We start from the raw sequence: 115,343 nt of genomic DNA, 5'->3' as shown, positions 1-115,343 counted from the left end.
CGTATTGGTTGTGTCCCCCTCCGGACACGTTTTTGGGGCGAATTCGCCCTAGTGCTGGTGTCAAAGCATCGCTTCGGCACCAGCATTCACGTAATTTCTGTCGATCAGCGGTTCACCTTTGTCGATGAGGGGCCGCGATGACTACACACCCGCTCGCTCCGGTGATCATCGTTGGGCCGGGTGAACTCGATGCGATCGCGGGTGATCGTCTTGCCCACGTTGCCGGGGGAGTGTTGTCATGACGGGCGACTCGGTACATGAGGAAAACCTCGCCGCCGCGGTGTTGCTGTTGAGCCGCCTCGGGCTCACCCCCGCCGATTTACAGGGTGCGGCGGTCACTCGTCCGCCTGCGCCGACGTTTGCGGCTTACATTCCGGTTGTGTGGGCGGCGATGCCTGACGGGCGGACGCGTCGGGAATACCGGTCCACGTGGGACAGGCTTCTCGGGCAGGAAGGATGGGCCGATCGCCGTATAGATGAACCCACGGTGAGTGAGTTGAAGGCACTCGTTGAGCACTTCAAGGCCACACGGCTGATCCGTCGTTCCGATATCGGTGGGCGGGGCACTGTCGGGCAGTCGATCCACGCGTTGCGCTGCCTCTACCGTCACGCAGAGGCGGACGGATTGATCACCGCACTCGACAACCCCGCTGCCAATCTGGTGATACCTCGACGGTTGCCCTCGAACCGGCGAGCGCTGCCCGAACAGTTGCTCGCCGAGATCAACCGGGTCGCCGGCGCCACCGGTAACGATCCCGACCTGGATGTGCTGTTGCTGCGCCTGCACACCGAGACCGCCTGTCGGCGTGGTGGTGCACTCGCGTTGCGTCCCAACGATCTTGACCCTGAGCAGTGTTTGGTGCGGTTGCGCGAGAAGGGCGACACGATGCGTTGGCAACCGGTCTCACCGACATTGATGGCTGCCCTACAAAACCATGCCAGAGAACGTGGCAGCAAGCCTAATACTCCGCTGCTTCGCTTCCATAAGGGAACACCCTTGACGCGTCGCAGGTACGACCATTTGTGGACGCGCCTGGCCAAGCACATACCGGCCGTCGCCACGCACGGCATCAGCACGCACTGGCTGCGTCACACAACACTGACATGGGTGGAACGGAACTTCGGAAAGGCAGTCGCCAAGACGTTCGCCGGCCACACCGACAACAGTGGCGGGGCAACAGACATCTACACCCGCGCACACATCGACGAGGTCGCCGAAGCAGTCGCGACACTCACCGGTGAGCCCCACCCACTCGCCAACCGCAACGGTGATTGGACACGGATCACCCCAGAGTTGGTGCAAATAGAGGAGATCACGTGAAATGTTTCGGAATACGTCGCAATTGCGACCAGATGCGACAAGTGTGATGAAGATCGTGGATCATCGAGCGGCGCTGCATCCAACTCGAATGGGCGATATCCGGCAGGGCAAGAAAAGTCGTCGGTCAGGATTTGAACCTGCGACCACCTGACCCCCAGTCAAGAATTAGTACCCGATAAGGACATTTCACACACGGAACGCTCGATATGCCCGCGCATAAGACGACTATATCCGCTGGTTACGGGCGTAGTGCGCGGAACGGGTGGTCCACGATTGGTCCACAGCGTGCCTTCGGGGTTATCTCTGGTCCACAGTTGGTCCACAGAAAGTGTTCAACGAGGGAACGGCGGAAGGTCGCTCCCGTCCCTGTCGGTGAATCGCCCCGGAGAGTCGGGAGACTTACTGGTGTGAGAACTCGGCGGTTTGCTGAGTTCGTTTGTGACTGTAGTGGAGTGCCTCGAACTCGACCGGTGGGATGTCGCCGCAACGTTCATACAGCCTGCGGTGGTTGAACCAGTCGACCCACTCGAGGGTGGCGACTTCGACCTGGTCGACGGTGCGCCATGGCCCTCTCGGCTTGATCAGTTCGGTCTTGTATAGCCCGTTGATCGTTTCTGCGAGGGCGTTGTCGTAGCTGTCGCCGGTGGTGCCGACCGAGGCGTCGATGCCGGCCTCGACGAGGCGGTCGGTGAAGGCGATCGAGGTGTATTGCGATCCGCGGTCGTTGTGATGGATCAGACCCGAAAGGTCTTTCACGCCTTCGTGTTTGCGGGTCCAGATGGCATGCTCGATCGCGTCGAGGACCAGCGGTGTGGTCATCGTGGTGGATGTCCGCCATCCGAGGATCCGCCGCGAGAACGCGTCGATCACGAATGCCACATACACCCACCCCGACCATGTGGAGACATAGGTAAAGTCCGCTACCCACAACATGTTTGGTGCACGCGGGTCGAATTTGCGGTGCACCAGATCAGCGGCCCGATGAGCGTGGGGATCGGCGATGGTGGTGCGTTTGACTCGCCCGCGTCGCGCGCCTCGCAGGCCGAGTGCACGCATCAACCGTTCGATCGTGCAACGGGCCGCCTCGATGCCCTCACGGCGCAGTTGCAGCCAGACTTTGCGGGCACCGTACACCGAGTAGTTCTCGGCGTGCACGCGGGCGATCTCGCCCTTCAACACCTCATCGGCGACGGCACGTTTGGATGCCGCGCGGTTGCGGACACTGTAGTAGGTGGACGACGCGATCGTGCCGCCGTGCTCGGTGAGCACCCTGCAGATCGGCTCGACGCCGAACTCCTGTTTGTGGTTGTCGATGTAGTCGAGGACTACGTGTTGCGGCGGTCGAGCGACGCCGCGAAAAAAATCGATGCCGATTGCAGAATAGCGTTGGCGCGCTTGAGTTCTCGGTTCTCCGCCCGCAGCCGCCGCAACTCCTCGGCCGCTTCGGTGGTCACACCGGGACGTTGTCCGGTATCGACCTGGCCCTTGCGGATCCAGTTGCGCAGGGTCTCGGCCGACCCGATCCCGAGCTTGCCCGCTACCGACTCGATCGCCGCCCACTCCGAGTTGTACTCGTCGCGGACCTCGGCGACCATCCGTACCGCCCGCTCACGCAACTCCGGGGGATACCTCTTCGGTGCACTTGACATGGACTTCATCCTTCCTCAAGGAATGAAGTCCCCCGACTTGCCGGGGCGATTCAAATCGAGTCCACCCCGACCCGACCCGCGCAGAACTCCACCGTCGACCGCAACAGATCACCCTGCCTCGGCACACGCCCCAACGTCACCCCAACATTCTGCTCGAGACCAGCCCCTCACCGCACGAAAAACACCAGCCACCTAGAGAGGCATTAACCGAGCCATCGACAGATTCAGCAGTCCGAAGACGGCAACAGCTTCGCAACGGAGCACCGATTGCGAGATCGAGTCGGGAGCGACGGATCTGACCGCAGCCACGGTACTGGCCTACCTTCAGGCGGAGGCCCTGGCGTTTGAGGGCGTTGATTTGTAGCCATGCCCATCACCTTCGCCAGCTCGGTGCTCATCGGGGCGCCCTGCAAGGGCAGGTACGCGTGTGTGGCCGCCCGTAAGAGATCGTGTAGCTGCTGCTGCCGCGGCTTCAGCATCCGATACTCATTCAATGAGATCCGCGCGGGCTGGGGGAGGTGGGCTACCGCTGCGCGGGCAGCATTCCGATCGAGTGTGCGCACGGACCCGCCCTAAACTGCGCGCGGTACCGTGAGCCCATGATCGGGGCAGTCGTATTCGATGTCGGTGAAACGCTCGTAGACGAAACTCGCGAGTACGGAACATGGGCGGACTGGCTCGGCGTACCGCGCCACACCTTCGTCTCCGTCTTCGGCGCTGTGATCGCACAAGGCCAGGACTACCGCGAGGCTTTTCAGGTCTTCCAACCTGGATTCGACTTGGCCCAGGAACGCGAAGCGCGCGCGGCGGCTGGCAAGCCCGAGACGTACGGCGAGGAGGACCTCTACCCCGACGTCCGCCCGGCCCTGTCCAAGCTCCGCGAGATGGGAGTCTGGGTCGGGATCGTCGGCAACCAGACCCTGCGCTCTGGCTGCATCCTGCGGAGTCTGGACCTACCCACAGACTTCATTGCCACCTCGGACGATTGGGGTGTCGAGAAGCCGCGGCCGGAGTTCTTCGCGAAGATCGTCGAAGTCGCGCCGTGCAGCGGTGAACAGATCGTCTACGTCGGTGACCGGATCGACAACGACATCGCTCCGGCGAAGGTGGCGGGCATGCGGACCGCCTACATTCAGCGCGGCCCATGGGGATGGATACTGCGCGACAAGCCGGAAGTCACGGAACTGTCCGATTGGCAGATCCGCGACCTCACCGAACTGCCGGGAATCATTGCCGCAGAGAACAACACGTCACGCTAACAGCGACCTGATCGTGGTGTGCCAGTTGTAGAGCTGGTCGTCGAGTTTGCGCATCTGCGGGAGCGAGTCCCATTCGTGCAGGGACTGGCGTACGTCCTTCACGCGGTCCATCGCCGTGGCGTACCAGTGCTCGCCGAGCACGTTCAACGCGCTTTTGAGATGCGTGCACGCCTGCTCCGGATTCCGTTCCAGCACAGCGGCAGCCGCGAGATCGGCGAGGAACACCGCGCGTTGCTTGATCGCGTCGACCGGCAGATCGGCCAGCGCCTGCTCCAAGGTTGCGCGAGCTTCCGCGCCCTTTCCGGCGGCGAGCAACGTATTGCCTTTGAACCCTGCAAGCCTCGTCGCCGAGAACCAGTCCAGCCACGGCGGGCTCGGGTTCTCCTCAGGGTTGTACTCGCTATATGCCTGCTCGGCGTGTTCGAGCAGCTGGAGCGCCCGCCGCGTATCGCCGAGCCGGGTCTCCACCTCGGCCTCGACTGCGTCGAGCCACGCCACCATCTCGGCGCTGGGATTCCCCCGGCGGGCGAACACTCCCGCGCCGTGGATTTTGTCCCGCGCATCCTCGGCCCGCTTCGGGTCGCCAGAGAACGCGGGAGCGAACGCCATGTGTGCCAACGTCGCCGCGCCGAGTAGGTCGTCGTTAGCCTCACCAGCCGCTTGGAGAGCCAGCGTGAACGATGGTTTAGCGAGCTCGGGTTGCTGGAGGTCGAAGAATTCGAGCCTGCCAGCGAGCAGGCTGGACTCCGCGACCGCGCGCGCCATCATCGCTTTCGCCGGACCCGTGAGCTGCGGCAGCAGATCCCATCCGAGACCGGCGTGCTCGGACACCAAGCGCTGCAACCGCGCTGCCGGAACCGACCAATACAACCGCCGGAATGAGGCCGTCGCCGAAGCGAAGTCGGTCGCCACGGCGGGCGGGAGCACCCCGCCCCCGGTACCGCCGTGGCGAGACGCCCACGTCTCGCTATAGCCGCTGCCGTGTGGCCGAACATGTGCCTGCTCACCACCCGACCGTCGCGACGAGGTGAAACCCAGCTGGGAGATCGGCCGATCGAACAGCGTCTCCAGCGCGGTGACATGCTCAGCCTGCGGCCACGGGGGCGCGGGCGACTCCCAGCGACGCACTGTCCTGGCGTTGATCGAGACCCGCAGTCCGATGTCCCGCGCAGCCTTGTTGAGCGCATCAGCTAACGCCGCCTGCGAACGATAGCCGAGCGATTGACGCGCTGAACGGAGCGCATTCTCAGGAGAAGTCATGGTCTCGATTTTAGCCACTTTCAGGCCATAAATGTCCCATAGGGCCACAAAATGGCCGATACATGTCCCTATCAATGACCTTCTTTAGGGCATGATTCAATGAGAACGTAGGAGTTAGCACTCGGTCGACGGTCACGAGCTTGATTGAAGAAGCGACACCCCGGACCTCCCAACCGATCGCGGGACGACGGGGATTCTCTTTCCTCCGACGCCAAGTGCACACCAACACACCTACACGCTCAGGGGTACCGCCCAATGCCCGCCTACCTGCCAGCACTCGTCGTTGCCGCTGCTCTATTCGTGATGGCGGTGATCTGTGATCTCGCCGCCTACCGAGGCGACGAGCCACGTCCGCGTAACGCGGACACCGACGATCCGGCCGTCCGATGACGCGCCCTTCAGATCTCCCGAGCCCCCCTGGCGGCTGGCTCCGCTACTCCGATGGGAGCTGGGCGCCGGTCGACGAATACGGCGTTCCCGAAGAACCGTATTTCCCGGACGTAATGCCCATCGAGGAGGAGGACCGCCTTGCTACCGTCCGCGATCTCCGCTCGGTCCAAACGCGGGGCCATGACCGAGGCCGATAAATGAAACCTCTCCGGCCTCGCACGACACGCAAGGCGACCGTCGAGCGCCACTCCAAAGCGCCCCGCTATCTCGGGTTGACCGCCTTCGCGATCCGCGCCGACGTCGACTTGGCCCGCCTGACCCAATGGCGGCACCACGGTCCCGTCTGGGTGCCCGGCCCCGACGTGCATCTCGGTGAGCGGAAGCTCCCCGGATGGTCGACTGAATGCACCGACCGGTATTGGCCGTGGATGCCGCCCTACCAGCGGCCCGAACCAGTCGCCTACCTCGACACCACCCAGATGTGCACCCGCCTGCGCATGACCTACGAGGTCCTGTGGGCATGCATCGTCGATGACAAAACCTTGCCCGAGCCCACGATCTGGGTGGACGACAACCCCGGCTGGCCCGTGCCCACCCCGCAACCGAGCAAGGAGGACAATGGACGCGCGTCCGAACGACAATGAAGTACGCCGCGACGCTGCCGCTGGCTGGAAACGGATCTCTCGTGAACTCGGCTTCGACCCATCGCCCGCGCCTCCGCTGTTGAGCACTTTCGAGCGACGGCTACTCAAGATGCTAGTCGTGGCTGAGGTCGTCGCGTCGGCGGCCGTGGCGATCATGCGGTACCGCGAAAGGCGCCGCTCATGAGCGGCCTTTACTCACCTGGCGAAGACTACGTGCTCGTCGCTCGCATCCGCGACAACGCCGCCTGCGTCATCCAGTCGTATCTCAAGATCGACGGCGGCAAGATCGACGAAGCCGTCACCGACCTGATGGCGAGATCGACTTGGGGGCTCGCCGGGCGGCCAACAAACATCCGCGCCAGTCGGGCCGGAGATGAAAACAACACCCGTCCAACAACTTTCGGCGGGTTCTTCACAGAAAGACGAACATGGCACAAGGCGCAATGAAGTGGTTCAACGGCGACAAGGTCTTCGGGTTCATGGCCCAAGACGGCGGCGGCTCCGATCTCTTCGTCCACTACTCCGCCATCGGCGCGCAGGGATACCGGACCCTCAACCAGGCTGACCGGGTGGAGTTCGAGTTCGGCCAGGGCCAGAAAGGCCCACAAGCCAACGACGTGCGGGTCCTGTGATGAGAAACCGGATCGTGTTCTGGGCTTCGACGATTGCGACGATAGCGATCGGCGTCACCATCGGTGCGACAGGCCTCGGAGTCGTGTACATCGAAACGTTGCGTATCGGGCTGCTCGGGATGGCCGGGACCGGCCTGGGCGTGGTGGCGGTGTGCAGCTTCTTCGTGATGCGGCGAGACAAACAGCGACAGTAGCGGAACCGAACGCACGAAACGCCCGGCACCGGCAACAGCAAACCCTGGCGGGAAGACAACAAACGTCCCCGGTCTCCTTGCGGACCGGGTGCATTTCGAACAGACGACAAGAAGCGGGAATCAGTGACGACTGAGGATCGACACCCGAACCCCCGAGATTCTGCCTCCCAGTGACCAGTCCCGGTTGAGCGTCAACATCAACATCAACAACGACCCCTAATACTGCAACGACACTCAGTTGAGTAGTTGCTGGTAGTTCTGTTGTGTGGTGTTGGATCGTGTTGTGGCGGAGTTTGATTCGTTGATGAGCAGGATCGGGGCCCGGTTCACGCGGTCTGAGCCGCGTGCTCGGGCGGGTGAATATGTGTCGGGGCTGGTCGCGGGTCTGGAACGCAAGAACGGGTGGACCGTGGCCGAGCATGCCGGGGAGGCAGGCCCACAGGGGATGCAGCGGTTGTTGCGGAAGGCGGACTGGGATGTCGAGGGTGTGCGCGACGACGTGCGTGATTACGTCATCGAACATCTCGGTGATCCGGAGGCGGTGCTGGCAGCCGATGAGACCGGGTTCCTGAAGAAGGGTGTGAAATCGGCTGGGGTGCAACGGCAGTACTCGGGAACGGCCGGACGCACCGAGAACTGCCAGATCGGAGTGTTTCTGGCGTATGCGTCCACGCACGGGCACGCGTTGATCGATCGGGAACTGTATCTGCCCCAGTCGTGGACCGGTGACCGTGACCGCTGCCGGGGCGCGGGCATCCCTGACGAGGTCGAGTTCGCCACCAAACCGCGGCAGGTGATCGCCATGCTGGAGCGGATACTCGCCGCCGGGGTGCCGTTTCGATGGTTCACCGCCGACGAAGCCTACGGCCAGGCTGGTTACCTGCGTGACTGGCTCGAAGAACGTGACGTGTTCTATGTGATGGCCACCCGATGCGATCAGCAGATCACCACCCGCGCCGACCGCAGTGCCCGCGCTGACGCCCTGGTCGCCGAGTTCAAGGCTTCGACGTGGCAGCGGCTCTCGGTCGGTGCCGGCGCGCACGGGCCCCGGGAATTCGACTGGGCGCGCCGCCAGATCGAGGGCACCTGGGCAGGTGGGCGCGGGCACTGGCTGCTGGCGCGGCGCAGCATCAGCAACCCGACCGAGATCGCCTACTACCTCTGCTACGGCCCAGCCTCGGCGCGGCTGGTCGATCTGGCCTTCACGGCCGGGTCTCGCTGGCACATCGAGGAAGCGTTCCAACAAGCCAAGGGCGAGGCCGGACTCGACCACTACCAGGTCCGATCCTGGCGGGCCTGGTACGCCCACATCACCCTGTCGATGCTCGCCCTGGCCTGGCTGGCCGCGTCCAAAGCCATTGCCGCAAAGGGGACTCGTCGACCACGACGAAGGCATGATCGCGCTGACACTACCGGAGATCCGCCGACTACTCGTCGCACTCGTCCTCACCCGCCACCATGACACCGATCACACCTGGGCCTGGTCGAGATGGCGACGCCGCCGCCAATACCAAGCCCGCCTCTCCCACTACCGACGCCGCGGACACCCCCTCAACTGAGTGTCGTTGCAGTACTAAGCCATCCTCCGCGTCTACACGGACATCGAGAAAGCCTCGGTCGCCGAAGCGGTACGACGGTTGATCGCTTACGGCGAAATCGTGTGGGAAGCACGCCTGACGGGAAACGGGTCGTCCTCGAAGGCGGAAGGGTCAAGCGCCGCGTCGTCCTGCTGACGGGCAACCTGGCCCCAGGCATGACAAACGTCCCCACCCCATCAGCAGGGTTGAGGGCAGCGAGGTCAGGAGTATTCGATGGCCGGTGGTGACGGATTGAGCAGGATGCTGGAGGCCGCGCTGGGCCTGGTGCCAGTGCAACACGCACTCGACCCCGACCTGCCGTCTACCCGGCTAGTTGTGCTGTCCGCGGTGTGTGCTGAATCGGTGAAACATGTTGGACAAGAACAGGGGACTGCTGCATGGATAGCATCTACGCACTGGTCTTGGTTCGCGAGCCAGCCGACCGTGATGCACGCCGACTCGAACGATCGAGCGGCCTGTGGAGAGCGCCATGAAACCGCTGCCAGCCAAGAACGTCGTACTGGCCGCTTGCCGCGGAATAGTCCACGAAGATGATCTGGTGCTGCGCGCAGCCTGGGAGCTCACCAACCTGCACGATCGAAGGTTGACGGTCGACGCAGTTGATCTGGTCGGCGGCACGGTGGAGATTATCCTTGAACTTCAGCACCTTCGGGGCACGTGCTCCGCGATACGGCGATTGCTCGAATTGTTCCCACAGTGCGAGCCAGTCGACCTGGGTGTCGCGGCGGATCGCGGGCGAACACGCTGCCAGCCACAGGTACACATCGACGGTCAGCAGAGAGCCCCACGGGTGCGTCACTACCCGCCAGTCGATCGGTACCGCGTCGGCGACGATGTCTTCGAAGAATTCGTCGGAAATCCGAATCCTGTTGTACGGCATTTCCTCCGGAGCCGACTCTGGATTCTTGAGACTGTATTCATACTCAGACACCATCGTGAGCTGGCGTTCGCCGGCGTGCCGCGCGTTGCGGTCTTCGATGACGACGCAGGTCTCGAAGAGCAACTCAATTTGCTCGAGCAGCGCCGCAGCGGTTCCATGCGGACCACCGGTGATAGCGAGACCGGTGGTGGTGAAGAAGCCGGTGTCCGGGTCGTTGGGGTACAACTCGGCGTCCTTGGTACGGATCACCTCGCTGCATATCCAGATCAGTACCTGGCGTGCCATCAAACCGTGAGGCAGACGCAGGCGCCTCGCGTCGTCGATCCCACCGTGGATGCTGGTGCCGGGGTACATGAACACTGAGAAGCCACCATTGCGTCGAGAGGCAGTTTCGCCGGGCTCGGGGGTTCGGCGCCACCATCCGATATCGGTGAGCAACCGCGGGGCGTACGCCGCAAAAGGCGCGGCGGCCACCGGCGCGTGGTGCTGTTCGAGGCGGCGCAGCGCGGTGGTGTAGTTGATTCCTTCCGCGGTCGCGATAGCCCGCGCGTGGGACCGGCGGCCGCAAGAGTTCTTGGACATGGCCGACTTCTGTTCCGGCGCATGCGCCCACGCCACAACGCCTGTCAGTCGACGATATGGGGTTGTGTCCGCGCAGGTCCAAGCGGAGCCCTGGTCGACGGTGTTACTTTGCTCCCAGCGTGGGCCGGAATGACAGCAACGATGAGCGGGCGCGGGCCGACTCGGCAGAGACCGTAGCGCACCATCACTGCCGGACAGGAATCTCCGTCGGCGTGTCTGCCGAGCGTCGCCTACAAGCTGGTCGAGCCCAGCATCCGAGTACACACAGTTGGCCGAGATCGAGTGGCCGAGCAGTTCAGTGGTGCCGCTGTTCATCGTCCCCGCAAGAGCGCGTCCTCGAGCCTATCGACGAGTCGGATTCGGAGCTCACCGCTTTTGCTGGACCAGACAGCCAACGAGACGAGCCCGCCACTCACAACGCACTACGTGCTGACTACGGAGTAGGCCACCGAAGAACGACACGCACACGCCGGTCGCCGCGAGAGGTCGTTGGGCTCGCGTTCGGAGCGGCGAAGCCTCGGTGGGCCACCCGAGGTGCTCAGCGTTGGAAAGCGTTCCTGGGGTGTCTATATCGGGGCGAGGAGATCGTCCGCCGAAGGTTCCAACGTTGCCCTCGGGGGACGCTGATCGATTACTGGCGATCCCCTGTAGTGATCCATCTCACAGCCTGAGCTTCGATAGGCTCGACCTTCATGCCTGATCCGAATGGCGCGTGCCCGGTTGCCGTGCCACTTGATGGGATGTCGCCGACGAAGGCAGACCATCGACAAATGCGTGAAACATGGTGTTGTACGGCATATTACGTGCATCACACGGTTGTGAATAGCTCACCGCTGTCGAGCGTGCACATAAGGAAACGCTGAGGAGAAGCTGTGAGAAGTCTGAGCGCGCGACCGTTCAGCCTCGGTTAGCGTCGAGGGTTGCGCCACTAGCGGGCTGATGCGCTGGCTTGTTGCCATGGCAGGCATTACGTCAGATGGCCAGCAGTGCAACTGGTTTCGTCGACAGAGGACTTCGGCTGCAGGGGTGTCTCAGCTGGCCAGGTAGGCCGGGTTCGGCCTCGTGCATGCCGTGTTCGGAAAGAGTCGGCCCGCTCGTGGCTCGCCGCCCACCGCACTCAACGTGTATGACATTCCAGGCGGCACAAGTTTGCGTCGATGTCGTTCGCGGCCAGCAAGTTTGGCCGGTTGGGAGTCATGGAGGGCATGGCTGCACATGACGCGAACCTGCCGAAAATGACTGGCGGGAAGGCGGTATCGGCACCGAATCTACTAACGGATGAGCGGACGGAGCGATCGGTGGAGCGGGATGCCTTGTCGGCTAAGTGATTTCGACTACGCGCTGCTTTGTGTGCAGGGTGGTGCGCCATCATAAGGATTCGAAACATTCTGGGCGGCTTGACTGTTCAGAAACTTCGATGCGGTGCAGTTGGCGAGTAAAGCTCTCAAACTACTTGTCCTGGAAAGACGTTGAATAAACTACCGTCCAGATGCTCCTACCGGGCTGGCGCGGCGAGAGGAAAAGTGTGACTCGTTTCACAAACTGAGTGCATCGTGCGCAACCAGTCCGCCTTGACGCGCTTTGTCGCGTTGTTACGCTTTCGCCCGATTTGGGGATGGCCCATCAAGGGGATGGGCTCAGGTGTTGTGGAGTGTGATGAGGTTTCGCCGTCAGGGCGACGCGTTGGTGCGTCGGTCCCCTGCTAGTTGGTATCGCTGGAAAGTGGCTTCGTGGGCGGCTGCGTTGGTTGCCACGCGGGTGCAGGTCGTGACCCGGTCCGGCGGATTGGTGCCACCGCGCACTCGATGGGGCGGAGAGGTTCGCCGGGGCGCTATTGAGCGCGAGATGGCAGCGAGCGCCGATCGAGCTGTGCGCCAGCTGGCCGCGTGACCTCCGTGGCGCCAGACTCCGCGCTCCGCAGCCGGGTTCGTCGCGGTGATTACCCCGGTGCTCGGTCTCGGAGCGACTCCGTGCGGGCGTGTGTCCGGCGCTCCAGAATTCGGCTCCCCAGTTGTGGTGGCTGAATACTCCCCATTTGGTTCCGCTGTACCGTCTCCCGTGTGGCTGGCTGATGTTTCAATATCGGTCGCTATCAAGACATTAGGCGCTGGCGGAGGGGGATCGGGGATGTCGTCCTAAAGTGAATGCTTCCAACGAGTTGTGTGGCCTCTACGTATATCCGTGCGTCGTCCGCGCCGCCTGATCATTTTGTTGGAGTCCGACGGACTGTCCAGTAGATTCGATACTTTCGCTCTTTGAAAGCCATTGTTCGATGCGGTGGTCGGCGGGGGTCGCGGTATCGAACTCACCTGAATGCCAGTTGACTTGGCTCGTCGACTGCAAGCTAGTCGTAGCGCCGGTTCTCAAAACATGTTATCGCAGCCCTGCGCTGCAGAATCGGCTCTGGATAGTAATTCAGAGGCGAATCTCCAACGTGCTTGCTGTCGTCTGGCTTCCGACGTATTCGATTGCAGTATCGCTACTTCCACGCAAATCTGCGTGTGACGCGGCAGTTTGTTCTGTCTGATTTAGTACGCCCGTCGATGGGCTTGGGGAATTTGGAGTGTGATGAGGTTTCGCCATCAGGGCGACGCGTTCGCGCGTTGGCTCCCTGCAGGTTGGTATCGATTGAAAGTCGTTTCATGGTCGGCCGTGTTGGTCGCCGCGATGATCGCGACATTGGTGCAAGTGGTTGTCTCTCCCGAGGCCGCTGCGGCGCCAAAAGGAAAGAACCCGCGCGATGTTCCGCTGATGCTGTCGAAGGCAGTAGCAAAGCCATCCCTAACAAATAAGCAGTCCGCGCCGGAGGCGGATTTCACGCCATTGCTCGCAGGCAGTACCGCCGCCGCCGCTCCGGCGAAGGGCGGTTTCGATCCGAAGACCTCGAAAGAGTCGGCGCGTACAGAGGATTCGGTCGAGTTCACCAACGCGAACGGCACCAAGACGATGGTGCTGTCGCAGGTGCCGGTCAGTGTCCGCAATAGCAAGGGCGGTTGGGATCCGATCGATACCCGGCTGGTGGAGCAGAAGGATTCCAAACGTGTTACCGCGGCACGGACCGGTGTCGGGATCGACCTCGCCGAGTTCGCCAACGATCCGAATCTGTTCCGGGTCAACCAGAACGGCACACCGGTCACCCTAGAGTTGAAGGGTGCAGGCAAAGCTGGCCGCAAGGTCACCGGCTCGACCGCGACCTATGCCAACGCCCTGCCCAACACCGACGTCACCTACGACGTGACCGCAGACGCGATCAAAGAATCGATCATCTTGAAGTCCGCTTCTGCTGTGGGCGAAGGACGTTGGGTGTTCAAGCTGAACACCGGCGCGCTGACCCCGAAGGTCGACGGCAAGACCGTCAGGATCAGCGACAAAGCTGGCAAGGTCGTCGCCGCGCTACCCTCGATCGAGGTCTGGGATTCCGCGGGTAACGACAAGGACAAGAGGCCCTCCGCGCGTACCGATGGCAACTACACCCTGGCCCGTGACGGTGAGGCATGGCAGCTCACAGTGGCTGTGGATACAAAGTGGTTGAAAGACTCTGCCCGCAAGTTCCCGGTCGTGGTCGATCCGACCTACACCTTCGGATTCGGTCAGCAAGCCGAATCGATCGCCTACCAGCAAGGTGCCGCGCCGTGCACACAGAACTGCGGCATCCGGACCGGCAACGCGCGCGACTGGCTTGGCCAGAACGTGTTGTGGCGCTCGGCGATCCGCTACGACCTCGCACCACTGGCAGGCAAGACCGTGACCGGTGCGCGCCTGGATCTGAAGCTGGCGGCCACGCCGGTAGAAATGAAGCCCGCATCACAACTGACGCTGTTTCAAGCCACCACACCGCTTGGCTTCGGCGCGCTCGGCCCGGAGTTGGCTTCGGCCAGTATCGCTGAATCCGGCTCCCTCACTGCGCCCGCGCTGAGCACTTACCTCGGCGAGCGTGTCAAAGCTCCCGACAAGAACACCTGGTTCATGCTCGGCGGCGCCGAAACCGCCAATACTTACACCTACAAACAACTACAGGCCGCGCTGATCGTCGACTACAGCGACGGCGGCACCAACCCCACGGACCCGACGAACCCGACTGATCCGACCAACCCCACTCCGGGGCCGCAGGTGAACTTGGTTGCCCCGGTCGAGGATTCGGTGATCGCAACCGACATGCCGATCTTGGAGGTCAGCCCGGCCGGGTCCGGGGTCAAGTACTGCTTCAAGATTTCCACCGGCTTCGACGGCCGCTCCGGCAGCGTGGTCGACTCCGGCTGCCTGAGCGTGCCGAAGTGGACCGTGCCTGAGCATGTGCTGCGCGACGGTGCCCGCTACAGCTGGATCGTAGCGACGGTGGCATCCGGTGCAACGACGCCGACGCCGTCGAAGTGGGTTGGCCACTTCACCGTTGACAAGCGCATCGGTAATGCCGGGCCCGCGCCGACCGAGCAGGTGGGGCCGGTCACGGTCAACTTGTTCAACGGCAACGCCAAAACCGAGGCTGCAGGCCCGGTGTTCGAGGCGCTCGGTGGTTCTGCGGGTGTGACTTTCGCGTACAACTCGCGCCAGGGCGGGGAGGGCAATGGTGTGCGGGCGTCGTATTTCAACGATGCCGATCACAACGGTGCCGCCGATGAGACGCCGGTGATGGTACGTAACGAGGCTCAGGTGAATCTGGACTGGGGCAATGTCTGGTCCAACGTGCCGGAAAACTCTCCCTTCAGGGAAGATCCGATGCCGGCCGCGCTGGACAAGCAGTGGTTCGTTGTGCGCTGGGAAGGCTACTTCCGGGCGCCGGTGACCGGTGACTTCAGCTTCGCGGGCTCCCACGCCGACGGCGCGAAGATCTGGATCGACAACAACCTCGCCTACGACAACCCGAACCCTTCCGCTGTCAGCACCGACTTCTCCAAGGCCACCGCCAAGAAGAACACCGACGTCTCGTTGACCGCCGGGCAGCGGGTGCCCATCAAGGTGGAGTTGTATCACCGTACGACGAGCAGGCCGCAGACAGTGTTGTGGGCCAAGAGCACTACTGGCGCCGGTACATCGCGCACCCACAACTGGAACCCTCAGATCGTCAAGACTGAATCGCTGTTCGCCCAGGACCCGTCGCCGTTGCCGGGCGGATGGACACTCGGGTTGATGGGCAGCGAGTACGTCGATGCAGAGATGCTCGACGGGTCGGTCGTGCTGACCGACACCGCAGGCGGCAAGCACGGCTGGGCCAAGGCCTCGGCCGGCGGCTACACCCCGCCCAAAGATGAGGACGGTGTTCTCGCTGTCGACGCCGGTGGCCGGATCTCGGTCACCAAGAACGGTGTGGTGTCGGTTTTCAACGTTGACGGCACTTTGGCTGCGGTGTCGAAGGTGTCCGACAGCAAGAAACCCGCCTCGTTGCAGTATCTCTACAGCGGTGCCCCGGCACGGCTGACTCAGATCAAGGATCCGGTATCGGGCAGGGCGCACACGCTCTACTACAACACCGACAACAGCAACAACTGCTATGGCGGAGTCTCGTTGCCGCCGGGTACGTACTCGGCGCCGGCCCAGAAGCTGTGCCGCATCAAATACTGGGACGGCACCGAAACCCGACTCTGGTACATCGTCGGCGCGCTCGGCCGCATCGAGAACCCCGGCGCCGAAATCCGGGACTACGGGCCTATCTGAACCTGATCAACGCCAAACGCGATTACGACGAGGCAGGTAACAACACCGAGAAAAAGCAGAAGGCCATGGACGCTGTCGGGGCACTCAACGAGGTGCGCGACAGTCTGGCCGTCGACTGGCGAGCTCGGCAGGGGTCGTTCAATGACAACACCGAACGCACCCTGATCGAGTACGACACCCTCTACGATGACGTCACCGCTGCACGACCACCAGTACTAAAAGCCATCAAGGTCACCGCACCGGCGGCAGACGGCCGTAGTCTCGGTGGCAGGTTGACGCACGGATATCGATACGACCCGCCCAGCCACAAGGCGTACATCGACATCGCCGGTATCAACAAAGTGCCGGTGCACACGATGACCTGGGATGACGCCGGGCGCATGCTCACCTCGACTGATGCAGCAGGGGACACCCTCCGTGCCGAATGGAACCCAAAAGACAAGCCGACAGCCCGTATCGGCACGACCGGCCGCCGTACGACGTTGGTCTATGACCACGCGGACCGGTTGATCGACGAATATGGTCCGGCGCCGTCCGACTGTTTCGACGGGCAGTTGCCGAAGCCTGAGTGTGCGGAGACAGTGTCGCATGTCCACAAGAGCTATGACGAGGGCATGGCCGGGTTGGAGACCGCTTTCTACGACAACCCATTCCTGGCGGGTGTCCCGAAGGAGTGGGCTACCGGTGCCGGAACTTCGGACGGCAGCCTGAAACGTAGCTGGGGCTCGACGCCGCCGGTCGCGAACAGCGGCGGTTGGTCCGGTCGGTTCATCGGCGAAATGAAATTCCCCGGCACCGGTGAATACAAACTCGGGTTCACCGTTGTCGACGGTGTCCGGTTGTGGATCGACGAGACGTTGATCGTGGACAGTTGGACCGACAAAGCCGCTACGGACGTGAGCGGGACCTACCCCAGCGCTGTAGCGGGTAGCTGGCATCGCGTCCGGGTCGACTACTACAACCGCAGCGGCACCAGCGGTCTGCTCGACTTCACCTGGACACCACCAAGTTCGGCCACCGCGACTGTTCCAGGGCAGAACCTGGCACCCCGGTACGGACTCGAAACCAACCTGGTCACCGAAAACACCTCCGGCGGCGACGTCGAACGCGCACCGTCGAAGACGATCACGACCAGATACTCGGACCCGACCAACGGGATAGACCCCGTCTTCGGGTTGGCGGTATCCAAGACAGGCGACCCGGGCGGCCTCAATCTCACTAGCCGCTCTGTGTTCGAACAGCCAGGTCAAGGGTTCCTGCGCCAACTGGCCGCAGCATTGCCTGCTGGAGATCTCACCAATCCCGACAAACGGGGCACCTCAACCTACTACGGGGACAACGAAACCCGCGTGAACCCGTGCGAGGCGAACTCCGCCGCGGTCAGCCAGGGGGGACGGGTCAAAACCGTCCGCGGAGCAAAGAACGCGGATGGGGCGGCCATCGTCGGCGAGACGGTGTACAACCTCACGGGACGTATCGTCGCCATGCGCACCAACAATGAGCCGTGGTCATGTCGGAGCTACGACACCCGTGGCCGACTCGCCAAGACTGCATACCCGGCGATGGGCGACCAGCCATCCCGTACCAGCACCTATGACTATGCCGTCGGTGGTGACCCGCTGAAGCTCAAGGTCAGCGATGACAGCGGATCGACCACCAAAGTGGTCGACCTGCTCGGCCGGACGGTGTCATATACCGACGCAAGTGGGGTTACCACCAGCACCGGATACGACGCAGTCGGGCGCAAAGCCACTGAGACCAGCACGATCAAGGGAGCTTCCTCCGCTCTGAAGTACTTCTGGGACGATGCGTCGCGTCTGACCCGGCTGGACTTAGACGGGACGACTGTCGCCACCCCCGGTTACAAACTAGGAATCCTGCAAAACGTCGCCTACGGCAACCGATCCAACCTCGATATCACTCACAACAACGCCGGCTCGACGGCAGCCCTCACCTGGAAGGTGCCCGGTTCGGCGGTCACCAGCGCAGTGACCCGCTCTCGCGATCAACGCATCACCGACGAGACCATCACCGACACCGCTACTGGCGGTACCAATTACAACAACGCCTACAGCTACGACGGGATCGGCCGTCTCGTCAGGGCAACCGTGCCTCACCATCAGCTCAGCTACTCATATGACGGTGACAACGGCTGCGGACCGAACAAGAAAGCGGGGCTGAACACCAACCGCACCGCCTTCACCGACAACCTCAACGGTGCCCCGGCAGTCACCACCAACTACTGCTACGACGACGCAGACCGGTTGTTGTCCACCAACGGCGCCACCAGTCTCTCGTTCACCTACGACAGCTACGGCAACGCGACAAAGGTCGGCACCGACACCCTCGGCTACGACTCCACTCGCAGGCACATAACCACCAAAACCGCCGCCGGACGCACAGTCACCTACACCCGTGACGTCACCGACCGCCTCACGGCACGTTCGGTGCAGGAAAACTCGAACCCGGCACAGGTGACCCGTTACGGCTTCACCTCCGACTCCGGCGGCCCCGACTTCGTCCTCGACGGACCTGGGAACCTTCGGCAACGGGTACTGAAACTGCCCGGCGGTGCCGTGCTGACCAAGAATTACGCACAGAGCACCAGCAACTGGTCCTACCCCAATATTCATGGCGACATCCTGTTCACTGCCGACGGCGCCGCCGCCCGCACCGGATCGATCCATCTGTTCGAGCCCTACGGCCAGAACATCGACCCGGCCACCGGTGCCTTCGCCGACATCCCGATTCCGGCCACCGCCGAAGGCGGAATGGACTTCGGATGGCTCGGTCAGCACACCGTCCCCATCGAACACGTCGGCAGCCAGCAAGCCCTCGAGATGGGAGCTCGCACCTACCTACCGATCCTTGGCCGGTTCCTGCAAACCGACCCCGTCCCCGGGGGATCAGCCAACAACTACGACTACGTCAACGGCGACCCGATCAACTCCCTGGATCTCACCGGCAACTGCCCGGTGTGTGTGGTTATTCCCCTTGCTATCGGCGTTTACGCCGGGATCTACCTCCATGAACATCCGATCGATCCGCCCAATATCAACATCTTCCCGAGTGACGACAAACCATCCTCAGCGACAACACCTGCACCTGCATCTGCTCCGCCGACAACGGCAGCTCAGCCTGGAGCGGTGCCAGCCCCTCCACCAGCGCCTGGAGCACCTCCGGCCTCACAGGACACAACTCACTCCCAAATTCAAGCAGGTGCACGCGGTCTCAGTGCCTCTGACACAATAGCGAACGCACAACGGGTCCTCTACGACGAAAACGGCAACCAGGTATACGTGTGGGATCAAGGTAATGGCACCAGCCACGTCACGATCAGAAACCCTGGTAGCGGCAATATCATTACCAATCAAGAAAGCAATAATGACTGGATTGAACGCCAAATCGAGAAGGAGCGATGGTATGGCCTTAACTGACGATATATTAGAAACTTTCTCATGCGCGTTCTGCGGAAAGGTAATAGTATCGACGAGCCCGGAATTCAGGATCGTCGACGTTACCGATCCGGCATCGGGCGCTGTTCAGCAGCTGTTCGCTCATAGATCGTGTCTGATATCAAAATTGCATCCGTCGATACCACTCGGCCAAGCTCTGGAGGGGTAACTGCTGAGACGCGCCCGACGAGCCGGGTGCGGTCAGTGCAAGCAATCCATAAGCCGAAGGACTGTTTGTGGAGTTGGCCGCCCCGGGGAATGGTTAGAAGAAGGCGCTGAAGGCATATATCGGCATCCCGAGAGGCCCGAGACCTTCACCTTAAGCGGCGCGGATTGCGCGTGAGTCGCACAGCGAGTGCTCGCGGCCGATGGCGACAATGGTCAGTCGAAATCGGGCGCGAAGCAACCGTTTTGGTCCACGCGGTGGCTTGCACGATGCTGGATGTGCACGAGGTCGCGGTCATCGGCGGTAACGATGCCACGGCGCGCGTGTGGGAACTCGCGTCTGGCGAGGAACTCAGGGTGTTGAATCACAGCCACACCGTGCTGGCCTTAGCCTGCACAACAATGAAAGACCGGCCGGTCGCAGTCACCGGTTGCGAGGACGGATCGATACGGGTGTGGGACCTGGCGACCGGCCGACAATTGCTGTGCGGCGGAGGCAGTCCCGGCACAGGCGCGGTCCGCGCGATAGCGTGCACTGCGGTAGGTGGTCGGTCAATCACGGTCGTATGCGGCGACTAGCCCTCTGTACAGGTTTACGACCTCATTACTGGTGATCCGGTGGCCGTGCTAGAGGGACACACTGCTTCAGTGCTGGCGGTGGCGTGCGCCGTGGTGGACGGTCGCCCGGCCGCGGTCACCGGCGGCATGGACCGAACCGTGCGGATGTGGGACCTCACCTCTGCCGAACTCATAGGTATGCCACGACAATTGCTGAACGCGTGGATGTGCGAACTCGGCTGGGGTGCGGGTGATCCGCATGGTCGAGCTGTTGCGCAGGGATCCGGCGGAACTCCGCCTCGGCGGACTCGGCCGCATCCAATTCTGTCAGGCGGATACCGGTCCGCAGCCGAGCGATTGTGTGGTCGGTTCGGTCGCCAGTGGTCGAGATGAAGGCGGTGAGCAGGTCGAGGCATTCTTGGGCGTTAGTCGCCGGGTGGGGGTCGAAAGCAGGGGTGGCGGACAATCCAACTCCGATCAGCGCTTTGCTATCAGGAATGGTTCAGATCGTGCGGTGTGCTCCGCCTCCGGCGTTCGGTCCGAGAAGTACGTGATGCGGAGTGCGGCCCTCCCACAGGCCAGGGTTGATCGCGAAGACCGTGCAGCGCAGAGTGTGCTGTGACCCCACGCTGCCGCACGGGTCGAGCATCAGCCTGCGGTCGATCACCGGGACGTGGCCGTCAAGGATGGCGACGTCGTTGAGTTCAACGGTCTCGCTGATATCGGAATTCGGCACTTCATAGTGCAGCGCCGAGAGCGAGACCATCTGGTAGTCGGTGGCGAAGTTAGGGCGGTGGTCGACAACTAACCTCGATCTTTCGCCGGGTTGATGTGCTGGCCTGATCGGGTTCGGATTGGGTGTTTCGGTCGTAGTTTTCCGGTTGCGGGCAGGGCAGCTGGCCCGCGCAGCGGGCTGGCTGCCGGGTTCCACTGGCCCGGGTGGTTGGTTTCCTTGGTTGCAGGGACGGTTTCTGGCTGGTCAGCCGGGTTGCAGGCGTGCTGCGGCGGTGGTGAGCAGTTCGGTGTAGGGGGCGTGCCGCGCCAGGTGCAGTGTGGTTTTGCGGGCATGGCGGGCGATGCGTCCGGCGGCTGAAAACAGCCGCAGCCGTAGCGTTTTCGGTTCCCAGCGACGTGCGGGGTGGTCGTGCAGGGCGAGTGTCTGCATCCAGGCGGTCAGGTCGAGTGCGAGCGCGACGACGGCGAGCCAGATGCGGTTGGCGTCGAAGCTGTGGAACGGAAGATTGCGCAGGCCAGTGTCTTTCGCGTTTCTGATCCGGTCTTCGCAGCGGGCCCGCTGGCGGTGACGCAACTCGAGGTCGGGCAGCTGGCCGCGGGTGGTGTTGGTGACGAACGCGGTCAACCGCATCCCGTCGCGGTCGGTGAACCGCAGCTGAGCACCGGGGTGTGGTCTCTCTTTCCTGACGATGAGCCGCATGCCGGGCGGCCATCCGGTCAACTCGGTGATGCCGGTGACTTCCACGACCCAGGCGCCGTCGCGGACCTCGCCGTCTGCGTCGTAGGCCGGTGTCCAATCCTGCGGATTCAGGTGGGTGCCCATGGCGGTGACGATCTCGTCGGTGAGAGTGAACCCGACCGAGTACTGCAGCCGGCGGCGGTGGCAGTAGTCGAGGAACTCGTGGGTGCCGCCACCGGAATCGGTGCGCACCAGCACTTTCCGGCCGACCCGCCATCCCGGCTGCCACGGCAGCTGAGCGAGGGCATCGCGGAGAACCTGCTTGTGGTCGGCAGCGGTATTACTACCGGCGTTGCCCGGCCGCAGCATGGGCGCGGCGGGCTCGCCGGTGCCGGTGCGACCGTGGTCGATGAACGACCACAGCGAGTGGAAGCCGAAGCCCCGCTTGAACGTCGGTGTGGCGTTCTGTTTTTCCGAGTGCGCGTCGGTCAGGGTGGCGTCGAGATCGATGATTAACGGATCATCGATGTTGATCCCGTGACCGGGGGCGTTCGGCCCAGCCACGGCCCACGCCTGCGCCCGCGCGTCCGCGCGTGCAGAAGCGATGGCGGCCAACGCTTTCGGTGCCTGGGCAGCCAGCGCGGTGATCGTCCGCGACACCGTCGGATCCGAGGCCACCAGACCGAACACGCCCGGCTCGGCCCGTAACAACGCCACATCCGCGGCGCAGTCACCACCGACCGCGAGTGTCACCGCCAAATCCAGCACGATCTTGCCCGGGTCGTGGACAGCCATCGGTTTGCGCCACGGCCCCAACTGTTCCGACAAACCCCAGGTCAAACCAGTTATCTCGGCAGTACGCAGCAGCAGTGCCGCACCTGCGTGTGACACCACGCCCGCACCGTCACCGTCGATGGTCAGCCGCGGATACGGCGATATAGACTTGCCCACCAGAAAGGTGCTCCAAAACCTCGATCAATTCAGCCTTCGCAAGTCGAATTATCGCAGGTCGGAGCACCTTTCGCCATTCCCGCCGCAGGTTAGGCGCCATTACCATGATTGGCCGAGGCTAAGAGGTCGATGTTCGTGATGAACACGGTGTGCGGCAGTCTGCTGTGGGCGGATGCGCGGAGCACTACCCCTTCCCCGTGGGCCACCCGATCCGGCTCGACGAGCATCGTGCCGTAGGTCAGGACCTGGCCGCCGACCCGCCTTGTCAGTCGCCTTTTCTCGTCGATGCGCACTCCGACCTCGGGCGCTTCCTGTGGTTTGCGCGGGCGCCCGCCACGGCGGATGTGGGTCTCGTTCCACGCGAGTTCGCGGAGGTCTAGCCACCAATTGACCGGGCGTAGGCTATCCCGCCGGCTGCCGTTCTCGGTGATTCGCTCGCCCAGGAATATCACGAGCAACCGCACGGCGGCCGGGTTGCTAGGCACTGATTTCCCGTTGAACCAGTCGTTCAGCGAGGACGTGGTCAGGGTGATTTTCGGCGCCGTTCGGGAGCCGAGCGCTGCCAGCCTGGCCAGTGGCGGGCAGCCCGCCGCTTCGTACAGCTCGAACAGTGCATCGCCAAACGCGTCGGCGGCTGACGTACTTCCCATGCCCCACCTGTCGCGTCCGGATCCGGACCGGAATACGGCCGGACGGATGTCCCTGCCTGAGGCTAGGGATTTTAGCAGCACCCGCGGGATTCGCTTGCCGGAAATCGACCGGACGGGAAGAACTTTCGATATGAACGAGATCCTGCGACTGGGCCAGCACTTCACTCCTTTGATGGCCGCCGGCGGCTGTATGTATGCCGCGACAGTGGTGATCGCCGCACTGAGTGCGATCTTCGCGAAGAATTCACACCGACGAGCGTCGGCGTACAAAGTGCTCCGACTCCTCCTCCGTCAGGACCAGAAGTGATGACTTCCCTGTCGAACTGAGCTGCTCTGCCCCACCATCGGTTTCGGCTTACCTGAACCGAATGCCTTCGACCAGCTCCGTCGCGGCTGTTGCGATCGCGTTTGGCATTGTGCCGCGCGGCATCGCGCATACCGGCGACGTCACCCAACGGTCAGTTCGTCGATACGGCGAGCGCCCCACACGCGATCGAGGCATTTCCAATGGGTGTCGTAGGTCTTCAGTGTTCCGGGTGCGGTCACCCGGGTGCGTACGTCGGCTAATACTGCAACGACACTCAGTTGAGGGGGTGTCCGCGGCGTCGGTAGTGGGAGAGGCGGGCTTGGTATTGGCGGCGGCGTCGCCATCTCGACCAGGCCCAGGTGTGATCGGTGTCATGGTGGCGGGTGAGGACGAGTGCGACGAGTAGTCGGCGGATCTCCGGTAGTGTCAGCGCGATCATGCCTTCGTCGTGGTCGACGAGTCCCCTTTTGCGGCAATGGCTTTGGACGCGGCCAGCCAGGCCAGGGCGAGCATCGACAGGGTGATGTGGGCGTACCAGGCCCGCCAGGATCGGACCTGGTAGTGGTCGAGTCCGGCCTCGCCCTTGGCTTGTTGGAACGCTTCCTCGATGTGCCAGCGAGACCCGGCCGTGAAGGCCAGATCGACCAGCCGCGCCGAGGCTGGGCCGTAGCAGAGGTAGTAGGCGATCTCGGTCGGGTTGCTGATGCTGCGCCGCGCCAGCAGCCAGTGCCCGCGCCCACCTGCCCAGGTGCCCTCGATCTGGCGGCGCGCCCAGTCGAATTCCCGGGGCCCGTGCGCGCCGGCACCGACCGAGAGCCGCTGCCACGTCGAAGCCTTGAACTCGGCGACCAGGGCGTCAGCGCGGGCACTGCGGTCGGCGCGGGTGGTGATCTGCTGATCGCATCGGGTGGCCATCACATAGAACACGTCACGTTCTTCGAGCCAGTCACGCAGGTAACCAGCCTGGCCGTAGGCTTCGTCGGCGGTGAACCATCGAAACGGCACCCCGGCGGCGAGTATCCGCTCCAGCATGGCGATCACCTGCCGCGGTTTGGTGGCGAACTCGACCTCGTCAGGGATGCCCGCGCCCCGGCAGCGGTCACGGTCACCGGTCCACGACTGGGGCAGATACAGTTCCCGATCGATCAACGCGTGCCCGTGCGTGGACGCATACGCCAGAAACACTCCGATCTGGCAGTTCTCGGTGCGTCCGGCCGTTCCCGAGTACTGCCGTTGCACCCCAGCCGATTTCACACCCTTCTTCAGGAACCCGGTCTCATCGGCTGCCAGCACCGCCTCCGGATCACCGAGATGTTCGATGACGTAATCACGCACGTCGTCGCGCACACCCTCGACATCCCAGTCCGCCTTCCGCAACAACCGCTGCATCCCCTGTGGGCCTGCCTCCCCGGCATGCTCGGCCACGGTCCACCCGTTCTTGCGTTCCAGACCCGCGACCAGCCCCGACACATATTCACCCGCCCGAGCACGCGGCTCAGACCGCGTGAACCGGGCCCCGATCCTGCTCATCAACGAATCAAACTCCGCCACAACACGATCCAACACCACACAACAGAACTACCAGCAACTACTCAACTGAGTGTCGTTGCAGTATTAGAGCAGAGGTGCAGAGATTCTGAGAGCAGCGTAAGGCACTCGCTGGTTCCGCGCTTCCGCGTGCTCGCGGGTAGGTGATGCGGAGTGCGCTCACAGGCACAACCAGACCGGCCGCATCCACGTGGTCGACAGGATGAGTGTTCCAGAACGCAGGACTCGGTGTCCACTATCCAGGAAAACCCTGGTGTCCCGCTCCCCAGTCGGCATAGATGATGGCTCCCCATTTGATCTAACCTCGGCCAATCATGGTAATGGCGCCTAACCTGCGGCGGGAATGGCGAAAGGTGCTCCGACCTGCGATAATTCGACTTGCGAAGGCTGAATTGATCGAGGTTTTGGAGCACCTTTCTGGTGGGCAAGTCTATATCGCCGTATCCGCGGCTGACCATCGACGGTGACGGTGCGGGCGTGGTGTCACACGCAGGTGCGGCACTGCTGCTGCGTACTGCCGAGATAACTGGTTTGACCTGGGGTTTGTCGGAACAGTTGGGGCCGTGGCGCAAACCGATGGCTGTCCACGACCCGGGCAAGATCGTGCTGGATTTGGCGGTGACACTCGCGGTCGGTGGTGACTGCGCCGCGGATGTGGCGTTGTTACGGGCCGAGCCGGGCGTGTTCGGTCTGGTGGCCTCGGATCCGACGGTGTCGCGGACGATCACCGCGCTGGCTGCCCAGGCACCGAAAGCGTTGGCCGCCATCGCTTCTGCACGCGCGGACGCGCGGGCGCAGGCGTGGGCCGTGGCTGGGCCGAACGCCCCCGGTCACGGGATCAACATCGATGATCCGTTAATCATCGATCTCGACGCCACCCTGACCGACGCGCACTCGGAAAAACAGAACGCCACACCGACGTTCAAGCGGGGCTTCGGCTTCCACTCGCTGTGGTCGTTCATCGACCACGGTCGCACCGGCACCGGCGAGCCCGCCGCGCCCATGCTGCGGCCGGGCAACGCCGGTAGTAATACCGCTGCCGACCACAAGCAGGTTCTCCGCGATGCCCTCGCTCAGCTGCCGTGGCAGCCGGGATGGCGGGTCGGCCGGAAAGTGCTGGTGCGCACCGATTCCGGTGGCGGCACCCACGAGTTCCTCGACTACTGCCACCGCCGCCGGCTGCAGTACTCGGTCGGGTTCACTCTCACCGACGAGATCGTCACCGCCATGGGCACCCACCTGAATCCGCAGGATTGGACACCGGCCTACGACGCAGACGGCGAGGTCCGCGACGGCGCCTGGGTCGTGGAAGTCACCGGCATCACCGAGTTGACCGGATGGCCGCCCGGCATGCGGCTCATCGTCAGGAAAGAGAGACCACACCCCGGTGCTCAGCTGCGGTTCACCGACCGCGACGGGATGCGGTTGACCGCGTTCGTCACCAACACCACCCGCGGCCAGCTGCCCGACCTCGAGTTGCGTCACCGCCAGCGGGCCCGCTGCGAAGACCGGATCAGAAACGCGAAAGACACTGGCCTGCGCAATCTTCCGTTCCACAGCTTCGACGCCAACCGCATCTGGCTCGCCGTCGTCGCGCTCGCACTCGACCTGACCGCCTGGATGCAGACACTCGCCCTGCACGACCACCCCGCACGTCGCTGGGAACCGAAAACGCTACGGCTGCGGCTGTTTTCAGCCGCCGGACGCATCGCCCGCCATGCCCGCAAAACCACACTGCACCTGGCGCGGCACGCCCCCTACACCGAACTGCTCACCACCGCCGCAGCACGCCTGCAACCCGGCTGACCAGCCAGAAACCGTCCCTGCAACCAAGGAAACCAACCACCCGGGCCAGTGGAACCCGGCAGCCAGCCCGCTGCGCGGGCCAGCTGCCCTGCCCGCAACCGGAAAACTACGACCGAAACACCCAATCCGAACCCGATCAGGCCAGCACATCAACCCGGCGAAAGATCGAGGCTAACTGTACCGTAATTCGGAGGCGGGGTATTCGTCCCAGATGTCGTTAGGTATCAGTCAATCCCGTGTTGGGGGAGCGTGCATAGATGAATAGCGCCTTGAAGGTCTTCAAACAAGTTGCGCAGCAACGTACTACGTCTATCCTTCGGCGGCGCGTTTGATCGGCAAGACGGCCGATTCTGTGAGATGTCCTGCCGATCAGGCCATTTGATGTCCTGTCTCTTCTGTGACTGCGTGGTGGCTGCCAGGTGTGCCGAATCCGCATGGACTACATGTCTATTTCGCGCGACCGCAGGCTGGTCGACGCGTTGATTCCAGACATGTTGGCCCGGTGGCGAATTGGAGAATCGAACCCGCTCGGGACGCTGGAGTAGGGCACTGAATTTCGCGACTGTAATACGAGTCGCAGCGCGTGTAGTTCCGGCATCACGAATTCCGTCTCGAATGGATTGATCCGGTTGCTGCTGTTCTGTCAGATTTACGCTGCCCGCCTATGGGCTCGGGGATTGTGGAGTGTGATGAAATATCGTCAGTGCGACGCCTCGATGCGTTGGTTCCTTCCTAATTGGTATCGCTTGTGCGCGGTGGCGCTGTCAATTCTGCTGGTCGCGACATTGGCGCAGATAATGGTGTCGCCGCCGAGTGCGGCGGCTCCGTTGAAGCCGCGGGCCGTGCCGTTGCTGGCCTCAGGGGGTGGCCCGTCCTCGAAGCTCGAGCTCGAACCGGAGCCTCCTCTGCCCGACGCCGATTTCGTGCCGTTGGCGCGCGCTCGGGCGGTCGACAGCCCTGGTGCGGGTCCGCGGCAGCGGGCGCAGGAGGATCTGAAGACGGTGCTGGTCGCCCCAGCCGATGACGCCATTCTGGCTTCCGAGACACCCATGTTGAAGGTCGCCGTGACCGGCGCTGCGGAAGGCACGAAGTTTTGCTTCAAGGTGTCGACCGGTTTCGACGGCCGCACCGGCAGCGTGGCGCAGTCGGGGTGTCTGCCGGAACCGCAGTGGACGGTACCGCGAAATGTGGTGGCGAACGGGGGCCGATACACCTGGACCGTCGAGACCGTCGCCAAGGGTGCGCAGACACCGACACCGGCGAGCTGGGTCGGTCATTTCACCATCGATCAGCGCACGGGTGATCCGAAACCGACCCCGACCGATTCGCTGGGGCCGGTGACAGTGAACTTGTTCAACGGCAACGTCCGTCTCGATGCCGCAGGTCCGACCTTCTCGGCGCTGGGTGGGCCCGCGGGGGTGACGTTCGCCTACAACTCACGCCAAGGTGAAGCCCGGGGTGTGCGGGCCTCTTATTTCAACGATCCCGCCCACAACGGGGTCCCCGGTGACGTTCCGGTGCTGGTGCGCACCGAATCTGAGGTGGACCTGTTTTGGGGTAACAAATGGAACGACGAGACCAACCGAGACCCGCTACCGCCCGGTCTGGCCGACGACTGGTACGTGATCCGGTGGGAGGGCTATTTTCAAGCCCCGGTCGACGGCGATTACCGCTTCGCGGGCGCGCACACCCCCGGAGCGAAGATCTGGGCCGGCGATCGGCTGGTCTACAACAACCCTGAGGCCGGGGGCATCTTCTATGACAAGTTCACCGAGGCCGGTCCGAAACGTGCCGACGAGGTGACGCTGGCCGCTGGTCAGCGGGTGCCGATCAAGGTCGAGCTATATAACCATTCCGCTGATCCGCCGGCGATGGTGTTGTGGGTCAAGAGCACCCAGGGCGCCGCAGGTGGTCTGCGCATACATAATCTGGGGCCCCGGATCGTGCCGGCCCAGTGGCTCTATCCCGCTGATCCGCCGCCGTTGCCTGCGGGTTGGACGTTGTCGATGCCGGCCAGCGAATACAGCCACGCCGCGATGCTCGACGGCGCGGTGGTGCTCACCGACGGTGCGGGCGGCAAACACAGCTGGGCCAAGACTGCCGGTGGTTATCGCGCACCGCCGGACCGCGATGGGGTGGTGGCCTTCGATACCAAGGGTCGGCTGTCGGTCTCCGAGAACGGTGTGGTGTCGCTGTTTCATGCCGACGGCACCCTCGCAGAAGTCTCGACCGTGCTCGACAGCAAGAAACCCGCGTCGTTGCAGTACCGCTACAGCGGTTCCCCGGCACGGCTGACCGAGATCGTCGACCCGGTATCGGGGCGCTCGCACACCCTGCACTACAACACCAACGGCAGCGATAGCTGCTACGGCGGAGTGCCGCTCCCCTCGGGGGCCAACTCCGCACCCGCACAACAGTTGTGCCGCATCACCTATTGGGACGGCACCGAGACCCGGCTGTGGTATCTGCTGAACGTTCTCGCTCGGATCGAGAACCCCGGCGCGGCCATGCAGGACTTCAGCTACACCAACCTCGCCGAAGTCCAGAAGGAATACCGCAAGACCAGCAGCGAGATCAAACGCCAAGAACTCCTCGCCAGTATCGGGCCATTGAGCTTTGTCCGCGGCAACCTGGGCCACGACTGGGCTTCGATCCAACAGTTCCCCTCCCAGGCGCTCGTACACACGGCGATCCAGTACAAAAAGTTCGTCGAAGAGCCGGGGGTGCCCGAACGCCTGCGTGCTGTCGCTGTCACCGGACCGTCCCCCGATGGCGGTTACCTGGGCAAACGGCCCACCCACTATTACGGCTACGACATCGGCGGCAGGCAAGCGATCGTCAACGTCGACGGGATCGGCGGGCTCAACTCGCCACCGGAAAACACTGTTACCTGGGACGATGCTGGTCGCCTTCTTGCCTCGACTAACGCTGTTGGCGACACCGTCCGCAGCGAATGGAACGCGAAAGACCAGCGAACAGCCACGATTGACTCGACCGGTCGCCGCTCGACGGTGATCTACGACCACGCGGACCGGCCGACCGACAGTTATGGTCCGGCTCCGGCGGCCTGTTTCACCGGCCAGTTGCCGACCCCGCAGTGCGCGAACACGATGCCCCACACCAATACTCGGTACGACAAGAATCTGGCCGGGTTGGAGGCCGCCTACTACGACAACCCGTTCACTTCCGGAGTCCCGAAAGACTGGGCGACCGGTGTCGGCTCCGCCGACGGCAGTCTGAAACGTAGCTGGGGATCGACCCCGCCGGTCGCGAACAAGGGCGGCTGGTCTGGCCGATTCACCGGCGAAATCAAGTTCCCCGCGACCGGCGACTATGCACTCGGGTTCACCGTCGTCGATGGTGTCCGGGTGTGGATCGATGACGTGCTCATCGTGGACAGCTGGACCGATAAGGCCGCCACCGCTGTCCCGGGCACCTACACCAACACCACAGCCGGTAGTTGGCATCGTGTTCGGGTCGACTACTACAACCGCAGTGGCAAAACCGGGGCACTCGATTTCACCTGGAAACCCCCGGGCGCTGGATCCGCTGTCACAGTGCCAGGGCAGAGCCTGGCACCCCGCTACGGTCTCCAAACCGACCAGATCGCTGAGAACACCTCCGGCGGCGACACCGAACGCGCGCCCGCGAAGAAACTCGAGACAAGTTACTCAGACCCCAACAATGAGCCTTTTTCATCCTTGTCGGGCAGTCCGGATTTCGCGATCCTGTAGCACGTGGATGGCCTTGACCAGCTGTCCGGCTTTGTCGGGGCAGCAGCGGAGTTTCCGCAGCACCCGCCAGCTCTTGAGCTGGGCGTTGGCTCGTTCGCCGCAGCCGCGTAGTCGTGCGTGCGCGCGGTTGGCGGCCTTCTGGGATTCCGGCTTGTTCTTACCCTTGTACGGGGTCAGCAGCGCGGTAGCGCCTTGATATCCCTTGTCCGCCAAGGTGATCCAGCCAGCGGCCTCGAGTTCGTGGCAGATCCGCCAGATCCAGGCCGCCTTCAGATCGTGCACGCTGCCGGGCAACGCGCCCGATACCCACGCGATGTCACCGTCAGGTGTCGCGATCACCTGCACGTTCATGCCGTGGTGGCGGTGTTTGCCCGAGTAGAACGGCCGATCCGCGGCCACTCGGTCGATAGCGATCAGCGTGCCATCCAGGATCAGGTAGGCATGTCCGTCAGTCCTGGCTTGCCGCAACGCCTTCCGCAGACCCACAGCACGCCCGGCCAGCAGTTCCACGGTTTCCTCGACATACCGCCACGCCGTCGTAGTCGACACCCCGAACCCGGCTCCCAGATCACCGAAAGTTTCGCCTTTACGCAGGTAAGCCAGCACCAGCAACACCTGCCGGCCCGGGTTCAACCGCCGCCACACCGACCCGATCGCGCCACGGTGTCGCCGGATCACCCCGGCCACGTAGTCGAGGGTCTGACGTGACAACGGCAGCGCGGCACGGTAGAAAAGCATCGAAGCCCTTGGTGTTCGGAGGTTGTGGTAAACAACCGATCTACCAGGGGCTTCGCCATACGTCCAGTCGAACTACCCTGCAGGGCAACAGATCCCGCAGTCCCGCATCAAGCAGGATGAAAAAGGCTCAATGGGATCGACCCCGTGCTCGGACTGGCAGTGTCCAAAACCGGAGACCCGGGCGGCATCAACCTGACCGGCCGGACGCTGATCGAAAAGCCCGGCCAAGGCTATCTGCGCCAACTGGCCGCAGCCCTGCCTGGCGGTGACCTCACCAATGCCGACAAGCGCGGCACTGTCACCTACTACGGGGACCGCGAAACCCGCTCGAACCCTTGTCAATCGAACTCCGCAGCTGCCAACCAGGGCGGCATGGTCAAAACCGTTCGGGGACCCAAGAACTCGGACGGATCAGCCAACGCGGTCGAGTCGGTGTACGACGGCGCAGGTCGTCTTGTCGCTGCCCGCACCAACACGGAGCCCTGGTCGTGTGTGAGCTACGACGCCCGCGACCGCATTGTCGAGAAGTCGTTCCCGGCGATGGGTGACAAACCGGCCCGCACCATCACCTACGACTACGCCGTCGACGGCAACCCGCTGAAACTGAAGGTCAGCGACAACAGCGGATCGACCACCACCACGATCGACCTGCTCGGCCAGACCGTGTCCTACACCGACGCAGGCGCGGTCACCACCACCAACGCCTACGACCCTGCCGGGCGCAAAATCAGCGAAACCACTTCGGTCAAGGCGGCTACCTCCACCCTGAACTACCACTGGGATGACGCGTCCCGACTGACCGGCCTGGACCTTGACGGGGCCGGGGTCGCAACCCCGGGCTACAACGCGGGAATCCTGGACAAAGTCGCCTACGGCAACGGATCCAACCTCGCGATCACCCACAACGCCGCCGGCTCAACGACCGGACTCTCATGGAAGGTCTCCGGCTCCACCGTCGCCAGTACGGGCACCCGATCCCGTGACCAACGCATCACCGACGAAACCATCACCGACACAGCCAATGCCGGCACCACCTACAACAACTCCTACACCTACGACAGTGTCGGCCGCCTGGTCGCTGCCGCCGTGCCCCACCACAAGCTCACCTACAGCTTCGCCGGCGACAACGGCTGCGGGCCGAACAAGAAAGCAGGGTCCAACACCAACCGCACCGCCTTCACCGACAGCTTCAACGGTGCCCCACCGGTCACCACCAACTACTGCTATGACGACGCCGACCGGCTGCTATCCACCAACGGGGCCACCACCCTGTCATTCACCTACGACACCTACGGCAACGCCACCAAAATCGGTACCGACACCCTCGGATACGACTCCACCCTCCGACACATCTCCACCACCACCGCGGCCGGACGCTCCGTCGTCTACACCCGCGACGTCACCGACCGCATCACCACGCGAACCGTCCGCGACAACGCCAAACCCGCACAAGTCACCCGCTACGGTTTCACCTCCAACGCCGGCGGCCCCGATTTCGTCCTCGACGATTCCGGAACACTGCGGCAACGGGTGCTGAAACTGCCCGGAGGTGCTCTGCTCACTAAGAGCTACACCGACACCAAAACCGCCAACTGGTCCTACCCCAACATCCACGGCGATATCCTGCTCACCGCCGACCACACTGCCACTCGCACCGGCACACTCCACCTCTACGACCCCTACGGCCAAAACATCGACCCCGCCTCCGGCGCCATCGGTGACATCCCGATCCCCGCCACCGCCGAAGGCGGCATGGACTTCGGCTACCTCGGCCAACACACCGTCCCCATCGAACACATCGCCAGCCAACAAGCCCTCGAGATGGGAGCCCGCACCTACCTCCCCATCCTCGGCCGGTTCCTGCAAGCCGATCCCGTATCCGGCGGGTCAGCAAACGCTTACGACTATGTCAATGGCGACCCGATCAATAGCCTGGACCTCAGCGGCAGATGCCCCACGTGCGCCGTGGCGCCGGCCATACCGCCCCTGGTGGGCGCCGGTCCGCTCGGGTGGGCGGGTCTCGCGGCTCTCGGAGCTGGTGCCGTCATCATAGGCATCTGGGCCGCGGCGGAAGCTGGCGATGCTGCCGCTGGAGGAGAAAAAACGGCAGAGTCGCCATTAACCGACGAAGTTTGGGGTCACATTAAGGCCCGCCACCGTCCCCTCGGGGATGAGGTCGATGAGGAGTCGAGTATCTTTACGGGCAAAGAAGATAAGGTAATAAAGAAAATCTACGATACTCTTCAACGGGCAACCCCTAAAAAGAATACTCCGGACCCTAAAACCGGGCAGCCTCGAGAAGGATTGGTTTATGAATGGGACTTCGGCCAAAAGACCGGAAAGGCGGGCCCCGCGAACGGAGGCGGCGACTTGACCGGTGTTCGCGTAGTTGTGGACGAGGTCACCGGAAAAGTCATAACCGCTTTTCCGGTCTAGTGGGACTATTTCAAATGAAGATAACTATTGTTCAGTTCAAGAAGAAAGGGTAGCGATGGGAACTCGGCGACAGAATGAGACACATAGCAGTCGGGCGTCACAGAAGTCGGATGCCGCCAATTTCTCTATAAGCAGTAGGGGATAATGTCTAGCGTGTCGAATATTCAGAGCTTCACGCCAACGGGCTGGATCGCCATCTTCACTGGAACCGATACGCTCGTAGGCCGGTCGGTAGAGGTGGATGCATGGGATACATCGACGGGAACCGCGCTAGTTGTCGATGCTGAACGTGGAGTCCGGCGCTTGATCACGGATTACCCCGACTTCTCGCATCTCGAACGGGCGAACCGTGTAATCGCGGCGCTGCCCGGTGCGGGGTGGCGGGTCCGTGATCTTTCTTGGGGACAGGAGAAACCTCCGGCTGAGGAGGTGCTCGCGTGGCTGGTTAAGTCGGATGGTGAGCTTACTGCGATTACCGTGGACGAGAACGGCAACTTCGGTTCGGCCGAGGATGCCCACTGGTGCTACCCCCCAGGGGTGGAACCAGATCAATAACATTGTCGGCGGTCACGTAATTGGTCTAGCCCACTTTCGTTTGTGGCGCGTGGGCCGGCGGGTTTGAGCATGGGGTACCCGCCGGTCCGCCCAGCTTTTCCACGGGAGTCCTCGGTTCGGGCTTGTCGGGCCCGTCGGTCAGGTGGTGACGGCTGACGTTGAGATGATCTCGGCTCGTTGGTGCTGGAGGTCTTCGGTCAGTAGACGGATCCGAGGGCTCGGATCACCTCACCGTCGAGGCTGATATGGATGCTGCGCAGATCGAGCCGGACGGTGACGGCACCCGGCCATGCTGCTCTGCAGCCCAACCGAAATCGGCACCATCGTCAAAGCCGCACTCGTCCTCACCTATTTCGAACACGGCCGAATCGATTGAGAGTTGGTGAGATCACTTCAGTGAGCCTTTTTCATCCTGCTTGATGCGGGACTGCGGGATCTGTTGCCCTGCAAGGTAGTTCGACTGGACGTATGGCGAAGCCCCTGGTAGATCGGTTGTTTACCACAACCTCCGAACACCAAGGGCTTCGATGCTTTTCTACCGTGCCGCGCTGCCGTTGTCACGTCAGACCCTCGACTACGTGGCCGGGGTGATCCGGCGACACCGTGGCGCGATCGGGTCGGTGTGGCGGCGGTTGAACCCGGGCCGGCAGGTGTTGCTGGTGCTGGCTTACCTGCGTAAAGGCGAAACTTTCGGTGATCTGGGAGCCGGGTTCGGGGTGTCGACTACGACGGCGTGGCGGTATGTCGAGGAAACCGTGGAACTGCTGGCCGGGCGTGCTGTGGGTCTGCGGAAGGCGTTGCGGCAAGCCAGGACTGACGGACATGCCTACCTGATCCTGGATGGCACGCTGATCGCTATCGACCGAGTGGCCGCGGATCGGCCGTTCTACTCGGGCAAACACCGCCACCACGGCATGAACGTGCAGGTGATCGCGACACCTGACGGTGACATCGCGTGGGTATCGGGCGCGTTGCCCGGCAGCGTGCACGATCTGAAGGCGGCCTGGATCTGGCGGATCTGCCACGAACTCGAGGCCGCTGGCTGGATCACCTTGGCGGACAAGGGATATCAAGGCGCTACCGCGCTGCTGACCCCGTACAAGGGTAAGAACAAGCCGGAATCCCAGAAGGCCGCCAACCGCGCGCACGCACGACTACGCGGCTGCGGCGAACGAGCCAACGCCCAGCTCAAGAGCTGGCGGGTGCTGCGGAAACTCCGCTGCTGCCCCGACAAAGCCGGACAGCTGGTCAAGGCCATCCACGTGCTACAGGATCGCGAAATCCGGACTGCCCGACAAGGATGAAAAAGGCTCAGTGTGATCGAACCGCCACGCCACCCTGCGATTTCTACGGCCGCAATCGAATTCGAGGCATGCGTGCCGACCAGCGGCAGCATTCAGATCCGATCTGGACGCCAAACGGTCGCGCTGTAGGTGAAGTGTCGAAGGGCGCGCCAGCGGCCGACCAGCACGGAGAAGCCGCGTCCGCCCAGGCGACGCAACCCGCGCAGCGGGGTGTTGTAGGTGCGGTTGTCGGTATCGAGGGCCCGGCCGTCGGCGGGCTACTTGGTCGGGCATGCACGCCGATCCCTGCGCCTTCGTAGCCGCCGTCGGCCAGCGCAGGCAGATCCAGTTGCGATGCCGCCCAGCACAGCGCGGCCAGCACGCGCTCGCGAGCGGCGAGCATGTCGTGGACCGAGCCGGTTCGACGTCGCCGACCCACAGCGGCAATCCCGTTGGCGCGGAAAGTACTTGGACGTTGCCGCCGTGGGTGTGGGCTTTCCCGGAATGCCACAGGCCGACCGGTTGACGATGTCCTGCGCCGCGCTCTCGATGCAACTCGCCTCATTGAACGCAGACTGTCCGATGTGGTGACGGTGTGGCCTCCTACGGCTGACGCTCTCTGGTGTGTCGATAGGCTCGGGGTGATAGGTTGCCCGGCATGTCTCGCCGCGATGAGAAGTCCGTCGGCCTTGTCCTGGTCACCTACGGAAGTGCAGAGGACCTGCCGCCGTGTCGGACCGATAGGCGTCCGGTCGTACGGGGAGAGTGCACGTTCGTGGGAAAGATGGATTCGTTGATGGGTTCTGTGGGGTTGCGGCAGCTCGAGGTTCGAGATGAGGAGACGCTGACCGAACTGATCCGGCGTAACAGGAAATTTCTGTACGGCTGGATGCCGACGGGTGACAGTTCGGATGAGGAGAACGCGGCCTGGGTGCGCGATCTCGTCGCCGGTCGTGGCGGTGCGGACAACTGGTTCGGCCTGGTCGAGCTGGCCGGACAGGCGGTCGGAGCGCTCAGCATGCGACTGCAGCGCGGTATCGCCAGTTCCGCGGTGATCGGCTACTGGGTCGCCGAGGAGGTCAACGGCAAGGGAGTGGCGACCGAGGCGATCGGGCAGTGCCTGGACATGGCGTTTTGGAAGATGGGTCTGCACCGGGTGGATGCTTTCGTCCGCGAGGACAATATCGGTTCGTGCCGAGCCCTGGAAAAGAACGGATTCCACCGAGTCGGCCTGTCCCGCGGGCACCTACATATCGCCGGTCGGTGGTGGGACATGGTCTATTTCCAGAAGCTTGCGCCGTGGGCTGACGGAGTGCGCCTCGCGCCTCCCACTACCCGGTCGTCGTGACGAGCCGTCCCGGTCGCATCGCCGAGTAGGCGCGACCCACCTGTGTCAACCACTCGATGTCCTCGTCGAGGTCGGTGACCTCCAGTCGCTCCAGATGGCTGGCGCCCGACTCTTCATCGGCGGGTTCGCCGGCCGCCCTGGCCGCCAAGGCGGTGTGCAGCGAGCGTGCGGCCGCGGCCGCGAGCGCACTGATGTCTTCGGGGGCGTCTCGGGGGTGGTCGGACAGGTAGGGGCGCAGTGCCCGCCAGCAGTCTCGAATCTCGATGACCCGCCTGCTCAGGAGATAGTGCAGTTCCTCGGTACTGAGATACGAGCGCCACGCGCGTGTGTGGTCGAAGAGGCTCACCTCCGGGAATGCCTGGTTGAAGTCTTGCCAGAGGTCGTCGAGCGCGCGGAACGAGCGCAGATGACCCCACCATGTTCGCACCTGACCGGACTGCGCCGCGATCGATGGCAGCAACAGGCCCGTCACGATTCCCACGACACCCAGGCGAATAGAGATCCCGGTCAGCACATCCCAGCGGACGTGGCCGTAACCCAGCAACCGGGCGGGTATGGAGATCAACTGGTTGATGCAGACCACGAGATAACCGCCGGACCCGAGGGCGATGATTCGAAGACTCGGGCGCAACCAGGTGTCATCGACGCGCCGGGCGTAGGACCAGCTGAAGCGGACCAGCGCGACGAGCCCGGCCGCGAACCCGAGTTCGTAGATAACAAGGTAGATGACGACCAAGGGGCGATTCAGATTCTGGACGAGGAAGGTGTCGTGCCTGGTATCGACTGCGGCAGCGATCCACAGGCCGATCATGGCCGTGCCGACGGCGAGCCCGTAACCGACGGCGAAGCTGGTCTTGCGCCTGGCTTCGGCCGCCGGGTTCGACCAGGTGAACACTGCGGCGAGCAGCGACGGGCTCAGAACGGCGGCGCCGAGGAGCCGCATCAGCAGAGCGGACAGGTTGGGCAGCCCCAGCCACAGGTCGAGTCGTTGACTCACGCTGGGTATCGTCAGGGTCCAGCCGATCGCCTCGGAGGCGATGCAGGCCAGCAGCGCGATAGTGGCCGGATCGTGTCGGATATTCGATGCGCTCAGGAGCTTATATATGAATGCGGCGAGACACAGGGCGGCGAGTGCAGGTCTCGTGGCGATAAAGAACTCGGTCACGAGCACCCCGCTTCACTATCGAACAATTATCGAAGTTCCCTCGGAGTATGAAAAATGTTAATTTACGTGAACGATTATTGAACAGCTGTTCGAGTTGGTTCCGGGGCGATCGCGCGGGTTGCGTGATCACCGCGGGCCATGTTTATGGAGCTGCATTCAAATGTCAAACTTGGTAATCATTGTCGGTTCGAGCAGGTGCCGCTGCGCGCTCGACTATCCGAGTGATCGCCGGATCCGCAGCTGAATTTGGTCGGCTATCGGTGCCTCGTCGATCCGAGTGGAGTGTCGGCGACGGAAGGTGTCGTGAATGGTCGAGGCTATGGTCTCCGCCTCTTGTTCCTGGCGTTCCGAGTAGCCTGTTCGGCCGAGCATGTCCAGCACCAGGCCGGGGTCCAGGTCAGGGAAGAGCAGCTTGGAACTCTCGCTGCTGGTTGCGGGACTTCCCTTGTGCCCGTAGATGATATGGCCGAGCTCGTGAGCGATGATGTGATGCTGATGCGGTTGGCTCGCGGCGGCCTCGTAGGCGATGAAGTCGGCGTCCGGGGTGGACAGCCACAGTCCGCACGGATCCGACGGGCGGATCGCGACCGGCAGCAGATGCAGCGGAATGGCTCGTTGGGCGCTCAGCGCATCCGCGAATTCGAAAATGTCGCGACAGGCCGGCATCTCCAGCGAAGCAAGCTTCTGCTTGGCTGCCCGGCGCATCGCCGATGGCGACAATGCGTTGAACGGTAGACTGCCGCCCCTAACGGTCCACATCTGACCCCATTTGGCATTCGGTTGTTCGACACGGTCGGACTATCGATACCGTACCAAAACGATTAACTTGATGCGGGCGGCAACCGTTCGGTAGCCCGCTGCATTCGAGTAATTTCCTCGATGATGCGGGCCATGGACTTTCGGCCGGAGTCGTCGAGCTCCATCGCGCGGAGGGTGATGTTGCGAATGTCGGCGTTGCGCAGCGCGGCCACCAATGCCAGCTGTGAGTCCACCCGTTCGGAGGTCTCGTCGTCGAAGAAGTATGCGACCGGTACGCCGAAGAAGGCGGCCAGTGCTTCGAGGTGTCGCTTGGTGGGGTTGTCTCGCTGGCCGGTGCGCAGCTGCCAGACGTAGGTCTTGGAGAAGGTCCCATCGCCTAGTTCGGTACAACCCTTGGCTACCTCCTCATGTGTGTACTCCCTGCTGAGCGGCTGGACAGACTTGAAGAGCTTGTCGAGCTTCACAGCCAGTGACGGAGTTGAGTCTCTGGTACCCATGGGTCACCTCATGTTCGCTGTCGTGGTCAGATTATAAAGCATCAGTCATCTGAGTTGACGGCCGGTCGGGATCGTGGAACGATTCAAACGTCCGCTGAGATGATCTATCTGGGAACTGCAGGTCATCTCAGTTGACCGGAGTCCGTTCGAGTGACAGCAGAAGGGGCAAGGGTGGCATGGCCATCAAGGCGAAGGCGATCCAGCTGGCGACCCGGCCGACCGGCGCCCCGACTGCCGCCGACTTCGTCGAAATCGACTTCGAAATCGGATCGCCACGACCAGGGCAGTTGGTTGTGGAGAATGTCTACCTCTCCGTGGACCCGTATATGCGCGAGCTCATGCACGACGGCTGGGAGCTCAACGCCTTCTTGACGGGTCGGGTGCTCGCCCGGGTGCTCGAATCGGCAGATTCGACGCTGCGAGTAGGCGATTGGGTGTCGCACCGGGAATCCTGGCGGACGCATGCCCTGGTCGACGGGGCCGACGTTCGAGTGCTGCCCGGCGTCGACGGTCTGGATGTTGTCCAATACCTGGGATTGCTCGGCGGCACCGGCCTCACGGCCTATGTCGGACTGACCAGGATCGCCCGGCTGCAACCGGGTGAGACCGTATTCATCTCGGCCGCTGCCGGTGGCGTCGGTTCCGCCGCGGGACAATTCGCGCGTTTGCTGGGTGCGAACCGGATCATCGGCAGCACCGGGTCGGCCCGCAAGGCGGAGTATCTGATCAGCGAGCTCGGGTTCGACGCGGCGTTCGACTACCGGAACAGTGACGTGTCCGCCCAGCTTGCCCAGGTCGCGCCGACCGGTATCGATGTCTACTTCGACAATGTCGGTAGTGCTCACCTCGAAGCGGCCATCGATGCCCTGCGAGAGCGTGGCAGGATCGCTTTTTGCGGCGCCGTGGCGCAGTACAACAACCTGGCCCGGCCACCGTGTGCGCCACGTAATCTGTTCGACCTGGTCGAGAAGAGCATCAGGTTGGAAGGGTTCATGGTCCGCGATTACTACGATGTGCGGGACGAGCTGGAAGATTTTCTCGTCCCGCACATCCTGGCCGGGCGGGTACAGGATGTCCGCACCATCGTGGATGGATTCGACCGTATGGTCGAGGCATTTCTAGGAATGCTGCGGGGCGAGAATCTCGGCAAGATGATCGTCCGGGCAGGGGACGACGGCTGAGGGTAGTTACGAATCAGATTAGTTCGACTCGTTTGCTCGGAGCTCTACACTCGGTGGTCCTGAACATTGGTTCCGGTCCCCGATCGCATTTCTGCCCGTCCTGACTATGGACGGAAGGGGGGATTTTTATGAATATTATTGATCCGCGTGGTAACTCTGATATTCCGGTACAGACCGACGGCAGGCCTGTCGAGGAGGACTCGACAACGACTGCGACAGCATCGATCGTCGAAACTGTTCCGTTGAGTTCGATAAGAGTTTCTGGCACACCACGGCTCAGGGGTGTGAATCTTGAGCACATCCAAGTTTTGGCGGGTATCGGTGAGCGCCTGCCCCCGATTATTGTAAATCGCTCGTCGATGTGCGTGATCGATGGCGTGCATCGGTTGCGGGCCGCAGAATTGCGTGGCGACAGTCATATCGCGGTGGTGTTTTTCGAGGGCGACGAGATAGAAGGGTTTGTGGTCGCAGTTCGGGCTAACATAGCACACGGTATGCCCCTGACCCTTGCGGATCGCAAGGCTGCCGCCAAACGCATACTGGTCACTCATCCGCACTGGTCGGACAGTTCGATCGCGGCGAACACCGCCTTGGCCGCGAAGACGGTCGCCGTGATTCGGAACCGTTCAACCGAGGAAGTTCCCCGGTTGGACACGAGGGTGGGTCGCGATGGGAAGGTGCGACCTCTCGATGTCGGCAGAGGGCGAGAACGGGCCGCGCGCTTGATCAGCGAACGTCCGGATGCCTCGTTGCGGGAAATAGCCCGAGAGGCCGGCGTATCGCCGACGACAGTCCGGGACGTACAGGCCAGGCTGGCGCGCGGCGACGCTGTGGTACCGGCTCCGAAAGTACCTGCGCCGAAAGGAGCTGTGTCATCGGCCGCCGGTTCGCCGCCGGGTCGGGGCGAAGCATTGGATAAGCTCATTCGTACTGTTCAGAACGACCCCGCTGTGCGTTTCAGTGATTCAGGTAAGGCGCTATTACGCCTGATAGGTTCGCACCCTGTGGATGAGAAGGCTTGGTTGAATATCATCGCAAGTGTGCCCCCGCACTGCAGCGCATCAATCGCTCGCATCGCACAGCGAAACGCATTCTACTGGGCGCGATTGGCCGATGAGCTGGTCAAACGCGGTAGTGCGGCAGCGAATTATCCGCCTGGATAGCTGATCGGCGGAAACGAACGGCCGGCCCGCACGGTATTCCAGCCGCCTCTCGGCGGGCCGAAGATCTGGGTTCGTCGTAATCGACGACACCAGAGGCAGGAGTGACCTCGACAACGCCGGATGCCGGGCCTCCTGCCTCGTCCACGCTGTCACCGTCACGATGAACTCGGACGGACAGCTGTGCGAGATCGTCGGTAGCGAACTGCCCTGCTGTGTACCGGGTTTCGGCGGCAGGCACCGACAAGAAGGCTGAGCGCGTGTCGATACCGCGCGTCCACCCCACCCCCGCTGCGGGGGCCCCGACATATCGCCGCTGATGCGCCGTGGGCCGATCCCGAGGGGTGGTGCCAGCACTACCTAAAAGAAGGGTGCTCACCTCATCGGAGCCGCCGCTCCGGTTTCCTAGGCTGTTGAACATGCCTGGGACGCAGTGGCCGCATATCGGAGTTCGAGGCGAACCCGTTGACACATTTCCCGACGGCCGATCTCGTGCGCCGCGCGTCGATGCCCATCCGCGCAATTCGTGCCCGGGCGCGAAGTGGCGTAGGGAACGAACAACTCGGTGAATGGACAGATCCCGCAAATCAAATGCTCGCTACGACCTGATCTCCGACAAGTCGCTCGACTTATAGCTCGATGGTCTCGATATCGAACAGCTCGCCTCCGATGTTCACGAAACTTGTTGTCGCCCATGCTGCGCAGTTGACAACCAACTTCCGGTTGGTATCGTTTGATGTGCAACGAAGGGCGGGTTGCAATGGCGAATATCGAGGCCATCGGGGAGCTGTTCACATCGAGAACTGAAATCGCTACCACAGTGTGACAATCGATCGTTTTCCAGAACCGGCGATTGCCCGTATATGGGTGTTCGTTCGGTTTCGATGTCGATCAACTGGTGGCGAAAGTCGACGAATGGGAATGGCGTGAAGAAACTTCGCGGTGCTTTCGTGGCGCCTGAGAGCGTGTACAGCACTGTCGAGAGCGACCATTTGGTGAGCTGTGTGCGGAACCGCACGCGCGGATTGAAAGGGAAGGGGCGCGAGCCCCGGACTACCAATGACTCTGAATATGTCGGACGAAGCCGTCAACGAACTGTCTGCGGCCTACGTCAACCTGACGCAATACGAAGTCGAAGCGCTGGACAGCGTCCTGAACCTGGCGGATGGGCATGCTCGTCAGGACCTCACACCGAGTCAGTTGGAGATTGTGCAGTCTCTGCCTGATATGTGGATTCAATCGATCGGCGGCAAGCTGTCGGAAATCGAGAGGGACTCGGCACTGCAGTTCTTCGATGTGTTCGGGCAGTATTCGCATCCGGCGCCCGGTACAGAGCTGCTTGCGTGCTACTCCTCGTCGGTTGCCATGGAGATCTTCGCTCGCTCATTGTCGGCCGAGGGGCTGCTGTCGATCGGCCTGCTGCATCCCACATTCGACAATATTCCGGACATCCTCCGCGGTGTCGGCGCGACGCTGTTTCCGGTCGAGGAAGATGACCTGCACAGTCGTGGATGCATCGATCCGGACGTCCTGGCTCGGGTCGACGCGATCTTCCTGACGACGCCCAACAACCCGACCGGGCAGGTGATCGACGCGCCGATGCTCGCCGCTATCGCCAGGCAGTGCGCGGCGGCCGAGGTGATTCTGACTCTGGACACCTGCTTCCGCGGCTTCGATGCCCGTGCGCAGTACGACCACTATGCGGTCTTGCGTGAGTCGGGATGCCGGTGGGTTGTCATCGAAGACACCGGCAAACTGTGGCCGACCTTGGAGTTGAAGATCGGCTGGTTGGCGTGGTCCAAAAATGTCGGAATCCCGGTCGAGCGAATCTACTCGGATATTCTGCTCGGTATTTCCCCTGTGGTGATGAAAATGGTTCAGCAGTTCGCCCGCGATGCGAAGGAGGGCGGTCTCCACGCTCTGCACGCCGGCATGCGAGAGAACCGCAATATCCTCCGCAACACGCTGCACGACCTGGTCGGCGTGGACTTTCCTGATCCGGACAACCGCGGCAGCGTGGAGCGAATCCGGTTCAGTCATCTCGAATCGATCCGCGTCTGGGAGGTCCTCCGCGACCGAAACGTGCACGTACTGCCCTGCCAGAAGTTTCACTGGCACCGTCCGGACGACGGAAACGACACCGTTCGGGTCGCGTTGGCTCGCCCTGCCCACAAGGTCCGCCAAACCGCAGAGGCGCTGCGTGAGGTCATCCTGGAGTTGGGGTGAACGTTCGTTTCTGTCCTTCCGTCCCCGCGAACACGCGGCCCGCGTCCGATCTTTCGGATCGGCACTACCCGGCCGTTGCCGAGGGGATAGTGCAGTACCGTCCCCCGAACCTCTGGCGCGATCTGGACCGTGGATATCTGGCACCGCATCTGATGCCGGTGCAGGAGTTCAGGGAAGCCATGTCAGCCGCGTTGGCCGGGGCAGGCTGGCAGGCGCTGGCCTATGGCAACAACTCCGGTCCGGTGCCGTTGAAAGAACAGTTGGTCGCCAACGGCATGGTCGGGGCCGATATCGACAATATCTGCATTACCGGCGGAATATCGCAGGCGCTGGTGCTGCTGGCCGGAGTGCTTGCCACCCAGGGCGATTGCGTGGCAATCGAGGAACCGTCGTACGACCTCGGTGCCGCACTGCTGCGTGACGCCGGTTTGCACCCTTTGTGTCTGGCTTCCGACGATCAAGGGCCGGTCGAAGGCGCTCTGGCAGAGTGTGCTCGCCAGGCGGCCGCTCGCGGCTCGCGGCTCGCTTTTGCGGTGGTGATGCCACGACATCAGAATCCGACCGGGCGATGTCTCACCACACACCGTCTTCGGGAACTCGTCGAGGCAAGCGGATCGTTGGGATTGCCGCTGATCATCGATGACGCCTACGGTGAAATTGATTTCAGGACAATGGGTTCGGTACCGCTGCCGCTGCCCGACGTGGTGTCCGATGCGCCACATCTGGTGGTGCTCGGCAGCTTCTCCAAGACCTTGGGCGGTGGTATCCGGCTCGGCTATCTGGTGGCAGCGCGGCCGCTGATCGCCCGAATCGAACGATTCGGCTGGACCGCCAGCGGTGGGGGCTTCAATCCGATCAACGCACTTGCGGCCGCAGAGTTCCTGCGCGACGGATATCGGCAACATGTTCGCGACCTGACGCACGCGCTCGTGATGAACAGGGATGTCGCGCTGGCCGAACTGGCGAAGCTGGATGATCCCGGGCTGACGGTGAATTCGCCGAGCGGGGGCTACTTCTTATGGGTTCGCCCGGCGACGGTCGGCGACAGCGTCGCGCTGCAATCGGCGTTCGATACGGCGCGAGTCAGTGTGGCGGACGGAGCTCGATTCGGGTCTTCGGGGTCGGGGATGTTCCGGCTGTCGTTCAGTTCGGCGACCGCCGAGCAGATTGGTCAGGCCCTCTCGGATGTGGTGTCGGTGCTGAGAAAGGAATCCGATGATTGAGCATGTCCCGGCAGGCGATTCGCAGTACGGGTACGCGTATCCGTTGAGTCCTACCGGAAAAGCGAGTCTGCTGTCTCCGCCGCCCTGGCACTTTTCTGGTTTGGTTGCGCTCGCTGAGTACGTCCTCGACCCGGAACAGATTCAACCGTTCCTGCCGCCGGGTGCCGTCGCCACCGCAGCGGGACCCAATGCGGCGGCGGTGTTCTCGCGCTGGCAATGCACTGCCGCCGACGGGGTGGACCTCGCCCGCCCATCATCGAGCAGTTTCACCGAGTTCCAGATTCTGCTCGCGTGTTCGTACCAGGGGCAGGAGTACGCTCGCTGCCCCTTCGCCTGGGTCGACTCGGCGGTGTCGATGGCTCGGGGCTGGATTCAAGGAATGCCCAAGAAGATCGGTGATGTCGCCATGACGCATGAATTGGGTATCGGAAAGGCATCGCCACGTCGGGAAGCCAGCGACACCTACTACGGTTCGGCCGCGGCCGATCACCGGCACGTTGCGCATCTGGAGGTGTCGCTGACTCGGGCGGCGACCCGTCTGCCCGTCCTGTTCGAACGTCCGATGCTGCACAGCCTGGTGCACAGTCCATGGCTGCCCGGCGAGCAACGCCGGACCGAGCTGGTCTCTTCGGTAGTCGAAGACGTGGCGTTCGATGACGTATGGAGCGGGGCGGCGGCGTTCGAACTCGGCGATGCGATACCAGATCTGGGCCTGCTGCGGCCATTGGAGATCGGCGACGGCTTCGTCTTCTCCTACGGAGAGACTCTTTCCGGCGGCCGTTCGATCGCTGACTCCGGTGTGAATCGAAAGGGTTGAGAACTGTGTTGACAATCGAGCTCGAGCGCGCCGAAGCCGCGGCGGTGATGGACCTTTCCACGGCTGTCGCCGAAGTACGCCGACAGCTGACCGAGAATGCGCTGCTGCGTCACCTCCGGCTATCCGCGGCGCAGCTCCCCGCACGTGTGCGCGGGGCGATCGACGAGTTCCGCTACGACGAGGATCACGGTGTCCTGGTCGTTACGGGCCTGCCGATGGACGAGGAAAAGCTGCCCGACACCCCGGACCGGATATCCGCCACCGGTGTACCGGCGCCGTCACCTGCGCACGATATGGCCTTCCAGCTGTTCGCCGCGCTCCTCGGTGATCCCGTCGGTTGGGCGACCCAGCAGGACGGCCGAATAATGCACGACATATACCCGGTGCAGGCGTTCGATGCGGACCAGATCGGCTGGGGGAGTGCGACGGAGCTGGAATGGCATACCGAGGACGCCTTCCACCCGTATCGCACCGACTACCTGGGTTTGATGTGCATTCGGAATCGGGACCAGGTGGAAACCACGTTCGCGGAGATGCGAGATCTGCGACTGGCCGACAGTGACGTCGAGCAATTGAGCAGGCCCCAGTACCAAATAATTCCGGACGACTCGCACCTGGTATCCAATGGTGCGGCCGTCGACTTGGCGCACGACGGCGCGTTGCTGACCAAGAGTCGCCAGTTCGTTCGCGATCAACTCGAACGGCCCGAGCCGAGGCCTTTGCTTTTCGGCGATCCACGCAGTCCGTACCTGTGTGTCGATCCGTACTACATGCGGGAGCCGGACACCGCCGAGGCGGCGCAGGCGCTGGACGCGCTGGCGGGCGCGGTGCGCACCGCGATACAGGGTGTTTCCCTGCAGCCGGGTCAGATCTGCTTCATCGACAATTTCCGGGCCGTCCACGGCCGCCGGGCCTTCACGGCGCGGTTGGACGGAAAGGACCGGTGGCTGCGGCGGCTCAACATCGCGCGCGACCTGCGCAAGTCGCGTGACTGCCGGCTGTCCGCTGTGGACCGGACCATCTACTGAAACTGCCACTGCGCCATTCGGACCCGATAGTGAAGTGCCGGGGCTGATCACGATTTCTGCCGGACAGGCAGAGAGGAAGCGGGCACATGCCCGCTTCCAAGTTACCAGTTCGATTCACGATATGGAGGACAGTTTTGCGGCACGGTCGGTGTAGGAGAATGGCGCAGTTGGGAATTGGTGTCGTGACGATGTTTGCCGTCACAGGCTGTGTGTCGGCAACAAACGCAGATCCGGAGTACAAGACTTTCGTGTTCGACGGTGCGGAGCTGAACGTCGATTCACATGGCACCCCGACCGATCTGGTGCAGACGGACCGAACGGATATCCGGGTTACTCGCTGGTTCGACACGAAGGCCGTCGGCTCGGTGGAAAGTGGTTGGGAATTGACCGGTGGCACCCTGTCGTTGGTCGCCTCCTGTACCGGCTTGGCATTGTGCGATGCGAAATTCCAGGTGGAGGTGCCGGGTGGTCTGCGGGTGCTGCGGGACGGCCGGCAGACGGAATTGACGGGGAACAAATGATAGTGAACAAAAAGGGGGTCGCCGCATTTCTGATCGGGACCTTCGCCATCTCCTGGGCCTGGATGTTCTACGCCGGGCTGGTCCTGGATATTTCGCTGGTGAATCCGCTGGTACAGCTTCCGATCGCGGTGGCGCCCGCGCTGATGGCGGTGATCGTCCGCGCTTGGATCAGTAAGGAAGGTTTTTCCGACGCCGGGCTCGCACTTCGATTCAAGCGGGGGTGGGTCTACTATCTGGCCGCCTGGCTCGGACCGTTGCTGTTCGCGGCGGTGGGTCTGACATTGGCTGCGGCGCTGGGGCCGTGGACGGTGGACCTTTCCCCACTCGACGACCTCATCCCGGTGCAATCCCCATGGGGATCGATGGTCATCTGGCTGCTGGTGATGATCCCGCTCATGCCCGTCTTCTGGGGTGAGGAGTTCGGCTGGACCAGCTATCTGCGGCCGCGTCTGTTCCCGGACCGGCCGTTGCTGTCGGTGGCGGCAACGGGGATCATTTGGGCGGTCTGGCACTACCCGCTTGCTTTTGTGGGGTATATCCACTTCGGGAATATCTTCCTCGGCTTGCTGATCTGGACGATTTCCTTCTTGTGTCAAGAGGTGATCTTGGCCTGGCTATACCAGCGCAGCGGCAGTATCTGGACGGCGAGCCTGGCGCACGCGGGAAACAATCTGGTGCTGTTCATGTTCGTCGGTTCGTTGATGACGGGGTCTACCGCTCTGGTCGTCACGACATTCGCCACGATTCCCCTGGCGGTATTCGCGGCCTGGATCGTTTTCAGCGGGGGCCTCGACAAGCTGCAACCCCAGGCGAGGGCCGTTACCGTTCGCGGCCGGGTGCACAGCTGATCCTGTAGTTCCGTCCGCGCGCCGTGTTCGTCAGCCCACGCTGAAGCGCCGTCGTTTTCCGTGGAGTCGATTACTCCCGGAGGGCGACAGGTGCGGCGTGGGCTGGGAACGGCACATCAGCATTTCAGTATTACGCCATTGCGGCGCCAAGACTTGAAGAACCGGTGGGTCGGCAGCCCTACTGATCATGGGCGAGAGGAAATACTCCAATGGTTGAGCAACGTGAGCTTTGTCTGGATCAACTGTTCTCCGAACAGGCGGCCAGGACGCCGGACCGAGTGGCGGTGGTATGCGAGGGGACGTCACTTACCTACGCCGAGCTCGACGCCAGAGCGGAACAGCTCGCCCGGACGCTCGTCACGCAGGGGGCGGCGCCGGAAAACTTTGTCGCGCTGGTGATGCCGCGCTCGGCGGAACTCATCGTCGCGATGGTGGCGGTGCTCAAGACCGGAGCGGGCTATGTACCCGTGGACCCGGAGTATCCCGCCGACCGCATCGGGTATGTCCTGCACAGTTCGACGCCGGTTCTTGCGATCACGACGACCGATACGCACGAGAAAGTGTCCGCGGTCGAAACGACCGTGCCGTGGCTGGTACTCGACGGCCCGGAGATGAATGATCGTAGAGAAAGCGACCAGTCTCGGAAATCTGTGTGGCGGTCCTGGCACAATCCCGCCTACGTCATCTATACCTCCGGCTCCACGGGGCGGCCGAAAGGCGTGGTGATCCCACATCGCAACGTGGTGCGACTCTTCGAGTCGACAAAGCATTGGTACAACTTCACCGAAGACGATGTGTGGCCGCTGTTCCATTCACCCGCCTTCGACGTATCGGTGTGGGAGATCTGGGGCGCTTTGCTGCACGGCGGACGTCTGGTTGTGGTTCCGCACGCGGTGACACGGTCGCCGGCAGATTTCCTGCGGCTGTTGGTGGATGAGCGGGTGACCGTGCTCAATCAGACGCCGTCGGCGTTCTATCAGCTAATGGCGGTCGATCGGGAAAACCCCGCGCTCAGTCAGGCCCTGACGCTGAAGTACGTGTGCTTTGCCGGCGAGGCATTGGACCTCGGAAAACTCGGCGAGTGGTACGAGCGCCACCCGGATACCGCGCCGACCCTGATCAACATGTACGGCATCACCGAGATCACCGTCCACGGCTCCTACGTGGCCCTGGACCGGGTGAGTTCCGATCTGGCCGCCGGTAGCGACATCGGCGTGGCATTCCCTGACCTCGGCTTCCACGTACTGGACGAGAAGCTGCGACCCGTTCCGCTGGGCACGGCCGGCGAACTGTACGTCTCCGGTCCAGGGTTGGCTCGAAATTACGCTGCCCGTCCGGGCCTGACCGCCGAACGTTTCGTCGCGTGTCCATTCGACGACGCGGGGGACCGGATGTACCGCTCCGGTGACGTGGTCCGGTGGAATGGCGAAGGACGGCTGGAGTATCTCCAGCGCGTCGACGATCAGGTCAAGATCCGTGGATTCCGTATCGAGCTCGGCGAGATCTCCGGCGCGTTGATGAGGGATCCGTCGGTGGACCAGGCTGCGGTCGTCGTGCGGGAGGACGGGGCCGCGGGGCAGCAATTGGTCGCCTACGTCGTGCCGGCCGACACACCATCGGAGCCACTGACGCCCTCGCGGCTCCGGAACTTTCTCACCACCCAACTGCCGGGATATATGGTCCCCAGCGCTTTCCGCATGTTGGAACGCTTCCCGCTGACCATCAATGGAAAACTCGACCGAAAGGCATTACCGGCGCCGACTCGGCAAGACAGCGTCGAATCCGAACTGGTGGCCCCCCGCTCCGCCGTCGAAGCGAGCCTGGTCGAGATCTGGCAGGACGTGCTCGGCGTGCACGAGATCGGGGTGACGGACGACTTTTTCGAGATCGGAGGCGACTCGATCGCCGCGGTCCGCGTCCGGTCCCGGATCATGGTGGCGCTGAATACCGAGCTGACCACCTGGGCCATGTTCCAGGCGCGCACCGTCGAGAAACTCGCCGAAGCATTGCAGGCGGAAAGCGCCGGGCCCTCGACGGCGATCACGCCGACGACGCCTGCCAACTCGACCGAGCTGTCCTTCACACAACGGCGTTTCTGGTTCTTGCACGAGTTCACCCCCGGCTCACCCGAATACAACGTGCACAACGCGTTTCGCTTGCGTGGCGAGCTCGACGTGACAGCGCTGCGGCGAGCGTTACGCGAACTGGCCGTTCGGCACGAACCGCTACGGACCATATTCGACGCTGCCGATGGATCGGCCGTCGCACGAGTAGCACCGGCAGCGGAGGCGGAATTCCCGCTGTCGTTCGTGGATGTGGTGAAGTCCGGCGCGGATATCGAGGCGGAACAGGACCGGGTGTTGCGGCAAGAGGTCGGTCGCCCGTTCGACCTGCACCGCGGCCCGATGGCGCGGGCATGGCTACTCCGGCGCGGCGAACAGGATCACATCCTGGTGCTGGGGATCCATCACATCGCTACGGACGGTTGGTCTCTCGGTGTGCTCATCGAGGACCTGAACGCGTTCTATCGTGCCGCGCGCCAGGGACGAGCCCCCGAACTGGAGGCACTCGGGGCGCGCTATACCGACTATGCCGCCTGGCAGCGGCGCACGCTGAGTGCGGCTCGGCTGGCCCCGCAGTTGCAGTACTGGCGCGAACGGCTGGCGGGCCTGGCACCACTGAATCTGCCGACCGATTCGCCTCGTCCCGCCGTGCGGACCTCCGAGGGCACCGACTACCGGTTCACCCTGCCTCGTGGGCTCGTCAGCCGACTGAAGCAGCTGAGCGTCGCGAATAGGACGACCTTGTTCACGACGCTGCTCGCCGGCTGCGAGGTGCTGCTGGCCCGCTACAGCGGCCAGGCGGACGTGGCGGTGGGCACGGCCGTTTCCGGGCGGGACAGGCCCGAATTGGAGAGGCTGGTCGGATCCTTCATCAATACGGTCGTGGTGCGCTCCACGGTGGCAGGCGATGCGTCGTTCACCGACTTCCTCGGCCAGGTGCGGGCTGACGTGCTCGGCGCGTTCGCTCACCAGGACGTGCCCTTCGATCGACTCGTCGATGAGCTGGCCACCGAGCGCGATCCGAGCCGGACGCCGCTGATCCAGGCGATGGTGGTGTTGCAGAACACCCCGGCGCGGACGGTCGAGTTCGCGGGTGCGACCAGCGAACACTTCGTCCTGCCCCGGGTCGCGTCCATCTTCGATATCACCGTGGAGTTCACTGAGCGCGCTGAGGCGCTCGAGGGACGCATCGAGTACAACACCGGCCTTTTCGCGCCGGCGACGGTGGTGCGGATGGCCCGCCATCTCGAGATGTTGCTGGCGGGCGCGGTCGCTGAACCGGCCTGCCCGGTGGGCGAACTTCCGATGCTGACCATCGAGGAGACCCATCGGCTGCTGGTCGATTGGAACGCCATGGGCCGCGGGCTGGCTCCAGCCACGCTCACCGAGCTATTCTCCGCTCAGGTTGCCCGCACTCCGGCCAATGTCGCGATCAGGCACGGTGCAGAGACGTTGACGTACGTCGAGCTCGATGGCCGGGCGAATCGCTTCGCCCACTATCTGCAGTCGCGGGGCGTGTGCGCCGGTGATTGGATCGGCGTCTGCCTGGAACGCTCCACCGAGTTGTATGTGGCCATCCTGGGCATCATCAAGGCGGGAGCGGCTTACGTCCCGCTGGATCCTCGATACCCGGAAACCCGCCGCGCGTTCATGATTCGGGACTCCGAGATGGCCCTGCTCGTTACCGATCGGACGTTGGACGAAGGGCGGGACAGCGATGGGCCGCCCCGTGTCCTGGTAGATGGCGATCGCGCGGCCATCTATGCGGCGAGCGGCGGTCCGGTATCGGCCACGACAACCCCGGACAGCGCCGCATTCATCATCTACACCTCCGGTTCCACCGGGACCCCTAAAGGCACGCTGATCCCGCACCGGGGCGTCGACCGCATTACGCACTCGATCGCCGGCGTCGAAGTGGACGAGACCTGTGTGATCGCCCAGCTGGCTTCGGTGTCTTTCGACGCCGCCAGCTTCGAGATCTGGGGTGCCCTGCTCAATGGCGCCACGTTGGCCGTCCCCGCGCCCGGCGTGCTCGGCTTCGCCGAGCTGCGGGCGTTCCTGACCTCGCACCACGTGAGCACGCTGTTCCTGACCGCGGGCTTGTTCCACGAGGTGATCGACAGCGACCTCGAGGTGCTTTCGGGGCTGCGGCACCTGATCACCGGGGGTGACGTCGTATCCCCGCCGCACTGCCGCACGGTTCTCGAGAACTTCCCGGACCTGCGGCTGGTCAATGGTTACGGGCCGACCGAGACCACCACCTTTGCGACCTGCCACCCGGTCCGGCCCGAGAGGCTGACTTCCAGCGGGGTGCCGATCGGGCGGCCCATCGCCGATACCGATGTCTATGTCCTGGACAGCCGGCTGCGGCCGGTGGGGCAGAACGTCATGGGTGAGCTCTACGTCGGTGGCGAAGGCGTTGCCCAGGGTTATGTGAATCGGCCGGGGCTGACGGCGGCGCGTTTTGTCGCCGATCCCTTCGGCGCACCGGGTGCTCGGATATATCGGACCGGGGATCTGGTGCGCTGGAACGGTGCCGGAGTGCTGGAGTTCATCGGGCGCGGCGACGACCAGGTCAAGATCCGCGGTTTCCGGATCGAGCTCGGTGAGGTGGCGGCGGCACTGACCCGGCACTCGGCGGTGAGCCGGGCCGTGGCGGTGGCCGCGAAGGGAGCCAACGGCGCGACCCGGCTGGTGGCCTACGTCGTGCCGACCGCCGGTATGGCTGCTCCCGACACCGGCACCCTGCGCGAGTTCAGCGCCGATGAGTTGCCCGCCTATATGGTGCCGTCGGTGTTCGTCGTCCTCGACGAGCTACCCCTGACAGCGAACGGCAAAGTCGATCGGCGGGCGCTGCCCGCCCCGACGGTGGCCGACTCGGACGAATCTCGCTACATCGCTCCCACCACTCCCGCCGAGCAGACCCTGGCCAGCATCTGGGCCGAGGTGCTCGGCGTGCCGAAAATTGGTACCGGGGACAACTTCTTCGACCTCGGCGGAGACTCCATCATCAGCCTGCGGGTGGTGGCGAAGGCCCGCAGGGCCGGTCTGCGAGTGACTTCGCAGGACATTTTCCGCAGGCAGACCATCGCCGCGCTGGCGCAATATGCGCAGCTCGAGAAGCCGGCCGAGACCAGTTCGGCGCTGGTGAGTGGTTGGGCGCCACTGCTTCCCATCCAGCACTGGTTGTTCGAGCAGCGCTCCGTCTCGGCGATGTTCAATCAGTTCGTTACGGTGACGCTGCAGGCGGATGTCGACGAGGCTGCCTTGCGATCGGCCCTCCACGTCCTGCTGGAACAGCATGATGCGCTACGGATGCGGTTCACCAACGACGGTGGACGGTGGTCACAGGACACCGCGCAGCGGGAAGACGCCCAGGTCTTCATCAGTGTCGATCTGCGAGAGGTGCCGGACGACGGCATCGACGCAGCGGTCGAACGGCATTCGGCGGCAGCGCAAGTCGGCCTGAACCCGGTCTCCGGGCCACTGTTCCGGGGCATGCTGTTGCACTTCGGCGCGCGGCGACCGGCGCAGCTGATCCTGGTCGCGCACCACCTCGTAGTGGACGGGGTGTCGTGGCGCATCCTGCTGGCCGATCTCGCCACCGCCTACCAGCAGCTCCGGCGCCGGAAAACCGTCGACCTCGGCCCCAAGACCACCTCCCTGCTGGACTGGGCACGAGCACTCGCGGCACACGTCGAGACCGGCGGTTTCGACGATGAGCGGGATTTCTGGATCGGCCTGGCGGACAGCGACCGGCCCGTCCTGCCGATCGACGCGGACGGGGACAACATGATCTCGGCTACCCGTGAGGTGCGGGTCCGACTGGACGAAACCACCACCCGAGCGCTGCTGCGGGACGTGCCAAGCGTCTACCGCACCGAGATCAACGACGCGCTGCTGACCGCGCTCGCCCGCACGCTGTGCGACTGGGCCGAGCGGGATCAGGTCCTGATCGCCCTCGAGGGGCACGGGCGCGAAGAGCTGGTGGAGGGTATCGATCTGACCGGCACGGTCGGGTGGTTCACCTCCTACTTCCCGGTGCTGCTGGATGTCGCGGGCACTGCCGAATGGGACGGCCTGCTCAAGTCCGTCAAGGAACAACTGCGCGCGATTCCGCGCCGCGGGCTGGGATACGGCGCCTTGCGGTACAACGGCGGCGCACCGGAGTTGGTCGGGCAGCAGGCGCCGCAAGTGAGCTTCAACTACCTCGGGCAGTTCAACGGCTCGACCGAGGACAACGATTTGTACCGCTCGGTGTCCGAGGTGTGCTTGCGGCAAGGTCCCGGCGCTCTTCGGCTACACCTGCTCGACATCGTCGGGCAGGTCAGCGACGGCCGGATGGAGTTCATCTGGTCCTACTCGGCGCATCGCCACCGGCACAAGACGATTCAACGGCTGGCAACGGAGTTCGCGGCGAACCTGAAGCACATCGTGGCCCACTGTGCCGCGCCCACCGCGGGCGGCCGCACGCCGTCGGACTTTCCCGGCAGCGGCTTGGACCAGGCGGCTGTGGATGCCCTGGTGGGCGACGGTCGGGCGGTCGAGGACATCTACCCGCTGACACCGATGCAGAGCGGGATGTTGTTCCAGAACCTCATGGATCCGGGCCACGCGACGTATCAAGAGCAGTTCAGCTTCGCTCTGGAGGGCGTGCACGAACCCGCCTTGCTGGCGACCGCGTGGCAGCGTGTCATGGACCGCATCCCGGTACTACGGACCGCGCTGCGCTGGGACGGGCTGGCCGAACCGCTCCAGGTGGTGTACACCGACGTCGAAGTGCCGGTCGCGCAAGTGGATTGGAGTACGACGCCGACCGGAGAGCAGCAGCGGGCATACGCGGACTATGTCGCCGCGGACCGACTGCACGGCCTGGATCTGAAAGCCGCCCCGCTGATGCGGCTGACCTTGGCTCGTCTCGGCGCCGAACGCGTGCGGGTGATCTGGACCTTCCACCACATGTTGCTGGACGGCTGGAGCGTCATGCAGGTGTTGTCCGAGGTGTTCAGCGAGTACACGGCACTCATCGACGGAACTCCGTATATTCCGCCGGCCCGCCGGCCCTACGCGGAATACGTAGCGTGGCTGCGTCGACAGGATGTGGCCGCACCGGCCGCGTACTGGCGCGACGCGCTGGCGGGCTTTTCGGCGCGCACCGCACTGCCCTTCGATCGTCCGCGCACCGATGAGCACCGGATCACCGAACCTGCCGAGTACCTGGTGCGGTTGCCCGAGGAACTGACCCGGCGGATATACGCGACCGCGAAGAACATCCGCGTAACCGTCAACACCCTGCTACAGGGCTCCTGGGCGATTCTGCTGGCCGGCTACAGCGGCGAAGGGCAGGTGTGCTTTGGGTCGACGACGGCCGGCCGGCCCACCGACCTCGACGGCGCGGAGTCCATCATCGGGCTGTTCATCAACACCCTGCCTGTAGTCGTCACGGTGGACTCCGAAGCGAGCACGTCGACCTGGTTGCAAGCGTTGCAGGACGAGCAGACCACCGCTCGCCAGCACGATCACATTTCGCTCGCCCAGGTACAGAGCTGGGCCGGACAGGGCACTGCGACAAACTTGTTCGACAGCCTGCTGGTTTTCGAGAACTACCCGATCGACTCCGATACCGCGAAAACGTATGGCTTGCAGCTGCGCGACATCGAGGCCAGCAACAGCACCAACTATCCGCTGACCGCGACGGTATACGCGGACGCGCAGCTCACCGTCTTGCTGAATTACGACGGCGGCGTCTTCGACCCGAGCACGATCGAGCGGTATGCCGGACACCTCGAGGCAGTGCTGACCAGGATCACCGAGGACCCGCGGCAGCCGCTCGGTGCGCTCTCGGCTGCCCTCGGTGCGCCTACCGGCGCGCGGCATCGCGCCGAGGCGCAGGCACCGGAAACCGGTGCGGCCCATGACGAACCCCTGACGGCCGGGTATGTGGCACCGCGGAATCCCACCGAAGAGGTGCTGGCCGGTGTCTGGTCCGAGGTGCTCGGCGCCGACCGAGTCGGCATCCACGACAACTTCTTCCGGCGGGGCGGCGACTCCATCACCAGCTTGCGTTTGATGTCGCGGATCGGCCGCAGCTTCGGCGTGGACGTCTCGCCGAGGGACTTCTACGACGCTCCGACGATCGCTGATCTGGCCGGTCATCTGGAGGACCGGATCCTCGCCCTGCTCGAGCAGGAGAACGAAGTGGCGCGCGACTGACGCCAGACCGGCCACACCCGCACGAGCTCATCCGACCCGGCGAACACCGAGGACACCATGAACCACGCCCTGTCACGTGCCGACCGTATGGCGGCCCTGCCCGAGGATCTGCGCGAGCAGCTGCGTCAACGGCTCGCCGGGCGCGCGGCACCCGACCGCAACGACGAGATCCCGCGGGAGTCCCGTGAGCGTCCGCTGCCACTGTCGGCCGCTCAGGAACGTCTGTGGTACATGGACGAACTCGAGCCCGGCAGCATCGAGTTCAACACCACCCGGGTCCTGCGGCTGCTGGGGGATCTGGACACCGCCGCATTGACTCGTGCGCTGGGGCAGGTGGTGCAACGGCACGAAACCCTGCGCACCACTTTCACCGCCGAGGACGGACGCGGCAGGCAGGTGGTGCACCCCGCCGGCGCGGTTCCGGTCGATACCGACGATCTCTTGAGCCTGCCGGAGTCCGCGCGCCGGGACGCGCTGGAACGCATTCTGGTGGCGGAGGCGCGCCGGCCCTTCGATCTTCGCCGCGGTCCGCTGTTCCGGGTCCGGCTGCTGTGCCTGCACCCGCAGGAGCACGTACTCGTGCTGAACATGCACCACATCATCACCGATGGCTGGTCGCTCGGCCTGCTGACCGGGGAGTTGTCCGAGCTGTACACCGCCGAGCTGGCCGGGATCGAGGCGACGCTGCCGGAGCTGCGGACGCAGTATGCCGACTTCGCCGTCTGGCAGCGGACCCAGCTCGCCGGCACCGCGCTGCGGGAAAAGCAGGACTATTGGCGCGAAAAGCTGCGCGGTCTTGCGCCGCTGGAGCTGCCGACGGATTTGCCGCGCCCGCCGGTCCGGACATCGGCCGGGGCCGTCCAGCACTTCGAGGTCGCGCCCGGCGTGGTCGAGCGATTGCGAGAGCTGGGTCGCGACAGCGGGGTCACGCTGTTCATGTCCCTGGTCACCGCGGTGCAGCTGCTACTCGCCCGCTGGACCGGTCGGCAAGACATCGCCGTGGGCACCGCGACGTCGGGTCGCGGCCGGGTCGAGACCGAGAACTTGATCGGCTTCTTCGTCAACACCGTCGTGCTGCGATCCCGGATCGACGAAGCGCAGCCGTTCAGTGAGCTGCTGAAGGAGGTGCGCTCGACCGTATTGGATGCTTTCGCACACCAGGACGTGCCCTTCCAAAACGTCGTAGACGCCGTACAGCCGGAGCGCGACCTCAGCAGGCCCGCCCTCGCCGAGGTCGTCGTCAACCTGCACAACACGCCGAGCCGGTTCACGCAGCTACCGGGCCTGCGCCTGGAAGAGCTGCCGCCACCGGTCGTCAGTGCCAGCGCTGACCTCGCCGTGGACTTCTTCGAACAGGACGGCGCGCTGACCGGTCACCTGTACTACAACACCGACCTGTTCACGGCCGCGACCGTGGCACGGATGGCCGGGCACCTGACGACGCTGCTGCATGGGATCGCGGAGAACCCCGGCGCAGTCGCGGCGGAGCTGCCCATGCTGCCGCAGGCCGAATACCGCAGGCTGACTCGACAGTGGCCGGTGCGTGGCGCCGGCAGCCGGCCGCGCACCGCACCGGAGCTGTTCGCCGAGCAGGTCGCGCGTGACCCGGCAGCGACGGCGTTGATCTGGGACGACGTCACCGTCGATTACGCGGAATTGGACGCGCGCGCCAACCGCATGGCGCGGCTGCTCCGCGCGCGCGGAGCGGGTCCGGAGACGACCGTGGCCGTAGCGCTCCCTCGATCGGTCGACCTGGTCGTCACCATGGTGGCGGTGTTCAAGAGTGGGGCGGCCTACCTTCCCTTGGACCCGAAGAACCCGGCCGAACGGCTGGAATACATTGTCGGCGATGCCGCGCCCGCGTTGGTGGTGACCTCCGCCGGCTTCGACCGCCCCCTGCCGGGCGAGGTATCGACGATCGACCTGACGGACCCCGAGACCGCCGTCGTCTTGGCCGGGCTGTCGTCGCAGGCCTTGACCGCGAGCGAACTGCCCGTCCAGCTTCTGCCGTCGCACCCGTCCTACGTCATCTACACCTCCGGTTCCACCGGGCGCCCCAAAGGTGTGATGGTTACCCATACCGGCATCCACGGCATGGTGGATGCCCAGGTCGAGCAGCTCGGCGCGGGGCCGGGTGCGCGGGTGCTGCAATTCGCCGCGATCGGCTTCGACGCGGCGATCTGGGAGTGGGCCTTCGCGCTGCTCAGCGGCGGCGCACTGGTGATCGCGTCGCAGGACCAGGTCATGCCCGGCGAGCCCTTGATCGAGCTGGTCGATCGGCACGGCATCACGCATGTCACGCTGCCCCCGAGTGCCCTGGCGGCGCTGCCCGAGGACAGTCTGCCCGCGAGCCTCACGGTGATTGTCGCGGGCGAAGCGTTCCCACCGGGCCTGGCCCGAACCTGGTCGGCCCGCCATCGGTTGATCAATGCCTACGGGCCCAGTGAGTCGACAGTGTGCGCGACGATGAGCCAAGCCCTCGCTCCGGACGACATCGGCGATGTTGTCAGCATCGGATACCCGCTCCCGGGTATTCGCGTCTATCTGCTGGATGCCCGGTTGCGTCCCGTGCCCGTCGGCGTGCCCGGCGACATGTATCTCGCGGGCGACGGGCTGGCCCGCGGTTATCTGGGTCGGCATGATCTCACCGCGCGGCGGTTCGTCGCGGACCCCTACGGGGCGCCGGGTGAGCGGATGTACCAGACCGGGGATCGGGCGCGTTGGCTCCCCGACGGTGCCCTGGATTTCGTCGGCCGCACCGACGATCAGGTCAAGCTCAGGGGCTTTCGCATCGAACTCGGGGAGGTCGAGTCCGTCTTGTCCCAGTACGAGGGCGTCAGCGCCGCCGCCGTGGCGGTCAAACAGGACGACCGGGGAACTCGAAGGCTGGTGGCCTACGCGGTCCCCGCTCGGGCCGGCGGGGACCAGTCCGACAGCGCGACAGAGTCCGCGGAGGTCGTCGCGGGCCTGCGTCAGTTCACTCGTGCCCGGCTGCCCGAGCACATGGTGCCCGGATTGTTCGTGGTCATGGACGCACTGCCGTTGAACGCCAACGGCAAGGTCGACCGGCACGCGCTGCCCGACCCCGAACCCGATCTGCGGCACGGACTCGGTGCGAGCCAGGTGGCACCGCGGAATCAGGTGGAGAAGGAGCTCGCCCGGATCTGGTCGGAGTTGCTCGGCGTCGATCGGGTCGGTGTCGAGGACAACTTCTTCGAGCTGGGCGGCGACTCCATCCTGAGCCTGCAGGTGGTAGCGCGCGCCCGGGATGCGGGGCTGCACCTGACCGCGAAGCAGACCTTTCTCCGCCAGACGATCGCCGAACTCGCGGCGGAGGCGGGCACCGTCGCCGAACCCGCCCGAGTTGTCGACGCCGACCAAGACGTGGTGACCGGTGACCTGCCGCTGACCCCGATCCACCACTGGTTCTTCGACAACCTCACGGAGAGCCTCGACCGGTTCAACCAGTCGATGCTGCTGGAGCTGACCGAAGACGCCGAGGTCGAAACGCTGCGTCGAGCAATACGTGCCCTGGTCGAGCAGCACGACGCGCTGCGGCTGCGGGCGACGACACCCGGTGCCGGGCAATGGCAGCTGCACAACGCTGCCGTCGAGCACAGCGAGATCCTCACCGTGACCGACCTGTCCGCGGGCACCCACGAGCAGCAGCAGTCGGCGATGCGCTCGGCAATGGCCCAGGCGCAGACCGGGTTCGACCTGGCGGCCGGCCCGCTGCTGCGTGCTTGCCTGTTCCAGCTCGGCGCGACGGAACGACCCCGGCTGTTCGTGGCCGTCCACCACTTGGCTGTGGACGGCGTGTCCTGGCGCATCCTGCTCGCCGACCTGGCCCGGGCCTATCGACAGGCCGGCGACCAGGGCGAGGTGGAGCTCGGTCCGAAGACGACCTCCTTCCGCGAGTGGGCAACCCGACTCGACCGGTTCGTGGCAGCGGACGGCTTGGCCGGCGAACTGGATTACTGGAAAGCGGTGGAGGCGAAGGCCGGCACGGTGTCCCGGCTACCGGTGGACGCCCACGGTGCCAACACCGTGCAGACAGTGCGCTCGACGTCGTCCTCGCTGAGCCCGGAAAGCACCGAGGCGCTGCTCCGCGAGGTGCCGCATACCTACCGCACCCAGATCAACGATGTCCTGCTCAGCGCGCTCGGTCAGGTGCTGTCCGAATGGAGCGGCGGGGACCGGGTCCTGCTGGCCCTGGAGGGGCACGGTCGTGCGGATCTGTTCGACGATGTCGATACTTCGCGCACTGTCGGCTGGTTCACCACGCTGTTTCCGGTGGTGCTGACGATCGATACGGCGGCAGGCTGGGGCAGCGTGCTCAAATCCGCCAAGGAACAGCTGCGGGCGATCCCGAACCACGGCCTGGGATATGGCGCGTTGCGCTACCTCGGCGGGGCGGCCGGCGACCTCGGCCGCGGTCCGGTGCCCGAAGTCGGGTTCAACTATCTCGGCCAGTTCGACACCTCGGCAGAGACGTCCGATCTCCGAATCCGGGTCCTGCCCAGCGAGGGCGTGGAGCGCAGTCCGCACCAGCATCGGCAGCAACTGATCGAACTCAACGGCTGGGTGCGGGACGGCCGACTGGAGTTCAGCTGGTCGTATTCGGTTGCGCTGCACCGACCGGAGACGATCGAGCGCCTCGCCGCCGCTTTCGTCTGCGCACTCGAGCAGATCATCGAACACTGTGCCGAGCCGGGCGCGGGCGGTGTCACACCCTCGGACTTTCCGTTGGCCGCACTCGACCAAGCCACGCTGGACCGGATTGCCGGCAACGGCCGGGCGATCGAGGACATCTATCCGCTCACGGCCACCCAAAGCGGCATGCTGTTCCACGCGCTGCAGGAGTCCGGACGGGATATGTACACCGGATACTTCGGGATGCGGGTGGACGGCGTCACCGACCCCGACGCGCTGGTCTCGGCATGGCAGCGAGTCGTCGATCGCACTCCCGCACTGCGGACTTCGGTGGTCTGGGAAGACGTTCCCGCGCCGCTGCAAGTCGTGCATGCGCACGCCCAGGTACCCATTACCCACCTCGACTACCGGGCGCTGCCTGCGGACGAACAGCGCCAGGCGCTGGACCGGCTGTGGCAGCAGCGCGAAGGCGAGGCGCTGGACCTCGCCACGGCTCCGCTGCTGCGACTGACCATCGTGCGGCTGTCCGACAGCACCGTGCAGATGTTCTGGTCCAGCCACCACATGCTGGTGGACGGCTGGAGCTTCGGCGCCGTGCAGTCGGACGTGTTCGAGGAGTTCGGGAGGCTGACCGGCCGCCCCGTCGGCACACCCGCGATGCGACGTCCTTATCGGGACTACGTGGCCTGGCTCGCCGGCCAGGACGGCGCGCAGGCGCAGCAATATTGGCGTCAGGTTGTGGCGGATTTCACGGCGCCGACCCCGTTGCCGTACGACCGGCCCAAGCTCGGGACGCATGCCGTTCGGTCCTCACGGGAACTGCGGCGGACCCTGTCCACGGCTCGTTCGCGCAGGCTATACGAGCATGCCAAGAACATGCGTTTGACGGTGAACACCCTCGTGCAGGGCGCCTGGGCGCTGCTGCTGTCCCGCTACAGCGGCGAGCAGCAGGTGCTGTTCGGCGCCACGGTATCCGGTCGGCCCGCGACGCTGGCCGGTGCGGAATCGATGATCGGTCTGTTCATCAATACGGTCCCGGTCCGCGCCGCCGTCGACGGCGAGCGACCGATCACCGAGTGGCTGCACGACATCCAGCTCTCCCAGCTCGATGCCAAGCAGTACGAGCATGTTTCGCTGACCGAGATCCAGCGGATCGGCGGGGTGCCCGGCGGCGGCACCCTTTTCGACAGCATCGTCGTGTTCGAGAACTACCCGTTCGATAGTGCGGCAGCGGCCGCATACGGACTGCGCGTGCACGACGTTCTCGGCGACGAACACACGAACTACTCGCTGACCCTGACTGCCCATGCCGGTACGGATCTGTTGCTCGCGCTCGGATACGACCCCAACCTGTTCGACGCCGAAACCATCGAGCGGATGGCCGGTCACCTCGACACCATCCTCCAGGCATTCGTCGAGCAGCCGGACGCGCCGGTGGCCGAGACACCGATTCTCCCGGCGGCGGAGCGCCGGCAATTGCTGGTGGAATGGAACGACACAGCTGTCCATCGCGCACCGGCGCGGCTGGTACACGAGGTATTCGCCGATCAGGCGGTTCGGACGCCGACGGCCGTCGCGGTCCGCGACGGCCGGGGCGAGCTGAGTTTCGCCGAGCTGGACAGTCGATCCAACCAGGTGGCGCATCACCTGCTCGGCCTCGGCGTCGGGACCGAGACGTTGGTAGGTGTCTGCCTGGACCGCGGTGTGGACGCGGTCGTCACTCTGCTGGCGGTGTTGAAGGCCGGCGCGGCCTTCGTTCCGCTCGATCCGGACTACCCGCCGCAGCGACTCGGGGTAATGCTGCACGACTCCGCCGCACCGGTGATCGTGACGGAAGACCGGCTACGGGACCGGATCACCGGCCACGACGCCGCGATCGTCTTGCTGGACGGCGACGGCGACGAACTTGCCGCGCAGCCGACCACAGCCCCGGTGACCGCGGTGACACCCGACGATTTGGCCTACGTGGTCTTCACGTCGGGAACCACCGGCAGGCCCAAGGGCGTGATGGTCGAGCATCGTCACGTGCACCACATGGTGCGGGCCTGGGACGAGCGCTACGGGCTCACCGAGCTCAGACCGCGCGCACTGTCGGTATCCAGCCTGTCGGTCGATCTGTTCTTCGGAGATTTCCTCCTGTCGGCACTGTTCGGCGGCACGATGACGGTGTGCCCGACCGAGGCGGTCACAGATCCGGTGGCATTGGCGGATCTGCTGCTGAGCACCGAAGCGGAGCTCATGGTCACCGTGCCGACGTTGGCCAAGGCGCTGGTCGACGAGTTCGCCTACCGAGGCACTCGACCGGATTCTCTCCGAGTCCTGATGGTCGGCTCGGAGGGCTGGCCCGCCGAGGACGCGAAGGCGGTAGCGGCGGCACTCGCCGCGCGGACCGTGGTGGTCAACGCCTACGGCGCGACCGAAACCACGGTCGACTCCGCGGTGTTCCAGCTCGGTATCGATCCGATCGGGCAGGCGGCGTTCGTCCCGGTCGGCCGGCCGCTGGCCGATACCCGGATCTATGTTCTCGATCGCGAGATGCGCCCGGTGCCGGTGGGTGTCGTGGGGGAGTGCTACATCGCAGGCGATGGCGTCGCGCGCGGCTATCTGAATCGGCCGCAGCTCACCGCCGAACGGTTCCTGGACGATCCTTTCTCGGGCCACGACGGCGCGCGGATGTATCGCACGGGCGACCTCGCGCGCTGGCGGGCCGACGGCAATCTCGAGTGTCTGGGCCGGGCCGACGATCAGGTGAAGGTCAGGGGGTTCCGGGTCGAACTCGGCGAGGTCGAGGCGGCCTTGGCCCGTCATGCCCAGGTCGCGGCCGCGGCGGCGGCCGTCGGGCGCGATGACGCCGGGCGCGGCCGGTTGATCGGCTACGTCGTGCCGGTCGGCGGTGCTGTCGCGCTCGACAAGGCAGCACTGCAAGCGTTCCTGTCGGATCAGCTGCCCGCTGCCGCGGTGCCCACCGGGTTCGTCGTGTTGGATGCGCTGCCGAAGACGCCGAGCGGAACCGTGGATCGGCGCGCGTTGCCCACCCCGGCTCTCGACATCGACCCGGGCACACCATATGTCGCGCCACACACTGCCACCGAACGCGCGTTGGCCGTGATCTGGGCGGAGGTGCTCGGTGTGCAGCAGGTCGGCGTCGACGACAACTTCTTCACCCTCGGTGGCGACTCGCTGCTGAGTATTCGCGTGATCTCGCGGATTCGTACGGCGCTGGGTGTCGCGCCTTCCCCCCGGCAGTTGTTCGACACCCCGACCCTGGCCGGACTGTCCGCCGCGATCGACAACGGCCTCGGCCGTGCTGCCGAGCAACTCCAGCTCTCCGCAGTCGATCGGCAGGGACCACTCCCGCTGTCGTTCGCTCAGCAACGGCTCTGGTTTCTCAACGACTTCCACGCGGAGGACACCGCATACAACACGGTGTACGCATTGCGGCTGAGCGGAGAGCTGGACACCGAAGCTTTGCACCAGGCGCTCGACCAGATAGTCGCCAGGCATGAGCCGCTGCGCACCACCTACGACGCCGTCGACGGCCGCGGTGTCCAAGTGATCCACGCGCCGACGCCGACCGCGCTACCCCGGACAGATCTGTCCGCGATCCCGGACAGCGAGCGCACGGCCGCCGTACGGGAAGCGGTGAGCCGCATGACCGCCGTTCCGTTCGACCTGCGCCGCGGTCCGGTGATCCGCATGCGACTACTCCGGCTTGGCGAACACGAGCATGTCCTTGCGCTGGTGATCCACCACATCGCCACTGACGGATGGTCGTGGACTGTGCTGGCTGAGGAACTGGGCACCTGCTACGCGTCCGCCTCGCGCGGCGAACGGGCGCAACTGCCCCCGCTCACCGTGCAGTACGCGGATTATGCTGCCTGGCAACGCAAGTGGCTGGCGGACTCGTCGAGGCGCGCCGACTTCGACTACTGGCGTGACCAGCTGGCCGACCTTCCCCCGCTGGCACTGCCCACCGATCGACCGCGGGCCGCGGTGCGTTCCCGTGCCGGTGCCCTGCACAGCTTCGAGCTCTCGGCCGATATCCTGGCCGGCCTCGAAACGGTGGCGCGCGCTCAGGACGCCACGCTGTTCATGGCATTGACGGCGGCGGTACAGGTCCTGCTGGCGCGCTATTGCGGGCAGGACGACATCACCGTCGGAACGCCGACTTCGGGTCGCAACCGGCGGGAGCTGGAGCCGCTGATCGGATGCTTCCTGAATACCGCGGCGTTACGGTCCCGGGTCGACGAATCGCTGTCCTTCGGCGAGTTCCTCGCGCGGGTGCGTTCGACCGTGCTGGAGGCGTTCGTGCACGACGAAATGCCGTTTGACCAATTGGTGGAGCGCCTGCGACCGGAGCGAGATCCCAGTCGTACACCGCTGGTAGAGGTGATGGTGAACCTGGGTGACGACAGATCATCCAGCCCCCGGCTGCCAGGTATCGAGGCAACGGAACTCACCTTCGTGAGCGACGAGGTCGGGCACGACCTGAGCTTCACCTTCGCGAAACAGCAGGGCACGTTGGCGGTGGTGATCGGTTACAGCACCGCGTTGTTCGATATCGGGACCATTCAGCGGATGGGCGAGCACCTTCGAACAACATTGAGCGGCGTGCTGACCGAGCATCGCCGGCTGGCCGAACTGCCACTGCTGAATGACTCCGACCGCCGGATGGTTGTCGAGCAGTGGAACAGCACGGCATGCCCGCCGCCGCACACCACCGTTGTGGATCGCATCGCGGAACAGGCTGCGGCGACGCCGGAGCTGTCGGCACTGATAGGGCCGGATGAGCCGGGCGGACTGACGTTCTCGGAGTTGAATGCCCGCGCCAACCGACTGGCCCGCCACCTCATCTCCGGCGGGGTCGGCCCGGAAGATGTGGTGGCGGTCAAGGGTTCCCGGACCACCGAAACCGTGGTGTCGATACTCGCGGTGCTCAAAGCTGGAGCGGCGTATCTGCCGGTGGACCCGGACCTGCCCGCCGAGCGGCTCGGATTCATGCTGCGGGAAGCCGCGCCGAAGCTGGTTCTGGTCGGCTCCGGGGACCCGGATGGTCTGCCGGGGGTGCCCGCCGAGGTGCCCTGCGTGCGGTGGGACGATCCCGAAGTCGTCGCCGCGCTGCCCGGTCTCCGGAGCAGCGATGTGACCGACGCGGACCGGCGCTCGCCGCTACGAGATCAGAATGCGGCCTACGTGATCTTCACGTCGGGCTCGACCGGTCGCCCGAAGGGTGTGGTCGTCGAGCACCGGAGCATGGCCAACCTGTTCACCGACCGGGAGTCCTTGTCGCGGAACGAATCCGGCGCACGGAACCGGATGCGGGTGGGTCTCACTGCGACGATGGCGTTCGACACCTCGGTGGAAGAGCTGACGTTGCTGATCGGCGGCGATGAGCTGCACATCATCGACGATCTGACCCGGCGGGATCCCGAGGCGCTGGTGGCGTATGTGGACGAGCACCGTATCGACCACCTGCACGTCACGCCCACCCTTGCTCGCGAGCTGACCGTCGCGCAGCTACTGACCGGGCCGGCGCACCGCCTTGAGCGGCTGGTGCTGGGCGGCGAGCCGGTGGACGACAGACTGTGGCAGCAGGTGGCGGCCGCCCCCGACACGATCGGTTACAACAGCTACGGCCCCACCGAGTGCACCGTCTACACCCACCGCGCGCGGATCGATGCTGCGGCCGGCCCGCACATCGGCCGGCCGCGGGCCAACACCAGGGCGTATGTGCTCGACCGCTATCTGCGCCCGGTTCCTCTCGGAGCTCCGGGAGAGTTGCACGTCGCGGGGGTCCAGCTGGCACGTGGTTACCGGAACCGGCCAGGTCTGACGGCCGAGCGGTTCGTGGCAGACCCCTTCGGCGCGCCCGGCGAGCGGCTGTATCGCACCGGAGACGTGGTGCGCCAGTTGGCCGATGGGACGCTCGAAACACTCGGCCGCACCGACGACCAGGTCAAGGTGCGTGGCTACCGGATCGAACTGGGGGAGATCGAGCAGGTCCTGGCGAACCACCCGCACGTCACGCAGGCCGCGGCGGTCGTGCGCACCGGCGCTACCGAGGCACGGCAGATCGTCGCCTACGTGACGGCGGCAGAAGCGCTCGATTCGCTGGTCGACGAGCTCCGGCATCGGGCGAGCAGCGTGCTACCGAACTACATGGTGCCTGCGGCGTTCGTTGTGCTGGACGAACTACCCCTGACTTCCAGCGGGAAGATCGACCGCAAAGCGTTGCCGGCACCGGAGCCGAACGCGGTGGCGACGGTCGGATATGTCGCGCCGCGCACGGAAGTCGAGACGATCCTCACCTCGGTCTGGGCCCAGGTTCTCGACGTGGAACGGGTCGGCATCGAGGACAACTTCTTCGGTCTGGGTGGCGATTCGATCCTCAGCATCCAGGCGGTACACCGGATCAGGCAGGCGGGGTTGGCGGTCACCTCGAAAAACCTTTTCCTGAATCAAACTGTCCGGCAGCTCGCGACCGTGGTGACTGCGGTGGAAAGCAAGTCCGGAACGGACCGAGCGGCTGTCGTCGGCCCCGTGCACCTGACGCCGATTCAACGGGAATTCTTCGCCGCGGAGCCGGCCCAACCGCATCACTTCACCCAGTCGGTGCTGCTGGAACTGGCCGAGGGCGTGGACGAAGCGGCGCTGCGTGCCGCGCTGGCCGTGATGCGCGAATGGCACGACGCGCTGAGAATGCGCTACGAACATCGGGACGGTGGCTGGCGGCAGCATTGCGAGCCGATAGAAACCGGGGTCGACCTCCTGCGTCGACACGACCTGTCCGCGCTGCCGGAGCCCGAGCGCACCGCGACCGTACAGAGTTTGGCGGTTCGAGCCGATGCGGGCCTGGATCTCGCGAGCGCTCGGCTGCTACAGGGTCTGCTGTTCGACTTCGGCCCGGAACAGCGGCCGTGGCTTTTCCTCACCATTCACCACCTGGTGGTCGACGCGGTGTCGTGGCGCATTCTGCTCGACGACTTGGCGGTCGCCTACCAGCAGGTGGTGGACGGTAAACGGATCGACCTCGAGGCCAAGACCACGTCGTTCCAGGAATGGTCCGAACGGCTCGGCCGCACGGTCGCGGCGGGCGGGTTCGACGAACAGTTGCCGTATTGGACCGCGTTGCCGCAGGGAGGACCGCTGCCCACCGATGGTGACGGCCCGAATGTGGTGGGCTCCACCAGGACTGTGTCCGCGTCCTTGGCCGAACAGGATAGCGAAGTGCTGCTGCGGAAGTCGGCCGGCGTGTTCCGCACGCGCGTCAACGAGGTCCTGATCGCGGGTCTGGCCCGGACCCTCGCGCAGTGGACCGGGGAGCAGCAGGTCCTGATCGACCTGGAAGGACACGGCAGGGAGGACATCTTCGACGAGGTCGATCTGTCCCGGACGGTCGGCTGGTTCACCACGCGCTTCCCCGTCTGCCTCGACACCGCCGCGGCCGACGATTGGCCCGCCCTCGTGAAGTCCGTCCGGCGACAGCTTCGAGCGGTTCCGGACAAGGGACTCGGCTACGGCGCGCTGCGCTATCTGAGCGCTCCGACCGCTCCGGGCGCGGCGCTGGCCGACCGCACGGATGCGCCGGTGGTGTTCAACTACCACGGCAACGTCGACGGCATGGCATCCGCCGACGACCACGGGCTGTACCGCGGGGCCTTGCCCTCGGTAGGCCAGGGGCGAAGTCCGGACGCACGGTCGAGCCATTTGCTGGAGGTCGTCGGTCTCATCAGCGACGGAAAGTTGCAGTTCACGTGGCACTACTCGAAGAACGTCTTCGAGCGGGCCACCATCGAGCGAGTGGCTCAGGACTTCCTGGATACGTTGTCCGCCTTGGCCGCTCATGTCGGGCGGCGGTGACTCGTGGACAACGGGACGCTGCTCGCCTTGCTCACCGACCTTATGCGCGAACACCGGGTGCCGGGAGCTCAGGTCGTCGTTCACTACCAGGGACAGGCGCTGTCCGCCCAGGCCGGCGTGGTTGTCGCGGGCACGGGCGAACCGATGGCCGGTGACTGCGCCTTCCCCGTCGGCTCGATCACCAAGCCGTTCACCGCGGCGCTGGTCATGGCGCTGGCGGCGGACGGTGACCTCGATCTCGACGACCCGCTGGGCACTGTCGTGCCTGAGGTGTCCTCGACAGCGCCGGTCACATCGCGGCACTTGCTCACCCACACCGCCGGGCTTGCGGCCAACATCGATGCAGCCGGCGAACAGGCCACCAGTCTGCGCCGATGGGCAGTGCGGCACGGCGTAGAAACCGCGGTGCCGCACCCGATGGGCCGCGCCTTCTCCTACTCCAGCGTCGGTTTCACGCTCGCCGGTTATCTCGTCAGCCAGCTGACCGGCATGACCTGGCGAGAGGCCGTCACTGCCGTCCTGCTGGAGCCGCTCGGTATCGAGCCGACCTTCGTCGGCGACGTCGGGTCCGCGTCGGGCCGCAGCGTGGTCGGTGGGCATACGGTGCGGTCAGAACGGGACCGGGTCGTCTACGTTCCCCCGCAGGAGGGCCGCGTCGTCGGCGAACCTTCGGGCGGGCTTGCCCTCAGCGCCCACGATCTCGCCGTCTTCGCCCGGCATTTTCTGGTTCACGATCGAGTCGCCGGTCCGCTCGATCACGCGACCACCGCCGAGATGCGTCGTGACCAGCTGGCCGATGTCGATATCGGCCCGTACGGCATGGCCGACGGTTGGGGCTTGGGCTGGGCCCGCTACCAGACCGACAGCGGCACAGACTTTTTCGGGCACGATGGGGTGTCCGACGGGATCGCCGCGCATCTCAGGTTCGACCCGGCGAGCGGGACCGTGGTGGCACTCACCGCGAACGCGAACTCCGGTGTGGCGATGTGGAACGGACTGCTCGAGCGCCTCGACGTGGCCGGTCTTTCCGTGGGTAACCATCCACGCTCCGCGCACAAGGCCGGACCGCCGGTCGAGGCGCCGGACGCGTGCGTCGGCCGCTATGTCAACGGGGACATGGAGTATGTGATCGTCCGGGCCGAAGACGGCAACCTCCGAATTCAGGGGGACGGCCCGCTGGCCTACGAATTGACATGTCTTGCCGATCTGCGATTTACCATGCGAGACATGTCGTACCAGGGAATGGAGTACGGCGGGCGCTTCATTCGTGATGTCGAGACAGGGGAGATTCCGTACCTGCAGGTAATCGGGCGACTGGCTCGAAAAGTCTAATGCGATGCACGTCATCAATTGGGGAGTTCGACTGTGACATCCGTCGGCGAGGGTAAAAATGGGGCAAGCGACCGAGTGGCCGTTCCGCTATCCCGTAACCGGAACTACAATATCTTGTGGAGCAGCCAGTTCTTTTCGGAATTTGCGGTAGAGATAGCGCTGATCGCTTTTCCGTTGCTCATCCTGGCCCACAACGGCACACCGCTCATGGTGGGTCTGGCTGCTTCGCTCCTGGCCGCGCTGAAGATGGCCGCGGTGGTGCCGGCCGGACTGATCGCGGATCGCTGGAACCGCAAGAAAGTGATGCTGTTCTGTCAAGTTGGCCGGGCGGCCGCGGCGGGCAGTGTTGCCGTGGCACTGGCGCTGGGAAATTATGCGTTATGGCATATCTTGCTAGCGATCGCCGTCGAGGGTGTCCTCAGTTCAGTGTTCAATCCGGTGGAACATGCCGTCCTTCCGCGTGTGGTCCCCGAGGAGCAGCTGTCCACCGCACTGGCCCGTAACGCGGCCCGGCCTTTCCTTGCGGCCCTTGTCGGCCCGGCGATCGGCGGTGCGCTGTTCGCCTTGCATCCGGCCCACCCGTTTCTGACGAATTCGGTCATTCTGGGGGTTTCCCTCGGCGCGCTGATCATGCTCCGCCTGCCGCCGCGCCGTGCATACGCTGCGGGGGATGAGGCGACGGATGCACAGTCCGAGACCGATGCGCCGCGCAGTATCTCCCAGGACCTCGCCGCTGGATTTCGCTGGGTACTGGGCCATTCGGTGATCAGGGCGACGTTGGTCTGGGTGATGTTCATCAACTTCGTCTTCAACGCGTTGATCATCATCATCTTGGCGACGACGCAGCAGGCCGGGCTCGGAGCCGATCAAGCCGGTCTGATGATGATGTGCCTCGGGGTGGGCGGCGTAACCGGCGCCATCTGCGCGCCCTGGCTACAGGCCAGAGTCCCGGCAAACCTGATCATCGTGGGTTTTCCCTGGGCCCTCGTGGTGGCCACCGTTGGTATGACACTCGCCCCCAAGGGAATACCACTGGGGATCTTGCTCGGCATGACCGCGCTGCTGGCTCCGGCGGCGACCACCACGGTGCTGACGTATCAGTTGATCGTGACCCCCGACGGACTGAGGGGTCGGCTCAGTTCCCTGGTGGCTTTCTGTACCGGCGCCGCAGCGGCGCTGGGGCCGGCGGCCGGGGGAATGCTCGTGACCCTAACCGGCTATGGCCCGCTCAGCATGGCAATATGCGCAGCCACGCTGGCCGTGGTCGCGCTCGGCACGTTGCTCAGCCGGCCACTGCGCCGGTTCCCGACGCTGCGATACCCCATGACTCAGCACTCCACCGAAGGTTCAGCAGACCGGATCCTGGAGACGAGCTGAACCTGTTTCGTACGTGAGATCACGAGAATCTCGTCGGCCCCGTGACATATTCGCTGGGCAGTTCGTCAGCCTTTGAGATCGGAGAAACTACTCTGTGCCGATGCGGCGCCGGATTGGCAACAAGTGCCCATTCGGCCTATTTGGTGACCGCTGAGGCGTCGGCAATCGTTCATAGGGATGTCTCGATTTTCTGAACTATCGGACCTTGACTGCGGTTGGCCTCTCCGCTTATGTTGCTAACAGGGGCAGGAAATATTTATCACCTATCCATTCACTGCCTTTGCGTTGAATTTTTTCACCGAGCACAGGAGATGACGATGAGCACAAACCCATTCGATGACGAGGCGGGTTCGTTTTATGTCCTGGTCAATGCCGAGGAGCAGCATTCGCTGTGGCCCGCGTTCGTCGAAATCCCGGCAGGCTGGCGGCCTGTATTCGGTGCAGGTAGGCGCGAGGAGTGCCTGGACTACGTCGAGAAGAACTGGATCGACATGCGCCCGAAGTCTCTTCGCGAGGCGATGAGCGCGTGAATGATTCGATATCAATCATCAGCGCGGTGTGAAGGAGGCTTTTGGCTATGGTGAATCGCGTGGCCATTTGCAGGCGTATCGGTCCGTTGGTTGCGTTGGCATTCTTCGTTGTTGCTGCGTTAGCGGCGGGTTGCTCGAAAAACATTTCGGCCCAGATTGATTCGGGACAGGCCGGGTCGGTGACGTGCGACTCGCAAAGTGTTTCGCGAACGCCGGAGCGTGTGCCACGAACAACGAGGAGGTCAGTGTAGGTAGCTGAGCTTGGAGTTGATGCTGTGCCAGAGATGAAGGTTTGGCCCTTCGGAGTCGCCGCTCGGGCGGAGGCTTCAAACCGCCACATGCTGCGTTGGCTGAAGACCGTCGTGGTGAGCGATGTGGAAAAGGCGTCGTGAGAGGCGTCAGGTGGGGACCAGGAAGATGAGTGAACCCGAACCGCTGTTGACGTGTCGTTACGTTCGAAGTGACGTCGAAACCGTGGCCATGTTCCGGGCTGCGGGAGCTGGGCCTGACAGGTTGTCCCGATTGATGGTCAGGTGGCGTCCGGCATTGAGGCGGCATGAGCCTGGTCTGCGGCTTTGGCATGGAACGTGGGAAGGCGTGCCCTGAAACCGTTTTCGTCGAGTAGATCGGCGGCGAGAGGGAAACCCCCGTCGCGGGGTGCGCCGGCGGACCGGCTCGTAGTAGTGGTGAAGCTTCTGTAATGGGTGTGGAGCGAAGGGGCCGGGTCGTCTGTGGCTGTTGTTTGTCCTGTCAACCGGGCCGTGTGGTCCGGGAGGAGCTGTGGTGAGCGAGCTGAAGTCGTCAGCGAAGTCGTTCGAGATTTTCAAGTGGGAAGTTCAGGAGGCATACGAGAAGGTCAAAGCGAACAAGGGTGCGCCGGGAGTGGACGCGGTGAGCTTGGCGGAGTTCGAAACCGATCTGAAGAACAATCTGTATCGGATCTGGAATCGGATGTCGTCGGGCAGCTACTTTCCGCCTCCGGTCAAAGCGGTGGAGATACCGAAATCGCATGGCGCGGGCACGAGGATGCTCGGGGTGCCCACGATTGCGGACAGGATCGCTCAAACGGTGGTGGCCGCGAGGCTGGAGAAGAGGGTCGAGCCGATCTTTCATCCGGATTCTTATGGTTACCGGCCGGGGCGGTCGCAGTTGGACGCGGTCGGGGTGGCTCGGCAGCGGTGTTGGAGATACGACTGGGTCATCGACTTGGACGTGGAGAAGTTCTTCGACAGTGTCCCTTGGGATCTCGTGCTCAAAGCGGTCCAGGCGCACACCGATCAGCGTTGGGTGGTGCTGTATGTGAAGCGGTGGCTCGAAGCGCCGCTTCAACTGCCCGATGGCACTGTGGCGCAACGAGATCGAGGTACCCCGCAGGGGTCCGCGGTCTCGCCTGTACTCGCGAACCTGTTCCTGCATTACGCGTTCGACATGTGGATGGTCCGGGAGTTCCCCGATGTCGTGTTCGAACGTTATGCCGACGATGCGATCGTGCACTGCGTCAGCGAACGCCAGGCTCGCCTGGTGCTGGCCGCGATCGAGAACAGGATGAGCGAGGTCGGGTTGCGGTTGCATCCGGACAAGACCCGGATCGTGTACTGCAAGGGCGGCAAACGGCGGGGCTCGGCTGAGCATACGTCGTTCACGTTCCTCGGTTACACATTCCGCGCTCGCAGTGCTCGCGACAAGCAGGGCAGGGTGTTCACCTCGTTTCTGCCCGCGATCAGTAAGGACGCTTTGACCAGGCTCGGTCGTACGGTACGGGGGTGGCGGTTACATCGCCGCACCGATCTCGGTTGGGCTGAACTCGCCGCGATGATCAATCCGGTCGTCCGGGGTTGGATGAACTATTACGGGGCGTTCTACCCTTCGGCGATACATAACCTTCTGGCCCGCATCAACACCTACCTGGTGCGGTGGATCCGCAAGAAGTTCAAACGGTTACGGCCGCGCCGCAAGGCCAGGGAGTACTGGGAACGCACCACCACCGAGTACCCGCGTGCCTTCGCCCACTGGCGTTGGGTGGCCTATCCGCTGATGATCAAGACGACAGGAGCCCGGTGAAGGGAGACCTTCACGCCGGGATCTGCGGGAGCCCGAGGGTGCAATCCCCTCGGGCCACCCGACCCGGCAAGGTTGTGGCCCGCCCGCAAGAGCCGAAGCCGCCGTTCCCATACAACTCGGACGAGGTGACCTATCACAACGGTGGCATCGCCATCGCCGGCACATTTACGCGACCGCGAGGCCCTGGTCCGTTTCCTGCGGTGCTGCTGATCACCGGCAGCGGCAGGAACAACCGCGACGAAGAATCCGGGGAACACAAGCCATTCCTGCGGTTAGCGGACACGTTGACCCGGGCGGGCTACGCCGTGCTGCGCGCGGATAAGCGCGGATGCGGCGGCACTGGCGGCACACTGGACGGGGCTAACTACACCGACCTGGCCGAGGACGCCGTGACGGGTGTTGACTTCCTGCGCGGCCGTTCCGACATCGATCCGGCCAGAGTCGGGCTGTTGGGCCACAGCGAGGGCGGGTACATCACGCCATTGGTGGCCGCCCGGCCGGAAAGCGGCATCGCTTTCGCGATCCTCATGGCCGGTCCATCAGTGCCAGGAACCGACGTGGTGGTCTGCCGCGAACGTTCGGGTGCCTGCCCTGCAGAGGATCGGGTCCGCCGAGATGCTGGGGCGGCTGCGTAGAGTCCCCTCGCTACGGTTCCCTGAGACTGGGCGGAGACTGCTGCGGGGCTGGAGACCCCTTTCAAGGACGGCGTGGATTGGAACACTGTCGTCGGCAGTCTCCCGAATCACTGCACCCGTAGCATCGCCGAACTTGCTCTAGAACATTCTCGGGAGTGGCAACAATTGGCACACTTACTCGGCTAACACTCATAAATCCTTCGTCCACTGCAAAATCAATCGCATACGGGCTCAGCTGAACGGGATGGCTCAGGAGAGTTACGATATTCAGGAAGGCCACGAGATCGGACGCATCATTGTTTCGAATAAATTGTAATAAGGTTCGACAACTGCCCCGCCTTGCCTAGCGCTCAGTGTGACGGGCTCGTTACTGTTCTCGGAATCAATTTGGTTGCCTGGTCTGGGCATCATCAGCGCCCTCGATCTGAATGTTTGGTCGCGGCTTTGAACGCAGACTGCAACGTGGTCAGCACTGCGCATCTGACGTGGCTCGTGTTGCAACGATGCAAGGACGTTGCCCGGAGCAGAGCGCACGGTATTGACGAGTCTGTGGTAATCGGGAATAGTGCTGACTAAGCACATCAGCCACGGTATAACTCCCGCACTAATCTTAGACGCAACCATATTTGCGTACTGCCGGTGCCGTCGATCATGCAGATCCTCGGCGATATTTGTTTGTTGGCCAAGCATATCTATAGCGGATCGGTTTGGTCGAGTACCGGGATCGGCCGAATCTAACCTCGGAAGGAACCTCCTGTAGAGAACGGTCCAATACAGAATCTTTGTCTATGTATTAACTGAGTGGGTAATTACCCAGAGGGCTCGTTGCCGGGATTCAGTCAATAAACCCGACGCTAGTGTCTCGTGATTCTGATGGCGTTACTTCCCGTTGTTGTCGACGAGCTTCTTGATGTTGGTTTGAGTGAGTCGGACCTTGGCGAGGATCTCGTCGGTGGTCGCGGTCCATTCGAAGGGCCTCGGGTCGGTGTTCCAGTGAGTGATGTAGTCACGGATCTGTGTGACAAGGACTTTCACCGAACTGAAGGTGCCACGGCGGATCGACTGGCGGGTGATGATGCCGAACCAGATTTCGATCTGGTTGATCCACGACGATCCGACCGGGGTGAAGTGGAACTCCACGCGCGGGTGGGCCTCGAGCCACTTCACCACCTCGGGTGTGGCGTGGGTGGACAGGTTGTCGAGCACGATGTGGATGTCCTTGCCACGGTGTGGCTTGACGGCCTTGTCGAGGAACGCCACGAAGTCGGCGCCGTTGCGGGTCGGTTTGCATTCGCCGTAGACGCGCCCGGTGCCGATATCGAGGGCGGCGAACAGGTTCGTGGTGCCATGGCGCACGTAGTCGTGGGTGCGTTTCTCGGTCACCCCGAAGCAGATCGGCAACACCGGCTGAGTCCGATCCAACGCCTGGACCTGCGTCTTCTCATCGATACTGAGCACCACCGCGCCACCGGGCGGATCGAGGTAGAGCCCGACGATGTCGGCGAGCTTGTCGGCGAAGGCCGGATCGCGACTGAGTGTGAACGTGCCGTGGCGGTGAGGCTTCAATCCGGTGTCGCGCCAGAGTTTGGCCACATAATGCCACGACACCGACACGCCCTCGGTACGCGCGATGAACTTCACCATCTCCCGGCTCGACCACTGCGACAACCCGGCCGGCGGGCTGGTGCGCGTCGCCGCGAGAATCCGGGCGCGAATCCGCGCGGGCACCTGCTCGCGCCCGGCCCCACGCTTGTGATCAAGCAGCCCGGCGATACCGTCGGCCTCGTACCGGGCCAGCCACGCATCGACCGTCGGCCGCGACACCCCGGCCAGCGCCGCGATCTCGGTCTTGCGCCGATTCTCCGCGCGCCACAACACGATCCGCGCCCGAGTACCCACTGACGCAGCCACATCCGGGCTGTTCACCAGTCCCCGCAACGCCGCTACCTGATCCGCCGTCAACTCCACTCCGACAGTAAACACGACACTGAATCATCCTGTAAGACAATGAGAATCACGAGACACTAGTGTCCTGCGCCTGAAATTCGTTGAAGATATTTCGCCAGGGAGTTGAGGATTTCCTCGGCGGTCTTCTTCCATACGAACGGTTTCGGGTTGTCGTTCCATGTGGTGATCCATGCGTTTACCTGGCGTTCGAGTGACTGGACGCTGGTGTGCACGCCGCGACGTAGGAGTTGGTCGGTGAGGTAGGCGAACCAGCGTTCGACCTGGTTGAGCCAGGATGAGCCGGTCGGGGTGAAGTGCACGTGGAAGCGCGGGTGCCGTGCCAGCCACTGGTAGACGGCCGGGGTTTTGTGGGTGGCGAGGTTGTCGCACACGATGTGCACGTCCAACTCGGCCGGCACCGCCTTGTCGATAGCGACCAGAAACTTCTTGTACTCGGCTGCGCGGTGGTGTCGGTGCAGCTCGCTGATCACGGTGCCGTCGGCGACGTTGAATGCGGCGAAAAGTGTTGTGGTGCCGTGGCGTTGGTAGTCATGGGTGCGTCCTTTCGGGCATGCCTGGCATCGTCGGCGATACTGGCTGGGAACGGTCCAGTGCCTGGATCTGGCTCTTCTCGTCCACGCACAGCACCACGGCCCGCTCGGGCGGATTGTGGTACAGGCCAACAACATCGACGACTTTCTCCACGAACAGCGGATCTGTCGAGAGCTTGAATCCGTCCTGGCTATGCGGTTTGAGGTCGAACCTGCGCCAGATCCGCCCGATCGTCGATTTCGACAATCCGCTGTGGGCTGCCATCGACGCCCGCGACCAGTGCGTCGCGTTCACCGGTCTCGACGCCAACGTGTCGGTGAGGACCTCTTCGACCTGGTCGAGCAGAATCGACGGCGGCCGACCCGGCCGCTGCTCATCGGCCAAACCAGCCAACCGCGAGGCCACGAACCGTGACCGCCACTTACCCACCGTCGGTGCCGAAACCCCAAGCCGCACAGCAACTTCGGTGTTGGGAGCGGGCTCGGCGCAGGCGAGCACGATTCGGCATCGTAGCGCATACGCCTGCGACGAACTCGCCGCGCGCGCACCACGGGTCAACGCCGCCCGCTCCTCATCACTGAGCCTTTTTCATCCTTGTCGGGCAGTCCGGATTTCGCGATCCTGTAGCACGTGGATGGCCTTGACCAGCTGTCCGGCTTTGTCGGGGCAGCAGCGGAGTTTCCGCAGCACCCGCCAGCTCTTGAGCTGGGCGTTGGCTCGTTCGCCGCAGCCGCGTAGTCGTGCGTGCGCGCGGTTGGCGGCCTTCTGGGATTCCGGCTTGTTCTTACCCTTGTACGGGGTCAGCAGCGCGGTAGCGCCTTGATATCCCTTGTCCGCCAAGGTGATCCAGCCAGCGGCCTCGAGTTCGTGGCAGATCCGCCAGATCCAGGCCGCCTTCAGATCGTGCACGCTGCCGGGCAACGCGCCCGATACCCACGCGATGTCACCGTCAGGTGTCGCGATCACCTGCACGTTCATGCCGTGGTGGCGGTGTTTGCCCGAGTAGAACGGCCGATCCGCGGCCACTCGGTCGATAGCGATCAGCGTGCCATCCAGGATCAGGTAGGCATGTCCGTCAGTCCTGGCTTGCCGCAACGCCTTCCGCAGACCCACAGCACGCCCGGCCAGCAGTTCCACGGTTTCCTCGACATACCGCCACGCCGTCGTAGTCGACACCCCGAACCCGGCTCCCAGATCACCGAAAGTTTCGCCTTTACGCAGGTAAGCCAGCACCAGCAACACCTGCCGGCCCGGGTTCAACCGCCGCCACACCGACCCGATCGCGCCACGGTGTCGCCGGATCACCCCGGCCACGTAGTCGAGGGTCTGACGTGACAACGGCAGCGCGGCACGGTAGAAAAGCATCGAAGCCCTTGGTGTTCGGAGGTTGTGGTAAACAACCGATCTACCAGGGGCTTCGCCATACGTCCAGTCGAACTACCCTGCAGGGCAACAGATCCCGCAGTCCCGCATCAAGCAGGATGAAAAAGGCTCACTGAGCACCAATTCGGACTTCGGTCGCCCCATCACCACGCACCGAACCTACGCCCCCACCAACACATCCCGGAATAAATTGAACGAATTTCAGGCGCAGGACACTAGTTATCAGCACTTTCGTCCCACCAGCGGTCGGCAACAATGGTCTGATCAGATCAGGGTCGGCTGCGTTGTCTAACACCAACAACCCGTGCTGGGAACGGCTCGACAGATAGTCACGCAAGCATTGGGCAGACTTTGCCGAATCACCGTCTGGGTCGGCGATGCCGAATCGTTCAGCCAGGTGCGAAAGCCCAGCGCGAGTGGAATCCAGGGCTTCGGCGTTGATCCAGGCCACTAAACCGGCACCACGGTCGATCTCGTCGCGAGCGATGGCCGCGGCCAGCTGAGACTTACCTACCCCGCGCATTCCTGTCACCACTACTGCAATCCGCGACTGGCTTAGTACCTTCCGTACTTGGCTTAACTCGTCGCGACTGATGAAATGCGCTGGTAATTGTGGAATCTCACCGATCACAACCCTAGCGACTACCTCCGGTTTCTGTAAGGGTTGCAACTGATTGATCGTCGTGAACGACACGTCGCCTCGCGCGCGGATTCCGTGCACCGTCTGTGAGGTGAAGGTTTGTGACGCGCGGCTAGGATCTACGTCTGTCGCCGCGCTCAGGAAGGGTCCGGCGCCTCACCCACTCCGGCCTGGACATCACCGATATCGACCCCGCGACGGAAGTTGCCTTTCTCCAGCGTGACCCCATCTCCCGGCGATCGAACCCCGTGCACCCGCAGCATCCCCCTGGCTTTCACTGTGCCCAGAACCACGCCTCGGGCGCTTGGTGCAGGTTGTGGCGCGGGACTGCTGCGCCGATACAGCCATAACGATGCTGTGAACCCGGCAAGAGTCAGCGCTACCACGGCCAATCACAACCACCACGAATCAACACGGCTTGTAGCTAGATTCACCGCCACCGCTAACGCCGACGCAATTCCCGCCGTCACTGCAGTTGGCGCGGCAACTCGCCGCACCACAGAATCAGCTGCCACCGTATACCTCCAATTCAAAGCAGGAACTGAACCAATCCGCTCAAGTCGCCGAACCTACGGCAATGACAACCCTGGCCACCCAAAGACTCCGATGACACAGAACGGCTAGATAAGCGTACGGACAGCTACCCCCCTTCGACAGTCATTCGAACAACCGATAGCACCACAGCCCCAAGTTAAGTCGACCGCCCAGTTTCACCCATTGCCCAAACTGACGGTTGTGTGTTCTCCGCCCCTGGTGCTTATCAAAGGCCGACTGTCCGATGCGGTGACGGCGTGATCGCTTGCGGCCGGGGCTCTCTGGTGTGTCGATGGGTTCGGGCTGATAGGTTGCCCGGCATGTCTCGTCGCGATGAGAAGTCTGTCGGCTTGGTCCTGGTGACCTACCGAAGTGCTGAGGACCTGCCGCTGTTTTTGGAGTCGCTGCCTGCTGCATTTGAGCCGTTGGTTCTCGAGGTGGTCGGCGTCGACAATGCGTAGCCCGGCACGAGTCGTTTCGGTAGGGCAGACTCCGCCGATATACGCGTCGAATAATTCGGCCGCCGTGGAGTCAGGGCGCAGGTGGCCACCGCAGGCTGCGGCGAGCGCGAGTTCCATCGGTGTGTGGAATGCTTCGGTGCCGGTGACAGCGTCGGAACGGCCGTGTACTGCCAGCACTGCGGCTCGGGTCGCGTCGTCAAGTGCCAGGGTGGTCAGCGCGAGATCAGCGTCGAGGCTCAGCGGGACGGTCGAGGTCACCACGGCAGCGATGGGCACACGTAACCGAAGCGCGTCTGCGCGCGATCACGGCATTCGATCACTTTGCGAGTACGTCATTCCCGCATGGGCACGACGACTGCGACCAGGTCGTGGTCGTTCCACCGGTTCGAGCCTCTGAACACGCAGTGGAGCTTGTTGTTGTAGACCGCCAGCGCAGCGCCCTGTCCGACGGTGTTCTCGATCTTGGTGTGCCCTTCCGGCGAGGAGCCGTTGAAAACCTTGTGGTACAGGGCGTTTGAGAGGCTCAGCGTGGCGGCAGTGGCGGGATCGGCCGGCCGGCCGTGCGTGCACGCAGGACGTCGGCGGCCCAGGTGCACCAGGTCTGCTTCTCCTGCTCGAAAAGGCGTCCGCGCACGCAGACGAGGTAGGGCCCCGGTGTGTTGGTCGTGGCGAGGTAGGCCGCCTCGTGTTTCGGGCCGCGCAGGCCGGTGAGCATGTCGCCCAGCACTTGCGCCTTGGCCGCGGCCCGCGCGGCGTGGTCCTCGAGCTGCTCGATGAGGGCGTCGGTGTCGGCGACCCGTTCGGCGTGGACCTTGACCAGCAGTTCATCGCGCAGGAACGAGGGTTTCGCGGACTCGGCGGCGAAGTGGGTCAGTTCTGCGAGGCCGGCGTCGGTCAGGGTGAGCAGCCGCTTGGGTGGGCGTCGCCGCTGGAGGACCTCGCGTCCGGTGATCAGCCCCGCGTCTTCCAGTCTGGCCAGCTCCGCGTAGAGCTGCTGTGGCGAAGCGTGCCAGAACAGCCCGACCTTCTCGCCGAACGCCTTCGCCAGGTCGTAGCCGCTGAGTTCGTTATCCAGCAGGGCGGTCAGTACCGCGTGCCGCAACGCCATCTCGTCTCTCCTCCTATCTGTCTAGCTGTCGTTCCAGTCAGTCCTTGACAATACCGCAATGCCGATGAATGATAATATACATGAGTAGTCATGGATCTGAGTACTCAGTGCGCTGTCATCAGGTGAGATCAGGTTGATGACGGCTCATCCCCATCCACTGTGTGTTCGCGGCCGCCGCAATGGCGCGGTTGCGTACACATCGCAGGAAAGAGGCAGGATCATGTCCGAGACCACCACCATGAATTTCGGGGCGCAAACCCAGGTCATCCCGATCGAGTCGACCATGCTGACGATCCGTTCGGCGAAGTCCTACTTCCAGGTCATCACCGAGTTCGAAAGCATCCTCAAGCGGCTGGCCCTGACCAGGATGCAGGAACTGATCGCACATCAGGACCTCGCCGGATTCGACGCCTACATCAACAGCATGGTCACCCCCGAGCAGCCGCACGCCATCTTCTTCGAACTCGAGCAGGGCGCGATCATGCGCCTCGCCGGAATCCCGGGCGAGGCGAAGTTCTACCTGATCGGCAACCCCATCTACGGCCGGGAGCTGTTCCGCTACTCCGGAGCGTCGGGCCTCAGCGCCCCGATACGGGTCTCGGTGTCGCAGCGCGACGGCGAGGAGACCCGCATCGACTTCGAACTGCCCACGGGGCTCTTCAGCCGTTTCCCGGAGATGGTGGACTCGCCCATGCCGGCCATACTCGACGAGACGATGGTCAAGATCCTCGAAGAGGTAGCCGCGAGCTGACCGCAGGGCGGCAGGACGTTGCCGCGCGTCAGAGGAAAAGTGGTGTGCACCCTCCGGAAGCGCGGAGGCGGACACGCACCGCCCTTCCCGCTGGCTCCCCGAAACACCGGATGTCCTGTCGCTGACCGGCAGCGACAGGACATCCGGTCCGGCGGAACTCTCCATGAGCGATCCTCGTTGCCGGACGCTACGAACCGCCATAGACAGGGCCAAGAAGCTACACAATGACGACTGCGCCTGCGGTCTCTACCTCAACGACTCCACCGCCTGGTAACCGCGCGGACGAACCAACGGGGCGCACCCGCTAGGCCCATGTGACATCGTCAGCGTCGAAGTAGTACCAGTCGCGGTCTTTGGGGTCGGAACTTTTGACTTCGTAGAAAGTCTTCCGTGTGGATTGGTAGTCTTGTTCTAGCCAGCAGGTGTCAAATCCGCCTGAGCCGCAGGCTGTCTTGACGAAATTTCCAGAGACCTTCTTGTTGGGAGTTAAACAGGTTCCCTTCTCCCATCGACCCTTATGCGTTGTTTCGAGGAATTTCTTCCTATCACCACCCCTTGGCCCGTTTTCGTCATGCGTGCCTAGGTATTTGGGGATGTCGTAGTTGGAGGCGACGGCCTGGCCTTTCTGACAGGGGGACGCCTGGTCCGCGATCGCGGCAGGTGATGTCACGATCAGTGGAACGAGGGCGATGGCGCCCACCGCCAGTGCCGAGTAGAGCTTCCGTATGCCAGCACCCATTTGCCCTCCGGTGATCCCGTTGAAGTCGACGGACAGAACCTTCTGACGCTGATAACCCGGTTCAGGAGCCTACCGTCGGGTAGTGGAAGACGGCGGAAACCGGCGTGGTGTGGCGTGAGCTATACCAACCGAGGAGCCCGGCACCGAAAGGTGCCGGGCTCGCTGCTATCGGCGAGTTTCATCGCTGGGATCAACTGCGGGTTCCCTCGAGCGCACGGCATGTAGCTTTGCGGACACTTTCGCAAACGTGCCCGTCGGACAACAGGTTTCGGCTCCAACGGGCTCAGATGTGCAAGCTTCTCCCGCCGTTCCGCGGACTCGGGCACCGGGTTGATCACCGGACCGCGACCGAAACTGCCGTGATAGGCATAGAGACCGTAGATCACCGACAGGCAATGGTTGATCGTTCGCGGCGCGAAGCCAGCCTTCAGCGACTGCTTGCCAGTTCTGACATTCACCGTGCCCGGTGCTGGCGCACCGGCGCGACGGCGCTGTCGCTGGGGATTCGGTGCGGTGCGCATCCACCCGACCAGCAGCGCGACCTCGGCTTCGGTCGCGTGATCCCACGCAACTTCCAGCAGCCACAGCAGCCGAAACCACCTCAACAGGTCATAGCTGTAGCTCTTGCAGGTCGACGGGCTCGCGTCGCCTAGCGCCAAATCCCGCAGATACTGCAGCGCCGGTTCGACCGGCGCCGTCTGCGCATCGACCAGCAAGAACGGCGGAAGGTTCCCCGGCCCGGCGACTACTTTGCCGATCCGAGGAAGCTCGATCAGCCCATGCATCACGGAACTACGGAGATCACTATCTGCTGCCACAACCAACTCCTTCGTCGTCAACAGGGAACTGGTGCAGTCAACAGAACACGTTCTTTTGCCACCGAGGGTGGGAAGCACGCCGTTGGCGCGGTGCTCGGCGCTCAGTGCGTAGAAGCCGTGCTCGTCGGCATCGGGATGTAGTCGCACCGGACTACGCGAGTCCTGCAGCACCACGATCCCGTCCGCCGCAGCCGTTCCGGCACGGGCAACCTCGACAAATCTGATGGCACGCTCACACAGCAGCGGCAGGATATGGGTGGTGACGAGATCGCAGGTGCTTGTCCACTCATCGCCGGTCTGAGCGACCATCACGATCAGATTCGACAGGTCATCACGGAGCTCCGGCGGTCCGAATCCCGGGTCCAGCAATGTCCGGACGATACCTGCGGTGCTCTCGACCCCCATACCGTACGACCAGCAGATCGGAGTCGCGTGATCGTCGAAAAGTGCAGGCAGAGAGAACAATCCGTCACAGCGAGTGGTCATCAGATCCGGCTGATGTCGATGGTGAGGGTTCGCCCAGGTCTATACCGAGGTCGGCGGCGGCGTGAAAGCCGCTGCGCGCCAAGCGGCGCATCTGCTCCGGCGGTATGCCGACGGTCAGGGACGTCGCCAGCATCTGGGCCATCGAATGCTTGGGATCGGCGCGCAGTGCCGCTTCGAAGGCGGTGCCGGCCAATGGGCCGTCGCCGCGGACATACGCGCAGTAGCCGAGCAACGCCGCTGCCTCGGCACGATACCTATCCGACTGTGCCCGAATCATGACCGACCACAAGGTTTCCGCTGCCGCAGCGTGGTCGCCGAACGGGAGCGCGAGCATCGCGTCACGCACCGACCTATCGCGCAGTGCCACAGCGATTTCCGCTAGTTCCGGAGCCGTCAGCGGCTCATCGGCCTCGACACTGGCGACCTGCCACAGCACATACTCGAGGGCCTGCCGACTGTAGGCAGTGGGATCACCTCGCCGCACGGCGGCGACTTGCCGCTCGCGGGCGGCGGACATAGCACTGTCCAACAGGGCGGCCACCTGCTGCTGGAGACCGGTGTCGTCGGCCACGACGGCGGCCAGTTCGGCACAGGAGCCGAGGATCCACTTGCTGTCCAGCCATACCGAGGCCGCCCAACCCGGTAGGACCCCAACCTGTTCGGGCTCGAACAGGGTCCACCACGGCATCTCCGGCTCGATCGCCTGTACCGCCCAGGCACTCGCGAGGGCAATGCCCTCAGCGGCCAGATGCCGGGTCAAGTCGGCGACCAACACCTCGAATCGTCCTGTGCGGCATCGGTCACGGACCTCCTCGGCTGACAACTCCGGCGCAGCGACACGATCATCGACCACGACGGCGAGCACCGCAGCCGTGCCATCGTGTGGCGAGACTTGTGCAATACAGCGGGCCACGATATCTGCCCGCAACCGGAGGCGGCCGCCGTCTGGATCCAGATCGAAGCGCATGACCGAGTCGACCGTTGCGGACTGATCGTCGCCATGCGCCGTGCGAAGAATGATCACGACAAGCGAACGCTTCGGCGGGGACCCGATCATGGCGGGTATCTCTGCGATCTGTTCTCCCGGGTCTTTGACCGGCGAAATGTTTCGCGCTGCACTCGGATCGCACGGGGCCGCCTGATCAGCGCAGACGATCTCATGCACGGCTGCCTTGATTTCGGGCTCGTTCATAGCGCGGATGTTCCTTTCGACAGGGCGATGAATGGGTTAGTGACGCAGAGTCGACGGCCGAAGCACTCAGGCGGGGTCGTCGATCGAGTCGGGAGGTAGGGAAGGGCTGATATGCGAGTACGTTGGTAGGCGGGAGAATCAGCGGACGGGTCGATCCAGGAGCCCGTCATGCCGACACCACATTCGAATCCGTCCCCGCGTTCGCGGTGCAATCCGGCCATTCACAAACAGCCGCAGCGCAATCCTGAACGGGCACAACCCCGTTGGGCTCGAACACGCCAGCACAAAAAGGTCTGCAGGCACTGGTGGGGGCGACTGCTGGTAGTGATGATTGTTCTGGTAACGGCACCTATGGGTGCGTTGAACAGGGCCGTCGGCGCAGAGACCGAACGGGACTGCCAGACAGTGTCTTTCAGTGTGCCGAGCGGCACCATCGCCGGATCGTTATGCCTACCAGCCGGAGACGCAAAGGCGGTCATGGTCCTGACATCGGGATCCGCCGCGAACGCCGTCTACTGGGACTTCTCGTATCAACCCGAGGTCTACTCGTTCGCCCTGGCCTTGAACTCCGCAGGCTATGCGACGCTGGCCCTGGACCGCCCGGGCAACGGACGGTCCTCGACACCCCCGTTCCGGACGGTCACCGCGTCTAACGATGCGGCAGGAGTCCACACCGCGGTGGCAGGCCCTGAGACGCGCCCTACCGGGCGTCGACCCGTTCGAGAAGGTCGTCCTCGGGGCAACGCCCTCGGATCCGGGGTCAGCGTGCTCGAGGCGGCCACCTACCACGATGTCGACGGCGTGCTACTCACCGGATACTCACACTCCATCGACCCGCTCGTCGCACTCGACTCGGCCAAAACGTTTCGCCACGCCCCAGACGATCCCGCGTTCAGGAGATCCGAACCTGGCTGGCTGACCGTGGCATTCGACACCCCCGAAGCAGCCCGCAACTTCTTCGGCCCACACGATGACCCCGGGGTGATCGAGATGTCCGAGAAGACCAAGGACCGGTTCTCGCTGACCGAGTGGCCGGACGGACTCGTAGCCACGCTGCCCGGCGCCACCTCCCGCATCAGCGTGCCGGTACTGCTGGCAGCAGTCAGCCAAGATCGGCTGGGCTGCGGTGCGATATGCCGCGACGCAGCCACCCTCTACGCCGCCGAATCCCAGTTCTACAGCCCCGCCTCCCAGCTGCGCACCTACGTCCTCGAAGACGGCGGGGACATGATCAATCTCTCCCCGGGTGCCCCTGAATATCAAGCGGCCGTACGGGACTGGATGGATTCCATGATCAACTGACGAGCCCATCGGAGGTCGTGCAGGCCCTGGTTCGTTGATCAGGAAAGGTCGGCGGCGCGGATGTCGGTACGCTGGTGGACGGGAGAATCAGGTGGATGGGTCGATGAGGAGATCCGTCATGCCGAATCCAGGATCGAAACCGAAACCGTCACCGCGTCCGCCCCGGCACCTCGAAGCGTCCGAACGCCTGGAACGAAACCGTGAACGTGTGGAAAAACGCCGGGCTCGGGCTCGGCAACGCGAAAAGGCGATCACCGCCGCGGTGAAGCAGTACGTCGCAGCATGGGTCGCCATCGACGAGTGCGAGAGTAAGCGCGATCGCGACCTCGAGACCTACCGGCAGCAGATGCAGCAGCTGAAAACCGGCGCTGAGGAGGAACTGGCCGGATACCGCGGCGAGCAGGCCGCCGCCGCAGCCGCCCTCCGCGAGGAAGGCCAAAGCGACGACGATGTTGCCGAACTGCTGGAAATTACCCCACGGCAAGCGCGGCAACTGATCGCCGCTGCCCGAAATGCTAACCACGAGAGTGGCCCATCCGGCAGCCCTGGCCAGGCCACACCGGAAATCAAATCCTTGAGCCGAACGAGCGCCGACCCATCTGCCGAATCAAGCAGCGATATCGAGCCGACGCAAGGACAGTCGGGAAGTCACTGAACAAGGTCAAGCGTCCAGACAGGTGAACCCGTCGGGATCGTTGGCTGCTGGAGAGGCCGTTCACGCATTTACGTAGTCTCCGGCGTCCCAGACGAACCAGCGAAAATGCTCTGGAATGAAGGCTTGCCGAGCCGGGATGTTCGGTGCCGGTGACGACGGCCAGAACACCCTGCCGCGCTGATGGCAATAGAACCCCGAACTCCACACCGCGTGGGCGGCCCGGCGTCCCCGTGAGATGCGGTTATTGAAGCGAGTCCTGCCGATTGCGAGGCAGAACGCCACGGCCGACGGCATGGCCAGCGCGCCGAGCAGGAATACCGCCGCGAAGAGAGTCGAGAGCAACCCGACGTCGTCGGGTTGCAGAATGGCAAGTGTGATCGGGACTATCGCGAGGAGATCCGGGACGAGTAGCAGTAGTCCGATCACCGCTAGCCGCCCTACCGGTCGTTGCGATGGAGCGAGAGACAGACTCTGTGCGAGTGCGGTTGTGTGCGTGCGTTCGACTGTCGTCGTCCCCATGATCGGTACCAATCCGGCCGAGGTGACTCCCACTCCTGTGGTGAAGTTGGTGCCGTAGCTGGCGGATACCCCTTCGGCGTGCGCCGCTGGAACACTCTGGACGCCATGATCGTGGCCGCAGAGGGGGCACGAGATGTCGATCTCCATACGAGCACCCCTCTCCCGAGCCGCAGGTTGGCTCGGATCATGTGTGGCGATGGCGGGTTCTGCGATGCGAAGCGGTGAATCTTTGTGATATGTATCGCAACCTCGGCTCGCTTACCGATGGCGCAGGCCTCGGACTTGCCTGTCGGGGCGGCGGTGCCATAGCTACGCATGTGCAGTGCCGAACAGCGGCTTCGTGTCGAGCGAGCAGTTGCAGGCCCGGCATTCGCGAACGCGCGTGCGGCATTCGTCGTCTTCGCTTCTCTAGCACCCCTGCTCTGGCCTGAGCTTCGACAAGATTTTCTTGCCGTTGTGTAGAACTGTGCGCTCACCGATACTACCGTCGTGGTATTCGTGTCGTATCGTGCGGCACCCACACGAGTAGTGGTCGATATGAGTGATCATGCCGCACTCGTCATCATGGTTCTGTTGGTCGGCATCGACGATGCGGCCGCATGGGGCGAGGCAATTGCTCGAGCTACTCGATTTGATCATCATGGCGGTGACAACCTCTTGAACTGGTAGCAGAAGACCGATCCCAAGGGCCACATCGACAACGCTGAGCCGACTCGGCCCTTATGTCGATTGAGTTTAAGCCTATGCGTCGACCTGCTCCGCAAAAATCGTTGGCCGTCGCGTTCTTCTTCCGGTTGGCCAGCTCGAAGCAACGAATCTTGGATGCCAGATCGGGGGGCCCAGGTGCCAAATATCCGGCATGATCGAGTCTCCAATTTTTCTGGGCCACTGCGTCGTGTAGCCACCTTAGACCGTATCTGTACATGAGCCGATTGATCGTCAATTGCTTGACGACCATCGAGTGCATGCCCAACACCTACTTCAACTTGCCGACCTCCAAGCGGCCGACATCTGAGGTGGAGTTGTAGCAGCGACTGATCATAGGCCGGTGATGATCGGGCGCATCAGTTCGAATGCGGCGAGGGTGCAGAAGGACGGAGTGGTTGCTTCGAGGGGGGACGGTTCCTGTCGATGAGGTCATGGCGAGGGTAGTTGACCAATGGACCGAATACGCCGAACACGGTCAGCACCCCTGCGACGAGCTGAGTCGGACTGCGGCGATCATGACCGAGATTCCGGCTGCACGTGCGGCTGCCAGTTGCTTTCTTCAGTTCCGCGACGTGCATGTGTGACATCGGTAAGAAGTTCATGACCTCTCAGCTTGGAGGGGCGTATCAACCGTTGAGGGTGCTTCGAGGTCCGGACCTCGTCCTCCGCGATCCAAAAAAAATTGGATTCGGTTGCCATGAATAGTTTGGCTCGCAAAGTCCTGCACGAATTGGACTGTCAGACCTGTGTGTCTTGCCGCCCAGCCACAGCGGAAAGAACCGCCAACTCGCGTGGGGAGATACGACCAGCAACGAAGGTATTCTCAGTAGCCATCAGCCGGTTTGGATCTGCGTGAGCAGTGTGAACTAGCGATCTATTGCCCTGCCCTGTCCTTCGTGTGGTGTGAGAGGTTGGCGACCTGATTGGCACGTGCCAAAGTCGCAATGGTCGGCCACCGTACTGCCGGACCTGCGGGCGATCTGATGACATCGTCTCGTACGGGGGGCCTACAAAGATATCTGGCGGCGTGCCCCTGCCATCGGGATCGGCCGCAGTCACGGTAAAGCAGCCGAATCAGACCAGGAGATCGTCGTCCGAGAAGCCTTCAAACTATTTTGCGAGATCTGAATTTTCTAGGAAGGTAGTACTATGTCGCGCACCGTTTTTCTGTTCCCGGGCCTCGGAGGGTATATCCCCGGTGCACTCGCGAAGCTCGCGATTGATCATCCGGCCGTGAACGAGATGCTGGCCCCGATAGATCGGGCCGCACGAGACTACGGACTGGAACCGCTTACCGCTTTGCTCACCGATCCGAACGGCCCAGAAATCGAGGACCTCGCCCAGACCCCGACATTATTGCACTTGGCAGCGTTAGGGATCGGTGTCAGTGTGCATGCCATATTGCGGGCCGAGGGCGTCGGGTGCGATCTGGTCTTGGGGCATAGCACTGGTGAAATAGCCGCGTTGGCGGCAGCTGGATGCCTGAGCGTCTACGATGCGGCCCGGGTGTTATGCGAACGGGAAAAGGCCCTGGCCGAGGTCGATCCCGGTGGCGGGCTGGTGGCGTTGCAGGTCGGGGCGGTGCGCGCGGAGCAGTTGGTGGGTGCGGTCGGAGATTGGACGCTGGAGCTCTCGTTGTTCAACGCACCCAGACAGACGGTGGTGTCGGGACGGACCGAGGGTTTGTCGAAGTTGGAGGCCGTGGCACGGGCGGCGGGCATACAGGCCACCCGATTGCTGGTGAAGTACCCGCACCACAGTTCGCTGCTGGCTCCGGCGGCCCACCGCGTGGCCGACGCCACCAGCGGCTACCGACTGAATCGACCACAGTGCAGGGTGTACTCGCCGCTGCGGGAGCGCTATGTGCGTGATGTCGACGACGTCCGACAGATCATCGACTTTCATCTCTCCGATCCTGTGCACTACTTCGAGGCGATCAGTCGGCTGCATGCGGTCGATGAAGTCGACTGGTTCGTCGAAGCAGGCGCGCGGTCGATTCTGACCGACCTCGCTGTGTTGGCCTTACCAGCGGGTGTGCGAGTCAACGCGCCCTTGCGTTCACCGGTCGGCCTGCGAGAGTTGCTGGAAGCGCTGGATTCGCCGGCAGCCCCGCCCTCGGTGGCCGTCCCGCGCGAGGTGGTCAGCGTTGCCCCCGCTCCGCAGCCCGCGCCAGCTCCGCAGCTCGCGCCAGCTCCGCAGCTCGCGCCGCCGCCGGCGCCAGCTCCCCAGCCCGTGCCGCAGGCACCGTCGGGATCAGCTCTTCCCGGACAGCCGGAGTTGCTGGCCGAGCTACAGCAACTGTTCGCTGAAGCGCTCGGGTACCCGCCGGATGTGTTCACCGATGACGCCCACCTGGAGGCAGATCTGGGTATCGCCTCGGTGCGCAAAACCGAGCTTCTCGTCAAGATGCTGGACCGCTACGCCCTGCCGACGCCGACCAGTGAAATGCGCATCCGCGATTACAACACCCTGCCGAAGCTGGCCGAGTTGATCTATCGACTTGCCGGAATCCCCACTCCCGGTGCCGTCTGATCAACCCCCGTTCGGTGCGCCATACGAAAGAAAGTCGATTCATGATCCAGGATTTCGCAGGCAAGGTGGTACTGGTCACCGGGGGCGGCAGAGGTATCGGCCGGGCCATCGTCGAGGCATTCGCCCGCCGTGGTGCCCACGTGATCGTCAACTATTTTCACTCCCACCAATTGGCCCACGATACCGCCGCCGAGATAACTGCCGCAGGTGGATCGGTGGAGTTGCTGCGCGCCTCGGTCGGTAAACGCGCGAGTGTGGAGTCGATGTTCGACAGCGTCCGTGAGCGGCACGGCCGGCTCGATGTCCTGGTCAACAATGCCGTCTACGGGGTGCTCGGGGCGTTGGAAGAACTCGATGACGAGGACTGGTCGAGAGGGTTGGAAGTCAATCTGCACGGGAGTGCGCTGGTGTGTGGAGGCGGCGGTGCCACTGCTGGAGGCCGCCGGACAGGGCGCCATCGTCAACCTCTCGTCGACGCCGGCCGATTTCGTGTTGGGTCGCTACGCGGCGGTGGGTGTGTCCAAAGCGGCGCAGGATGCCCTGACCCGTTATCTGGCGGTGGACTTGGGGCCGGCGAACATCCGGGTCAACACGGTGTCGGCGAGTCTGGTCGATAACTACGCATTGGATTACTGGACCGACGCTGCGCAGCGGCGACAGATCGCCGTCGCCGGGACCCCGCTGGGGATGATGCCAAGCGACGACGACGTTGCCGAGGCGGTAGTTTTCCTGGCGTCGCCCTCGGCCAAGTGCATATCCGGTACCAAACTCGTAGTCGACGGTGGCATGTCGCTGAGGCTGGCGGGCTTGCCGCAACAGCCAGGACGCCCGGCATGGACTAGAGGTCTGTCCTCGCGCCCGCACTCCACCGCATCGGATCGCGCGGTGGCGGTGGTCGGGATGGGAGTGGTATTGCCTGGGGCCAACACTCCGGAAGAATTCTGGGGTGTGCTCAGCCAGGAACATAACACCTTCGGCGAGCCCGAATCATTCGATCTCGCCCCATGGTTCTCCGACGATCACACCGCTGAGGACAAGACCTACGTCCGGACCGCGGGATTCATCCGGAACTTCATTCCCCATCCGGCGCTGGCTATCGAACTCGAGCAAGGCCGCTGGTCCCACGACGATCACACGACAGTGTTGTTGCGGCACTGCCTGCTGCAGGCGCGCGACACGATGACGCACACTGCGGCCGATCGCTATGGCTGCTATGTCGGGTCGTGGTCGGGTGGCAGCTTGGCCATGGAAGAGTCGATCCTCGCCGCAGCGGGCGCGGCGGGCACCGCTAACCGTCACCGCGAGCGTGTGCAGGCGCTGCTCGCGGAGCACTATCCACACTCACTGGCCCGTCCCCGGGTGGCGTTCCCAGACATGATGGTACGCAACGCATTTGCCGATCTACTTCCGCCTGACAGCGACTGGCTCGCCCCGGACACCGCGTGCTCGTCATCGTTGTACGCCATCGATCTGGCGGTTAAAAGCCTGCTGGCCGACGATTGCGATATCGCATTCTGCGGTGGCGCGAACATCACTACCCGCCGCGACCTCGTCCTGTTCGCCAAGCTGAAGGGGCTCTCACCGAACGGTGAGATTCGGGCGTTCGACGCCAATTCCCAAGGAGTGCTGTTCTCCGACGCCGCGGCGATGCTCGCTCTCAAACGGCTGGACCGAGCGGTGGCCGACGGCGACGAGATCCTCGGCGTTCTTGCTGGTTTCGGTGGATCGACCGACGGGCAGGGCAGCACTGTGGCGCCCGACGTTCTCGGGCAAAGACTCGCCTTCGAGAGGGCTCGGACGGTCAACACCACAGATGCGTCCGCGGTGGACTGGATTGTCGCCCACGGCACCGGAACTCCGATCGGTGACCTCATCGAACTGCAGACCATGACCGAACTCGCCGGGGATCGAGGCCTGTTGGCCACCTCCAACAAGCCGCTGGTCGGTCACGCCGGTTGGGCGGCGGGGGCGGTGTCGGTAGTGCATGCCCTGCTGGCGTTGCGCAACGAAACCATCCCGGGGGAGCGCTACCTCACCGCACTGCCCGCGGATGCACCTGTCGGAAACGTGAGAGTGCCGGTCGAGGAAACGCCGTGGCCCGCTCGACCCGAACGGTCCCGTGTCGCCGGGGTGACCGGGTTCGGTCTGGGTGGCACCAACGCCCACCTGCTGGTACGAGATTTGGGCGGCAACCCTCCGGCGGCTAATCCGCCAACAGGCACAGACGACATCGTTGTTGTCGGCTGGCGCGCGCACCTGCCCGGAACGCCGGATCCCGACAGGGTGCGGCACTGGTTGCGTACAGGATCGGACGGTCCGCAGCGTTCGTTCGGCGAGCAGTATCCGCTGCCACCGTTCCGGGAACTGCGAATGCCTCCCGTAGCCGCGCGCACGATCGACCGCACCCAGCTGATGGCCGTAGCCGTCGTCGATCAGTTCGTTGCCGAGCACGGCGAGCTATGGGAACGCCATCGAGACCGAACCGGTGTGATCACCGGGCACATGGGACCCACCCGCTCGATGGTCGAGTACACGATCCGCGCGGGGGCAACCGACCTGGTGCAAACGCTGTCCCAGGACAACGGTGCTGATCTCGACGATACCGAAACCTTGCTCGCATACCTCGCCGAGTTGACCACCCGGCTACCCGCGTCCAATGAGGAGTCGATCCCCGGGCAGCAGCCCAACATCATCTCCGCACGGGTGGCCAACCGATTCCACCTGCATGGAATGACCATGGCCTTGGAGTCCGGGCACTCCTCCACCCAGGCAGCATTGCACGTAGCCGGCCGATACTTGGCCACCGGTGAACTGGACGTGGCATTGGTGCTGGGCATCAACGGCAACAGCACTCCCGTCATGGCGCAGCTGACCGGCATCCCCCACGAACAATTGGCCGAGGGCGCCGTGCTGCTGGCGCTGACCCGCAAATCGCTGGCCACCGAACAAGGCTGGCCAATACTGGCCCGGATACACACCAGCGCTCACCGACCGGATCAACCGCGCCGCACACCGGAGACCTGGTGGGGCAAACGCGACGGCGAGCCGAGCTACCTCGGTGCAGACGGCGCACTGGCCGTGCTCCGAGCATTGGAATCGGGCCTGGCAGAGGTAGACATCGACAGCCCCGACTCCGGACCTCATGTCACGGTCTATCCGACCACCGTCGCGGTGTCGCCGTCATCGACGTCCCCACCGCGATCGGTGGCTGTGCTGCGCCGTCGCAACGCCATCCCCACCAGCGCTCCGCTGCCCGCCATCCCTCGGTCCGGGATAGTGCTGACCGACTCGGCTGCGCTGGCCGCGGCGCTGGCCCACGCCGCCAACGAGGCCGGGGCAGTGGTGTTGTGCACCGATCCAGCCGCCGCAGGCACGAGTGCGATCGTGGTCGGCACGCTGATCGATGAGACCGCCGCCGAGACGGTCCTCGCTCACCTGGAGGGCGCGTCCCCGAACCTGCGGCTGGTGGCGAGTATTCGCGACACTGCGGAGCAGTGGCCCGCCCCGCCGGCTCCCGCGCTGGTCGCATTGCAAGAGTGGGCGCTGCTGGTGATCAAACGGTTGGGCGAGCGGGTGCAAACCGGCTCGGTCGCCGCACTGCTGCTGGATCCCTTGGCCGGACACACTATTCACCCCCACCTGACCCTGTTGACCGGATTCCTTCGCAGCCTGGCTCTGGAGCTCCCGTGTCGCACTTTCGCCGTGGTCACCGACGCCACGCTGGAAGCGGGCTTGGACCAGCTCACCGCGGAGTCCACTGCCCAGCGGGACCGATCGATCGTGCTGTACCGCAGTGGGTTGCGCTATGTCGAGCAGACCTGCCCTGCACCGTTGCCCCCGGCAGGCCTCGGCCGCACGCTGGCGGTGGATAGGGACTCCGTTGTCGTGGCCACGGGCGGCGGCCGCGGCGTCACCTCCGTGGTGCTCACCGCACTGGCAAAACAGTCACGACCCACTCTGTGGCTGCTGGGCACCACAGCGCTGGACAACCTCCCGACCCAGTTGCTGGACACACCCGACGACGGCCTCACTGCCGCGCGCACTGCCTACCTCGCCGCGCAGCGCGCTGCGGGCGGCGACAGTATCGCCGAACTCAACCGCCAGTTCGACGCACTGCTACGTGTCAGGGAAATCACCGTGACCCTGCGGCGCTTGCGTCAACTCTGTGGCCCTGACCGGGTGCACTACTTGGTCTGTGATGTCGGTGACCGAGAGCAGGTCCAATTGGCCGCGAAAACCATCGGGGCCGACGGCGCTCGGGTGGACCTGCTCATCCACGGTGCCGGGCGGATCCGCTCCGCGGCCGTGGCGGGCAAGTCGCTGGCCGAGTTCCGGGAAGTGTGCGCCGCCAAAGTTATCGGCTACCACAACCTCAAAGACGCCTTCACTGATCCGCCGCCCCGACAATGGTGCAACTTCAGCTCGGTCAGCGGTCTGTTCGGGTGCGCAGGCGACACCGACTACTCTCCGGCCAACGAATATCTGGCCGCCGCCTCGCGTTACGAGAACCTGGCGCACAACACTGGAGAATTCACTATCGGCTGGGGCCTGTGGTCGCAAACCGGCATGGCGCACGACGAGATCGACCACCTCTCGCGCCAATACGGCATCACCGGGGTCGGCAACGATGAGGGTGCTCGACTGTTCCTCGCCGAGCTGGCCACCCCTCGACCCCCCGAACCGACCTCGATCTACGGCGTCCACCAAGGCTGGAGTCACGGGCTCGGGCATCGGGGCGATTCCGCCGCCACCACGAGCAGCAATTACGACCGACGCACGACCCTGCTCGGCGATGCGGTGCACCGCAGCAGTAATACCGCGAACTGGACCTGGCAAGCAGAGCCGGATCGCGACGGCTACCTCCGGGAACATTTGATCGATGGACGCGCTTCGGTTCCCGCAGTGATGATGTTGGCGATGGCAGCCGAAGCTGCGGGCGGACTATGCATGGACGCCCAACCGATCGGGTTCACCGACTTCCAGATCCAGGCGCCCATCTTCGCCGATCCGGACGGCAGACCTCCACTGTGCCGGATCCAGGCCGAGATGAGCGGCCCTCAGCGGGTGCGCGTCCGCATCCTGTCCGATATGGTCACCGCCGACGGCCGGATACTGTCCCATGACCGACTGCACTGTCAAACCGACGTCCTGCTCGGAGCGCCACTCGTCGCGCCGCATTGGGCTGGGCGATCCGCACCTCGCGGAGTGCCACTTGCCGACGATGTCTCGATGCGACCCGACATCCCGGTCCAGCTCTCCGGTGTGTGGCGCACGCTCCATGCACTCACCGTCGACGAGAGCGGTGCCTATGCCTGCTGGCTGCCCAGGGCCGAGAGCGACGGTGTCTTCGCGAATCTGCTGATTCCTGCCCTACTGATCGACTCCATGTTCCGGTTACTCATCCGTGAAGGGCCCGCGCGGGTACGCATGATCGTTCCGTTGTCTGTGGACCGTATCGATTTGTACACCGCGGCCACCGACGTGGAACTTGCCCACGAGTACCCCACTGGGTTGGACCTGTACTACGACGAAACATCCGATGAGATCGTCGCGGTGTCGCCGACGAGTCGAGTGCTGATCCGTGTCACCGGGCTGAAGGTCCATACCGTCAAGTCCCTGCCCGTTCCCATCAGCTACCCCTCATGGCACCCATCGCAGAGGAGCTGAGGATGTCGAATCGTCCCTCCGCTGAGGATCGCAGTTTCGAAAGGAAAGACGAGACAATGGAGATCGCAGATATTCTCCAAGAGGTGCGGAAATTCGTCGCGACAGAACTGATGCGAGGAGATGACAGTCTCGACACCTACGTCGAAGCGCCACTTCCGCTCTACCGGAAATTTCGCGACACCGGCCTCGCCAACTGGTGGATCCCGCCGAAGTACGGTGGATTAGGCCGCAATCTCCAGGACAGTGTCGATATCGTTTCCGAACTCGCCTATGGTGACGCAGGAGTGTCGTTCACACTGTTCGCGTCGATATTGGGCTCGACCATGATCTCTCTCTATGGCACGGATGAACTACGTGAACGCTATCTACGGTCGTCGGGAGACGCACGCGGATTCTCCGCGACGCTCGGCAGTGAGCGGGCGGCCGGCAGTGAACTCGCAAAGATCGCTACCACCGCTACCCGGGACGGCGAGGATCTCGTTCTCGATGGGGAGAAATTCTTCGCAACCAACGCCGACTTCGCCGACTTCTTCGTAGTGATCGCCGCCTCCGCCGAAAACTCTCTCCATCAGTTGGCAGTGGTGGTACCTCGGGAGACACCTGGAATTCACATCAGGAAACGTTGGGGGATGATCGGCCTGCGATCGTCGGCCACCTACCAAGTGTCTTTCGAAAACTGCCGTGTGCCATCAAAGAACATGCTTCAAGGACAAGGCGTGTTCCTGCTGGAAATCGCTCTCAATGCAACCCGAATCCTCATTGCAGCGACCGCGATAGGGATCTCGCGGCGTATTCGAGACATCAGCATCGAGTATGCCAGGAGCAAGACATTGCAGGATTCCACACTGTTCGAGCACCCGGTCTTCGCCGGGAAAATCGGGCAGATGGAGATGCAGATCGATGTAATGAGAAACCAATGCCTTGCGGCCGCCGGCGAATTCGACGAGATCATGACAAGGCAGGACGCGGCCGCCGAGTTCCTGCGGCACGGCGCACTGAGATCAGCGCTGACCGCCAAGGTGTTCTGTGGACTGACTGGCTGGGACATCGCTGGCGTTGGATCGCAGATGTTCGGTGGCCTCGGTTACACGAACGAGTCCATCATCGGAAAACTGGTGCGAGACGTCCGTTATGTCTCGATCGTCGAAGGTGGCGAGGATGTACTCCACGAACTGGTTTTCCGTCGCTACGCGACACCGGAATTCAGACGCAGATGAGCAGCGATGTGAGCTTGTATCGCCATAGTTAGGACCACGCGGCGCTTAGCCTGCCCAAATTACGAAAGCAGAACATCCATGACCGCTCTTCAAGAATCGCCCGGCTTGCTTATCCCGAATGCGGCAGGCACGTTTAGTCAGTACAGACTCGAACATGTCGTCACCTTCGGTGAGACCAGCCGGGCAGGGTTCGTATACTATAGGAACCTGATCGATTGGCAAGGCGTGTGCCGCGAACGTTTCGCATTCGACTACATCCCTGAATATATGATGTCATTGAGGAAAGACATCGCGATGCTCACCACATCGGTAACCTGCGAATACGCCGGGGAAGTCTACGAAACGGATCGGATCTCCATCCGGATGTCGATACCCTGGATACGCCTGCACTTCATGGCAGGTGAATTCGAGTACTACCGGATCACCGATGACGGCGAGCAACCGATCGCCAGCGGAATACAGCTATGGGCCAATACCCGTCGAACCGGGGACCCCGATTCCCCCGACTTCGTTCCCGAGCCTTGGACAAGGGAAGTAATCGACGTGTGTACACGCATGGGGACTGACTTGACCCGTGCCTTAGTGAAGTAGCCGGAGAACTGAACCGGGTCAAGGACGGCTTCAGGTCGTGACGTTGGGGCCGAGCCCGAGCCATGACTGCCTCCGCGGGGCGCCGACGGCATGTCATGGCCCCTGTCCCCGTCGGCAGCGCGCAGCCGGTTGGTCGGATCGCTTTCGCATCGAATACGGTAGGTCGACGCGACGGTCGCCTCTAACACTGCAGGGGTCCGGCCGGGCGGGCACTGATGAACTGAGGGCGACTGCGTCATGGTTTGCGACTACTCGAGCACTGTTGTGTGCAGTGAAATCGCGACGGCGGTGGGGGGATGAGCGCCGAAACCCGTGCGTTGGCGGTAGATCTGGACTGGGTCGACTCGGCCGCGGTACTGACCATCGGTGGTGAGGTCGATGCGGCCTCGGCGCCACAGCTACAAGCGGGGATCGAAGCCGCGCTGGCGGCGGAGCCGGTGCTGCTCGTGGTCGACCTGTCGGGCGTGCGGTTCTTCGGTTCCGCGGGGCTCAGCGTGCTGCTACTCGCAGCAGAGGCGGTCGCGAGGATTGCTCTGCGTGTGGTCGCGTCAGCAGAGGTTCGGCGGCCGATCGAGGTGACCGGGCTCGACGGGATACTCGATCTGTTCGACACGCTGCAGGGTGCGCTGACGGCGGGGGAAACTCCGAATATTGCCTGAACTCGCTTCGCTTCCGCGCATGCCTCAAAGACGCGCCCCCGTCCTGGACCCTACTGACCGTGAGCATGGCTGCGCATGCTTGTGCCCAGTATTCTCTAGCGGCAGCACGGCGTCGGCGCAGACGCGGCCTGCCGCGTGCCTGCAGTCGTTGCTACCGATTCGGTCTGCCATGCGTGAAGGGAATCGATGAACGCTCGCCCGTCGCCACCTCCACCACCGCCGAACCCACTCGAGCTCAGCTTCAGTGCCGATGCCGTGCAGCTGGCCACCGTTAGGCGCGCCTTACGAGACTGGCTCAGTCGGACACGGATCACCGCTGATCAGTGCGCGGATGTCCTGCTAGCGGTGGGGGAGGCGTGCACCAACGCAATCGAACACGGGCACCGCCTCGACGGCGGAACCATTCGTTTGCGTTCCTGGATAGTCGGCGATTTCTTGCAGGTCACGGTGAGTGACAGCGGGTGTTGGAAACCAAACGACAACCACGCGGATCCGTTGCGAGGACGCGGGATCCCGCTGATGCGGGCACTGATGGAGTCGATGCGCATGAGCACGAATCGGTCGGGCACTGTGGTCGAGCTCGGCACGGCGATCCGCTCGTAAGACCGTCGGGCTTCGGTCACAGACCGCACGGATCCCGCTGATACGCTTTGACCCCCGTGCCGGCATGTGCCCGGTTAAGAAATAGCCGTTGACGCGGGAGTGCAGGAGAGGTGGGTGCCGTGGTGGTTGCGACCACACCCAACGGCCAGGCACACCAGGACCCGCCGTTCCCGCCGGAGCTGCTCGCGGCGGACCCCCAGAGCGCACTTAACCAGTTGATGGTCGACACCGTTTGGGCGGCAACTGATTTGGGGCCGGTCGGCCGGTGGAGCCAGGAGCTGCGGACCGCCGTGGGTATCTGCGTGAACTCGCCGTTTCCCATGCTGGTCATGTGGGGTCCGGAACTGGCGATGATCTACAACGACGCTTTCGTCCCGATACTCGGCGCCAAGCATCCTGCTCTGGGACAACCGTGTGCACAGGTCTGGGCTGACGCGTGGCCGGTCGTCGGAACGTGGATCGGCGCCGTCATGGAGCGCGCTGAATCCACCCACCGCCAGGATCTCCAGCTGATGCTGCAGCGACACGGCTTCGAGGAGTCGGTCTACTTCACCTTCGCCTACAGCGCGATCCCCGCGGCAGGTGGGGGTATCGGCGGAGTGTTTACCGTCGTCACCGAAACGACCGGTCAAGTCTTGGGCACACGCAGGCTACAGACGCTGCGCGAGCTCGGCGAGGCTCGTTCCGCGGAAGTCTCCGACGTCGTCGAAGCGTGCACCGCCGCGGCACGGGTGCTGCAAGCGCACCGCGAAGATGTGCCCTTCGGCATGGTCTATCTGCTGGATGAGGACGGGTGCCGAGCACAGATCGTGGCCTCGTTCGGTCTGGCCGATCACAGCTTGTCGCACACAGATGTGCTGCCCACTGTGGTGTCAGCGCAACCTGACGCCGGAACCGAGGGCGGTTGGATCTGGCAAGCCATCGCGACAGGTATCGCACAGACCCGGACCGGACTGGCTCGGCTATTGCCCGGTCTGGAGCCGTTCGGCGAGGCAGCCTTCGACGCCGCGGTCGCACTGCCCTTGGCCGCAACCCCGCATGGTCGGCCACACGGAGTGGTCGTGCTGGGTGTGCGTCCAGATCTGTTGCTCGATGAGGCCTACCGCGGATTTCTGAACCTCACGGCCAATCACCTGACGGCGGCTGTCACCGACGCCCAAGCCCAAGCCGCCCAGCTGCGCAGGGCTGAAGAGCTGGCCGAACTCGACCGCGCCAAGACCAAATTCTTTACCGGAATCAGCCACGAGTTGCGCACGCCGCTGGCCTTGATCACGGGACCGGCCCAGGACGCACTCGCTGACACGCAGGCTCCACTCTCGCCTCCGCAGCGACAGCGGGTCGAGATTATTCGCCGCAACGCGGGACGCTTACGGCGGATGGTCGACACCCTGCTCGATTTCAGCCGCATCGAGGAGGGCCGAATGACCCTCGATGCTGTCGCCGTGGACCTCGGTGCATTGACGCGCGGGATCGCGGAGTCTTTCGCCCCGGCCATCGAGCGGGCGGGACTCGGGTTCACGATCGACTGTCCTGCGGAGTCGACAGCGGTGCTGGTCGACCCTGGCCTATGGGAGCGAATTGTGCTCAACCTGTTGTCCAACGCGGTCAAGTTCACCTTGGCGGGCGAGATCAGTATCGGACTGCGAATCACAACCGACGATGTCGAACTGGAAGTACGCGATACCGGCGTGGGCATCGCAGCGGACGAGCTGCCACACGTCTTCGAGCGCTTCCGGCAGGTACGCGGGGCGGCGGGACGCTCCCACGAAGGCTCCGGCATCGGGCTGGCGTTGGTCCGAGAATTGGCGGCCCTGCATGGCGGCCGCGCGGTGGCAACGAGCGCGGTTGGCCAGGGGAGCGTCTTCACCGTGCGCCTTCCCGCTCACCTCGCCCAAGGGCCCGCGCTGCAGCGGAGCGCCAACAGTGTCGTGGGGGATTACGTCGCCGAGGCCATGCAGTGGAGCGCACCCACACGCTGTAGCCCCGAAACCCGAGTTGCCCAGGGCAGTGACACCGTACTCATCGCAGATGATAACGCAGACCTGCGAACGTATCTGGTGAGCCTGCTCGAGCCCGGTTACACCGTCGCGGTGGCCGCGGACGGCCACGACGCGCTCCGGCAAGCCCGAAGCCTACGGCCCGACCTGATACTGGCCGACATCATGATGCCCGGCCTCGACGGCTTCGCGCTCTTGCGGGCCTTGCGCGCCGATCCCACGACAGCCCGCACACCAGTGGTGTTCTTGTCGGCCCGCGCCGGCGCCGAAGCCGCCGCCGAGGGCCTGGCGGCCGGCGCCGACGACTACCTGGCCAAACCATTCTCCTCCACGGATCTGCTGGCACGGGTCCGCTCCAATCTGGATCTGGCTCGCCTGCGCAACCACGAATCCGCTTGGCGCACAGCATTGGTCAATGCCATGCAGGACGGCTTCTTCGTCGCAGGCCCCGACCTGAGCGTCATCGAGATCAACGACGGCTTCACCCAGCTGCTCGGCTACCAAGCGCCGCAGTTGCCATGGCCGATCCCGCACCCGTGGTGGCCGACCGCCGACCAAGATCCCGACGGATTCGCCCTCGTGCAAGATGCTCTCGGTGTAGTCCAAGTAGACGGGCGCGGACGGTTCGTCCTGCCGCTGCGGCACCTGGATGGCCGTCGCCTCTGGATCGATGTCGCACTGGATTCCTTGCGGGACAAGCACAGTGGGGAGGGGCTGCTGGTCGGCACGCTGCGCGATGTCACCGCCCAGCACCTGACCGCCGAACGCGACGCCGCCGTCGCACGGCTGGCCGGGCTGCTCACTGGCATCGACGACAGCGCCCACATACTCAAAGTAGGCCTGGCCGAACTCCGTGACTGCTGGCAGGCCGAGCGGGTGTCGCTGCTGCATGTCGAACATCCCGACAGCCCCGGCGTGCCCCTCGTGATCGACAGCACCGGCCCAGCGGTATCGTCCGGAAACGCCGTACCACCAGCGCATTCCGCCGAGCAGGCCCGGACCGGAAATTTGCTCACCGTCACCGGTGACGAGCACCCCGCGACGGGTTCCGCCGACCCCGCGGCCCCGGTGATCGCCGTCGGCGCACCTCTGTACGACGGAGTCGACCAGGCACTGCTGTGGTTCGAATTCGCGCGTCCGCGTCCGCTTTCGGTTGCCGACCGCACCCTGATGGTCCAGCTCACCGGCCACCTGCAACGTGCGTTGGGTAGGGCACGCGCCAGCGACGAGCAGCGCCAGGTCGCACTTGCGTTGCAACGCGCGATCCTGGGGCCCGCCGATCTGCCCACCGGTTTCGCCGTTCGCTACGAACCGGCCAGCGCCACCCTGGAAGTTGGCGGCGATTGGTACGACGTCATCGAACTACCCGGGCAGCGCTATGGCGTCGTCGTCGGCGATGTGGTCGGCCACGGCCTGCCCGCTGCCACCACCATGGGTCAACTCCGCAGCGCCACTCGCGCTTTGCTGCTGGAGAACAACAGCCCGGCTCGGATCCTGGCGTCCTTGGACCGGTTCGCCGAACACCATCAGGGTGCCTTCTGCGCGACGGTGTTCTGTGCGGTCATCGAACCCGCCGCACACACCGTGAGGTACAGCAGCGCAGGCCATCTCCCTGCGTTGTTAGCCGAACTGGACGGGTCCGTCCGGCAGCTGGCGGATGCGCAGTCTTTGCCGCTGGCTGTGCGCACCGGTCGCGAACGCGCCGAAGCGACAACCACAATCCCGGCCGGCGCCGCCTTGCTGCTCTATACCGATGGGCTTATCGAACGACGCGGTGAGAGCCTCGACATTGGTGTCGACCGGGCCGCGGCCACCCTCACCGACGCACTCAGGCTGGCCCCCGAGGCCGCCGTCGATCACATCTGCGCGTGTCTGCTCGGCAAGGAACAGCACGAAGACGACGTGGCCCTGCTCATCTACTCTCAGCCCTGATCGAACACCGCCCATGTCCGTACGTTGCTGAGTCGTGTTCGGGTGTGCACCTTGGACCAACGACAATCAATTGTCGGGCTCGCGGGCCCCGTATAGTCCAAATCGGGCGCGGCCGCTCGGCGAACTGGAGACTTTCTCGCCTGCGGAGCTACGGAATACTCACTTTCGCATTTCATTCGGCGCGCTGTTACCGAGTTCGCCTAGTACTCCAGCCGCACTTCGTGATGTTGTTGGGTAGCATGGGGTTTCGTGCTGGTTGATGAGGATCTGGCTGCGTGGACGGCTGGGTTGGACGAGTTGTTTGCGCGGGTGGCGGGCCGGTTCTTGCGGGCGGAGCCGCGGTTGCGGGCGCGGGCGTATGATTCGGGGCCTGCTGGCGCCGTTGGCGGGAAAGAACAGTTGGACGCTGGCGGAGGTGGCCGGTGAGGCGACACCTGACGGGATGCAGCGGCTGCTGAACATGGCAGCGTGGGATGCCGACGGCGCGCGTGATGACGTTCGGGCGTATGCGGTCGAGCATCTGGGCGATCCCGATGGCGTGCTGGTTGTCGACGAGACCGGATTTCTGAAGAAGGGCGTGAAATCGGTTGGGGTGCAACGGCAATACTCGGGCACAGCCGGGCGGATCGAGAACTGTCAGCTCGGTGTGTTCTGTGCTTACACGAGCGTCAAGGGCCGCACTCTGATCGATCGAGAACTGTATTTGCCCAAGTCGTGGACCACCGACCGGGACCGCTGCCGAGCGGCCGCTGTGCCGGAAGAGGTCGACTTCGCCACGAAACAGGTACTGGCCCAACGGATGCTGGCCCGTGCTCTGGACGCTGGCGTGCCCGCCCGGTGGGTCACCGCCGACGAAGCCTACGGAGGCGATTCGAAGTTCCGCCGGTGGCTCGAACAGCGCCAGATCGGGTATGTGGTGGCCGTGCCCAGCAGCGCGCCGATCGTTAGCCTCGGGGGCGACTCGCGCGCGGACCGCCTCGTCGCGGACGCGCCCCAGGAGGCATGGAAGCGCCTGAGCTGTGGAGAAGGCGCGAAAGGGCCTCGGTTGTTCGACTGGGCCGTGGCCACACTGCCCACTGTGAGCGAGGCGGGCCCGGGGTGGCGGCGCTGGCTGCTGGCCAGGCGGTCACTGACCCGCAACACCAAGGGCGAACGCGAGATCGCCTACTACCTGTGCGGGGCCCCCGATCGGCACCAGCGACGCCGAGCTCATCCGGGTTGCCGGTTCCCGCTGGTCGGTCGAGGACTGCTTCCAGACCGCGAAAACCGAGGTCGGGCTCGACCAGTATCAGGTCCGCCGCTACGACGCCTGGTACCGCCACATCACCCTCGCGATGCTTGCCCACACCTACCTCGCCGTGACCGCTGCTATTTCCCCAAAAGCATTGGCAGCGGCCTCATTCCACTCACACTCGGTGAAATCAAGCGTCTCCTGGCACACCTGATCACCCCGAATCCGGACCTCGCCCTACTACGAGGCTGGTCGACCTGGCGACGAAGACACCAGCACCGCGCCAAACAGGCGCACTACCAGCGAAGACAGACTCAACATCACGAAGTGCGGCTGGAGTGCTAGTGCTGAATCGTGACTGTCAGCGGTAACCATTCCTGCCGGTCGTTGCGCACCTTGGTCAACCCCAGCCGCCTCGGTGAAGGCGTGTAGTTGACTGTGTTGTGCCACAACGCGATCCATGCATCACTCCGTGGCTAGGCAGGTGAAGGGCCGGGCGACGCTGTAAAACTACGCCGCGTCGAACCCGTCACTGCGCTGCCGTGCTACCGGGTGGCTACCGTCCCCGCGTCCACCGAGCCGGGAACGGTCCACTGTGCAAGTGGACCGCCGAATGAGTGTCGATCGACGCGAAATCACTGCGGGCAAGAGGTCTCATCTCGCACCCACTCCGTTCCAATCGTGTTCGAGCTGAACATAGATGGCAGACGTCGCTTCGGTACTGTAGCGGTTCTTGTGCCAAATCTTCCGTGCGATCGAGTCCAAATTTTATTGGATCATGGTCTGACGCAACGGCTTAGGATGGTCGCTGTCAAACAAGCGTGTATCTCTGGCGGCCCGCCTGATTCACGTCCGACGATTGCCGACGCGTGAAATCTGAAGCGAGGACCACGGTGGCGGATACATTCAGGACCGATGAAGTCGATGATGGCGGGATTGCGATTGTCGGGTTGGCTTGCCGGTTGCCGGGGGCGGCGAGTCCGGGTGCTTTCTGGCGGTTACTGCGGGATGGGGAGCAGTCGATCACCGGAGTGCCCGTTGAACGGTGGGAGACGGAGTCGCTCCTGGATGCGGAGCGTTCCATACTCGAGCAGGTAGCCGCACCTCAGGGCGGTTTCTTGAACGACATCGATTCCTTCGACGCTGATTTTTTCGGGATTTCTCCGCGTGAGGCTGTCACGATGGATCCGCAGCAACGGTTGATGCTGGAATTGAGCTGGGAGGCGCTCGAGGATGCCGGCATCGTTGCCGGTGCGCTCCATGGCAGCAAGACCGGGGTTTTCATCGGTGCGATCCGGGACGACTATGCCACCCTGCTCTATGAGCGCGGTCCTGTGGCTATTACGCAGCACGGCATGACCGGTGTGCAGCGCGGCATTATCGCGAACCGAGTTTCCTACACTCTCGGCCTGCGTGGGCCCAGCATGACGGTGGATGCGGCGCAGTCGTCCTCGCTGGTCGCAGTGCACTTGGCCAGTGAGAGCATCCGGGCGGGGGAGTCTGCCCTTGCCGTTGCCGGTGGAGTGAATTTGAACATTCTCGCGCAGGGCACTCTGCTTGCCGCCAAGTTCGGCGGCCTGTCGCCGGATGGGCGATGTTTCACCTTCGATGCGCGGGCCAATGGCTATGTCCGTGGCGAGGGCGGCGGTGTCGTCGTGCTCAAACCGCTGTGCCGGGCATTGGCCGATGGTGACCGGGTCTACTGCGTGATCCGAGGCAGCGCGGTGAACAACGATGGTGCCACCGATGGCTTGACCCTTCCCAGTTCCCTTGCCCAGCAAGAGGTTCTACGCTCCGCATACGAACGGGCGGGCGTGCCGCTCGGTGACGTGCAGTATGTGGAGTTGCATGGCACCGGAACCAGGGTCGGTGACCCGATCGAGGCGGCTGCTCTGGGCGCAGCGATCGGACAGGCGCACCCCGCCGATGACCCGCTTCTCGTGGGTTCGGCCAAGACCAATGTGGGCCATACCGAAGGCGCCGCGGGCATCGTCGGTCTGTTGAAAATTGCCTTGAGCATCAACCACGAATTGCTTCCCCCGACTCTGAATTTCGAGACCCCGAATCCCGGCATCCCGCTGAACGAGCTGAATTTGCGTGTCCACACCGACTCCTGCCCTTGGCCACATCCGGACCGGACGTTGGTAGCTGGAGTGTCCTCGTTCGGCATGGGGGGCACCAACTGCCACGTCGTCCTTTCCCAAGTACCTCGGTCGGCGGCGACTCGACCGACTGCGTCCGACTCCGCCGACACCGATACGTCGTTGGTGCCCTGGCTGGTATCGGGCAAGACCGATCAGGCGCTGCGCGCCCAGGCGCGGGAACTCCTCGCCTATGTGGACGATCGGCCGGAACTGTCGGTAGCCGATATCGGGTATTCGCTGGTCACCACGCGTACTCAGTTCGAGTATCGGGCCGTGATTGTGGGGAGGGGGCGAGAGGACTTCTTGGATGGCCTGAAAGCTCTGGCCGAGGGCGTGGCCGCCACTGGCCTGGTCGAGGGTAGGGCAGTCCCTACTGCCGGTGCGGTTGTGTTCGTGTTTCCCGGTCAGGGTTCACACTGGGTCGGCATGGGGTTGGAGCTACTGGATTCGTCCCCGGTGTTCGCGGCCCGAATGGCAGAGGCGGTAACTGCTCTGCGCGAGTTCGTCGAATGGGATCCGATAGGCGTGCTGCGCGGCGAGCCGGGCGCGCCATCGCTGGACCGGGAAGAGATCGTCCAGCCAGTGCTGTTCGCGGTGATGGTGTCGCTTGCCGCGCTGTGGCAGTCATGCGGGGTGAAACCCGCAGCGGTGGTGGGTCATTCGGTGGGCGAGATCGCCGCCGCATGTGTAGCGGGTGCGCTGTCTGTGCGAGACGCGGCCCGGGTGACAGTGACATGCAGCCGCTTGGTCGCGCAGGAACTGGCGGGTCGCGGTGGGATGGTGTCGGTGGCATTGCCGGTCGAGGAGGTCCGGCGGCGACTGGCGTCGTGGCCCGGACTCCTGTCGGTATCGGTGGTCAACGGACCATCGTCGGTCGTCGTGGCCGGTGAACCGGCTGCCTTGGACGAATTGATGGCCGAATGTAAGGCCGACGCCGTCCGTGTCACACGGATCCGGATGGATTACGCGGCACATTCGGTGGCGGTTGAGGCGCTCGAGGAACGACTGCTCGAGCAGTTGTCCGGGATCACGCCAGGTCCGGCGCGGATACCGATGTATTCGTCGGTGACCGGTGATGTGGTCGACGGTGCGCACCTTGATGCTGGTTATTGGTATCGGAGTATGCGCGAGACCGTGCGGTTCGATGCGGCGACCAATGCTTTGCTGCGGGACGAATACCGCGTCTTTATCGAGGTCAGTCCACATCCGATGGTGACGGCAGGCATTGCTGCGACGATCGCCGAAGTCGGCGAGCAGGCGGTCACAGTGGGGTCACTGCGTCACGACGATGGCGGGCTGTCCCGATTCTCGATGTCGTTAGCGGAGGCTCAGGTGCGTGGCGTGGCCCTGGACTGGGCCACGGTTTTCGGTGGCTGTTCTGCCCGGCGGGTCGATCTGCCCACCTACGCCTTCCAGCGGCAGCGGTATTGGGGCGGTAATGCGACGGCTCTCGCCGTACCAGCGCGGCTCGATGCCGGTCCGGTCGTGGACAGCGGCGAGGCAGCGTCGTCGCACTCTCGCTCGGCGCTTGCTGAGCGGTTGGCCGAACGGCCCGAAGCCGAGCAGGAACGCATCCTGCTCGATGTGCTGCGTTCTCACATAGCGGTGGTGCTGGGCCACGCCACGGCGGAAGCTGTGCGCCTCGAGAGCTCGTTCAAAGATATGGGTTTCGTCTCGGCTACCGCGGTCGAGCTCGGTAACCGGCTCAGTGGTGTCACCGGTCTGGCGCTGCCTCCCTCCCTGCTGTATGACTACCCGACCCCGGTGGCTGTGGTCCGCGAGCTGCGCGCCGAGTTACTCGGAATATCCAGTGGTGCAAGGGAACCGGCACGGATTGCCGGTGACGCCACCGAGCCGATCGCGATCGTCGGGATGGCGTGCCGATACCCCGGTGGCGTCGATTCCCCGGAGCAGTTCTGGCGGCTCATCACCGACGGCGCCGACGCGATCGGCGAGTTCCCCGCCGATCGCGGCTGGAACATCGAATCCCGTTACGATCCTGGTTCCGACCGGCCGGGTACCTCCCATGTCCGTTCGGGTGGATTCCTCACCGACGCAGCGGGATTCGATGCGGCGCTTTTCGGGATCGGGCCGCGTGAGGCACGGGCGATGGATCCCCAGCAGCGATTGCTGCTGGAGATTTCGTGGGAGGCGCTGGAGCGGGCCGGGCTGGATCCGTTGTCGTTGCGGGAGACCCGCACGGGAGTGTTTGCCGGTGCGATGCCCTCGGACTATGGACCACGGTTCAGCGACGCCGACCGCGATAGTGGCGGCTATCTGCTGACCGGGACAACAGGCAGCGTTTTGTCCGGGCGGGTCGCTTACACGCTGGGGTTGGAGGGTCCGGCAGTGACGGTGGACACGGCGTGTTCCTCGTCGCTGGTGGCGGTGCATTTGGCGTGTCGGTCGCTGCGCTCTGGTGAGTCGGACCTGGCGTTGGCGGGTGGGGTGTCGGTGATGTCGACGCCTGGAATGTTCGTCGAGTTTTCTCGCCAGGGCGGGTTGGCCCCCGATGGCCGATGTAAGGCGTTCGCCGCGGTGGCCGATGGCACCGGGTGGAGCGAGGGTGCTGGCATGCTCGTGCTCGAACGCCTCGGCGATGCTCGCCGCAACGGACGAAGGATTCTCGCGGTCGTGCGTGGTTCGGCGGTGAATTCCGATGGTGCGAGTAATGGTCTGACCGCGCCGAACGGGCCGTCGCAGCGCCGTCTCATCGCCCAGGCATTGGCCGACGCCGCACTGTCGGCACCGGATATCGACGCGGTGGAGGCGCACGGGACGGGTACGAAACTGGGTGACCCTATTGAGGCGCAAGCGATTCTGGCTACCTACGGGCAGGATCGGGCCGAGGGCGCGCCGCTGTGGTTGGGGTCGGTCAAATCCAATATCGGACACACTCAAGCCGCAGCCGGTGTCGCCGGGGTGATCAAGATGGTGCAGGCCATGCGCTATGGTGTGTTGCCGAAATCGCTGCACATCGACCAACCGACCCCGCGTGTGGACTGGTCGAGCGGCGCAGTGGAGTTGCTGACCGAGCACACCGTATGGCCCGACGCCGACCGGCCACGACGAGCCGCCGTGTCCTCCTTCGGCATCAGCGGGACCAACTCCCACGTTATCCTCGAACAGGCCCCCGCCGTCGATGAACCACCGCCAAACACCTGCCCGGACCTCGAACAACTGTGTCTACTGTCCGGCAAAACCTTCGACACGGTACAGGCCCAAGCCGGTCGCCTCGCGGAGCATCTGCGCGAACACCCCGAACTCCGTCTCACCGACATCGCCTACACACTGGCCACCAGCCGAGCCGCACTGGACTACCGAGCCGCATCGGTAAGCACCGACCGGGCCACCCTCATCAGCGATCTCAGCGCTCTCGCGGAAGGTATCCCCGCGCCGGGCCTGATCCACGGCCCCGCACACCCAGCGGACCGGATCGTGTTCGTCTTCCCCGGCCAGGGCTCCCAGTGGCCGGGGATGGGCGCGCGGCTGCTGGAGTCCTCGCCGGTGTTCGCCGCGCGGATGCGCGACTGCGCGGCCGCGCTGGACCCGTATACGGGATGGTCCCTGCTCGACGTCGTGGCCGCGCAGGCACTGCCTGCGGCGCCGCCTCTGGACCGAGCCGACGTGATACAGCCCGTCTTGTTCGCCATTCTGGTCTCACTTGCGGACCTGTGGCGCTCCTACGGCATCGAGCCCGCCGCCGTTATCGGGCATTCTCAGGGTGAGATCGCCGCCGCTGCAGTGGCAGGGGCGTTGTCGCTCGCGGATGCGGCTCGGCTCGTCGTATCACGCAGCACAGCGATTTCTCGCCTGGCGGGCCGCGGTGGCATGGTGTCGGCGGCGATCCCGGCGCGCGAGGCCCGCCGCCGAATTCAGAAGTGGGGCAACCAACTGTCCCTCGCAGCGGTGAACGGCCCCCACTCGGTCGTGATCTCCGGCGGCACGACCGCTTTGGCGGAACTGGTCGCTGAATGCCAGGCCGAACAGATCCATGTCCGGACCATTCCGGTCGACTACGCCTCGCATTCCCATCAGGTCGAGGAAATCAGCGACCAACTGATCGAAGCATTGACCGAGCTGGGACTCCGCCCCCGCGCAGCACAGATACCGTTCTATTCCACGGTAGTCGGAGAGCTGCTGGACACCAGCGGCCTCGACGCCGCCTATTGGCAACGCAACCTCGGTAGTACCGTCCTGTTCGAGCAGACGATCAGACTGCTGCTCGAGCGTGGACATCAGCTGTTCATCGAATGCAGCCCGCACCCGACCCTCACCTCGTCCATTCAAGACACCATCGACACCATCGACACCACCGCCGCGGTCATCGGCACCCTCCGTCGCGACGACGACAGCCATACCAGAATCCTCACCGCACTCGCCGACGCCCACATCCACGGTGCTGGCCCCCGGTGGGAAGCCGTCTTCGCAGGGACCGGCGCCCACCACGTCGACCTGCCCACCTACGCCTTCCAACACGAACGCTATTGGCTCGAGACCGGCGGCGGTGATGTGTCCTCAGCCGGGCTGGGAAAAACCCAGCACCCGGTGCTGAGCGCGGTGACACACCTGGCCGACCGCGATGAGGTGGTGTTCACCGGCAGGCTCTCGCTGAACACCCAACCGTGGATCGCCGACCATGTCATCACCGGCACGGTCCTCCTACCCGGAACGGCCTTTCTCGAGTTCGCCCTGTTCGCCGCGGCCGAGGTCGGATGCGACCTGATTGAAGAACTGAGTTTGGAAGCCCCACTTGTACTTTCACGAACTCAAGTCCTGCGGATTCAGCTAGTAGTAGGCGAGGCCGATGCGTCTGGGCGACGCCCGTTGACCCTGCATTCGCAGCCGGAAACCGGGCCGGGGTCGACGTGGACGAGACATGCCAGCGGCACTGTCGCGACCGGCACCCGGATAGCAGAATTCGACCTGGCGGCGTGGCCGCCTCCCGGTGCGATACAGATCACCACCGACGACATCTACGACCGGCTGGCCGCAGGCAACTACACCTACGGCCCGATGTTCCGGGGGCTGCACACCGCGTGGCGCCGCGGCGACGACCTCTATGCCGAGATCTGCCTGCCTGACCAATCACGAGTGGGCACAGACAGTTTCGGTGTGCACCCAGCCCTGCTCGACGGAGCCTTGCAACTCATTGTGGCCGAGGCGGCGCAAGTGACCGGGACAATGCTGCTGCCGTTCGTCTGGACCGGGGTGTCACTGCATGCGGTAGGCGCGTCGAGACTGCGAGTCCGGATCGCCCCGGCTGGCCGGGACACAGTGTCGCTGCAGATGTCGGACAGTAGCGGGACACCGGTGATTGCCATCGAGTCGTTGGTGCTGCGGCCATTGAAGGACAGTTACTTCGACGTACCTGGCGAACATGACAGGCGTCTGCTGTACAACGTAGAGTGGGTCGGTTTGTCGTTGCTGAAACGGTCGCCGACAGCAGCGCGGTGGATGACGCTGCGGCAATCCAGCTTGACCAGCGCATTGCGCGAAGCTGGTATCGGGACGGAATATTGTGCGGACTTGCCGTCGGCCGCCGTGGGGCCGGTCCCCGAGGTGGTTTTGGTGGACTGCCGCGATAGCGTAGACGCCGCTGCCGCCGTCAAAATGGCACTCGGTGTGATGCAGGAGTGGCTGGCCGAGGAACGGTTCGCCTTTTCCCGGCTGGTTTTCGTGACATGCGGGGCGATGTGCACCGAACGTGGCGAAGACGTCACGCACCCCGAGCAGGCGGCCGTGTGGGGTTTGGTGCGGACGGCGCAGACCGAGCATCCTGACCGGTTCTTACTCGCTGACCTGGACGATGTCTCCTCGGTTGCCGCGTTGCCCGCCGTGCTGGCCACCGACGAACCTCAAGTTGCCCTGCGCCCCGCGGGTGTGCGGGTACCCCGGCTGAGGAAGGTGATCGACGGTGCGGCGCTTGTGTTGCCCCTCGATCGGGCGGGCTGGCGGGTGGAGGCCGGCGACACCGGAACGCTGGACGAACTGTTCATCACCCAAACCGACGCCACCGCATCGCTGAGCACCGGTCAGATCCGCGTGGGGGTGCGGGCAGCGGGGGTGAACTTCCGGGATGTGTTGATCGCGCTGGGAATGTATCCCGACGCTGCCGTTCTTGGTCTAGAGGCCGCGGGTGTCGTCCTGGAGACCGGGCCCGGAGTGCAGGGTCTGGTTGTCGGGGATCGAGTGATGGGGTTGTGCGCCGGTGCGTTCGGTCCGGTGGCGGTCACCGACCAACGGATGCTGGTGCGCATACCCGCCGGGTGGTCGTTCGCGACAGCGGCATCGGTCCCGGTGGTATTCCTCACCGCCTACTACGGACTGCGGGATCTGGCCGAGCTGCGAGCCGGTGAATCGTTGCTGGTACACGCCGCCGCGGGCGGGGTCGGTATGGCCGCGGTCCAACTGGCCCGGCACTGGGGCGCAGAGGTATTCACCACCGCCAGCCCCGCTAAGTGGGAGACGGTCCACGGACTCGGAGTCGCCGACGAACACATCGCCTCATCGCGAAATCTGGACTTCGAACACCAATACCTGGATGCCACCGGACGCCGAGGCGTGGATGTGGTGCTGAATTCGCTGGCCGGGGAGTTCACCGACGCCTCGCTGCGTCTGCTGCCCCGAGGCGGCCGGTTCATCGACATGGGCAAAACCGATATCCGAGATGCCGACGTTATCGCCGCACAGTATTCCGGTGTCCGGTACCGCGCGTTCGACCTGCTGACGGTCTCACCCGATCGCATCCAGGAGATGCTCACCGATCTGATCGATCTCTTCGAGCGAGAGGCACTGAGCCCATTACCCATTCGATCCTGGGACCTCCAGCGCGCACCGCAGGCTTTCCAGTTCCTAAGCCAGGCACGCCATATCGGCAAGATCGTGCTGACCGTGCCCAGGCCGCCGGACCCCGACGGAACCGTACTGATCACCGGCGCGACCGGGGCGCTCGGCCGCCACATTGCCCAGCACGTAGTCACCGTATGGGGGACGCGGCACTTGCTACTGGTCAGCCGACACGGCGCGCAAGCGCCCGGTGCGACCGAACTCGTGGCCACGCTGGCCGACTTGGGCGCGCAAGTGCGGGTCGCGTCCTGCGACACCGCCGACCGGATTGCGCTCGCCGAGCTGCTGAGCACCCTCGATCGCCCACTCACCGCGATTGTGCACGCGGCCGGAGTATTGGACGACGGTGCGGTAGAAACGCTGACCCCCGACCAAGTCGACCGAGTGCTTCGAGCCAAGGTCGACGGGGCACTCAACCTGCACGAATTCACCCGCGACACCGACCTCGCCGCGTTCGTGCTGTTCTCCTCGGCGGTAGGCGTGCTGGGCAATCGGGGACAAGCAAACTACGCTGCGGCCAACGCTTTCCTCGACGGTCTGGCACAACACCGCAGGGCGCAGGGGTTGCCCGCTACCTCCCTAGCCTGGGGTCTATGGGCCGAACGTAGCGGTATGACAAGCCATTTGGGCGACATCGATCTCGCGCGACTGGCTCGCAGCGGCCTCCTCCCGCTGACGACCGAGCAAGGCTTGCACCTTTTCGATGCCGCGATAGGTGACGGCGATGCGATGCTGGTGCCTGCCCGCCTCGATCTGGATGCCTTATCCGACAACTCCGTGCCCACGTCTCCGCTGCTGCGCGGACTTCGGCGGCCGTCGGTCCGTCGGTCCGCCGCGCCGAGTGCCGACAGCTCGGCATCGTTGGCGCATCGGCTCGCCGGGATGTCGGAGACCAAACGGAACGACGAGGTGCTGCAACTGGTGTGCGCTGCCGCTGCTGCGGTAGTGGGACATACCGCGTCGCAAGC

General features: G+C 64.0%; 65 protein-coding genes and 4 pseudogenes (1 of these 69 only partly in view). 48 read left to right on the top strand and 21 right to left on the bottom strand.

Going from position 1 to position 115,343, the window contains the following annotated elements:
- Window positions 1–238: 238 nt before the first annotated feature.
- Window positions 239–1,321 (top strand): tyrosine-type recombinase/integrase, encoded by a 1,083-nt coding sequence (locus ACQPW1_RS30385; protein WP_433655199.1) that lies wholly within the window; start codon window positions 239–241, stop codon window positions 1,319–1,321.
- 399 nt (window positions 1,322–1,720) lie between these two features.
- On the opposite strand, the gene ACQPW1_RS30380 is transcribed toward ACQPW1_RS30385, so the two are convergent.
- A protein-coding gene (locus ACQPW1_RS30380; protein WP_433655198.1) for an IS3 family transposase occupies window positions 1,721–2,970 on the bottom strand; the annotation gives its coding sequence in 2 pieces (ribosomal slippage) (window positions 1,721–2,685 and window positions 2,685–2,970; 1,251 coding nt in all).
- A gap of 599 nt (window positions 2,971–3,569) precedes the next feature.
- Between ACQPW1_RS30380 and ACQPW1_RS30375 the strand changes: the two genes are divergently transcribed.
- A complete protein-coding gene (locus ACQPW1_RS30375; RefSeq protein WP_433655197.1) occupies window positions 3,570–4,229 on the top strand; it encodes an HAD family hydrolase in 660 nt (219 codons plus the stop codon).
- Here ACQPW1_RS30375 and ACQPW1_RS30370 read toward each other — a convergent pair.
- Window positions 4,221–5,489 carry a hypothetical protein gene (locus ACQPW1_RS30370; RefSeq protein WP_433655196.1) on the bottom strand — a complete coding sequence of 423 codons (1,269 nt, stop codon included), beginning with the start codon at window positions 5,487–5,489 and terminating at the stop codon, window positions 4,221–4,223. The two genes, ACQPW1_RS30375 and ACQPW1_RS30370, sit on opposite strands and share 9 nt — an antisense overlap.
- 255 nt (window positions 5,490–5,744) lie before the next feature.
- Between ACQPW1_RS30370 and ACQPW1_RS30365 the strand changes: the two genes are divergently transcribed.
- From ACQPW1_RS30365 to ACQPW1_RS30340, 6 genes and pseudogenes are all read left to right on the top strand, one after another.
- Window positions 5,745–5,879 (top strand): hypothetical protein, encoded by a 135-nt coding sequence (locus ACQPW1_RS30365; protein ID WP_433655195.1) that lies wholly within the window; start codon window positions 5,745–5,747, stop codon window positions 5,877–5,879.
- 197 nt (window positions 5,880–6,076) lie between these two features.
- On the top strand, window positions 6,077–6,523 hold the full coding sequence (locus ACQPW1_RS30360) for a hypothetical protein (RefSeq protein WP_433655194.1): 447 nt from the start codon (window positions 6,077–6,079) through the stop codon (window positions 6,521–6,523).
- Between the two features lie 180 nt (window positions 6,524–6,703).
- The gene (locus ACQPW1_RS30355; protein WP_433655193.1) at window positions 6,704–6,970 is read left to right on the top strand and encodes a hypothetical protein; all 267 of its coding nucleotides are present in this window, start codon (window positions 6,704–6,706) and stop codon (window positions 6,968–6,970) included.
- Entirely contained in the window at window positions 6,952–7,155 is a 204-nt protein-coding gene (locus ACQPW1_RS30350; RefSeq protein WP_433655192.1) for a cold-shock protein, read from the top strand. The genes ACQPW1_RS30355 and ACQPW1_RS30350 overlap by 19 nt, the downstream gene beginning before the upstream one ends.
- Window positions 7,155–7,349, top strand: a complete 195-nt coding sequence (locus tag ACQPW1_RS30345) for a hypothetical protein (RefSeq protein ID WP_433655191.1) — start codon at window positions 7,155–7,157, stop codon at window positions 7,347–7,349. The genes ACQPW1_RS30350 and ACQPW1_RS30345 overlap by 1 nt, the downstream gene beginning before the upstream one ends.
- Before the next feature lie 265 nt (window positions 7,350–7,614).
- Window positions 7,615–8,733, top strand: a pseudogene (locus tag ACQPW1_RS30340) (IS701 family transposase); the annotation flags it as partial.
- A gap of 602 nt (window positions 8,734–9,335) precedes the next feature.
- Here ACQPW1_RS30340 and ACQPW1_RS30335 read toward each other — a convergent pair.
- Window positions 9,336–10,409 carry a replication protein RepA gene (locus tag ACQPW1_RS30335; RefSeq protein ID WP_433655190.1) on the bottom strand — a complete coding sequence of 358 codons (1,074 nt, stop codon included), beginning with the start codon at window positions 10,407–10,409 and terminating at the stop codon, window positions 9,336–9,338.
- 2,628 nt (window positions 10,410–13,037) lie between these two features.
- Here ACQPW1_RS30335 and ACQPW1_RS30330 point away from each other — a divergent pair.
- From ACQPW1_RS30330 to ACQPW1_RS30315, 4 genes are all read left to right on the top strand, one after another.
- Window positions 13,038–16,061, top strand: a complete 3,024-nt coding sequence (locus ACQPW1_RS30330; RefSeq protein WP_433655189.1) for a PA14 domain-containing protein — start codon at window positions 13,038–13,040, stop codon at window positions 16,059–16,061.
- Between the two features lie 65 nt (window positions 16,062–16,126).
- Window positions 16,127–19,498 (top strand): PA14 domain-containing protein, encoded by a 3,372-nt coding sequence (locus ACQPW1_RS30325; RefSeq protein WP_433655188.1) that lies wholly within the window; start codon window positions 16,127–16,129, stop codon window positions 19,496–19,498.
- A 453-nt stretch (window positions 19,499–19,951) separates the two neighbouring features.
- The gene (locus tag ACQPW1_RS30320; protein WP_433655187.1) at window positions 19,952–20,260 is read left to right on the top strand and encodes a WD40 repeat domain-containing protein; all 309 of its coding nucleotides are present in this window, start codon (window positions 19,952–19,954) and stop codon (window positions 20,258–20,260) included.
- Window positions 20,261–20,299: 39 nt separating this feature from the next.
- On the top strand, window positions 20,300–20,632 hold the full coding sequence (locus tag ACQPW1_RS30315) for a hypothetical protein (RefSeq protein WP_433655186.1): 333 nt from the start codon (window positions 20,300–20,302) through the stop codon (window positions 20,630–20,632).
- A 109-nt stretch (window positions 20,633–20,741) separates the two neighbouring features.
- Here ACQPW1_RS30315 and ACQPW1_RS30310 read toward each other — a convergent pair whose 3' ends face one another.
- The 5 genes from ACQPW1_RS30310 to ACQPW1_RS30290 all read right to left on the bottom strand — a co-directional run bounded on the left by ACQPW1_RS30310 (window position 20,742) and on the right by ACQPW1_RS30290 (window position 25,130).
- Window positions 20,742–21,005: a hypothetical protein gene (locus ACQPW1_RS30310; RefSeq protein WP_433655185.1), complete on the bottom strand. Its 264-nt coding sequence runs from the start codon at window positions 21,003–21,005 to the stop codon at window positions 20,742–20,744.
- Window positions 21,006–21,218: 213 nt separating this feature from the next.
- Complete coding sequence (locus ACQPW1_RS30305) at window positions 21,219–22,604, bottom strand: IS1380 family transposase (protein WP_433655183.1); 1,386 nt, start codon at window positions 22,602–22,604, stop codon at window positions 21,219–21,221.
- An 89-nt stretch (window positions 22,605–22,693) separates the two neighbouring features.
- On the bottom strand, window positions 22,694–23,524 hold the full coding sequence (locus ACQPW1_RS30300; RefSeq protein ID WP_433655184.1) for a hypothetical protein: 831 nt from the start codon (window positions 23,522–23,524) through the stop codon (window positions 22,694–22,696).
- Window positions 23,525–23,835: 311 nt separating this feature from the next.
- Window positions 23,836–24,000 (bottom strand): hypothetical protein, encoded by a 165-nt coding sequence (locus ACQPW1_RS30295; protein WP_433654852.1) that lies wholly within the window; start codon window positions 23,998–24,000, stop codon window positions 23,836–23,838.
- Window positions 23,997–25,130, bottom strand: a complete 1,134-nt coding sequence (locus ACQPW1_RS30290) for an IS701 family transposase (protein ID WP_433654850.1) — start codon at window positions 25,128–25,130, stop codon at window positions 23,997–23,999. Before ACQPW1_RS30290 ends, ACQPW1_RS30295 begins: the two co-directional genes overlap by 4 nt.
- A gap of 399 nt (window positions 25,131–25,529) precedes the next feature.
- Between ACQPW1_RS30290 and ACQPW1_RS30285 the strand changes: the two genes are divergently transcribed.
- Both ACQPW1_RS30285 and ACQPW1_RS30280 read left to right on the top strand, forming a co-directional pair.
- Window positions 25,530–26,915 carry an IS1380 family transposase gene (locus ACQPW1_RS30285; RefSeq protein WP_433655183.1) on the top strand — a complete coding sequence of 462 codons (1,386 nt, stop codon included), beginning with the start codon at window positions 25,530–25,532 and terminating at the stop codon, window positions 26,913–26,915.
- Window positions 26,916–27,670: 755 nt separating this feature from the next.
- Complete coding sequence (locus ACQPW1_RS30280; RefSeq protein ID WP_433655182.1) at window positions 27,671–30,649, top strand: PA14 domain-containing protein; 2,979 nt, start codon at window positions 27,671–27,673, stop codon at window positions 30,647–30,649.
- On the opposite strand, the gene ACQPW1_RS30275 is transcribed toward ACQPW1_RS30280, so the two are convergent.
- A complete protein-coding gene (locus ACQPW1_RS30275; protein WP_433655067.1) occupies window positions 30,611–31,387 on the bottom strand; it encodes a transposase family protein in 777 nt (258 codons plus the stop codon). The genes ACQPW1_RS30280 and ACQPW1_RS30275 overlap by 39 nt on opposite strands.
- Before the next feature lie 144 nt (window positions 31,388–31,531).
- Here ACQPW1_RS30275 and ACQPW1_RS30270 point away from each other — a divergent pair, with 144 nt between their 5' ends.
- From ACQPW1_RS30270 to ACQPW1_RS30255, 4 genes are all read left to right on the top strand, one after another.
- Window positions 31,532–33,823 (top strand): RHS repeat-associated core domain-containing protein, encoded by a 2,292-nt coding sequence (locus tag ACQPW1_RS30270; protein ID WP_433655181.1) that lies wholly within the window; start codon window positions 31,532–31,534, stop codon window positions 33,821–33,823.
- A gap of 153 nt (window positions 33,824–33,976) precedes the next feature.
- A complete protein-coding gene (locus ACQPW1_RS30265) occupies window positions 33,977–34,378 on the top strand; it encodes a hypothetical protein (RefSeq protein WP_433655180.1) in 402 nt (133 codons plus the stop codon).
- 527 nt (window positions 34,379–34,905) lie between these two features.
- A complete protein-coding gene (locus tag ACQPW1_RS30260) occupies window positions 34,906–35,682 on the top strand; it encodes a transposase family protein (RefSeq protein ID WP_433655067.1) in 777 nt (258 codons plus the stop codon).
- 775 nt (window positions 35,683–36,457) lie between these two features.
- Window positions 36,458–37,009 (top strand): GNAT family N-acetyltransferase, encoded by a 552-nt coding sequence (locus ACQPW1_RS30255; RefSeq protein WP_433655179.1) that lies wholly within the window; start codon window positions 36,458–36,460, stop codon window positions 37,007–37,009.
- On the opposite strand, the gene ACQPW1_RS30250 is transcribed toward ACQPW1_RS30255, so the two are convergent.
- The 3 genes from ACQPW1_RS30250 to ACQPW1_RS30240 form a co-directional block, all read right to left on the bottom strand.
- On the bottom strand, window positions 36,993–38,174 hold the full coding sequence (locus ACQPW1_RS30250; RefSeq protein WP_433655178.1) for an MAB_1171c family putative transporter: 1,182 nt from the start codon (window positions 38,172–38,174) through the stop codon (window positions 36,993–36,995). The two genes, ACQPW1_RS30255 and ACQPW1_RS30250, sit on opposite strands and share 17 nt — an antisense overlap.
- A 213-nt stretch (window positions 38,175–38,387) precedes the next feature.
- Entirely contained in the window at window positions 38,388–38,894 is a 507-nt protein-coding gene (locus tag ACQPW1_RS30245) for a hypothetical protein (RefSeq protein WP_433655177.1), read from the bottom strand.
- A 101-nt stretch (window positions 38,895–38,995) separates the two neighbouring features.
- On the bottom strand, window positions 38,996–39,430 hold the full coding sequence (locus ACQPW1_RS30240; protein WP_433655176.1) for a helix-turn-helix domain-containing protein: 435 nt from the start codon (window positions 39,428–39,430) through the stop codon (window positions 38,996–38,998).
- A 176-nt stretch (window positions 39,431–39,606) separates the two neighbouring features.
- Between ACQPW1_RS30240 and ACQPW1_RS30235 the strand changes: the two genes are divergently transcribed.
- The 15 genes from ACQPW1_RS30235 (at window position 39,607) to ACQPW1_RS30165 (ending at window position 75,158) form a co-directional block, all read left to right on the top strand.
- Complete coding sequence (locus ACQPW1_RS30235; protein ID WP_433655175.1) at window positions 39,607–40,611, top strand: zinc-binding dehydrogenase; 1,005 nt, start codon at window positions 39,607–39,609, stop codon at window positions 40,609–40,611.
- A 128-nt stretch (window positions 40,612–40,739) separates the two neighbouring features.
- Window positions 40,740–41,774, top strand: coding sequence for a transcriptional regulator (locus tag ACQPW1_RS30230; protein ID WP_433655174.1), 1,035 nt, complete (start codon window positions 40,740–40,742; stop codon window positions 41,772–41,774).
- 1,068 nt (window positions 41,775–42,842) lie between these two features.
- On the top strand, window positions 42,843–43,997 hold the full coding sequence (locus ACQPW1_RS30225; protein ID WP_433655173.1) for an aminotransferase class I/II-fold pyridoxal phosphate-dependent enzyme: 1,155 nt from the start codon (window positions 42,843–42,845) through the stop codon (window positions 43,995–43,997).
- Window positions 43,994–45,220, top strand: coding sequence for a PLP-dependent aminotransferase family protein (locus ACQPW1_RS30220; protein ID WP_433655172.1), 1,227 nt, complete (start codon window positions 43,994–43,996; stop codon window positions 45,218–45,220). Before ACQPW1_RS30225 ends, ACQPW1_RS30220 begins: the two co-directional genes overlap by 4 nt.
- Window positions 45,213–46,037, top strand: coding sequence for an acetoacetate decarboxylase family protein (locus tag ACQPW1_RS30215; RefSeq protein WP_433655171.1), 825 nt, complete (start codon window positions 45,213–45,215; stop codon window positions 46,035–46,037). Before ACQPW1_RS30220 ends, ACQPW1_RS30215 begins: the two co-directional genes overlap by 8 nt.
- A 5-nt stretch (window positions 46,038–46,042) precedes the next feature.
- Complete coding sequence (gene gntD / locus ACQPW1_RS30210; RefSeq protein ID WP_433655170.1) at window positions 46,043–47,065, top strand: guanitoxin biosynthesis L-enduracididine beta-hydroxylase GntD; 1,023 nt, start codon at window positions 46,043–46,045, stop codon at window positions 47,063–47,065.
- Between the two features lie 158 nt (window positions 47,066–47,223).
- Window positions 47,224–47,586, top strand: coding sequence for a hypothetical protein (locus tag ACQPW1_RS30205; RefSeq protein ID WP_433655169.1), 363 nt, complete (start codon window positions 47,224–47,226; stop codon window positions 47,584–47,586).
- Between the two features lie 62 nt (window positions 47,587–47,648).
- Window positions 47,649–48,434: a lysostaphin resistance A-like protein gene (locus ACQPW1_RS30200; RefSeq protein ID WP_433655168.1), complete on the top strand. Its 786-nt coding sequence runs from the start codon at window positions 47,649–47,651 to the stop codon at window positions 48,432–48,434.
- Window positions 48,435–48,643: 209 nt separating this feature from the next.
- Window positions 48,644–56,710, top strand: a complete 8,067-nt coding sequence (locus ACQPW1_RS30195) for an amino acid adenylation domain-containing protein (RefSeq protein WP_433655167.1) — start codon at window positions 48,644–48,646, stop codon at window positions 56,708–56,710.
- Between the two features lie 57 nt (window positions 56,711–56,767).
- Entirely contained in the window at window positions 56,768–69,223 is a 12,456-nt protein-coding gene (locus ACQPW1_RS30190) for an amino acid adenylation domain-containing protein (RefSeq protein WP_433655166.1), read from the top strand.
- A 3-nt stretch (window positions 69,224–69,226) separates the two neighbouring features.
- Complete coding sequence (locus ACQPW1_RS30185; RefSeq protein ID WP_433655165.1) at window positions 69,227–70,555, top strand: serine hydrolase domain-containing protein; 1,329 nt, start codon at window positions 69,227–69,229, stop codon at window positions 70,553–70,555.
- 33 nt (window positions 70,556–70,588) lie between these two features.
- Window positions 70,589–71,932, top strand: coding sequence for an MFS transporter (locus ACQPW1_RS30180; protein WP_433655164.1), 1,344 nt, complete (start codon window positions 70,589–70,591; stop codon window positions 71,930–71,932).
- Between the two features lie 317 nt (window positions 71,933–72,249).
- Window positions 72,250–72,462, top strand: coding sequence for an MbtH family protein (locus ACQPW1_RS30175; RefSeq protein ID WP_433655163.1), 213 nt, complete (start codon window positions 72,250–72,252; stop codon window positions 72,460–72,462).
- A 783-nt stretch (window positions 72,463–73,245) separates the two neighbouring features.
- Window positions 73,246–74,523, top strand: a complete 1,278-nt coding sequence (gene ltrA / locus ACQPW1_RS30170; RefSeq protein WP_433655162.1) for a group II intron reverse transcriptase/maturase — start codon at window positions 73,246–73,248, stop codon at window positions 74,521–74,523.
- Complete coding sequence (locus tag ACQPW1_RS30165) at window positions 74,520–75,158, top strand: alpha/beta hydrolase family protein (RefSeq protein ID WP_433655161.1); 639 nt, start codon at window positions 74,520–74,522, stop codon at window positions 75,156–75,158. Before ltrA ends, ACQPW1_RS30165 begins: the two co-directional genes overlap by 4 nt.
- A gap of 879 nt (window positions 75,159–76,037) precedes the next feature.
- Here ACQPW1_RS30165 and ACQPW1_RS30160 read toward each other — a convergent pair.
- The 4 genes and pseudogenes from ACQPW1_RS30160 to ACQPW1_RS30145 all read right to left on the bottom strand — a co-directional run bounded on the left by ACQPW1_RS30160 (window position 76,038) and on the right by ACQPW1_RS30145 (window position 79,734).
- Window positions 76,038–77,141: an IS630 family transposase gene (locus ACQPW1_RS30160; RefSeq protein ID WP_433655160.1), complete on the bottom strand. Its 1,104-nt coding sequence runs from the start codon at window positions 77,139–77,141 to the stop codon at window positions 76,038–76,040.
- Window positions 77,142–77,182: 41 nt separating this feature from the next.
- A pseudogene (locus ACQPW1_RS30155) lies at window positions 77,183–78,215 on the bottom strand (IS630 family transposase).
- A 30-nt stretch (window positions 78,216–78,245) separates the two neighbouring features.
- Window positions 78,246–79,022 (bottom strand): transposase family protein, encoded by a 777-nt coding sequence (locus ACQPW1_RS30150; RefSeq protein ID WP_433655067.1) that lies wholly within the window; start codon window positions 79,020–79,022, stop codon window positions 78,246–78,248.
- Between the two features lie 127 nt (window positions 79,023–79,149).
- The gene (locus tag ACQPW1_RS30145; protein WP_433655159.1) at window positions 79,150–79,734 is read right to left on the bottom strand and encodes an NB-ARC domain-containing protein; all 585 of its coding nucleotides are present in this window, start codon (window positions 79,732–79,734) and stop codon (window positions 79,150–79,152) included.
- Window positions 79,735–80,534: 800 nt separating this feature from the next.
- Between ACQPW1_RS30145 and ACQPW1_RS30140 the strand changes: the two genes are divergently transcribed.
- On the top strand, window positions 80,535–80,675 hold the full coding sequence (locus tag ACQPW1_RS30140) for a hypothetical protein (protein WP_433655158.1): 141 nt from the start codon (window positions 80,535–80,537) through the stop codon (window positions 80,673–80,675).
- Window positions 80,676–81,198: 523 nt separating this feature from the next.
- Here ACQPW1_RS30140 and ACQPW1_RS30135 read toward each other — a convergent pair.
- Complete coding sequence (locus ACQPW1_RS30135) at window positions 81,199–81,783, bottom strand: PadR family transcriptional regulator (RefSeq protein WP_433655157.1); 585 nt, start codon at window positions 81,781–81,783, stop codon at window positions 81,199–81,201.
- Window positions 81,784–82,003: 220 nt separating this feature from the next.
- Here ACQPW1_RS30135 and ACQPW1_RS30130 point away from each other — a divergent pair, with 220 nt between their 5' ends.
- A complete protein-coding gene (locus tag ACQPW1_RS30130; protein WP_433655156.1) occupies window positions 82,004–82,534 on the top strand; it encodes a hypothetical protein in 531 nt (176 codons plus the stop codon).
- A gap of 304 nt (window positions 82,535–82,838) precedes the next feature.
- Here the strand turns inward: ACQPW1_RS30130 and ACQPW1_RS30125 are convergent, their stop codons facing one another.
- The 3 genes from ACQPW1_RS30125 to ACQPW1_RS30115 form a co-directional block, all read right to left on the bottom strand.
- Entirely contained in the window at window positions 82,839–83,273 is a 435-nt protein-coding gene (locus ACQPW1_RS30125) for a hypothetical protein (protein WP_433655155.1), read from the bottom strand.
- A 119-nt stretch (window positions 83,274–83,392) separates the two neighbouring features.
- Window positions 83,393–84,460 carry a hypothetical protein gene (locus tag ACQPW1_RS30120; RefSeq protein WP_433655154.1) on the bottom strand — a complete coding sequence of 356 codons (1,068 nt, stop codon included), beginning with the start codon at window positions 84,458–84,460 and terminating at the stop codon, window positions 83,393–83,395.
- Between the two features lie 100 nt (window positions 84,461–84,560).
- The gene (locus ACQPW1_RS30115) at window positions 84,561–85,769 is read right to left on the bottom strand and encodes a DUF4192 domain-containing protein (RefSeq protein ID WP_433655153.1); all 1,209 of its coding nucleotides are present in this window, start codon (window positions 85,767–85,769) and stop codon (window positions 84,561–84,563) included.
- Between the two features lie 477 nt (window positions 85,770–86,246).
- Between ACQPW1_RS30115 and ACQPW1_RS30110 the strand changes: the two genes are divergently transcribed.
- Window positions 86,247–87,071: an alpha/beta fold hydrolase gene (locus ACQPW1_RS30110; RefSeq protein ID WP_433655152.1), complete on the top strand. Its 825-nt coding sequence runs from the start codon at window positions 86,247–86,249 to the stop codon at window positions 87,069–87,071.
- Window positions 87,072–87,189: 118 nt separating this feature from the next.
- Window positions 87,190–87,726 carry a hypothetical protein gene (locus ACQPW1_RS30105; RefSeq protein ID WP_433655151.1) on the top strand — a complete coding sequence of 179 codons (537 nt, stop codon included), beginning with the start codon at window positions 87,190–87,192 and terminating at the stop codon, window positions 87,724–87,726.
- A 60-nt stretch (window positions 87,727–87,786) separates the two neighbouring features.
- On the opposite strand, the gene ACQPW1_RS30100 is transcribed toward ACQPW1_RS30105, so the two are convergent.
- Complete coding sequence (locus ACQPW1_RS30100) at window positions 87,787–88,152, bottom strand: hypothetical protein (RefSeq protein ID WP_433655150.1); 366 nt, start codon at window positions 88,150–88,152, stop codon at window positions 87,787–87,789.
- A 630-nt stretch (window positions 88,153–88,782) separates the two neighbouring features.
- Here ACQPW1_RS30100 and ACQPW1_RS30095 point away from each other — a divergent pair.
- From ACQPW1_RS30095 to ACQPW1_RS30045, 11 genes and pseudogenes are all read left to right on the top strand, one after another.
- Entirely contained in the window at window positions 88,783–88,914 is a 132-nt protein-coding gene (locus ACQPW1_RS30095; RefSeq protein WP_433655149.1) for a hypothetical protein, read from the top strand.
- 1,188 nt (window positions 88,915–90,102) lie between these two features.
- Window positions 90,103–91,485 (top strand): acyltransferase domain-containing protein, encoded by a 1,383-nt coding sequence (locus tag ACQPW1_RS30090; protein WP_433655148.1) that lies wholly within the window; start codon window positions 90,103–90,105, stop codon window positions 91,483–91,485.
- Window positions 91,486–91,526: 41 nt separating this feature from the next.
- A pseudogene (locus ACQPW1_RS30085) lies at window positions 91,527–91,838 on the top strand (SDR family NAD(P)-dependent oxidoreductase); the annotation flags it as partial.
- Window positions 91,839–91,908: 70 nt separating this feature from the next.
- Window positions 91,909–97,152, top strand: a complete 5,244-nt coding sequence (locus ACQPW1_RS30080) for an SDR family oxidoreductase (RefSeq protein ID WP_433655147.1) — start codon at window positions 91,909–91,911, stop codon at window positions 97,150–97,152.
- Between the two features lie 2 nt (window positions 97,153–97,154).
- A complete protein-coding gene (locus ACQPW1_RS30075; protein ID WP_433655146.1) occupies window positions 97,155–98,369 on the top strand; it encodes an acyl-CoA dehydrogenase family protein in 1,215 nt (404 codons plus the stop codon).
- Between the two features lie 78 nt (window positions 98,370–98,447).
- On the top strand, window positions 98,448–98,960 hold the full coding sequence (locus ACQPW1_RS30070; RefSeq protein WP_433655145.1) for an acyl-CoA thioesterase: 513 nt from the start codon (window positions 98,448–98,450) through the stop codon (window positions 98,958–98,960).
- A 296-nt stretch (window positions 98,961–99,256) separates the two neighbouring features.
- Window positions 99,257–99,619: an STAS domain-containing protein gene (locus ACQPW1_RS30065; RefSeq protein WP_433655144.1), complete on the top strand. Its 363-nt coding sequence runs from the start codon at window positions 99,257–99,259 to the stop codon at window positions 99,617–99,619.
- 186 nt (window positions 99,620–99,805) lie between these two features.
- Window positions 99,806–100,222 (top strand): ATP-binding protein, encoded by a 417-nt coding sequence (locus tag ACQPW1_RS30060; protein WP_433655143.1) that lies wholly within the window; start codon window positions 99,806–99,808, stop codon window positions 100,220–100,222.
- 119 nt (window positions 100,223–100,341) lie between these two features.
- A complete protein-coding gene (locus ACQPW1_RS30055) occupies window positions 100,342–104,151 on the top strand; it encodes a SpoIIE family protein phosphatase (protein ID WP_433655142.1) in 3,810 nt (1,269 codons plus the stop codon).
- Window positions 104,152–104,418: 267 nt separating this feature from the next.
- A pseudogene (locus tag ACQPW1_RS30050) lies at window positions 104,419–105,727 on the top strand (IS701 family transposase).
- Between the two features lie 524 nt (window positions 105,728–106,251).
- Window positions 106,252–115,343, top strand: the 5' portion of a protein-coding gene (locus ACQPW1_RS30045; protein WP_433655141.1) for a type I polyketide synthase. 403 nt of this gene lie beyond the right edge of the window; 9,092 of the gene's 9,495 nt are visible here — the first part of the coding sequence; the start codon lies at window positions 106,252–106,254; its stop codon lies off the right edge, out of view.

This window comes from Nocardia sp. CA-128927, from assembly GCF_050955855.1.
Lineage (GTDB): Bacteria > Actinomycetota > Actinomycetes > Mycobacteriales > Mycobacteriaceae > Nocardia.
The sequence above is the reverse complement of the archived record's forward strand: the minus strand, read 5'-3'. Positions and strand labels throughout refer to the sequence as shown.

Coding starts and splice junctions, on each gene's coding strand:
- ACQPW1_RS30385 (WP_433655199.1), top strand. CDS start 239: ATGACGGGCGACTCGGTACATGAGGAAAACCTCGCCGCCGCGGTGTTG.
- ACQPW1_RS30375 (WP_433655197.1), top strand. CDS start 3,570: ATGATCGGGGCAGTCGTATTCGATGTCGGTGAAACGCTCGTAGACGAA.
- ACQPW1_RS30370 (WP_433655196.1), bottom strand. CDS start 5,489: ATGACTTCTCCTGAGAATGCGCTCCGTTCAGCGCGTCAATCGCTCGGC.
- ACQPW1_RS30365 (WP_433655195.1), top strand. CDS start 5,745: ATGCCCGCCTACCTGCCAGCACTCGTCGTTGCCGCTGCTCTATTCGTG.
- ACQPW1_RS30360 (WP_433655194.1), top strand. CDS start 6,077: ATGAAACCTCTCCGGCCTCGCACGACACGCAAGGCGACCGTCGAGCGC.
- ACQPW1_RS30355 (WP_433655193.1), top strand. CDS start 6,704: ATGAGCGGCCTTTACTCACCTGGCGAAGACTACGTGCTCGTCGCTCGC.
- ACQPW1_RS30350 (WP_433655192.1), top strand. CDS start 6,952: ATGGCACAAGGCGCAATGAAGTGGTTCAACGGCGACAAGGTCTTCGGG.
- ACQPW1_RS30345 (WP_433655191.1), top strand. CDS start 7,155: ATGAGAAACCGGATCGTGTTCTGGGCTTCGACGATTGCGACGATAGCG.
- ACQPW1_RS30335 (WP_433655190.1), bottom strand. CDS start 10,409: ATGTCCAAGAACTCTTGCGGCCGCCGGTCCCACGCGCGGGCTATCGCG.
- ACQPW1_RS30325 (WP_433655188.1), top strand. CDS start 16,127: ATGGACGCTGTCGGGGCACTCAACGAGGTGCGCGACAGTCTGGCCGTC.
- ACQPW1_RS30320 (WP_433655187.1), top strand. CDS start 19,952: ATGCTGGATGTGCACGAGGTCGCGGTCATCGGCGGTAACGATGCCACG.
- ACQPW1_RS30310 (WP_433655185.1), bottom strand. CDS start 21,005: ATGGTCTCGCTCTCGGCGCTGCACTATGAAGTGCCGAATTCCGATATC.
- ACQPW1_RS30295 (WP_433654852.1), bottom strand. CDS start 24,000: ATGATCGCGCTGACACTACCGGAGATCCGCCGACTACTCGTCGCACTC.
- ACQPW1_RS30275 (WP_433655067.1), bottom strand. CDS start 31,387: ATGCTTTTCTACCGTGCCGCGCTGCCGTTGTCACGTCAGACCCTCGAC.
- ACQPW1_RS30260 (WP_433655067.1), top strand. CDS start 34,906: ATGCTTTTCTACCGTGCCGCGCTGCCGTTGTCACGTCAGACCCTCGAC.
- ACQPW1_RS30255 (WP_433655179.1), top strand. CDS start 36,458: ATGGGTTCTGTGGGGTTGCGGCAGCTCGAGGTTCGAGATGAGGAGACG.
- ACQPW1_RS30240 (WP_433655176.1), bottom strand. CDS start 39,430: ATGGGTACCAGAGACTCAACTCCGTCACTGGCTGTGAAGCTCGACAAG.
- ACQPW1_RS30235 (WP_433655175.1), top strand. CDS start 39,607: ATGGCCATCAAGGCGAAGGCGATCCAGCTGGCGACCCGGCCGACCGGC.
- ACQPW1_RS30230 (WP_433655174.1), top strand. CDS start 40,740: ATGAATATTATTGATCCGCGTGGTAACTCTGATATTCCGGTACAGACC.
- ACQPW1_RS30225 (WP_433655173.1), top strand. CDS start 42,843: ATGTCGGACGAAGCCGTCAACGAACTGTCTGCGGCCTACGTCAACCTG.
- ACQPW1_RS30215 (WP_433655171.1), top strand. CDS start 45,213: ATGATTGAGCATGTCCCGGCAGGCGATTCGCAGTACGGGTACGCGTAT.
- ACQPW1_RS30205 (WP_433655169.1), top strand. CDS start 47,224: ATGGCGCAGTTGGGAATTGGTGTCGTGACGATGTTTGCCGTCACAGGC.
- ACQPW1_RS30200 (WP_433655168.1), top strand. CDS start 47,649: ATGTTCTACGCCGGGCTGGTCCTGGATATTTCGCTGGTGAATCCGCTG.
- ACQPW1_RS30195 (WP_433655167.1), top strand. CDS start 48,644: ATGGTTGAGCAACGTGAGCTTTGTCTGGATCAACTGTTCTCCGAACAG.
- ACQPW1_RS30190 (WP_433655166.1), top strand. CDS start 56,768: ATGAACCACGCCCTGTCACGTGCCGACCGTATGGCGGCCCTGCCCGAG.
- ACQPW1_RS30175 (WP_433655163.1), top strand. CDS start 72,250: ATGAGCACAAACCCATTCGATGACGAGGCGGGTTCGTTTTATGTCCTG.
- ACQPW1_RS30150 (WP_433655067.1), bottom strand. CDS start 79,022: ATGCTTTTCTACCGTGCCGCGCTGCCGTTGTCACGTCAGACCCTCGAC.
- ACQPW1_RS30140 (WP_433655158.1), top strand. CDS start 80,535: ATGTCTCGTCGCGATGAGAAGTCTGTCGGCTTGGTCCTGGTGACCTAC.
- ACQPW1_RS30135 (WP_433655157.1), bottom strand. CDS start 81,783: ATGGCGTTGCGGCACGCGGTACTGACCGCCCTGCTGGATAACGAACTC.
- ACQPW1_RS30130 (WP_433655156.1), top strand. CDS start 82,004: ATGTCCGAGACCACCACCATGAATTTCGGGGCGCAAACCCAGGTCATC.
- ACQPW1_RS30125 (WP_433655155.1), bottom strand. CDS start 83,273: ATGGGTGCTGGCATACGGAAGCTCTACTCGGCACTGGCGGTGGGCGCC.
- ACQPW1_RS30115 (WP_433655153.1), bottom strand. CDS start 85,769: ATGAACGAGCCCGAAATCAAGGCAGCCGTGCATGAGATCGTCTGCGCT.
- ACQPW1_RS30110 (WP_433655152.1), top strand. CDS start 86,247: ATGGTCCTGACATCGGGATCCGCCGCGAACGCCGTCTACTGGGACTTC.
- ACQPW1_RS30105 (WP_433655151.1), top strand. CDS start 87,190: ATGCCGAATCCAGGATCGAAACCGAAACCGTCACCGCGTCCGCCCCGG.
- ACQPW1_RS30095 (WP_433655149.1), top strand. CDS start 88,783: ATGAGTGATCATGCCGCACTCGTCATCATGGTTCTGTTGGTCGGCATC.
- ACQPW1_RS30090 (WP_433655148.1), top strand. CDS start 90,103: ATGTCGCGCACCGTTTTTCTGTTCCCGGGCCTCGGAGGGTATATCCCC.
- ACQPW1_RS30075 (WP_433655146.1), top strand. CDS start 97,155: ATGTCGAATCGTCCCTCCGCTGAGGATCGCAGTTTCGAAAGGAAAGAC.
- ACQPW1_RS30070 (WP_433655145.1), top strand. CDS start 98,448: ATGACCGCTCTTCAAGAATCGCCCGGCTTGCTTATCCCGAATGCGGCA.
- ACQPW1_RS30065 (WP_433655144.1), top strand. CDS start 99,257: ATGAGCGCCGAAACCCGTGCGTTGGCGGTAGATCTGGACTGGGTCGAC.
- ACQPW1_RS30060 (WP_433655143.1), top strand. CDS start 99,806: ATGAACGCTCGCCCGTCGCCACCTCCACCACCGCCGAACCCACTCGAG.